The 112,565-nt window shown below is 68.5% G+C and carries 105 protein-coding genes, 3 tRNA genes and 1 pseudogene (2 of these 109 running past the window's edge); 40 read left to right on the top strand and 69 right to left on the bottom strand.

From position 1 onward, the window contains the following. The 7 genes from ACFQRE_RS12245 to ACFQRE_RS12215 form a co-directional block, all read left to right on the top strand. Positions 1-573: the 3' portion of an aminotransferase gene (locus ACFQRE_RS12245; protein ID WP_380122659.1), read on the top strand. Its footprint begins 723 nt before the window's first position; only the last 573 of its 1,296 coding nucleotides appear in the window; its start codon lies beyond the left edge, outside the window; the stop codon is at positions 571-573. Between the two features lie 3 nt (positions 574-576). Then, positions 577-990 carry an adenosine deaminase gene (locus ACFQRE_RS12240; RefSeq protein WP_380122657.1) on the top strand — a complete coding sequence of 138 codons (414 nt, stop codon included), beginning with the start codon at positions 577-579 and terminating at the stop codon, positions 988-990. After that, on the top strand, positions 987-2,072 hold the full coding sequence (locus ACFQRE_RS12235) for an adenosine deaminase (RefSeq protein ID WP_380122655.1): 1,086 nt from the start codon (positions 987-989) through the stop codon (positions 2,070-2,072). Before ACFQRE_RS12240 ends, ACFQRE_RS12235 begins: the two co-directional genes overlap by 4 nt. A 272-nt stretch (positions 2,073-2,344) precedes the next feature. Continuing rightward, a complete protein-coding gene (locus ACFQRE_RS12230; protein WP_380122653.1) occupies positions 2,345-2,860 on the top strand; it encodes a helix-turn-helix domain-containing protein in 516 nt (171 codons plus the stop codon). A 236-nt stretch (positions 2,861-3,096) separates the two neighbouring features. Then, complete coding sequence (locus ACFQRE_RS12225; protein ID WP_380122651.1) at positions 3,097-3,822, top strand: phosphodiesterase; 726 nt, start codon at positions 3,097-3,099, stop codon at positions 3,820-3,822. Beyond that, positions 3,815-4,129: a 2-polyprenylphenol hydroxylase gene (locus tag ACFQRE_RS12220; RefSeq protein WP_380122649.1), complete on the top strand. Its 315-nt coding sequence runs from the start codon at positions 3,815-3,817 to the stop codon at positions 4,127-4,129. The genes ACFQRE_RS12225 and ACFQRE_RS12220 overlap by 8 nt, the downstream gene beginning before the upstream one ends. After that, complete coding sequence (locus ACFQRE_RS12215) at positions 4,110-4,658, top strand: metallophosphoesterase family protein (protein ID WP_449274548.1); 549 nt, start codon at positions 4,110-4,112, stop codon at positions 4,656-4,658. The genes ACFQRE_RS12220 and ACFQRE_RS12215 overlap by 20 nt, the downstream gene beginning before the upstream one ends. Here ACFQRE_RS12215 and ACFQRE_RS12210 read toward each other — a convergent pair. The 11 genes from ACFQRE_RS12210 to ACFQRE_RS12160 are packed head-to-tail and all read right to left on the bottom strand — an operon-like array spanning position 4,655 to position 15,230. Next, positions 4,655-5,059, bottom strand: a complete 405-nt coding sequence (locus tag ACFQRE_RS12210) for a secondary thiamine-phosphate synthase enzyme YjbQ (protein ID WP_380122647.1) — start codon at positions 5,057-5,059, stop codon at positions 4,655-4,657. The genes ACFQRE_RS12215 and ACFQRE_RS12210 overlap by 4 nt on opposite strands. Positions 5,060-5,069: 10 nt before the next feature. Further along, the gene (locus ACFQRE_RS12205) at positions 5,070-6,143 is read right to left on the bottom strand and encodes a UDP-N-acetylmuramate dehydrogenase (RefSeq protein WP_380122644.1); all 1,074 of its coding nucleotides are present in this window, start codon (positions 6,141-6,143) and stop codon (positions 5,070-5,072) included. Continuing rightward, on the bottom strand, positions 6,143-6,565 hold the full coding sequence (locus tag ACFQRE_RS12200; protein ID WP_380122642.1) for a MaoC/PaaZ C-terminal domain-containing protein: 423 nt from the start codon (positions 6,563-6,565) through the stop codon (positions 6,143-6,145). The genes ACFQRE_RS12205 and ACFQRE_RS12200 overlap by 1 nt, the downstream gene beginning before the upstream one ends. A gap of 2 nt (positions 6,566-6,567) precedes the next feature. Further along, entirely contained in the window at positions 6,568-7,011 is a 444-nt protein-coding gene (locus tag ACFQRE_RS12195; RefSeq protein ID WP_380122640.1) for an FAS1-like dehydratase domain-containing protein, read from the bottom strand. A gap of 38 nt (positions 7,012-7,049) precedes the next feature. Beyond that, positions 7,050-8,402, bottom strand: coding sequence for a 4-aminobutyrate--2-oxoglutarate transaminase (gabT, locus tag ACFQRE_RS12190; RefSeq protein WP_380122637.1), 1,353 nt, complete (start codon positions 8,400-8,402; stop codon positions 7,050-7,052). Then, positions 8,399-9,682 carry a saccharopine dehydrogenase family protein gene (locus ACFQRE_RS12185; RefSeq protein ID WP_380122635.1) on the bottom strand — a complete coding sequence of 428 codons (1,284 nt, stop codon included), beginning with the start codon at positions 9,680-9,682 and terminating at the stop codon, positions 8,399-8,401. Before ACFQRE_RS12185 ends, gabT begins: the two co-directional genes overlap by 4 nt. Before the next feature lie 2 nt (positions 9,683-9,684). Continuing rightward, positions 9,685-10,485, bottom strand: a complete 801-nt coding sequence (locus ACFQRE_RS12180; protein ID WP_380122633.1) for an ABC transporter permease — start codon at positions 10,483-10,485, stop codon at positions 9,685-9,687. Position 10,486: 1 nt separating this feature from the next. Then, on the bottom strand, positions 10,487-11,395 hold the full coding sequence (locus tag ACFQRE_RS12175; protein ID WP_380122630.1) for an ABC transporter permease: 909 nt from the start codon (positions 11,393-11,395) through the stop codon (positions 10,487-10,489). Then, the gene (locus ACFQRE_RS12170; protein ID WP_380122628.1) at positions 11,395-12,519 is read right to left on the bottom strand and encodes an ABC transporter ATP-binding protein; all 1,125 of its coding nucleotides are present in this window, start codon (positions 12,517-12,519) and stop codon (positions 11,395-11,397) included. Before ACFQRE_RS12170 ends, ACFQRE_RS12175 begins: the two co-directional genes overlap by 1 nt. Beyond that, a complete protein-coding gene (locus tag ACFQRE_RS12165) occupies positions 12,519-13,745 on the bottom strand; it encodes a polyamine ABC transporter substrate-binding protein (RefSeq protein WP_380122626.1) in 1,227 nt (408 codons plus the stop codon). Before ACFQRE_RS12165 ends, ACFQRE_RS12170 begins: the two co-directional genes overlap by 1 nt. Before the next feature lie 39 nt (positions 13,746-13,784). Continuing rightward, complete coding sequence (locus ACFQRE_RS12160) at positions 13,785-15,230, bottom strand: gamma-aminobutyraldehyde dehydrogenase (RefSeq protein WP_380122623.1); 1,446 nt, start codon at positions 15,228-15,230, stop codon at positions 13,785-13,787. Between the two features lie 210 nt (positions 15,231-15,440). On the opposite strand from ACFQRE_RS12160, the gene ACFQRE_RS12155 reads away from it, so the two are divergent. Genes ACFQRE_RS12155 through ACFQRE_RS12145 form a run of 3 tightly spaced genes read left to right on the top strand, consistent with a single transcriptional unit; the run spans position 15,441 to position 18,675 of the window. Then, entirely contained in the window at positions 15,441-15,887 is a 447-nt protein-coding gene (locus ACFQRE_RS12155) for an Lrp/AsnC family transcriptional regulator (protein ID WP_380124260.1), read from the top strand. After that, positions 15,884-17,287 carry an aspartate aminotransferase family protein gene (locus tag ACFQRE_RS12150; RefSeq protein ID WP_380122621.1) on the top strand — a complete coding sequence of 468 codons (1,404 nt, stop codon included), beginning with the start codon at positions 15,884-15,886 and terminating at the stop codon, positions 17,285-17,287. Before ACFQRE_RS12155 ends, ACFQRE_RS12150 begins: the two co-directional genes overlap by 4 nt. Before the next feature lie 26 nt (positions 17,288-17,313). Further along, the gene (locus ACFQRE_RS12145) at positions 17,314-18,675 is read left to right on the top strand and encodes an NAD(P)/FAD-dependent oxidoreductase (RefSeq protein ID WP_380122619.1); all 1,362 of its coding nucleotides are present in this window, start codon (positions 17,314-17,316) and stop codon (positions 18,673-18,675) included. Positions 18,676-18,774: 99 nt separating this feature from the next. On the opposite strand, the gene rpmG is transcribed toward ACFQRE_RS12145, so the two are convergent. The 4 genes from rpmG to ACFQRE_RS12125 all read right to left on the bottom strand — a co-directional run bounded on the left by rpmG (position 18,775) and on the right by ACFQRE_RS12125 (position 20,422). Further along, positions 18,775-18,942 carry a 50S ribosomal protein L33 gene (gene rpmG, locus ACFQRE_RS12140; protein WP_009776014.1) on the bottom strand — a complete coding sequence of 56 codons (168 nt, stop codon included), beginning with the start codon at positions 18,940-18,942 and terminating at the stop codon, positions 18,775-18,777. 139 nt (positions 18,943-19,081) lie between these two features. Further along, positions 19,082-19,155 (bottom strand) — tRNA-Met (locus ACFQRE_RS12135). 41 nt (positions 19,156-19,196) lie between these two features. After that, positions 19,197-19,269: transfer RNA gene (locus tag ACFQRE_RS12130), tRNA-Thr, on the bottom strand. 109 nt (positions 19,270-19,378) lie between these two features. Continuing rightward, positions 19,379-20,422, bottom strand: coding sequence for a zinc-dependent alcohol dehydrogenase family protein (locus tag ACFQRE_RS12125; RefSeq protein WP_380122617.1), 1,044 nt, complete (start codon positions 20,420-20,422; stop codon positions 19,379-19,381). Between the two features lie 88 nt (positions 20,423-20,510). On the opposite strand from ACFQRE_RS12125, the gene ACFQRE_RS12120 reads away from it, so the two are divergent. Both ACFQRE_RS12120 and ACFQRE_RS12115 read left to right on the top strand, forming a co-directional pair. Beyond that, positions 20,511-21,098: an ASCH domain-containing protein gene (locus ACFQRE_RS12120; protein ID WP_380122615.1), complete on the top strand. Its 588-nt coding sequence runs from the start codon at positions 20,511-20,513 to the stop codon at positions 21,096-21,098. Between the two features lie 72 nt (positions 21,099-21,170). After that, on the top strand, positions 21,171-21,896 hold the full coding sequence (locus ACFQRE_RS12115; protein ID WP_380122612.1) for an ankyrin repeat domain-containing protein: 726 nt from the start codon (positions 21,171-21,173) through the stop codon (positions 21,894-21,896). Between the two features lie 9 nt (positions 21,897-21,905). On the opposite strand, the gene ACFQRE_RS12110 is transcribed toward ACFQRE_RS12115, so the two are convergent. Genes ACFQRE_RS12110 through ACFQRE_RS12095 form a run of 4 tightly spaced genes read right to left on the bottom strand, consistent with a single transcriptional unit; the run spans position 21,906 to position 24,924 of the window. Further along, positions 21,906-22,661: a helical backbone metal receptor gene (locus ACFQRE_RS12110; RefSeq protein ID WP_380122610.1), complete on the bottom strand. Its 756-nt coding sequence runs from the start codon at positions 22,659-22,661 to the stop codon at positions 21,906-21,908. A gap of 9 nt (positions 22,662-22,670) precedes the next feature. After that, complete coding sequence (locus ACFQRE_RS12105) at positions 22,671-23,324, bottom strand: class I SAM-dependent methyltransferase (RefSeq protein WP_380122607.1); 654 nt, start codon at positions 23,322-23,324, stop codon at positions 22,671-22,673. 30 nt (positions 23,325-23,354) lie between these two features. Then, entirely contained in the window at positions 23,355-24,161 is an 807-nt protein-coding gene (locus tag ACFQRE_RS12100; protein ID WP_380122605.1) for a serine hydrolase, read from the bottom strand. Position 24,162: 1 nt separating this feature from the next. Continuing rightward, positions 24,163-24,924, bottom strand: a complete 762-nt coding sequence (locus ACFQRE_RS12095; RefSeq protein WP_380122602.1) for an SDR family NAD(P)-dependent oxidoreductase — start codon at positions 24,922-24,924, stop codon at positions 24,163-24,165. A 117-nt stretch (positions 24,925-25,041) separates the two neighbouring features. Here ACFQRE_RS12095 and ACFQRE_RS12090 point away from each other — a divergent pair, with 117 nt between their 5' ends. After that, positions 25,042-25,263: a hypothetical protein gene (locus ACFQRE_RS12090; protein ID WP_380122600.1), complete on the top strand. Its 222-nt coding sequence runs from the start codon at positions 25,042-25,044 to the stop codon at positions 25,261-25,263. Between the two features lie 90 nt (positions 25,264-25,353). Here the strand turns inward: ACFQRE_RS12090 and ACFQRE_RS12085 are convergent, their stop codons facing one another. Further along, positions 25,354-26,811, bottom strand: a complete 1,458-nt coding sequence (locus tag ACFQRE_RS12085; RefSeq protein ID WP_380122598.1) for a phospholipase D family protein — start codon at positions 26,809-26,811, stop codon at positions 25,354-25,356. 241 nt (positions 26,812-27,052) lie between these two features. On the opposite strand from ACFQRE_RS12085, the gene ACFQRE_RS12080 reads away from it, so the two are divergent. Continuing rightward, entirely contained in the window at positions 27,053-27,235 is a 183-nt protein-coding gene (locus ACFQRE_RS12080; RefSeq protein ID WP_380122596.1) for a hypothetical protein, read from the top strand. A gap of 204 nt (positions 27,236-27,439) precedes the next feature. Then, positions 27,440-27,898, top strand: coding sequence for a hypothetical protein (locus ACFQRE_RS12075; protein WP_380122594.1), 459 nt, complete (start codon positions 27,440-27,442; stop codon positions 27,896-27,898). Between the two features lie 94 nt (positions 27,899-27,992). On the opposite strand, the gene ACFQRE_RS12070 is transcribed toward ACFQRE_RS12075, so the two are convergent. Then, positions 27,993-28,280 (bottom strand): transcriptional regulator, encoded by a 288-nt coding sequence (locus ACFQRE_RS12070; RefSeq protein ID WP_380122591.1) that lies wholly within the window; start codon positions 28,278-28,280, stop codon positions 27,993-27,995. Continuing rightward, positions 28,280-28,828 (bottom strand): hypothetical protein, encoded by a 549-nt coding sequence (locus ACFQRE_RS12065; RefSeq protein WP_380122589.1) that lies wholly within the window; start codon positions 28,826-28,828, stop codon positions 28,280-28,282. Before ACFQRE_RS12065 ends, ACFQRE_RS12070 begins: the two co-directional genes overlap by 1 nt. Positions 28,829-29,006: 178 nt before the next feature. Here ACFQRE_RS12065 and ACFQRE_RS12060 point away from each other — a divergent pair, with 178 nt between their 5' ends. After that, on the top strand, positions 29,007-29,939 hold the full coding sequence (locus tag ACFQRE_RS12060) for an NAD-dependent epimerase/dehydratase family protein (RefSeq protein ID WP_380122587.1): 933 nt from the start codon (positions 29,007-29,009) through the stop codon (positions 29,937-29,939). A 207-nt stretch (positions 29,940-30,146) separates the two neighbouring features. Here the strand turns inward: ACFQRE_RS12060 and ACFQRE_RS12055 are convergent, their stop codons facing one another. Then, complete coding sequence (locus ACFQRE_RS12055; RefSeq protein WP_380122585.1) at positions 30,147-31,391, bottom strand: threonine/serine exporter family protein; 1,245 nt, start codon at positions 31,389-31,391, stop codon at positions 30,147-30,149. Positions 31,392-31,975: 584 nt separating this feature from the next. Between ACFQRE_RS12055 and ACFQRE_RS12050 the strand changes: the two genes are divergently transcribed. Continuing rightward, positions 31,976-32,188 (top strand): hypothetical protein, encoded by a 213-nt coding sequence (locus ACFQRE_RS12050; protein ID WP_380122583.1) that lies wholly within the window; start codon positions 31,976-31,978, stop codon positions 32,186-32,188. Positions 32,189-32,508: 320 nt separating this feature from the next. On the opposite strand, the gene ACFQRE_RS12045 is transcribed toward ACFQRE_RS12050, so the two are convergent. Further along, positions 32,509-32,703 carry a hypothetical protein gene (locus ACFQRE_RS12045; protein WP_380122581.1) on the bottom strand — a complete coding sequence of 65 codons (195 nt, stop codon included), beginning with the start codon at positions 32,701-32,703 and terminating at the stop codon, positions 32,509-32,511. Between the two features lie 195 nt (positions 32,704-32,898). Here ACFQRE_RS12045 and ACFQRE_RS12040 point away from each other — a divergent pair, with 195 nt between their 5' ends. From ACFQRE_RS12040 to ACFQRE_RS12030, 3 genes are all read left to right on the top strand, one after another. Continuing rightward, positions 32,899-34,386: a hypothetical protein gene (locus ACFQRE_RS12040; protein ID WP_380122579.1), complete on the top strand. Its 1,488-nt coding sequence runs from the start codon at positions 32,899-32,901 to the stop codon at positions 34,384-34,386. Between the two features lie 301 nt (positions 34,387-34,687). Further along, the gene (locus ACFQRE_RS12035; protein WP_380122577.1) at positions 34,688-35,059 is read left to right on the top strand and encodes a GNAT family N-acetyltransferase; all 372 of its coding nucleotides are present in this window, start codon (positions 34,688-34,690) and stop codon (positions 35,057-35,059) included. 222 nt (positions 35,060-35,281) lie between these two features. Beyond that, positions 35,282-36,178 (top strand): LLM class flavin-dependent oxidoreductase, encoded by an 897-nt coding sequence (locus ACFQRE_RS12030; RefSeq protein ID WP_380122575.1) that lies wholly within the window; start codon positions 35,282-35,284, stop codon positions 36,176-36,178. 332 nt (positions 36,179-36,510) lie between these two features. Here the strand turns inward: ACFQRE_RS12030 and ACFQRE_RS12025 are convergent, their stop codons facing one another. From ACFQRE_RS12025 to ACFQRE_RS12015, 3 genes are all read right to left on the bottom strand, one after another. After that, positions 36,511-37,293 (bottom strand): alpha/beta fold hydrolase, encoded by a 783-nt coding sequence (locus ACFQRE_RS12025; RefSeq protein WP_380122573.1) that lies wholly within the window; start codon positions 37,291-37,293, stop codon positions 36,511-36,513. Between the two features lie 235 nt (positions 37,294-37,528). Beyond that, positions 37,529-40,771: a fused isobutyryl-CoA mutase/GTPase IcmF gene (icmF, locus tag ACFQRE_RS12020; RefSeq protein WP_380122571.1), complete on the bottom strand. Its 3,243-nt coding sequence runs from the start codon at positions 40,769-40,771 to the stop codon at positions 37,529-37,531. A 90-nt stretch (positions 40,772-40,861) separates the two neighbouring features. Then, the gene (locus ACFQRE_RS12015) at positions 40,862-41,029 is read right to left on the bottom strand and encodes a hypothetical protein (protein ID WP_380122569.1); all 168 of its coding nucleotides are present in this window, start codon (positions 41,027-41,029) and stop codon (positions 40,862-40,864) included. A gap of 220 nt (positions 41,030-41,249) precedes the next feature. Here ACFQRE_RS12015 and ACFQRE_RS12010 point away from each other — a divergent pair, with 220 nt between their 5' ends. Beyond that, positions 41,250-44,588, top strand: coding sequence for a S8 family serine peptidase (locus tag ACFQRE_RS12010; protein ID WP_380122567.1), 3,339 nt, complete (start codon positions 41,250-41,252; stop codon positions 44,586-44,588). Positions 44,589-44,671: 83 nt separating this feature from the next. Here ACFQRE_RS12010 and aroQ read toward each other — a convergent pair whose 3' ends face one another. The 4 genes from aroQ to ACFQRE_RS11990 all read right to left on the bottom strand — a co-directional run bounded on the left by aroQ (position 44,672) and on the right by ACFQRE_RS11990 (position 49,502). Further along, on the bottom strand, positions 44,672-45,115 hold the full coding sequence (gene aroQ, locus ACFQRE_RS12005; protein WP_380122565.1) for a type II 3-dehydroquinate dehydratase: 444 nt from the start codon (positions 45,113-45,115) through the stop codon (positions 44,672-44,674). Positions 45,116-45,149: 34 nt separating this feature from the next. Next, on the bottom strand, positions 45,150-47,792 hold the full coding sequence (locus ACFQRE_RS12000; protein ID WP_380122563.1) for a DUF4153 domain-containing protein: 2,643 nt from the start codon (positions 47,790-47,792) through the stop codon (positions 45,150-45,152). Then, entirely contained in the window at positions 47,789-48,466 is a 678-nt protein-coding gene (locus ACFQRE_RS11995; RefSeq protein ID WP_380124258.1) for a response regulator transcription factor, read from the bottom strand. Before ACFQRE_RS11995 ends, ACFQRE_RS12000 begins: the two co-directional genes overlap by 4 nt. Positions 48,467-48,545: 79 nt before the next feature. Then, positions 48,546-49,502, bottom strand: coding sequence for a helix-turn-helix domain-containing protein (locus tag ACFQRE_RS11990; RefSeq protein ID WP_380122561.1), 957 nt, complete (start codon positions 49,500-49,502; stop codon positions 48,546-48,548). A 90-nt stretch (positions 49,503-49,592) separates the two neighbouring features. Here ACFQRE_RS11990 and ACFQRE_RS11985 point away from each other — a divergent pair, with 90 nt between their 5' ends. Continuing rightward, positions 49,593-49,790, top strand: coding sequence for a hypothetical protein (locus ACFQRE_RS11985; protein ID WP_380122559.1), 198 nt, complete (start codon positions 49,593-49,595; stop codon positions 49,788-49,790). Between the two features lie 26 nt (positions 49,791-49,816). On the opposite strand, the gene ACFQRE_RS11980 is transcribed toward ACFQRE_RS11985, so the two are convergent. The 9 genes from ACFQRE_RS11980 to ACFQRE_RS11940 all read right to left on the bottom strand — a co-directional run bounded on the left by ACFQRE_RS11980 (position 49,817) and on the right by ACFQRE_RS11940 (position 59,987). Then, complete coding sequence (locus ACFQRE_RS11980; protein WP_380122557.1) at positions 49,817-50,491, bottom strand: SRPBCC family protein; 675 nt, start codon at positions 50,489-50,491, stop codon at positions 49,817-49,819. 4 nt (positions 50,492-50,495) lie between these two features. After that, positions 50,496-51,350 (bottom strand): FAD binding domain-containing protein, encoded by an 855-nt coding sequence (locus ACFQRE_RS11975; protein WP_380122555.1) that lies wholly within the window; start codon positions 51,348-51,350, stop codon positions 50,496-50,498. After that, positions 51,347-53,845, bottom strand: coding sequence for a xanthine dehydrogenase family protein molybdopterin-binding subunit (locus ACFQRE_RS11970; protein ID WP_380122553.1), 2,499 nt, complete (start codon positions 53,843-53,845; stop codon positions 51,347-51,349). The genes ACFQRE_RS11975 and ACFQRE_RS11970 overlap by 4 nt, the downstream gene beginning before the upstream one ends. Continuing rightward, complete coding sequence (locus ACFQRE_RS11965; RefSeq protein WP_380122551.1) at positions 53,842-54,372, bottom strand: (2Fe-2S)-binding protein; 531 nt, start codon at positions 54,370-54,372, stop codon at positions 53,842-53,844. Before ACFQRE_RS11965 ends, ACFQRE_RS11970 begins: the two co-directional genes overlap by 4 nt. 99 nt (positions 54,373-54,471) lie before the next feature. Next, positions 54,472-55,587: an XdhC family protein gene (locus ACFQRE_RS11960; protein ID WP_380122549.1), complete on the bottom strand. Its 1,116-nt coding sequence runs from the start codon at positions 55,585-55,587 to the stop codon at positions 54,472-54,474. Continuing rightward, complete coding sequence (locus tag ACFQRE_RS11955; RefSeq protein WP_380122547.1) at positions 55,580-56,689, bottom strand: vWA domain-containing protein; 1,110 nt, start codon at positions 56,687-56,689, stop codon at positions 55,580-55,582. The genes ACFQRE_RS11960 and ACFQRE_RS11955 overlap by 8 nt, the downstream gene beginning before the upstream one ends. Beyond that, positions 56,686-57,561 (bottom strand): AAA family ATPase, encoded by an 876-nt coding sequence (locus tag ACFQRE_RS11950; protein ID WP_380122545.1) that lies wholly within the window; start codon positions 57,559-57,561, stop codon positions 56,686-56,688. Before ACFQRE_RS11950 ends, ACFQRE_RS11955 begins: the two co-directional genes overlap by 4 nt. A 40-nt stretch (positions 57,562-57,601) precedes the next feature. Continuing rightward, entirely contained in the window at positions 57,602-59,248 is a 1,647-nt protein-coding gene (locus ACFQRE_RS11945) for an HNH endonuclease signature motif containing protein (RefSeq protein WP_380122543.1), read from the bottom strand. A 154-nt stretch (positions 59,249-59,402) separates the two neighbouring features. Next, positions 59,403-59,987: a nucleotidyltransferase family protein gene (locus ACFQRE_RS11940; RefSeq protein WP_380122541.1), complete on the bottom strand. Its 585-nt coding sequence runs from the start codon at positions 59,985-59,987 to the stop codon at positions 59,403-59,405. A gap of 60 nt (positions 59,988-60,047) precedes the next feature. On the opposite strand from ACFQRE_RS11940, the gene ACFQRE_RS11935 reads away from it, so the two are divergent. After that, a complete protein-coding gene (locus ACFQRE_RS11935) occupies positions 60,048-61,181 on the top strand; it encodes a zinc-binding dehydrogenase (protein WP_380122539.1) in 1,134 nt (377 codons plus the stop codon). Between the two features lie 3 nt (positions 61,182-61,184). On the opposite strand, the gene ACFQRE_RS11930 is transcribed toward ACFQRE_RS11935, so the two are convergent. Beyond that, a complete protein-coding gene (locus tag ACFQRE_RS11930) occupies positions 61,185-61,934 on the bottom strand; it encodes a ZIP family metal transporter (protein WP_380122537.1) in 750 nt (249 codons plus the stop codon). A gap of 114 nt (positions 61,935-62,048) precedes the next feature. Beyond that, positions 62,049-62,132 (bottom strand) — tRNA-Tyr (locus tag ACFQRE_RS11925). A 90-nt stretch (positions 62,133-62,222) separates the two neighbouring features. Here ACFQRE_RS11925 and ACFQRE_RS11920 point away from each other — a divergent pair. Both ACFQRE_RS11920 and ACFQRE_RS11915 read left to right on the top strand, forming a co-directional pair. Beyond that, positions 62,223-62,717, top strand: coding sequence for a YajQ family cyclic di-GMP-binding protein (locus ACFQRE_RS11920; protein ID WP_009776056.1), 495 nt, complete (start codon positions 62,223-62,225; stop codon positions 62,715-62,717). A 40-nt stretch (positions 62,718-62,757) separates the two neighbouring features. Then, positions 62,758-64,035 carry a PP2C family protein-serine/threonine phosphatase gene (locus ACFQRE_RS11915; RefSeq protein WP_380122534.1) on the top strand — a complete coding sequence of 426 codons (1,278 nt, stop codon included), beginning with the start codon at positions 62,758-62,760 and terminating at the stop codon, positions 64,033-64,035. A 115-nt stretch (positions 64,036-64,150) separates the two neighbouring features. On the opposite strand, the pseudogene ACFQRE_RS11910 reads toward ACFQRE_RS11915, so the two are convergent. Together ACFQRE_RS11910 and ACFQRE_RS11905 are read right to left on the bottom strand one after the other, a co-directional pair. After that, positions 64,151-66,607, bottom strand: a pseudogene (locus tag ACFQRE_RS11910) (GH92 family glycosyl hydrolase). 269 nt (positions 66,608-66,876) lie between these two features. After that, positions 66,877-68,754, bottom strand: coding sequence for a carboxypeptidase regulatory-like domain-containing protein (locus ACFQRE_RS11905; protein WP_380122532.1), 1,878 nt, complete (start codon positions 68,752-68,754; stop codon positions 66,877-66,879). 195 nt (positions 68,755-68,949) lie between these two features. On the opposite strand from ACFQRE_RS11905, the gene ACFQRE_RS11900 reads away from it, so the two are divergent. Beyond that, positions 68,950-69,825 carry an SGNH/GDSL hydrolase family protein gene (locus ACFQRE_RS11900; protein ID WP_380122530.1) on the top strand — a complete coding sequence of 292 codons (876 nt, stop codon included), beginning with the start codon at positions 68,950-68,952 and terminating at the stop codon, positions 69,823-69,825. 10 nt (positions 69,826-69,835) lie between these two features. Here ACFQRE_RS11900 and pepN read toward each other — a convergent pair whose 3' ends face one another. After that, entirely contained in the window at positions 69,836-72,298 is a 2,463-nt protein-coding gene (gene pepN / locus ACFQRE_RS11895; protein ID WP_380122527.1) for an aminopeptidase N, read from the bottom strand. A 275-nt stretch (positions 72,299-72,573) separates the two neighbouring features. Between pepN and ACFQRE_RS11890 the strand changes: the two genes are divergently transcribed. The 3 genes from ACFQRE_RS11890 to ACFQRE_RS11880 all read left to right on the top strand — a co-directional run bounded on the left by ACFQRE_RS11890 (position 72,574) and on the right by ACFQRE_RS11880 (position 76,173). Next, a complete protein-coding gene (locus tag ACFQRE_RS11890) occupies positions 72,574-73,698 on the top strand; it encodes an acyltransferase family protein (protein WP_380122525.1) in 1,125 nt (374 codons plus the stop codon). A gap of 258 nt (positions 73,699-73,956) precedes the next feature. Next, entirely contained in the window at positions 73,957-74,568 is a 612-nt protein-coding gene (locus tag ACFQRE_RS11885) for a TetR/AcrR family transcriptional regulator (RefSeq protein ID WP_380122523.1), read from the top strand. Positions 74,569-74,601: 33 nt separating this feature from the next. After that, entirely contained in the window at positions 74,602-76,173 is a 1,572-nt protein-coding gene (locus tag ACFQRE_RS11880) for an MFS transporter (protein WP_380122520.1), read from the top strand. A gap of 83 nt (positions 76,174-76,256) precedes the next feature. On the opposite strand, the gene htpX is transcribed toward ACFQRE_RS11880, so the two are convergent. From htpX to ACFQRE_RS11825, 11 genes are all read right to left on the bottom strand, one after another. Beyond that, entirely contained in the window at positions 76,257-77,147 is an 891-nt protein-coding gene (gene htpX / locus ACFQRE_RS11875) for a zinc metalloprotease HtpX (RefSeq protein WP_380122518.1), read from the bottom strand. Between the two features lie 7 nt (positions 77,148-77,154). Further along, positions 77,155-77,706 (bottom strand): GNAT family N-acetyltransferase, encoded by a 552-nt coding sequence (locus ACFQRE_RS11870; RefSeq protein WP_380122515.1) that lies wholly within the window; start codon positions 77,704-77,706, stop codon positions 77,155-77,157. Further along, positions 77,703-79,154 (bottom strand): NADH-quinone oxidoreductase subunit N, encoded by a 1,452-nt coding sequence (locus tag ACFQRE_RS11865; RefSeq protein WP_380122512.1) that lies wholly within the window; start codon positions 79,152-79,154, stop codon positions 77,703-77,705. The genes ACFQRE_RS11870 and ACFQRE_RS11865 overlap by 4 nt, the downstream gene beginning before the upstream one ends. Further along, positions 79,151-80,644, bottom strand: a complete 1,494-nt coding sequence (locus ACFQRE_RS11860; protein WP_380122510.1) for a complex I subunit 4 family protein — start codon at positions 80,642-80,644, stop codon at positions 79,151-79,153. Before ACFQRE_RS11860 ends, ACFQRE_RS11865 begins: the two co-directional genes overlap by 4 nt. Then, positions 80,635-82,536 (bottom strand): NADH-quinone oxidoreductase subunit 5 family protein, encoded by a 1,902-nt coding sequence (locus ACFQRE_RS11855; RefSeq protein WP_380122508.1) that lies wholly within the window; start codon positions 82,534-82,536, stop codon positions 80,635-80,637. The genes ACFQRE_RS11860 and ACFQRE_RS11855 overlap by 10 nt, the downstream gene beginning before the upstream one ends. After that, the gene (nuoK, locus tag ACFQRE_RS11850) at positions 82,533-82,928 is read right to left on the bottom strand and encodes an NADH-quinone oxidoreductase subunit NuoK (protein WP_380122506.1); all 396 of its coding nucleotides are present in this window, start codon (positions 82,926-82,928) and stop codon (positions 82,533-82,535) included. The genes ACFQRE_RS11855 and nuoK overlap by 4 nt, the downstream gene beginning before the upstream one ends. After that, positions 82,925-83,515, bottom strand: a complete 591-nt coding sequence (locus ACFQRE_RS11845; RefSeq protein ID WP_380122504.1) for an NADH-quinone oxidoreductase subunit J family protein — start codon at positions 83,513-83,515, stop codon at positions 82,925-82,927. The genes nuoK and ACFQRE_RS11845 overlap by 4 nt, the downstream gene beginning before the upstream one ends. Then, the gene (locus tag ACFQRE_RS11840; protein WP_380122502.1) at positions 83,512-84,099 is read right to left on the bottom strand and encodes a NuoI/complex I 23 kDa subunit family protein; all 588 of its coding nucleotides are present in this window, start codon (positions 84,097-84,099) and stop codon (positions 83,512-83,514) included. Before ACFQRE_RS11840 ends, ACFQRE_RS11845 begins: the two co-directional genes overlap by 4 nt. Continuing rightward, the gene (locus ACFQRE_RS11835) at positions 84,096-85,052 is read right to left on the bottom strand and encodes a complex I subunit 1/NuoH family protein (RefSeq protein ID WP_380122500.1); all 957 of its coding nucleotides are present in this window, start codon (positions 85,050-85,052) and stop codon (positions 84,096-84,098) included. The genes ACFQRE_RS11840 and ACFQRE_RS11835 overlap by 4 nt, the downstream gene beginning before the upstream one ends. Positions 85,053-85,104: 52 nt before the next feature. Then, positions 85,105-85,647, bottom strand: coding sequence for an NADH-quinone oxidoreductase subunit C (locus ACFQRE_RS11830; protein ID WP_380122498.1), 543 nt, complete (start codon positions 85,645-85,647; stop codon positions 85,105-85,107). Positions 85,648-85,742: 95 nt separating this feature from the next. Then, entirely contained in the window at positions 85,743-86,798 is a 1,056-nt protein-coding gene (locus tag ACFQRE_RS11825; protein ID WP_380122496.1) for an SGNH/GDSL hydrolase family protein, read from the bottom strand. 255 nt (positions 86,799-87,053) lie between these two features. On the opposite strand from ACFQRE_RS11825, the gene ACFQRE_RS11820 reads away from it, so the two are divergent. From ACFQRE_RS11820 to ACFQRE_RS11795, 6 genes are read left to right on the top strand one after another with little or no spacing between them, the layout of a single operon-like run. Continuing rightward, on the top strand, positions 87,054-88,085 hold the full coding sequence (locus ACFQRE_RS11820) for a LacI family DNA-binding transcriptional regulator (protein WP_380122493.1): 1,032 nt from the start codon (positions 87,054-87,056) through the stop codon (positions 88,083-88,085). A gap of 12 nt (positions 88,086-88,097) precedes the next feature. Next, positions 88,098-89,399 carry a sugar ABC transporter substrate-binding protein gene (locus tag ACFQRE_RS11815; protein ID WP_380122491.1) on the top strand — a complete coding sequence of 434 codons (1,302 nt, stop codon included), beginning with the start codon at positions 88,098-88,100 and terminating at the stop codon, positions 89,397-89,399. A gap of 4 nt (positions 89,400-89,403) precedes the next feature. Continuing rightward, positions 89,404-90,342 (top strand): carbohydrate ABC transporter permease, encoded by a 939-nt coding sequence (locus ACFQRE_RS11810; RefSeq protein ID WP_380122488.1) that lies wholly within the window; start codon positions 89,404-89,406, stop codon positions 90,340-90,342. After that, complete coding sequence (locus ACFQRE_RS11805) at positions 90,339-91,244, top strand: carbohydrate ABC transporter permease (protein WP_380122486.1); 906 nt, start codon at positions 90,339-90,341, stop codon at positions 91,242-91,244. Before ACFQRE_RS11810 ends, ACFQRE_RS11805 begins: the two co-directional genes overlap by 4 nt. Before the next feature lie 25 nt (positions 91,245-91,269). Continuing rightward, positions 91,270-92,922, top strand: a complete 1,653-nt coding sequence (locus ACFQRE_RS11800) for a glucoamylase family protein (RefSeq protein ID WP_380122483.1) — start codon at positions 91,270-91,272, stop codon at positions 92,920-92,922. Between the two features lie 35 nt (positions 92,923-92,957). After that, on the top strand, positions 92,958-94,796 hold the full coding sequence (locus tag ACFQRE_RS11795) for a glycoside hydrolase family 3 protein (protein ID WP_380122481.1): 1,839 nt from the start codon (positions 92,958-92,960) through the stop codon (positions 94,794-94,796). Positions 94,797-94,865: 69 nt separating this feature from the next. On the opposite strand, the gene ACFQRE_RS11790 is transcribed toward ACFQRE_RS11795, so the two are convergent. The 8 genes from ACFQRE_RS11790 to ACFQRE_RS11755 all read right to left on the bottom strand — a co-directional run bounded on the left by ACFQRE_RS11790 (position 94,866) and on the right by ACFQRE_RS11755 (position 104,060). After that, on the bottom strand, positions 94,866-95,270 hold the full coding sequence (locus tag ACFQRE_RS11790) for a DUF2568 domain-containing protein (RefSeq protein ID WP_380122478.1): 405 nt from the start codon (positions 95,268-95,270) through the stop codon (positions 94,866-94,868). Continuing rightward, positions 95,270-95,887, bottom strand: a complete 618-nt coding sequence (locus ACFQRE_RS11785; RefSeq protein WP_380124256.1) for an NADH-quinone oxidoreductase subunit B — start codon at positions 95,885-95,887, stop codon at positions 95,270-95,272. Before ACFQRE_RS11785 ends, ACFQRE_RS11790 begins: the two co-directional genes overlap by 1 nt. A 30-nt stretch (positions 95,888-95,917) precedes the next feature. Next, positions 95,918-97,249, bottom strand: coding sequence for a M1 family metallopeptidase (locus tag ACFQRE_RS11780; protein WP_380122476.1), 1,332 nt, complete (start codon positions 97,247-97,249; stop codon positions 95,918-95,920). After that, positions 97,246-101,100 carry a Pls/PosA family non-ribosomal peptide synthetase gene (locus ACFQRE_RS11775; protein ID WP_380122473.1) on the bottom strand — a complete coding sequence of 1,285 codons (3,855 nt, stop codon included), beginning with the start codon at positions 101,098-101,100 and terminating at the stop codon, positions 97,246-97,248. Before ACFQRE_RS11775 ends, ACFQRE_RS11780 begins: the two co-directional genes overlap by 4 nt. Further along, the gene (locus ACFQRE_RS11770; protein ID WP_380122471.1) at positions 101,097-101,456 is read right to left on the bottom strand and encodes an NADH-quinone oxidoreductase subunit A; all 360 of its coding nucleotides are present in this window, start codon (positions 101,454-101,456) and stop codon (positions 101,097-101,099) included. Before ACFQRE_RS11770 ends, ACFQRE_RS11775 begins: the two co-directional genes overlap by 4 nt. A 60-nt stretch (positions 101,457-101,516) precedes the next feature. Further along, entirely contained in the window at positions 101,517-101,945 is a 429-nt protein-coding gene (locus ACFQRE_RS11765) for an LppA family lipoprotein (RefSeq protein WP_380122468.1), read from the bottom strand. Positions 101,946-102,031: 86 nt separating this feature from the next. Next, positions 102,032-103,756, bottom strand: a complete 1,725-nt coding sequence (locus ACFQRE_RS11760) for an alpha/beta hydrolase (RefSeq protein WP_380122466.1) — start codon at positions 103,754-103,756, stop codon at positions 102,032-102,034. Position 103,757: 1 nt separating this feature from the next. Further along, positions 103,758-104,060, bottom strand: coding sequence for a hypothetical protein (locus ACFQRE_RS11755; RefSeq protein WP_380122464.1), 303 nt, complete (start codon positions 104,058-104,060; stop codon positions 103,758-103,760). Positions 104,061-104,254: 194 nt separating this feature from the next. Between ACFQRE_RS11755 and ACFQRE_RS11750 the strand changes: the two genes are divergently transcribed. Genes ACFQRE_RS11750 through rarD form a run of 3 tightly spaced genes read left to right on the top strand, consistent with a single transcriptional unit; the run spans position 104,255 to position 108,190 of the window. Next, a complete protein-coding gene (locus ACFQRE_RS11750) occupies positions 104,255-106,123 on the top strand; it encodes a 2-oxoacid:acceptor oxidoreductase subunit alpha (protein ID WP_380122461.1) in 1,869 nt (622 codons plus the stop codon). Next, on the top strand, positions 106,120-107,223 hold the full coding sequence (locus ACFQRE_RS11745) for a 2-oxoacid:ferredoxin oxidoreductase subunit beta (RefSeq protein WP_380122459.1): 1,104 nt from the start codon (positions 106,120-106,122) through the stop codon (positions 107,221-107,223). The genes ACFQRE_RS11750 and ACFQRE_RS11745 overlap by 4 nt, the downstream gene beginning before the upstream one ends. Positions 107,224-107,239: 16 nt before the next feature. Further along, positions 107,240-108,190, top strand: coding sequence for an EamA family transporter RarD (gene rarD, locus ACFQRE_RS11740; RefSeq protein ID WP_380122456.1), 951 nt, complete (start codon positions 107,240-107,242; stop codon positions 108,188-108,190). A gap of 34 nt (positions 108,191-108,224) precedes the next feature. On the opposite strand, the gene ACFQRE_RS11735 is transcribed toward rarD, so the two are convergent. Next, positions 108,225-108,668 (bottom strand): hypothetical protein, encoded by a 444-nt coding sequence (locus ACFQRE_RS11735; RefSeq protein WP_380122454.1) that lies wholly within the window; start codon positions 108,666-108,668, stop codon positions 108,225-108,227. Positions 108,669-108,863: 195 nt separating this feature from the next. Between ACFQRE_RS11735 and ACFQRE_RS11730 the strand changes: the two genes are divergently transcribed. Both ACFQRE_RS11730 and ACFQRE_RS11725 read left to right on the top strand, forming a co-directional pair. Next, entirely contained in the window at positions 108,864-109,235 is a 372-nt protein-coding gene (locus tag ACFQRE_RS11730; RefSeq protein ID WP_380122452.1) for a hypothetical protein, read from the top strand. 85 nt (positions 109,236-109,320) lie between these two features. After that, positions 109,321-109,593 (top strand): hypothetical protein, encoded by a 273-nt coding sequence (locus ACFQRE_RS11725; protein ID WP_380122450.1) that lies wholly within the window; start codon positions 109,321-109,323, stop codon positions 109,591-109,593. A 104-nt stretch (positions 109,594-109,697) separates the two neighbouring features. On the opposite strand, the gene ACFQRE_RS11720 is transcribed toward ACFQRE_RS11725, so the two are convergent. From ACFQRE_RS11720 to ACFQRE_RS11705, 4 genes are all read right to left on the bottom strand, one after another. Next, complete coding sequence (locus tag ACFQRE_RS11720; protein WP_380122448.1) at positions 109,698-109,964, bottom strand: hypothetical protein; 267 nt, start codon at positions 109,962-109,964, stop codon at positions 109,698-109,700. A 5-nt stretch (positions 109,965-109,969) separates the two neighbouring features. Then, on the bottom strand, positions 109,970-110,146 hold the full coding sequence (locus ACFQRE_RS11715; RefSeq protein ID WP_380122446.1) for a hypothetical protein: 177 nt from the start codon (positions 110,144-110,146) through the stop codon (positions 109,970-109,972). Between the two features lie 691 nt (positions 110,147-110,837). Beyond that, positions 110,838-112,136 carry a D-arabinono-1,4-lactone oxidase gene (locus ACFQRE_RS11710; RefSeq protein WP_380122444.1) on the bottom strand — a complete coding sequence of 433 codons (1,299 nt, stop codon included), beginning with the start codon at positions 112,134-112,136 and terminating at the stop codon, positions 110,838-110,840. Next, positions 112,133-112,565: the final stretch of an amino acid deaminase/aldolase gene (locus ACFQRE_RS11705; protein WP_380122442.1), read on the bottom strand. It continues 740 nt past the right edge of the window; 433 of the gene's 1,173 nt are visible here — the last part of the coding sequence; the start codon falls outside the window, past its right edge — the gene reads right to left on this strand; the stop codon is at positions 112,133-112,135. The genes ACFQRE_RS11710 and ACFQRE_RS11705 overlap by 4 nt, the downstream gene beginning before the upstream one ends.

The raw sequence follows: 112,565 nt of genomic DNA, 5'->3' as shown, positions 1-112,565 counted from the left end.
ACGCTCGCGTCGGGCTCGGGCCACCCCAACCGGCCGCTCATGTTTGCGTCGACCTCGAAGATCACCTTCGCCGGGGCAGGCGTCGCCTTCCTCGCAGCGGCCCGGGCCAACGTGGACTGGTACCTGGGTCACCAGCAGTACGCCTCCATCGGGCCCGACAAGGTCAACCAGCTGCGGCACATCCAGTTCTTCGGCTCGGCCGACGGCGTCCGCGAGCACATGGCCCGGCACCGCGACATCCTCGCGCCGAAGTTCGCTGCCGTTGACGCGGCGCTCGAGTCCGCGCTCGCTGGCCGTGAGGTCGCGAACTGGTCGAAGCCGTCGGGTGGCTACTTCGTCAACCTCGACGTCCTCGACGGCACGGCGTCGCGCGTCGTCGAGCTGGCCAAGGCCGCAGGGATCTCGCTGACGCCCGCCGGGGCGTCGTTCCCGAAGGGGCTCGACCCGCGCGACCGCAACATTCGCCTGGCCCCGTCCTTCCCTGTGCTGGCCGAGGTCGAGACCGCCATGGCCGGCGTCGCGACCTGTGTCCTCCTCGCCGCCGCCGAAAAGCTCTCGGGCGTGCAAGGCTGAGGCATGAGCGACCAGCCTGGAACCGAGAGCTTCGACGACGACCTGGGCTCGGTGAGCCTCGACGACGCAGTGGATGCGGGCAGCGGCGAGCCCGACCTGCTCGATGCGAGTGAGGGCGACAACCTCCCCGCCACTCCCCCCGACCAGCAGTCGCGGGCCACGGAATGGGGCACGACCGCGTCCGAGCAGGCAGCGGGCGAGACGATCGACCAGCGCATCTCACAGGAGGAGCCGGACCCCGACTCCGCCTATGGCGCACCGGACAACGAGTCCGGCCTCGACGGGCCGTCCGACGAGGTGGGTGGCGACGACGTGGACGCCATCGACGCTGCGGACGACTTCCTCGGTGACTCGGCCGAAGGCTCGGCCGATGCGGAGACGGCCGAGGAGTCGGCCATGCGCATCGTCGAGGAGTGAGCGCGACCCCTTCAGCCTCCTCGATCTCCGCGACGTCGATCGCCCAGCGCGACCTCGCGACCCTGCCGAAGGCGCACTTGCACCTCCACTTCACCGGGTCCATGCGGATCGACACCGTGCGCGAGATGTCGACGGCGCACGGTTTGCGACTGCCCTCTGCGCTTCAGGCCGACTGGCCGGTGACCTTCGAGACCCGTGACGAACGCGGGTGGTTCCGTTTCCAGAGCCTGTATGACGCGGCGCGGGCCTGCGTGCGCGGCGAAGCCGACATGCGTCGGATCGTGCGCGAGGCGGCACTGGATGACGGCGCCGAGGGTTCGCGGTGGCTCGAGATCCAGGTCGACCCGACGTCCTACGCACCCTTTGTCGGGGGGATCACGCCTGCCCTCGAGATCGTGCTCGACGAGGCAGCGTCCGTGTCGCGCGAGCCCGGTGCAGCCCAAGTGGGCGTGATCGTTGCCGCCTCGCGGATGCGGCACGAGCTCGAGTCGCGCACCTTGGCGCGCCTTGCCGCCCGGTATGCCGGTGAAGGGCCGGGTGCCGTTGTGGGCTTCGGCCTGAGCAACGACGAGCGGCGCGGCGAGACGGAGTCCTTTGCGGCGGCGTTCGCCATTGCTCGGCGTGCGGGGTTGGTCCTGGTGCCGCATGCGGGCGAGCTGCTGGGACCCGACGCCGTGGAGCGGACGTTGACGTCGTTGCAGCCTGACCGGCTGGGACACGGGGTGCGGTCGGTCGAGGATCCGCGGACGTTGGACCGGGTGGTGGCCGATGGTGTGGCGCTCGAGGTGTGCCCCGGGAGCAACCTCTCCCTGGGGGTCTATGACGAGCTCGAGGACGTGCCGTTGCGGCAGCTCGTCGACGCGGGGGCAACCGTGGCGCTGGGGGCCGATGACCCGTTGATCTTCGGTTCAAGGCTGCAGGCGCAGTACGAAGTGGCCCGGCTGCTCGAGTTCTCGGACACGGAGCTGGCCGACCTGGCGCGCGGATCACTGCGAGCCTCGCGAGCGCCAACAGCGGTGCGGGACACGGCATACGCGGACATCGATGCCTGGCTGGCAGCCGAGCCGAGCAGCTCGATCTGAGCGAATCGGGCCTGCGCCCGGACCTCGTGCGGCGTCGCCCCCAGACGTGCCTTTGCTTCACCCTGCGATGCAAAGACACCCCCATTTGCTCCCGTGGGCGATGCAAGGACACCCCATTTGCTCCGAGATGAGTAGCAATGGGGAGTGTCTTTGCTCCAGCGGGTGAAGCGAAGGAGTGGGGTTCGTCCACAAGGGGCGCGAGGGTGGATGGTTGTCCACAGAATGGTGACTGCCCCTGGCGGGGTGGACCCGGGATCGCCCACCGTCGGGTCATGACTCCCGAACGAAGAGCAGCGATTCGGCAGGCCGAGCTCGACGACGCGGTCCGCAGACTCACGGTCGCCGACGCCGTGGGGCTGGCGCTGCGCGCCCATCGCCGACGGCTGGGCTTGTCGCAGCGGGCCTACGCAGCGGTGCGTGGGCGGCCACCCGTGGCCATCGCCCGCCTGGAGTCGTCAGCCGGCAGTCTCCGTCTGGACGACGTGGTGGAGGCTCTCGAGGGCACGGGCTTCGCCCTGGCGCTGGTGACGCGTGCGGACAGTGACGCGGGAACCGTCGCGGCCACGGTCGTGGAGCCCGGGTCCTGGCCGCTCACCGAGTTGCTGGCGCGTGTGCGCGACGGAAGCCGACGGTTCCCCGCACACCACGACACAGAAGCCGTGATCAACCCGCCGAAGTGGTGGTGGCACCGGGAGTTCTTCGTCGGCAAGGGGCCCGAGCCGCAGTGGTACGCGCCGCGACCGACGCCGGGGCGAGGTGGGTCCCCAGAACAAGAGGACGTGGCCTGAGGTCACGGCTGAGCGACGGCTTGCTTCGGATACGGAAGCAAAGGCACTCTCGGAACCGCTGGTGCGAAGGGACGGCCCACGGAGCCGATGACCCGCTGATCTTCGGGTCACGTCTCCAGACGCAGTACGAAGTGGCTCGGCTGCTGGAGTTCTCGGACACGGAGCCGGGCACCGAGGCCGTTTGAAGCACGGCTCAGCTCCTACCGGGGAACGGTGGTGGCACCTATGTTGGGGTGATGTCCACATCTCCGACCAGCGCCGTGGAGTCAGCGGCCCGAGACCGAGCCCAGGATCCGGGCCCCCGGCTTGTGGACCTGGCCGCCCGGGTGGGCGGACAGGTGCTCGCCGCGACGTTCGGGGTGGCCGCCCGGCTGCGCGGCACCCGCGCGCTGCATCCGGTCGGGTTCTGCGGCATCGGGTCGTTGACGATGGAGCCCGTCGGTCGCAGTGGTGTGGTGCTGCTGGACGAGCCCGGACCGCACCCCTGCCTCGTCCGTTGGTCGCGGGCCACCGGGATGCGTGAGGGACCCGACCTCGAGGGCCTCGCCGTGCGGATTCAGGGTCCTGCCGCAGGGGACGTGCTCGTCGCGTCCACGGGCACCGGCGTGCTGACCCGCCACGTGCTCACGGTGCGCGGTCGACGTGACCACGGCCCCCTCAGCACCCTCCTCCCGCTGAGCACCCCCGTGGGTCCGCTCCTGCTGCGCTTCGACCCGCTGACCGTGGGGGACGACCCGCCGGCCGCCTATCGCCTCCTCGTCTCGGCGCCCGGCCGACCGTGGCACGAGCGGGGCCGGCTCCAGATCACGTGGACGGACGCCGACTGCACCCGACGCCACGACCCCGTCGGTCACCCTCCAGCCGGGACGTGGACCCATCCGCTGTGGGCACGGCTGCGTGAGCCTTCGTATGCCGCATCGCGGGCTGTCGGTGCCGAACCGGAAGAACCCGTTCGTGCCTGAGTCCCTGACCGGCGCCGAGGACCACCCGGACCGCTGGCTGGTGGTGCACGATCGCCGCTGGCGGCGGCAGGACCCCGAGCTGCCTGCCGAGGTCGCGCAGAGACTGTTGTCGCACCTGGGGCGAGGTCGCTCAGGGGTGAAGGCGGCGACCCGAGCAGGGGAGGACCCGGCTCCGGCACGTCGGCGGGTGGACCTTGCCAAGCACGGGCTCGGGGAGCGAGGGACCCCGTGGTGGGAGCAGGATGGTGATGAGCGGCAGCGCCGCTGGGAGGAGGCGTTGACCGATCTTGACCGACTCGACGACTGACCCGGGCCCCCATGCTGGCTCGGCACTGCGGCTGCTGCTCCTGGCAGACACCCATGTGCCGGCTCGCGCCCGCGACCTGCCGGCGCAGGTGTGGGCGGCCGTGGACGCGGCCGACGTCGTCGTGCACGCCGGGGACTGGATGAGCCCAGCCCTGCTGGACGCCCTCGAGGCGAGAGCGACTCGTCTCGTGGGCGTGTGGGGCAACAACGACGGACCCGAGCTGCGCCGCCGCCTCCCCGAGGTGGCCACGGTGGAGCTGGGCGGCTTGGTGTGGGGCGTGGTCCACGAGACGGGCGGCAAGGCGCGGCGCCGAGAGCGCATGCGTGCGGCACACCCCGAGCTCGACGTGCTCGTCTTCGGGCACAGTCACATCCCGTGGGACACCGAGCACGCGGGGCTGCGCCTGCTCAACCCCGGGTCGCCCACCGACCGGCGCAGCCAACCACACTGCACCTACCTGACGTGCACGGTCGGTGGTGGAGCCATCACCGACCTCGAGCTGCACGCTCTGCCCCCTCGCGGCCGCTAACCGGCGAGGAAGTCGAGCCGGACGCTGCGGTCGTGGTTGTCGACGTTGAGGTCGACCAGGCAGATGCTCTGCCACGTGCCGAGGGCGAGGCGGCCACCCTCGACGGGGACGCTCGCGTAGGGCGGAACCAGCGCCGGCATGACGTGTGACCGCCCGTGGCCCGGGGTGCCGTGCCGGTGGCGCCACCTGTCGTCGGCCGGCAGGAGGTCGGCGAGCGCCGCAAGCAGGTCGTCGTCGGACCCTGCCCCGGTCTCGATGATCGCGATGCCGGCGGTCGCGTGCGGGACGAAGACGTGGAGCAGTCCGTCGCCGCACTCGCTCACGAAGTCCGCGCACCGGTCGGTGAGGTCGAGGACCACGTCCTCGCCGCCCGTGCGCACCTGCATTGTGAGCGTCTTCATGTGCGTCCTCTCAGAGGTCGTGGCCGACGAGGACCGGCTCGTTGACCAGCATGACCCCGAACCGGTCGTGCACCCCGTCGCGCACCTGACGGGCCAGCGCCGCGACATCTGCCGCCGTCGCCGACCCACGGTTGGTGACGGCGAGCGTGTGCTTCGTCGACAGGGCGGCTGGGCCCGGCATACCGAAGCCCTTTCCAAAACCCGCCCTGTCGATGAGCCACGCTGCACTCGTCTTGACGGCGCCACTCTCGTCCGGGAAGCGCGGCGGGGTCGGGCCGTCGTCACCGAGCTCGGCGCGCACCCGCGACTCCAGAGCCTCGAAGCGGGCCGCCGACATGATCGGGTTGGTGAAGAAAGAACCACAGCTCCACGTGTCGTGATCGGCCGCGTCGAGGACCATCCCGCGGCGGCGGCGCTGCTCGAGCACCGCTTCCCGCGCGTCTGCCAGCGGCACGCGTGCCCCCACCTCGACGCCCAGTCCAGCAGCAAGATCGGCGTAGGCGATCGGCTGCGACAGGTCAGCGACCTTGAACTGGAAGGTCACGTCGAGCACGACCAGCTGGCTGCTCGACTTGAACAACGAGTGGCGGTAGGTGAACTGGCACTCGGACGCGCTCAGGGTCCGGACGCTCTGGCTCTGGCGGTCGAAGACGCGCACACGGGCGATGGTCTGCGCGACCTCCTGCCCGTAGGCGCCGACGTTCTGCACGGGCGTGGCACCCGCAGAACCGGGTATGCCGCTGAGCGCTTCGATTCCCGACCACCCTTGCGCGACGGCCTGGGTGACGACGTCGTCCCAGGTCTCACCGGCGGCCACGCGAACCATGGCGCCGCCGCACGAGTCGTCGGACTCGACCTCAATGCCGGACGTCGCGATCTTCACCACGGTCCCGGCGAACCCGGCGTCGGCGATGACGAGGTTGGAGCCGCCGCCGAGGACGAGCATCGGCTCGTCGGCGTCGTCGACCTCCCGGACGGCGTCGACGATCTCGTCGATGGACTCGGCGATGACGAGTCGCTGCGCGGGGCCACCCACCCGCATCGTCGTGTAGTCGGAGAGCGGGGCGTCGTGGAGCTCCTGCATCAGTCGAGCTGGACGACGGCCGTGCAGCGACCGAGAACCTTGGTGCCCTCGGCCGTGACGTTCAGGTCGACGGTCGCCCGACGGGTCTCGAGGTCGACGGCCTTGACCGTGCCGCCGATGACGACCTCGGCGCCCGAGGCGGGCACGACGACGGGCTTGGTGAAGCGGGTCCCGAACTCGACGACGCGCCCTGCTCCCCCGGCCCACTGGGACACGACCGAGCCCGCGGCGCCCAGTGTCCACATGCCGTGGGCGATGACGTCGGGCAGGCCGACGGACTTCGCGAAGTCCTCGTCCTGGTGGATGGGGTTCTGGTCGCCGGAGGCGGTGGCGTAGGCGACGAGGGTGTCGCGGCCCACGGGAACGATGACGGGGCCGAAGACGTCGCCTGCTTCGGTCTCTGCTGCGTTGCGGACACTCATGGTCACTCCACTCCTCTGACGACGATCGTGGACGTCGATGTGCAGACCGGCTCGCCACCGGCGGTGAGCTCGGTGCGCGTGGTGATCATGGCGTGGCCGCCGGCCATCCGGACGGAGTCAACGGTGAGCTCGCCGAGGATCTCGTCGCCGGCCGTGATCGGGCGGTGGTGGACGAAGCGCTGCTCGCCGTGGACGACGCGGCTGTAGTCGATGCCGGCCTCGGGGTCGAGGATGTAGGCGCGGTCGCACTGCTGGGTGATGCTCACGGCGAACGTCGGAGGGGCGATGACATCGGCGTAGCCGGCCCCCTGTGCGACCTCGGCGTCGTGGTGCACGGGGTCGTCCGAGCCCACCGCATCGGCGAAGGCGCCAATCTGAGCCGCGCTCACGGCATACGGACCGCTTGGCGGATAGGACCGACCCTCGAAGGCGACGTTCACAGGCATGCCGTCACCCTACCCAGCGCCCGCAGCGAACCTCATCGTCATCGACCGGAGAGCACGGCACCGAACGCAACCTCGAGGATGTCGAGCCCTTCGTCGAGGAGTTCGTCGGGCATCGACAGCGGCGGGAGGAAGCGCAGGACATTGCCCCAGGTGCCGCAGGACAGGGTCACGAGGCCCTGCTGGGCGCAGGCCGCCTGGACGGCTGCGGCCAGAGGTGCGTCGGGCGTCTTGGAGTCCACGTCGGTGACCAGTTCGATGGCGAGCATGGCGCCACGCCCGCGGATCTCGCCGATCACGCCGGGGTGGGCGTCGGACAGCGCCTCCAGACGCGGCCGGATGATGGCCTCTGCGGATCGGGCACGCCCAGCCAGGTCCTCGACCTCCATGGTCTCGATGGCGGCGAGCGCCGCCGCGCAGGCCACGGGGTTCCCGCCGTAGGTGCCGCCGAGTCCGCCGGGATGGACGGCGTCCATGAGGTCGGCGCGTCCCGTCACCGCCGCGAGCGGGAGGCCACCCGCCATCCCCTTCGCGGTGGTCACCAGATCGGGCACGACCCCTTCGGCGTCGCAGGCGAACCAGTCACCGGTGCGACAGAAACCGGTCTGGATCTCGTCGGCGATGAAGACGATCCCGTTCTCACGACACCAGTCGGCGACGGCGGTGAGGTATCCGGGGGGCGGGACGATGAAGCCACCCTCGCCCTGGATCGGCTCGATGAGCACCGCGGCAACGTTGCCCACGCCCACCTGCGCCTGGACCGAGTCGACCAACGCGGTGAAGGCCTCCTCGGCGCACCGTTGCGCCCCGGTGGGCCAGCGGTAGGGATAGGCCATCGGCACGCGATGGATGTCGCCGGCGAACGGCCCGAATCCCTGCTTGTAGGGCATGTTCTTGGCGGTGAGGGCCATCGTGAGGTTCGTGCGCCCGTGGTAGGCGTGCTCGAAGACCACCACGGTGGATCGGCCGGTGGCGGAGCGGGCGATCTTCACGGCGTTCTCAACGGCCTCGGCGCCGGAGTTGAACAGGGCCGAACGCTTCTCGTGCTCACCCGGGGTGTGTTTCGAGAGCTTCTCGCAGACCTCGACGTACTCCTCGTAGGGCGTGACCATGAAGCAGGTGTGGGTGAAGTCCTCCACCTGGCGGCGCACGGCCTCGACCACCCGCGGCGCCGCGTTGCCGACCGTCGTCACGGCGATGCCCGAGCCGAAGTCGATGAGCTGGTTGCCGTCGACGTCGACGAGGATCCCGCCACCGGCTCGTTCCACGTACACCGGTAATGCCGTACCCACGCCCGCCGACACGGCGACGCGCTTGCGGGACTGGAGCGCCAGGGATCGCGGCCCGGGGATGGCCGTGGCCAGGATGCGGCGCTGTTCGATGGGTTCGCTCATCGATCCTCCAGGCCCCACGGTGATCCGTAGCCCTGCGGCTTCGGCGCAGCGAGCAGCTCGAGGAACGGTGCCGCGTCGAAGGCTTCCGGGCCGAGAACCCCGGTGCCGGACCAGACGCCAGTGGCGAGCAGTTCCAGGGCCAAGACCGGGTTGATCGCGGTCTGCCACACGACGCACTGGGCGTCGTAGTCGCGCATCGAGTCGGCGTTGTCGACGACGTGGTAGAGGTAGGTGCGCCGCGGCTGGCCGTCCTTGCCGGTGCCGGTGACCCACACTCCGGCGCACGTCTTGCCCTCCATGCGTGGCCCGATGGTCGCCGGGTCGGGCAGTGCCGCGGCGACGACGTCACGGGGCGCGACCATGACGCCCTTGACCTCGATCGGCGTCGTCGAGTCCAGGCCCAACGTGTGCAGGGTCTTGAGCATCGCGATCATCTCGGCGCCGAGGCCGTACTTGAAGGTCACCCGCTCGGCCTCGACCCACCGCGGCATGAGGAGCACCTCCTCGTGCTCGACGTGGACGCACTCCACGGGACCGATGCCCTCGGGGAAGTCGAACATCTCGGGCTCACTGAAGGCCGGAAGGGTGAAGAAGCCGCTGTCGAGGTCGACCGTGCCATCGGGTTGCGTCGCTTGGGCGCGATCCCACACGACGGGTGGGTTGAGGCACTCCTCGATGATCGTCCACATCGAGAAGCCGGGAGCGAAGATCTCGTTGCCCTCGTCGTCACGGATGACGAGGTTGGCGCCGTCGCGAGTTCCCAGCTCGTCGATGTGCGAGAACAGGTGGTCCGCGGCATACCGCGCGAAGACGTCCGAGAGGCCGGGCTCGACCCCGATCCCGAGCAGGGCGAGTCGTCCGCCCTGCTCCCACGACTCCTGCTGGGCGAACTGGCGGTCGCCGAGCTTCACGTGGGGCCTGGCGTAGGGCTCCTGCGGGTGGCGCTCCGACAGGCTCATCGCCATGTCGAGGTAGTCGGCGCCAGCCGCGAGCGCCCCCTCGAAGATCGGCATGACGAAGCGGGGGTCGACGGCGTTGAACACGTGGGTCGCCCGCACCTCGGCGGCGAGCTCGGAGACCGCAGCCGCCGACGACGCGTCGACCTGGAGGGCCGTGAAGCGCGACTCCACGGCGTTGCGGGACTGCACCGCCGCCACGGTCCGCTCCGCCCGGGTGAGGTCGAAGTCGGCGACGAACCACGCCTCAAAGAAGTCGCGTTCGGCCGCGATGCGGGCGGCCGCATCACCGACCCCGCCAGCACCGATCATGAGAATGCGCATCGTCAGGCTCCCTTGCGTCGTCGAGCGCCGAGCAGCTGGCTTGCGACCACGATGATCAGCGCAAGGAAGAACATCACGGTGCCGATGACGTTGACCTGCACTGGCACTCCTCGCTGGGAGGCCCCCCACACAAACATGGGAAAGGTGATCGAGCTGGGTGACGCGTTGAAGTTGGTGATGATGTAGTCGTCAAAACTCAGCGAGAAGGCCAGCAGCCCGCCCGCGGCGATGCCGGGTGCAGCGAGGGGCAACGTGACCCGCAGGAAGGTCTGGATCGCAGAGGCCCCGAGGTCCGCGGCTGCCTCCTCGAGTCGTGGGTCGAGCGTCGCCACGCGCGCCTTGACTGCCACCACCACGAAGGAGAGGCAGAACATGATGTGGGCAATGAGGATTGCCTTGCCGCCCTGGGGGACACCCAGCATGAGGAACAGCGTGAGCAGGCTGGAGCCCATGACCACCTCGGGAGTGGCCATGGGGACGAAGATGAGCAGGTTCGTCGCAGAACGTCCCCGGAACCGGTAACGCCCGAGGGCCAGCGCGACCATCGTGCCCAGGATCGTGGCAATGACGGAGGCTGTCACCCCGATCCTCAGGCTCAGTCCCAGTGACTCGCAGATCCCGGGCGAGCCACAGGGGTTGGTCCATGCGTCGGTGGAGAACCGCGACCAGTTGTAGTTGAACTTGCCCACTGGGTCGTTGAAGGAGAACACGGCCACCACCACGTTGGGGATGAGCAGGTAGAGCAGCACGACGAGCGCCACGAATGCCAGCAGGTGCCGACGGACCCACGCGAGAACGGCCACGTCAGACCAACTCCTCGGTGCCGGCCCGGCGCACGTAGACCGCGACCAGGACGACGATCATCGTCAGCAGGATGAAGGAGAGCGCGGCGGCCAGCGGATAGTCCAGCACCCGGAGGAACTGGCTGTCGATGACCTGACCGATCATGACCGTCTCGGTGTTGCCAAGGAGGCGCGAGTTGATGAAGTCACCCGCGGCCGGGATGAACGTGAGGAGGGTGCCAGCCACGACCCCGGGCAGCGACAACGGCCACGTCACTCGACGGAAGACCTCCGCGGGAGAGGCGAAGAGGTCGCCCGCCGCTTCGAGGAGCTGACCGTCCAGACGCTCGAGCGACGCATAGAGCGGCAGGATCATGAACGGCAGGAAGTTGTAGGTCAGTCCGCAGATGACAGCGAACTTCGATGCCAGCAGGTCGTCGTTGCCGGTGAGGCCGACAGCCTGCAACAGGCTCGTGAAACCCGTGGACCGGGCGAGCGCCACCACCGGGCCGTCATCGGACAGGATGTTGCGCCAGGCCAGCGTGCGGATCAGGAAGCTGGTGAAGAACGGCGCGATCACGAGCACGAGCAGGATGTTCTTCCACCTCCCCGCCTTTTGAGCCATGAAGTAGGCCAGCGGGTAGCCCAGAATCAGCGCGAGGACCGTGGCGGTGCCCGCATAACCGATCGATCGCACCAGGTGCGGCCAGTAGCGCTGGATGGCCTCGGAGTAGATGGCCACGTTGCCGGTGAAGGTGTAGCCCTCGTCGACGTTGCCTTCCTGAAGCGACTGGGACCCCAGCGTGAGCATTGGCGCCACGAAGAACACCGCCAACCAGAGCAGCCCCGGAGCGAGAAGGGCATAGGGCACCCAACGACCACGTCGCACCGGCTCGACTGCGCGTGCACCACCCAGTGCGACGTCAGCCATCAGATCTCCTCGAGAGCGCTCGCGGCCTCGGGTGCGTCGGTGGCAGGGACACCGAACGCATGGGCCGAGTCCCAGGCCAGCCAGACCTCGTCACCCGGACGAAGGTCGATCGGATCCACGTCCAGATTCTGCTCGTAGACGCTCCAGGTGTTGCCGCTCGCCGTCTTCACGAGGTACTGGGTTGCCACACCGGTGAAGGACACGTCGACGACTGTGGCCTTCAGGTCGCTCCCCACGCCCTTCGGCTGCTCTCTGGAGATACGCACCTTCTCGGGCCGCACTCCGAACATCACATCGCCACTGGCCACCGTGGACCGCGACACGGGGATGCTCACTTTGGATCCGTCGATCTCGGCGACGAGGAGATCTCCATCGCGGCCCGTGATCGGGCCGATCCCGAGGTTGGACTGGCCGAGGAAGTTCGCGACGAACCCGGTCTTCGGCAGGTCATAGAGCTCGGCCGGGGCACCCATCTGCTCGATCCGCCCGTGGTTCATCACGGCGACGGTGTCGGCCATGGTCATGGCCTCCTCCTGGTCGTGCGTCACGTGGATGAACGTGAGGCCGACCGACGTCTGGATCTGCTTCAGCTCGACCTGCATCTGGCGACGCAGCTTGAGGTCCAGGGCTCCCAACGGTTCGTCGAGCAGCAGCACGTCGGGTCGGTTGACCACGGCCCGCGCGAGGGCAACCCGTTGTTGCATGCCACCTGAGAGCTGCGCCGGTTTGTGCTTTGCGACGTTGGTGAGCTGCACGAGGTCCAGGGCCTCGAGGGCCTTGGTCGTCGCGCCCTTGTCCCCGCGCCTCTTCAGGCCGAACGCCACGTTGTCCAACACGTTGAGGTGCGGGAACAGTGCGTACGACTGGAACACCGTGTTCACGTTGCGACGGTAGGCCTTGATGTCGGTGATGTCGGTGTCACCGATGAAGATCTGACCCGCACTGGGTTGCTCCAGACCGGCCACCATCCGCAGGGTCGTGGTCTTCCCACATCCCGACGGACCGAGCAGGGCAAAGAAGGAGCCCTGCGGGATCTCCAGGTCCATCGGGTGGACCGCCGTGAACGTGTCGAAGTGCTTCGCCAGCCCCGACAGCCGCAGGTTCCCGGAGCTCTCCGTCGCCATCAGCCCGTCGCCAAGTCCGTGAACTGCCGCGTGAAGGTGGACTCCTCCTCGGCGGAGAGATCACGGAACTTCTTGGCCTTGGACAGCGTCTCCGCCGAGGGAAAGATCAGCTCGTTCTCGCCGAGGCTGGCGTCGATCGCCACGACGGCCTCCTTCGTTCCCGCGACCGGCGAGATGTAGTTGACCCAGGCCTCGACCTCGCCCATGACCGCAGGGTCGTAGTAGTAGTTGATGAGCTTCTCGGCGTTGGTCTTGTGCTTTGCCATGGCGGGGATCACGAAGTTGTCCGACCACAGGGTGTAGCCGGCCGAGGGCAACGTCAGGCCCAGCTCGGGCGCATCGAGGCCGAGCGAGGCAACGTCACCGGACCAGGCGACGCAGGCCGCGATGTCACCGGCAGTGAGGCCATCGGTGTACTCGTTGCCGGTGAACTTCTGGATCTGACCGGCGTCCTTCGCCTTCTGGATCATCTCGATCGCGGCGTCGAAGTCGGCCGCGGTGAAGCTGGACAGGTCCTTGCCCTGTTCGAGCAGGACGAGGCCGACAGAGTCGCGCATCTCCGAGAGCAAAGTGACCTTGCCCTTGAGCGACGGGTCCGTGAGCAGCTGGGTCATGGACTCGACCTTCTTGCCGCCCGTCGCCTTCGTGTTGTACCCGATACAGGCGAACCCGGCCTGCCAGGGCAGGGAGTACTTGCGTCCCGGGTCGAACGACACATCCTGGAAGCTGGCTTCGAGATTCTTGGCATTCGGGATGTTCGCCTTGTCGAGCGGCTGGACATAACCCTGTCGGATCAACCGGGCAACCATCCAGTCGGTCGAGCACCAGACGTCTCGACCCGTGTCCTTGCCGCCGTCCAGGAGCGGACGGACCTTGGCGTAGAACTCGTCGTTGTCGTTGTAGTCCTCGGTGTAGTTGACCTTGATGCCGGTGGCTGCGGTGAAGGCATCGAGCGTGGGACGGCTCTTCTCGTCATCCGACACATCGATGTACTGCTGCCAGTTCGACCAGTTGACCAGCTTCTCCGTGGCGGACAGGTCCTCCGCAGCCTTGGCAGTCGGCGTGACGGACGCGGACGAGCCGGCGTTGGGGCTCTTGCCTGCCGAGCCACACGCAGCCAGTGCGGTGACGCCCAGACCGGCAGAACCGAGCACCAGGCTGCGCCGACTCAACACGCCGCGCAGGAACGCGGCCTGCATGGGGGTGATGGGGGTCCGTTCGTTCATCGGTCTCTCCTGCGAGGTGGGTGGGAGTGCGCGGTCCGCTCAGCTCTCGATGTTGGCCATGACGTGCTTGATCCGGGTGTAGTCCTCGAACCCGTACATCGACAGGTCCTTGCCGTAGCCGGAGCGCTTGAAGCCACCATGCGGCATCTCCGCGACGATGGGGATGTGGGTGTTGATCCACACGCAGCCGAAGTCGAGGGCAGCGCTCATCCGCATGGCCCGGCCGAAGTCCTTGGTCCACACCGAGGAGGCCAGTCCGTAGTCGACGCCGTTGGCCCATTGCAGGGCCTGGGCCTCGTCGGTGAAGGACTGGACGGTGATCACCGGGCCGAAGATCTCGTTCTGGATCTGCTCGTCGTCCTGACGCAGACCGGAGAGCACGGTCGGCTCGAGGAAGAAGCCCTCGCCGAGGCCGGCAACGCGATGCCCTCCAGCCACGAGGGACGCGTGATCGGGGAGCCGATCGATGAAGCCGCTGACCCGTTCGAGCTGGGCCACGTTGTTGACCGGACCCAGGAGCGCGTCCGGATCGTCCGGCATACCCACTTTGGCGTTGGTGCGCGCGTAGTCGCCCAAGGCGGCGACGAAGTCGTCGTGGATGCGTGGTCCCACGAGCACGCGCGTCGCGGCCGTGCAGTCCTGCCCGGCGTTGAAGTAGCCGGCGACCGCGATGCCCTCGACGGCCGCCTCGATGTCGGCGTCGTCGAAGACGATGACTGGCGCCTTGCCACCGAGCTCTAGGTGGACCCGCTTGACCTGGGGTGCCGCACTGGCCGCGACCTCTGCACCGGCCCGCACCGATCCGGTGATGGAAACCATTGCGGGAGTGGGGTGCTCGACGAGAAGGCGCCCCGTTCCCCGGTCGCCCGTGACGACGTTGAGCGTGCCAGCCGGCAGGAACTCGGAGGCGATCTCGGCCAGCAGGAGGGTCGTCTCGGGAGTGGTGTCACTCGGCTTGAGCACCACCGTGTTGCCGGCCGCGAGCGCCGGCGCAATCTTCCAGATCGCCATCATGAACGGGTAGTTCCACGGGGTGACCTGGCCGATGACACCGATGGGTTCGCGACGGACCCAGGACGTGTGCCCCGCCATGTACTCCCCCGCGGCACGTCCCTCGAGGATGCGGGCAGCCCCGGCAAAGAAGCGCACCTGGTCGATCGCCGGGGGCATCTCCTCGCTCGCCGTGAGCGCGTGGGGTTTGCCGGTGTTCTCGGCCTCGAGGTGGACGAACTCGTCCGCCCTGGACTCGATCGCGTCGGCAAGGCGGAGGAGGGCCTGCTGCCGCTCGCTCGGTGTCGTGCGACCCCACTCGCCGAACGCCGTGCTCGCTGCGGCGTATGCCGCGTCGACGTCGGCTTCGTTGCTCACCGCGGCGCTCGCCACGACGGCGCCCGTGGCCGGGTTGGTGATGTCCTGCCTGGCCTCACCGCGGGCATCGGTGTAGGCACCACCGACGAAGTTGCGCAGGACGCGGGGCTCACTCACGACGTAGACCTCCTTGGGGTCGATCCGATGACGCACTCTAGCCAGCGGAGCCGTGGAAAGACCAGTGTTTCAGCGCAGTTGATTCGGAATCCACACATTGGCGCCGGTCAAAGTAGAGATATCCATAGCCAGCCTGTTGCGTACGGAAGCAATCCGCGCCACCATGTCGGCGTGAGCCAACCAGCCCGACCCAGCGCCGAGCCTCCCGAGATGCGTCTCGACGACGTGGCCAAGCGCATCGTCGAGATCCTCCAGAGGGATGGTCGGCGCTCCTATGCCGCCATTGCCAAGGACGTCGGCCTGTCCGAGGCCGCAGTCCGGACCCGCGTCCAGCGGCTCCTCGACGCCGGCGTCATGCAGATCGTCGCGGTGACCGATCCCCTACAGCTGGGTTTTCGCCGACAGGCGATGATCGGCGTCCGCACCGAAGGCGACCTCCTCGCGGTCGCTGACAAGCTGACGGAGCTGCCAGAGATCCACTACGTCGTGACGACCGCCGGCACCTTCGACCTCCTCTGCGAGGTCGTGTGCGAGGACGACGACCACCTGCTCGAGCTCATCACGCAGCGGATGCGTGGCATGTCCGGAGTCGTCTCGACCGAGACCTTCGTCTATCTCAAACTCAACAAGCAGCACTACGACTGGGGCACCCGATGACCGCGCAGAGCACCGAACAGCAGACCACTCCCGCCGGCACCTCCTACCAGGACGCCGCCCGCGACCACCTGTGGATGCACTTCACCCGCCACTCCGTCTTCGAGGACGGTGGGTCGGTGCCGATCATCACCCGCGGTGAGGGGCACACCATCTGGGACGACCGGGGCAACTCCTACATCGACGGGCTCTCCGGGCTGTTCGTCGTGCAGGTCGGGCACGGGCGCGAGGAGCTCGCCGAGGCGGCTGCCGAGCAGGCCAGGAAACTCGCGTTCTTCCCCCTGTGGTCCTACGCGCACCCGCCGGCCATCGCCCTCGCCGAACGCCTTGCCGCCGGCGCGCCCGGAGACCTCAACCGCGTCTTCTTCACGACCGGTGGTGGGGAGGCCGTCGAGACCGCGTGGAAGCTCGCGAAGCAGTACTTCAAGCTCACCGGCAAGCCCAACAAGACCAAGGTGATCAGCCGAGCGGTCGCCTACCACGGGACCCCTCACGGCGCCCTGTCGATCACCGGCATCCCGGCCGCCAAGGAGGCGTTCGAGCCGCTCGTGCCCGGAGCCCTCAAGGTGCCCAACACCAACCACTACCGGGCACCCGACCACCTGCGTGATGACGAGAAGGCGTTCGGGCGCTGGGCGGCGGACCGCATCGCCGAGGCGATCGAGTTCGAGGGGCCGGACACGGTCGCGGCCGTCTTCCTCGAGCCGGTACAGAACTCCGGCGGCTGCTTCCCGCCGCCTCCTGGCTACTTCGAACGGGTGCGCGAGATCTGTGACGAGTACGACGTGCTGCTCGTCTCGGACGAGGTCATCTGCGCCTTCGGTCGCATCGGATCCATGTTTGCGTGCGACGACTTCGGCTACGTCCCCGACATCATCACCTGCGCCAAGGGCATGACCTCGGGCTATGCCCCCATCGGCGCGATGATCGCGAGCGACCGTCTCTTCGAACCGTTCAAGAAGGGCACGACGTCCTTCCCCCACGGCTTCACCTTCGGCGGCCACCCCGTGTCGGCCGCCGTCGCCATGGCCAACCTCGACATCTTCGAGCGCGAGGGCCTCAACCAGCGCGTCAAGGAGAACGCCCCGACGTTCCGCGCGACCCTCGAGCGACTGCTCGACCTGCCGCTGGTCGGCGATGTCCGAGGAGCGGGCTACTTCTACGGCATCGAGCTCGTCAAGGACAAGACCACGCGCGAGACGTTCAACGACGCCGAGTCGGAGCGACTGCTGCGGGGCTTCCTGTCCAAGGCCCTGTTCGAGGCCGGGCTCTACTGCCGCGCCGACGACCGCGGCGACCCCGTCATCCAGCTCGCCCCTCCGCTCACGGTCGGGCCGGAGCAGTTCGACGACATCGAGCAGCGTCTTCGGGGAGTGCTCATCGAGGCGGAGAACCACCTGTGAGCCCGGCCTTGGGCTGAGGCGCCGCCGTGGAGACCTGGACCCCACCGCTGTGGTGGGACAACGTGACGCGGTCGCCTACGCAAGCACCCGGCATACCCGATCGAGCGGACGTCACGATTGTCGGTGCGGGCTACACGGGCCTGTGGACCGCGTACTACCTCCTGCGGGAACGCCCCGACCTGGAGGTGCTCGTGCTCGAAGCTGGGCACGTGGGGTTCGGCGCCAGTGGGCGCAACGGCGGATGGGTGTCCTCGCTGTGGCCGGTGGCTCCGGCACGCATCGCCGCCAGCCACGGCCGGGCCGCCGCGCAGGCCATGCTCGCCGAATTGCGCAGCACCGTCACGCACGTCGGGGAGGTCTGTCGCGAGGAAGGCATCGACGCCGCCTTCGCGCACGGTGGAGTCGTCATCGCCGCGCGCAGCCAGGCACAGGCCCAGCGCGCCATGGCCTCGGTGGCCGAGAGCGAGTCATGGGGAGATGACGCGCGGTGGCTCAACACGGCCGAGGCGCGCGACATCCTCGCGGTGGACAACCTCCACGGCGCGACCTGGTCGCCGCACTGCGCCCGCGTCCACCCCATGCGGCTGGTCCAGGGCGTTGCTGCGGCGGTCCGTCGACGCGGTGGGCTCATCATCGAGGGCGTGCGCGTGCTGGACGCGCAGCCGGGCGCGGTGCGGGTCAGCGGCGGCGGGATCGTGCGCAGCGACGCGGTCGTGCGGGCCACCGAGGCGTGGACGGCGCGCCTGCCGCGACTGAGACGGCAGGTCGTGCCGGTGTACTCGCTCATGGTGGCGACGGCGCCACTGCCGACCTCGGTGTGGGACGAGATCGGACTGGCCCGGCGCGAAGTCTTCTCGGACCATGGGCACGTCATCATCTATGGCCAACGCACCGCGGACGACCGGATCGCCTTTGGCGGGCGCGGGGCTCCCTATCACTGGGGATCGGCCATCCATCCGCGGTTCGACGCCGATGCCACGGTCTTCGCGGCGCTGCGACGCACCCTGACGTCGATGCTGCCCCAGGTCGGAGACGTCGAGTTCACTCACGCCTGGGGTGGACCATTGGCGGTGGCGCGCGACTGGCAGCCGTCGGTGGGTTTTGACCCCGGCGCTCGCGTCGGCTGGGCTGGCGGCTACGTCGGTGACGGTGTGGCGGCGAGCAACCTCGCCGGTCGCACGCTGGCCGACCTCATCAACGGTCGGAGCACGCCGGTGACCTCACTGCCCTGGGTTGGCCACGTCTCGCCGCGGTGGGAGCCGGAACCACTGCGCTATCTCGGCGTCAACGCCGGGCTGCGACTGGCGAGCCTGGCCGACGCGCAGGAGGCTCGCACCGGTCGCCCCACGCGGTTGACGCCGCTGCTGGGACGGCTCACGGGCGGCTGACCGGCGGCTGACCGGCGGCTGACACGACCACGCCCCTGGACATGACGAAGCCGCCCGGCACCGTGAGGTGGGGCGGCTTCGTCGGACGAGGCGCTGGGGTCAGCGGGTCTCGCGGTGCTCGGTGTGCTTCTTGCAGCGGGGGCAGAACTTCGCCAGCTCGAGCCGGTCGGGGTCATTCCGACGGTTCTTCTTGGTGATGTAGTTGCGCTCCTTGCACTCCGTGCACGCCAGGGTGATCTTGGGGCGGACGTCAGTGGCCTTGGCCATCGGGGCAACCTGCTCTCGAAAAAGTAATCGTGGTGTGAAGTGTGTGTCGCAGTGTGTCAGCGTGTCGCACCGTGGTGAACACGCGACGACCAGCACAACAGAGTACGCGAGTGCGGGTATTCCCCGAAATCGCGCCGAGTAGCGGGAGCGGGGCTCGATCCCGCGACCTCACGATTATGAGTCGTGCGCTCTAACCAGCTGAGCTACCCCGCCTTGGGGGTCGGAGGTCACCACGAGGTGATGGCCCTGACCAGAGCCCCCTGTCGGAATCGAACCGACGACCTTTTCCTTACCATGGAAACGCTCTACCGACTGAGCTAAGGGGGCCTTTCAGGCACCGGGTCAGACCCGGGCTGAGTGCGTCGGGAATGCTACACGGACACCTGCGCGGGGGTGAAATCCGGCCCCCGAAGTCCCGATCGCGACCACGTCCGGCTCACCCGGAAAGGCTGATCACGGTCATCCCCGGGGACGTCGCGGGGCGGTCCATCGCGGCGAGCGCGGTGCCGGCTTCGACCAACGTGAGGACCTCCCCGACCAGGCGATCCGGACGCAAGGTGCCGTCCTCGACGAGCGTCAGCATCGCGGCATACTCATGCGCCGCCATGCCGTGCGAGCCGTAGATCTCGAGCTCGTGAGCGATGACCCGGTCCATCGGCAACGGCGGCGTGGCGGATTCGCCGAGCAGGAGACCGACCTGGACGTGCCTGCCTCGCCGGCGGAGGCAGCTCACCGACGCCACTGCCGTCTCCGGAGTCCCGAGCGCGTCGATCGAGACGTGGGCTCCCCCACCCGTGAGATCACGGATGGTGGCGGCCGTGTCGATGTCCTGACCCGCCTTGACGAGGTGCTCGGCGCCGAGTTCGGCGGCCCGGGTCAGGGCCGCCTCGGAGATGTCGACCGCCACGACGCGAGCGCCCAGGGCCTTGCCGATCATCACGGCCGACAGTCCCACTCCGCCGCACCCGTGGACCGCGAGCCAGTCCCCCGGTCGCAGCCGACCGTGCGTGGTGATGGCCCTGAAGGCCGTGGCGAAGCGGCATCCGAGCGAGGCCGCCGTGACGAAGTCGATGGAGTCCGGCAGAGCGACGAGGTTCACGTCGGCCGCGCTGATGGCGACCCGCTCCGCAAAGGACCCCGGCCCGGTGAAGCCCGGCTGGGTCTGGTCGGGGCAGACCTGGGCGTTGCCTGACAGGCACAGATCACACACTCCGCAGCCGTTGACGAACGGCACGGTGACGCGATCGCCCACTCGCCAGTGCCTGACGTCAGCGCCGACCGAAGCGATCGTGCCCGCCAGCTCGTGTCCCGGGATCTGGGGCAGCGGGACCGGGTCGTGGCCCTTCCACGCGTGCCAGTCGGATCGGCACACCCCGGTCGCCCGGACGGAGATCACCGCACCGTCGCGTGCACAGACAGGTTCGGGCACATCGACCAGCGTCGGCGTCTCGTCGTAGGCCGAGTAGGAGATGGCCTTCATCGTCGGGTGGCCCTGATCGAGTGGGATCTGTCGCTCATGGCCCGAGTCTTGCCGACGCCGGGAGTGGGCCCAATGGCACGCTGGGCGCATGACCGACTCCCAGACCCCGCGCCCCGACGACGAGACCGCCCACGAGACCGCCGACAACACGTTCGCGGAAGGGGTGGACACCGGAGTCGACGAGGCGGCCGAGGAGCAGGTACGAGCGTTCTGGGACGTCGCTCGGCTGCATGCGCACCTCAGCGAGGTTCCTGCGTATTTCGGGCCCACTCCGCTGGACTCCGTGCCACCGCCTGCGTGGTCCTTCGGCGCCGGCCCGGAGCAGGCCGACGAGCTCCTGGGCCTCGTGCTCGCCGGCACCAAGACGGCGACCGCGGGAGCCCTCTGGGACTACGAGGCCGAGGAGGAGGCTCTGCCGGAGATCGGCACGCTCAGCATCATCCTTGACTCCAACGGACAGCCGAGGGCACTCATCGAGACCACGGAGGTGCAGGTCGTCCCCTTCGACGAGATCACCGACGAGCAGGCCAGGCTCGAGGGCGAGGGTGACCTGTCGCTGGCGTACTGGCGGGAAGTGCACCAACGCTTCTTCACCGAGGTGGCCGATCACGATCGCGGCTTCTCCACCGACATGCCGGTGGTGTGGGAGAGGTTCCGCGTCCTCTACTCCGACTGACCCAGTCGTGGCATCGCAGTGCTGATGACCGCGGGTGCGGGCGACCGAGGCGGATCTCCGAGACCGCCGCGTATGCCGCGTCCCTGGCGTGCCGCTGCGGCAGCCACGATCGTCGTGGTGACGGCCACTTCCTGCACGACCACCTCGACGACCGACCGCCCAGCCAACCCAGGGAGCACCATGCACACCTCGACGCAGGACGCTGTCGACAGCGCGAACAGCGCGCTCCTGCGGGCTGCTGAGTCGGGAGACACCGAGGCTGCTGCGGAGGCACTGGGCTCCGGAGCTGACCTGGAGACCCGCGACGACCGGGGTCGCACGGCCTTGCTTCTCGCGGCGACCCACGACCACGTCGACCTCGCGCGGCTGCTCGTTGCGCAAGGTGCGTCGCCGGATGCTCTCGACGACCGGCACGACACACCGTGGCTCGTCACCGGGGTGACCGGCAGCGTCGCGATGCTCGAGGCGCTGCTCCCGGCCAAGCCCGACCTGACGATCCGCAACCGCTACGGCGGGGTGTCGGTGATCCCCGCGAGCGAGCGCGGGCACGTCGACTACGTGCGCCGGGTCGTCAGGACCGGCATCAACGTCAACCACGTCAACGACCTCGGCTGGACGGCGCTGCTCGAGGCGGTGCTACTCGGTGACGGCGGCCCTCGCCATCAGGTGATCGTGCGAGTCCTGCTCGAGGCGGGAGCGGACCCGGCGATCGCGGACCGGGAGGGCGTCACCGCGCTGGAGCACGCGCGGTCGAAGGGTCAGTCCGAGGTCGCCACGATCCTCGAGGCGGCTGGCTGACCGCTGCGGTCAGTCGTCGATCGCGCCGCGAGCCTCGACGAGCGACGGTCCGTACCACGTGATGAGTCGACCGTTGACCAGACGAGTTGCGGTGCGGGAGAACGCTTCTGGCCCGTCCGCCTCGGTGAAGACATAGGGCTCGTCGGGCAGCAGGACGAGGTCGGCCCCGGCAGCATCGAGCTGCTCGAGGTCGACGTGGGGGTAGCGTCCCTCGACCCCGGCGGTGACGACCTCGAACCCGAGCCGGGCGAGCAGGTCGGCCGTGAACGTCGGGTGACCCACGACCATCCACGGGTCCCGCCAGATGGGCACGATGACCCGGGTGTGAGGGGTGGGGATGTCGCCACTCCAGAGGCTCTCGGCCTCCGTGAGCCATCGCGGCTCCGGCCAGGCGCAGGCCTCGACCAAGAGCCGGCGCATGGACGCGAGCGCCTGCGGCACGGTCTCGATGTCGGTGACCCACACCGCGATTCCCGCTTCACGCAGGCGTGCGACGTCCAGCTCGCGGTTCTCCTCCTTGTTGGCGATGACGAGGTCGGGACGCAGTTCGATGATGGCGGCGCGGTCGAGGTTCTTGGTGCCCCTCACCCGCGTCACGTCGAGGTCGGCCGGGTGCGTGCACCAGTCAGTTGCCCCCACGAGCGCGCCCGGGGTCGTCGCGGCCACCGCCTCGGTGAGCGAAGGAACGAGCGAGACCACACGGCATACGCCACTGTCTGGCAGGTCCACAGCGTGACCGAGGTCGTCGCGCAGCGTGCGGCTCATCGCCAGACCTCAGGCGCGGCCGACGGCGAGGAACGTCGCGAAGGTCCCGCGGCCCTGGTCGTCGCCGCCGAGCTCCTTCTCCACCGACCCGGCGTCGGTCACGGTGACGTCGTGAAACCCGCTGTCGCGCAACCGAGTTGCGAACGTCTCGCGATCGAAGCCGTCGTGACCGGTGAAGTCGTCGTGGTGCGCGTGGAAGGCACCGGTCCGGTCGTCATCGAGCTCGACGACGGCCACCCAGCCGCCGGGGACGAGGAGCGCCTTGATGCGTTCGAGCAGGAGGTCCACCTCGCGGACGTGGTGCAGCGCGAGCGCGGCCCACACCCCGTCGAAACGGTCGTCCGGCAACGGATCGGTGACGAGGTCGATTCGCTGGGCGGTGAGCCGGTCGGTGAGCCCGGCCCGTTCGATGTTGTCGCGAGCGACGTCGACCATGCCCGGCGACGCGTCCGTGACGAGCACGGTTGCGACGTGGTCGGCCAGAGCGAGACTGAGCTGACCCGTACCGCCACCGATCTCGAGGACGCGCTCGGTCCCGTCAAGGGCCAGCGCGTCGCGGAGCAGGGCGGCAGTGTCTCGTGCGCGCTCGATCTTGGCGGGGTCGGCGTCCCATGTGCTGGCGGCGGCGTCGAAGTGGCCATGGTCGTGGTCGCTGTGGGTCATGCCTGTCACCTTGCCACGCCCGTCAGCTGGTCAGCTCAGAGCGGTTCGCAGCGCGTCACCGATGTCGCGCAGTGCGCCCATGGCATCGTCGCGCCCGGTGCCGGGTGGGTCCTCGGTCCAGTTGGCCAAGACGGCGTATGCCGTGGCTCGCCCGCCGCTGTCGATGACACCCACGTCGGCGCGGACACCGAGGTTGGTGCCGGTCTTGTTGACGATGATCGGACCGGCGTACTCCTCCGCGTGGGAGAGCGGGTCCTGATGCCATGCCGAGGCGACCATCGAGAGGTCCATGCCGGGCGCGAGCCAGCCGAGCACGCGCTCACCCGTGGAGCCCGGGGCGTCGCGCTCGCTCCACAATCGGGCGAGGATCTCGACGTGGTCGGCGGCGCAGCCGAGGCTGAGGTGGGGCGGGTCGTCGGGGCCCCGCAGGCCGCGCACGACGTCGACGAGGTCGGAGCCGCGTGGAGCCCACTGTGCGGCTCGCGCGCGGATGGCGTCCTGCCCCAACAGATCGATGAGGACGTTGGTGGCAAGGTTGTCGCTCACCGCCCCGACCAGCTGTGCCACGTCGCCGAGAGGGAGGACGTCGGTCGCGAGGTGCTGCCACAGTCCGGAGTCCGCGACCGGGGCGACGACGCGGCGGTCGCTGGGCTGATCGGCGGTGAGCCTGCCGTCGCGGAGGCGCTCGGCCAGCTCGATGAGGGCAAAGACCTTTCCCACGCTCGCAGTCGACAGCAGCCGATCCGGGTCGTGCGAGGCCAGAACCTCCCCGCTGCCGAGGTCGACGATCGCAATGGACCAGTCGACCCCGGGCAGCAGTTCGAGGTTCAGCAGCACGTCAGCGCGGCGCCATCCGCAGGGCGCCGTCGAGGCGGATCGTCTCGCCGTTGAGGTAGTCGTTGTCGATGATCGCCAGGGCGAGCTTGGCGTACTCCGTCGGCGCCGCGAGGCGCTGCGGGAACGGCACACCGGCAGCCAGGCCAGCGCGGAACTCCTCGGAGACCGTGGCGAGCATCGGGGTCTCGACGATGCCGGGGGCGATCGTGCAGACGCGGATGCCGTACTGGCTGAGGTCGCGCGCGGCCGGGAGGGTGAGGCCGACGATGCCGCCCTTGGACGAGGCGTATGCCGCCTGGCCCACCTGGCCGTCGTAGGCCGCGATGCTGGCCGTGTTGATGACGACGCCACGCTGGCCATGCTCGTCAGCGTCGGTCTGGGCGATGGCCTCGGACGCGATCGCGAGCACGGTGAAGGAGCCGATGAGGTTGATCTCGATGATCTTGCGATAGAGGGCGAGGTCGTGGACGCCCTTCTTGCCGAGGATGCGCGCGCTCGGGCCGATGCCGGCGCAGTTGACGACGAGGCGAAGCGGTGCGGAGGTGTCGGCGCTGGCTTGGGCGACGGCTGCCCGAACCTGTCCCTCGTCGGTGACGTCGGTCGCGACATAGGTGATGCCGTCGACCGCCGAGGCCTGTTCTATGCCTTGGGCGAGGTCGAGGGCGTAGACGTGGGCGCCATGGGCGGCAAGGGCGGCTGCGGTCGCGGCGCCGAGGCCGGAGGCGCCCCCCGTGACGATGGCGGAGGTGTGCTGAATCTGCATGGCCGTCATCCTGTCACTGCGCGCGGACGTCGCCTCACCCCCTCACGTTCACGCCAGCAACCGGCGGTGTAAGGCGGAAGTTCGCGGTCCGGGCCCAGACCGGGCACAATTGGACGAATGACAGATGCATCCGCGCACCGCCGCCCTCGGCACGCCAACAGCCCGTTCCGGCCTCAGGCCGAAATGGCGGTCGAAGAGTTCGCGGCGGGCGACCGCGTTTGTCACGACTCGCACGGCTTGGGACGTGTTGTGAGCGTCGATGCGGGCGGGGCCACCGTTGACTTCGGCGGCAGCACCCTGCGGATTGAAACGCCATTCCGCAAGATGACCAAGCTCTAGCCTCGTACCCCCCTTCCAACGGCAGGACTTCGCTGTCGGACCTTGACGAGGTTCGGGCCCTCACAGCGACATCCGTAGGTCATGGCGACCTCAGAAGTTTGTCGTGCCGCGCAGCTGTCGCGGGCGGCCGTCGGGGTCATAGAGGGCCAGGTAGGCCGGGCGTGCCCATCGCCTCGTCCCGACAGAGAGCGCAGGGGGCAGGTGACGGCGGATGCGGCTGCCCGGGGCATCCTCACGCTCGGCCCACAAGGCCTGGGCGCCACTCAGGTCCGCCATCCGCGGCTCGTCCTGCGGCAGGCCCAGGTGCTCGGCCCACAACGACGTGCGAACAGTGCGGGGCAGCGCGCCAGCGGGGTCGACCACCGCGCAGGTGAGCTCGGAGTCGTGCGTCCAGGAACGCCGGTTGAGGTTGTCGGAGCCGATGGTCATCCACTGGTCGTCGACCACGCAGACCTTGGCGTGCACGTAGATCGGGGTTCCCTCGGCGTTCTCGAGGTCGAAGAGCGCAAAACGGTCGCCCCCTGCCTCCCGCAGCAGATCCCAGGCCAGGCGTTGCCCGTGGAGCATCGGGGGTCCCGCGATGCGGCTGTCCTTCTCCGGGAATCGGGGGACGACTGCGATCACCTGAAGCTCCGGCTCGCGTCGAAGGGCCTCGGCGAGCGTGGCCGCTACGACGTCGGACCAAAAGTACTGGTCCTCGATGTAGATCAGCCTGCGGGCCCGGCTGAACGCATGGGAGTAGGCCCTCGCGATCGAGCGTTCGCCATCCGGGGCAAAGGGGTATGCCGGTCGCTTCGACGGGTAGGTACGCAGGATCTGCACCAGGTGCGGACCGGCCTCTGGAGGCGGATCCCAGCGCTGTGGCAGCGGCTTGGTGTGCCGAGGCATCCTGGTCAGCCGATGGAGCACCGCTCGGTAAGGGTTGCGGTGGTCGAGCGGCGTGGGGTCGTCCCACCGTTCCGCGAACGTGTCGAGGACGTGCGCCACCGCAGGTCCACGGATCTCTGCCATGGCGTCGTGCCAGGGCGGGGTGGGGCCGTAACGCTCGTCCAGTGGCGGCGCCTGGGGATCACCGTCATGTTTTGCGTCGTCACGACGACCGTGACACAGGTCGATGCCACCGACGAACGCGACGTCCTCCTGGGGCATGCCCTGGCGTCGCACGACGAAAAGCTTCTGGTGGTGGGACCCTCCGCGGCGCACTCTCTCGTCGAAGAGCGCCTCCCCACCGGCCTCGTTGATGATGGTGCCGAGGTGGTTGTTCTCCTCGCTGTTGAGACTGCCGGGGTGGGAGCGCCAGAGCAGGGCCCGGACCTCGACGCCCCGACGTAGTGCCGAGGACAGCAGTTCGGTGGTGGTGGGGCCGTTACTGGTCAGGCGTTGGTCGGCATCACCGCGCCAGTCGGTGAGGAAGATCCGGTCCCCTGCCTGGGTCGCTTCGACGACCTCGAGCAGACGTGCGAAGTAGTCGGCTCCGTGCACGTGCGGCACGACGAGGTTCCCTGCGGTCCACGGCCGCTCCGCGGTGGGAAGGAACCAGTCGCTCACGTGCCCACTCTCCCATCGGGTGGTGTGACGTAGGCCGGTAGCGCCAAGCCAACGATGAGCCGCTCGAACGCTCCAGCCGGTGGGCGATGGTTTGGTAGGCAATGGGTCGGTCGCGTGCCTCGACCAGGCTGGGCAGGTGAGCGGTCAGGTTGTAGCACAGCATCCCCGGTCGCGCTTCACGCACGGCTGAGGATCGGGCAGGCCGGATCATCCAAGGAAGCCATACGCAAGGAGTGTCGAGGTGGAGATCGACAGGCAGGAGATCATCGACCAGCTTCGCGGCCGAAATGAGAACGAAGTGGCCGACCGCGCGGCGCGTGAGCTGTCAGAACTAGTCGACACCGACGAGCACGCAGCCCTGCTGCATCAGCTCGGCATCAACCCGCTAGATCTGCTCGGCGGGGTCGGCGGGACCTTCCGCTGAACTGACAGCACTGGCCGGTCGGCGCCGACTACGGGCACCACCAAAATGCACGAGGATTCGAAGGACCCAGTCGACTCTGACCGGCGCATCTTTCGCGGCGGTATGGGCCATGTCGCGACAACACCCAACTAGCCCTCGTGAGGAGCCGCCAATCGCTCCTACTGAGTTGGGTACAGCGGAGGGCTGCAGTGGCAACATGATCCGATGGCATGGGAATGGGTTGGGCCGACCAGCGCGGCGACCGTTGGCCTCGGCGGCATCGTCTTCACCTGGTTGAGCGGTGCGCAGGGCAGGGTGCACGCAGAGCGAGTTGTTCGTATGAATCAGGATGACCAAGACCAGGCCAGGATTTTGCAGGAGAAGCGAGACGCCTATGTCGCAGCGCTCGAGTACGGGGAGCTAGAGGCGCATAGGCGGCGCTACGAGAAGAAGGGCCGCCAAGACAAGCTCGAGAAGCTGGAGCAGACCTTTCCCAAGGGCGAGCGCGTCCGCATGAGTATCCGCGCACGGGCTGGGCTCGAAGCCTTCGGCAGCGAGAAGGTGCGGAACCTGGTGGAGTCCTGGCGCGAAGCAGGGAGCGCTGGCCATGACGACAAGCTGGACCAAATCTACGGGGAGTTGCGGGAGCAGATGCGGGCTGAACTAGGTCGCTCCGGCGATTGAGCGAGTCGTGGCGACCCTGACGTACACGCGGCGGTAAGACGCACCCGTAGACGGCTGGGGACAAATGGGATGAGGTCGTCGATGTCGTTGGCGGTCAGTGGACCATGTCGATCAACCGGCGCAGCGCCGCGACGTGCTCACGCAAAGCCTTCCGGCCGGTGGCGGTCAGTGCGATCCACGTCGTGCGACGCCCCGCCAGGACGCCCTTGCGGATGCGCACGTATCCCGCTTCGGCCAGCGCCGAGAGGTGCTTGGACAAAACTGAGTCACTGACCTCGAGAGCGGCTCGCAGCGTGGAAAACTCCGCCTCGGACACCGCAGACAGGGTCGTCATCGCCTGAAGCCGGGCTGGTGCGTGGATCAACGGGTCGAGCTCGGGCATCAGCTGCCGACCATCAGGACGGCGATCCCTACACACGCCGCCAGAGCAAGGAGGGCGAGCATCCGAGGGGAGGCGCCACCCGCGCGCTCAACAGGGTTGCGTCTGTAGGCGTGCCACCAGCGGTAGGCGCTCAGCGAGTACGCGGCACCTCCTACCGCAGCCGCGAACACGACGAGCCACCAGCGCGAGTCGAAGGCGGCCAGGGTCGCGGCTGCGAACGTACCCATGTACGCCAGCGTCGACGTGGTCCCTGTTCCGAGGATGATCGTGCTGGCCAGACCGTCCACCCTGACGCCGTTGATTCGCCGGAACTGGACGAGGACGAGTGCAGCAATGGCCAGGAAGACCGCCGCCCCAGCCAGCACCACCGCCAGCCCAGCGGTCGTCTGGGCAGCAATCCCGTACGCAGCGGCACCTACCTGGCCCGCAATCGCGACGGCTAAGACGGGGAACAGGCCTCTGGGCAACCGAAGGCCAGTAGCCAGGCGATCGCGCGCCCGGTCTGCCGCCGCGAGGACGGAACTCGGGTCACCTGGGTGCTGGGGCAACGGCTTACTTTCCACAATGGAAAGCATGCATGCAACTTTCCAAGTTGTCAAGTAGCGGCTTGGAGCCACAGCTTGTGGATCCGACCCGGCTGTCCAAGCCAGCGCACAGGCGGCGGAGTGACGCATGACAGAGCAAAAAGTGAGACCGGGCACGATGCGCGAAGATATGGTCGCAACCATGCGCGTGGTCGTCATCGGAGGCACGGGACACATCGGCACCTATCTGGTGCCGAGCCTGGTGAGGTCCGGGCACGAGGTGGTCGTCATCAGTCGTGGCGTGCGCCGCGCCTATCGCGAGGACCCGCTCTGGGAAGTAGTGCAGACGGTGGCGTGCGACCGCGGGAAGGCGGAGGCAGACGGCGTCTTCGGTGCGGCCGTCGCGCAGCTCAACCCCGACGCAGTCGTGGACCTGACCTGCTTCACGCCAGCACAGGCCTGTCAACTGGTCGAGGCGCTCGACGGACAACACCTCGTGCACACGGGAAGCCTGTGGTCCTACGGTCCCAGCGCACTGGTCCCCACCACCGAGGACGCACCCAAAGAACCGTACGGTGACTACGGCATCGGCAAGCTGGCAATCGAGCGGTACCTGATGAGCCAGGACCGCGTCCGCGCGACCGTGGTGCACCCGGGCCACATCAGCGGCCCCGGGTGGATGCCGATCGGCCCGGCCGGCAACCTAGACCCGGCGGTCATCGACAGGCTTCGGGCGGACGGTTCGTGTCTGCTGTCGGACCGCGGCGGCGAGACCATCCACCACGTGCATGCCGAGGACGTCGCGGGTCTGCACCAAGCGTGCCTGGAGCAGCCAGACAACGCCGCGTGGCACAGTTTCAACAGCGTCTGCACGCAGGCGCTGACACTGCGGGGGTATGCCGCGCTCGTCGCCCGCCACTTCGGTCACCAACCCAAGCTGGAGCTCGTCCCGTGGAGTGAATTCGCCGCACGTGTCGGCCCGGACCAGGCGGCACTCACCCTAGATCACATTGCGCGGGCTCCCCTGTTCTCGATGGACAAGGCGCGAGCAGTCCTTGGCTTCGTCCCCAAACACAGCGTCACAAACACGGTGCTGGAGTCGATCGATGCCTGGGTCGCCGCCAACCGAAACTGAGCCGGTCAAACCCCTGACACCGCCCTTGCGAGCAGAGGAAGGAGCTCCGGTGTGCTTGCCGTCATCCGCCCAGGCAGTGCGCCCGGAAGGCGGCGGATAGACGCGCTTCTCGAGGAGTGAGTACGCCTTTGGATGCAACGCTGCGAGTTCACGGTCGTGTGTCCCGCAGAGGCCCTCTCGTGCATCGGCAGGGCTGTTCGTGATGGCTTAGGTGGCGGGCGCGGACAGCCGCCCGCGCAGGGAGCTGCCGAGGGAGGAGCCCACCAGCAGGCCAAGAGAGATGGCGATGACGACCCCGAGCACGCCCAGGGCGACGTCGGTGGCCGACTCGCGACCCGCCGCGAGTTCGGTCACGCCCAGGAGGCCCAGGCTTCCGGGCACGAGCAGCCAGAACGCCGGCAGGAAGAGCACAAGGCGTGCCAGCTGCGGTCGTCGGAGCTCTACCACGCTCGCCCCGAGGCTGGCCGCGATCGCCCCGAGGAAGCCGCCAAGGCCGATCGAGCCGAGCTGTTGCCCGGCGACCTGGGCGCCGAAGGCCAGGCTCAGCACGAGCAGGACCCAGCCCTGCATCCGCAGTGGCACTCCCTCCATCAGGCAGATGCTCAACCCGATGAGCAGCAAACCGACAGGAGCACCAGCCCAGCCGATCTCGTCGACCCGGAGGTTGGCCAGCGTCGCGGACGGCACGCGAAGCAGGGCGGTGGCCATGAGGAGTCCCAGCGCGAACAACCCCAGCTGCACCAAGCCGTAAGTGAGCCGTGCCGACCCTGCCTGCATGTGTCCGGCGGCGAGTTCCGACATGCCGTTGACGACCAGCGCTCCGGGGAGCAGGACCGCCAGTGGCGGCAGGACGGTGCGCAAAGGACCCTCCAGCAGTCCTGCGTTGGCCGCGCCGAAGACGGCCAAGGAGACCACGAACGCGGCAAGCGTCGGCAACAGCGACTTGACCACTTGGTACCGCTCCGCCAACTGGACGAGCATGAACACGATGACTGCCCCGACGGCGGCCGCGGCGACGTTGGCCCAGCCGGGTTGCAGGATCAGCGCAATACCGACGGCGAGCACGGGCCAGGCCAGGGCGACCAACCACTGGGGGTGCCGGACAGGGCGACGCGCAACCTCCGCGAGCTGCTCGCGGGCGGCGCCGGGCGCGAGCTCGCCCCGGATCAGTTGGTAGCGGATTCGGCGCACGCTCGCGGACTGGTGGAGGCGCATACCGGGGGGAGCCGACCGATACGTTGAGGGACCCCCGTCGGTGAGGGTGACGACCAGACCCGTGGGACCGACTGCTGTCTGGATATCGGGGTAGCCCAGTTGGATGCCGACCTCGGCGAGCTCCTCCTCGATCTCCTGCACTGGTTGTCCGGTCGCGATCATGGCAGTGCCGAGGTGAGCCAGCAGGGCGCGGGTCTCGGTTGCGTGGGCGTCGTCAGCGGTGCTTGATGGTGGCATCACGGCTCAGCGTGCGCCAACGAGCCTGACTTGGGACAGGCCTGCCGGTCCTCGTGATACCCGCGCGCCTCGCTACCAGGAGTCGGCTGTCTCCACATGTGCTTGCGCCCGCGCATTTCACCCGAGTCCTCATAGCTGTCCGCTGCCAGGTGTCCCGTCATGCTCGTCATCATGTCAAGGCAGACGACCAACCTGCATCGAAGCGGCGCAAGCGGCGGAAGGACGCACCTGTCGTGGAGCGTCGAAGCCTAAGGAAGCGTAGTGGACCGATGCCGGCCCGCCTGAGTAGGAGGTCCATCGGTACCGATTGAAATCATCATGTTGAAAGGACCTTCAAATGCCGGATGATGTCGAGTCTTCGCCTACGGCAGCGGTGGTCTCGAGAGGCGCTGTCAGTGTGACGTGCAAGGCTCCGGAGGTGACCTACCAACCCGCCTTCTTTGAAGTCTCGGCTCAGCTGATACCCGTGCTGTTCTTGGCCATGGTCGTCGAAGATCGGCTGAGTTCTACGGACGTGGAAACACCAAGCGACCGCGTGATTCGCTCGTGGTACTTGCCTCCTCGTGGCAGGCGAGGTCCTTGCCTTGGCTGTCGTCGCCGGCGGCATCCGCAGTTCGACGAACGTAGGAACCATCGTTGCCCTCTGCATGCTCTTCGCGGGCTTCCTCATCGCGCTCCCTGCAATCGGACTCGAGCTGCAGGCGCATCGATCACGCCATGAGCGGGCTGGGCATGCCCTTGCCGGCCTGCTCGTGATCGTCCTCATCGTGGCAGTGGCGATCGCCGTCAACTTCTAGGACAGGGCCGAGAGAGAGTTGATAGCCGACGTTGAGAAGCTGGATGCTTCTCCGACTCAGACGACCGCGTAGTGGGCTCGGTCTCGGCCGCGCCGGCCCGGCAGGCGGCGGTGTGACGCACCCGCCTCCGGACCTTCGGTCGGATGGCACACTTCCTGGCCGTAAGTGCGCGCGGCAACTACTCGGCGTTGCCCTGACGTCGCACCCGGGCCGCCCGACCACCCAGGTGCACGTGCATGTCGACGAGCCCAGGTTGCACGAAGGCGCCGTGCAGACAAGAACCATCCCCTGGCCGATCCCCACCCCATTGTCGAGGGCAATCACGCGCTGATCGCCTCGTCGAAGGTTCGCAGTGACAGCTCGCCCTTGGGCAGGAACGCGCGGGCGGATGTGGCGGTGAGCCTTGAGTCCTTGCCACCCTTGCCACCGCCTTCAGCAGCGAGGAGACTCAGGCATTGAAGGACCCCTCTGTCTGCGGTCGGTTGCGGTCGCCTGTCATTCAGGAGCAGCGTCATGAGCAGAATGCTTGCGGGTCGGAGAACGGCCGCGCTGGCCGTCGTGGCCATCGTGTTCGTCCCCACTGGCGCTGCTTTTGCGGCCGCCCAGTTCATGTCTCGCCGAGTACGAGCCCGTACGCTACGCCGGGGTGCCTGGCGCTCGACAACCAGCCTGGGTCCCTGAACTACCTCAACTCCGAGGTCGAGCCTCAAGTGGCGGTCGACCCGACCAATGCTTCGCACTTGGTCGGTGCCTGGCAGCAGGACCGCTGGTCCAACGGCGGCGCGCACGGCTTGGTCGCGGGGTACTCGAACGACGGCGGCGCGACCTGGGCGGTGAGCCCGGAGCCGTTCAGCGTGTGCTATCACGCCTCCGGTTATCCCGGCGCGTATCTCAACTACCAGCGGGCGTCCGACCCGTGGACCTCGATCGGTCCCGGCGCCCCGCCCGGCTCCGCTTCGAGCAGCACCGTGTACGCGTCCTCGCTCTCATTCGATCAGACGGCGTTCGCCGACGATCCCAACGGCACCCACAACGCCGTCGGCGCGGCCTCGTCCTATGACGGCGGCGCTACCTGGAGCAACGTCCAGACCATCATCGCCGACCCGTGCATGTCCGGGACGCCGACCGGGCCCGGCTACCAGTGCCACAACGCCAAGTCCTACCTGTTCAACGACAAGAACTCAGTGACGGCCGACCCGGTGCACGCCGGGGTGGCCTACCAGGTCTGGGACCGGCTGGTGGCGCCACCGGCCAGCGCGGGCGGTTTCCAGCGGGAGCGCGCCTACTTCGGCCCCACGCTGATGTCCAAGACCACCGACTTCGGGGCGACGTGGAGCCGACCGAGAATCATCGTCGGCCTGGCGTCGCAGGACCAGACCATCGGCAACCAGATTGTCATCGACCGCCAGACCGGCGTCTTGTACGACTTCTTCAACCTGATCCAGAACGCCTCGAACGCGGGCGGCCATCGGGGTTACAACGTCGCCTACGTCAAGTCGACCGACGGGGGCGCCACCTGGACCAAGCCCATGGTGATCGCGGCTATCGACACTGTCGGGGTGTCGGACCCGAACAATCTCAACCCGTACACCAACGCCCCTCCGGCGCCGTCGCGCACCGGCGACATCATCCCCGAGCCGGCCATCAACCCGAACACCGGTCAGCTTTACGTCGTCTGGCAAGACGCCCGCTTCAACAATCACGCGAGCGACGAGGTCGTGATCTCCACATCCAATGACTTTGGCGCGACCTGGAGCAAACCTGAGTTGGTCAACGCCCACACCGGCCAGCCCGCCTACGACCCGAGCGTCTACGTCAACGACGCAGGTGTCGTCGGGGTCAGTTATCTCCAGTGGGCCACCACCATCTCCGGCAACGAGCCGACCACGATGTACCTCCGGCATTCCACGCGGCCCGGCACCAGCACCGCAGGCCCCACGTTCGACGCTGCCAGGGCACTGGATGGTCCATTCAACAACCTGGCCGCTCCAGTGGCCCGCGGGTACTTCCTCGGTGACTACCAAGGGCTGGTCGCCAACGCCACCGGCTTCATCCCCTTCTACGTCAAGACCAACTGCGCCGACGGCGGGCCCGCAGCACAGCCGTCGTGCCGAGCGATCAGGTCCGTTCTCAACCCTACTGACCGCACACCCACCACATACAACGCCACCGACGTCTACGCCGCCCCAGGTTCCTAACCCCCGCTGCGGCAGGAGGCCGCGGCTATCCATGCAGGCGAGGGCGGAGGCGTATGACTCGCCCATCGACGAGGCGACGGCCCCGGCGTGGGTCAGCCACCTACTTCGGCCTGATCGTCAGTTGCTTCAGCACCGAGGCCGCCGTCGCCAGCGCACCCACATCTGTGGGAGTTGACGTGGACCCGGGTTCCCGGACGCAGCGGTGCCTGCGATTTGGCGCTGCTGCGAGGCGCGATCCGAGGGGTTGGCGACCGGTCGCGGCCCGTCTCTGAGACGTGGTGGTCTCGGACGATTTCGTGGCGTGGCTGGTGTGAAGCGGCTTGCCGGGCGACACGCGGTGGTCCCACGGCTGTACGGGGTCGCGGCCGACAGCGAGCCGGTCGCGTTCATGATGATCGCCGAAGTGACCCCGGCGCATCCGGAGGCGTATTCGTGGCGGTTGCTGGTCGACCGGCGTCACCAGCGCCGTGGCGTGGGTCACCGTGCCCTCGACCAGCTGTGCGACAGTCTCCGTGCCGAGGGGTGCACGACCCTGGTCATCAGCTGGGTGCCAGGGCCGGGAACACCTGCTCAGTTCTACTGGAAGTATGGCTTCCTCGAGACCGGCGAGATGGTGGACGGGGAGACCTTGGTCCGGTTGCAGATGCGCGCTTCAAAGCCGAGCGGCGACTGAACGGGCACCCCGCTGTCCGGATCGATGGCCGCGGGACCGGTCACTCCGTACCGCCCCAGCCACGTAGCGCCCAAGTCGTCCGTGCGCCGTGTCATCGGTTGGCGGTTCGGGCGCCCTCCAGAAGGTGGCAGGTGCTCCCTCCTCCTCAAGTGGTGCCTTGCCCCGTGCCTCCTTCCTGCCATGGTTCTGGCAGTGTGGCCGGTTGGTCCCTAGGGTCCCCTCATGACGCGCATGTGCAAGGTCGGTGTCCAGTTGCCCGAGGTGGAACGGTTCGTGCCGTGGCCTGAGTACCTGGATCTGGCGCGGCGGGTCGAGGCGGCTGGTTACGACTCGATCTGGGTGGGTGACCACTTGCTCTACGACTCAGCAGGTGGGTTCACACGAGGGCCGTACGAGGTCTGGACGACCCTTGCGGCCATTGCCGCACTGACCGAGCGGGTGGAGATCGGGCCGCTCGTCGCGTCGACCGGTTTTCACGCACCGGCGATGCTGGCGAAGCAGGCCGCGACCGTTGACGCTATATCGCAGGGGCGGCTCATCGTCGGTCTCGGGGCGGGCTGGAACCGGCGGGAGTACGACGCGTTCGGCTTCCCCTACAACCGGCGCGTGTCACGCTTCGCGGAGGCGATGGCGATCATCGTTCCGCTGCTGCGGGCAGGGCGCACAACCTTCCACGGGGAGTTCTACGACATCGCGGACTGTGTGCTGGACCCGCGCCCGATCCGGGAGGGCGGTCCGCCGATCATGTTGGGCTCCACCAGCCCTCGGATGCTCGGCATCGGGCTGCCGGTCGTGGACTCGTGGAACGTCTGGTGGAGCCTGTACGACAACGCAGTGGAGCGCTTCGTTGAGGTGAAGGCGAAGGTCGACGCCGTCATGCCGGAGGACCGACACGTCGAGGCAACGGCTGCCGTACTGGTCACCCTGCCCGGCGCGAAGGGCCGGTTGATGGGTGACACATATGACGCGAAGGTCAGGACGGTCACGCCCGATGATCTCTGCGACCATGTGCGGGGGCTAACGCAGGCGGGCGCGACCCACCTGCAGCTCGTGCTGGACCCGATCACGGCCGAGTCGATCGATGTGGTGGGAGAGTCGCTGGCTGATCTCGAGGGGTGATTGTCGACCCGGGCGTCACCACATGTCCTTTAGGGACACGGCCACGGTCGGCCTCACTGCTCAGCGGAGTTGCGGACCAGGCCGGCTGGACGCGCCCCGCGGCGCACACACCTGCCACCGTCAGGATGGTCCAATGCGGCGGCAAGACGCGGCCACCGCGGCAGAGGTCCGGTCGAGCCGCGGGCGTGCTCAGCCGGCACGCGAGGCGGCGGTGAGCCAAGCCCCCATTCGAGCCTCAGCCCGCGAGCCCGATCCGCCCGCCGCGCCCGGCCCATCGGTGGATTGAGGCGTAGGCGGCGGGTGCGGTGGTCGGCTGGGCAGAGCAGCCGGCCTCAATCAGTTCTGTCCAGGATCAGTCGGGTCGCTTCGTGCGGTGCGTCCCATTGAGGAAAGTGACCGCACCGCTCGAACCAGTGCAGCACCGCGTCGGGGAACAGCTCGGATGCACGTGCGGCCTGTCTCGGCACGGTCACTAGGTCACGACGCCCCCACCCGATCGTGACCCGGCCGGGCACTGTGCCTGCCGGGGCGCCCTGTTGCTTGGGCCCCTTGGTCAGGGCATCCAAGGCGGCGCCGGTCGCTGGGGAGTCGGCCAGCCCGCTCACGTCCGGCAGCACGGTCTCGGGCGAGAGCGCCCAGGGCCGCGCTGACAGCTGCGCGAGCAGGAGGGTCCTGCCCACCGGGTTGGCGAGCAGTGACGGCAGCCTTCCTCGGACGGCTCGGACCAGAGCAATTGACGGCCGTAGTGTGGCGCCGAAGACGGCGAGTTCGCGGTCGCTCCAAAAGCCGCCCGGGTCTAGAGCCACGGTGTCGCCGCCGACTCCTCGTCGCGCGAGCTCAAGCACCATTCGGCCGCCCATCGACTGGCCAACTGTGGCGACCCCGTCCAGCCCCTCTTCGCGGATGAAGTTCGCGACGGAGTCGGTCAGGGTGGCGATCGAGACCTCGCCGGTCAAGGGTGGCGATTCTCCGAACCCAGGTAGGTCGACGGCGATGACCTCACGGTGCTCGGCCAGTTCCTTGATGATGGGGGCCCAGGATCGCCACCCTGCGCCGAGACCGTGCACGAGCAACAGCGGACTGCCGCTTCCGCGTCTCACGTGGTTCAACGTCACGCCGCAACGCTAGCTCACGCGCCTCCGCGTCGGCTTCTTGAAGAGGCCCTGTTCCACGCTCATCTCGCCGCGAACAAGATCACCGACGGTGAACCTCACGATCACCGACACCCCGCCACGGTCAGTGCTTCGACCTGACATCGGCACGAGCCCACGTACCGAGGCGCGATGGCTAGCGCGTCTATGTGTGGCGGGGTGACGCGCCGACCGCAGGGTGCGACCGCAGGCTGTTTGATCAGACGTTGCGGCGGTACTGGCCTCCGACCTCGAAGAAGGCGTCCGTGACCTGCTGAAGCGTGCAGACGCGGGTTGCGTCCATGAGCACTGCGAAGACGTTGTCGCCGTTCATCGACGCCTCACGCAGGCGCTGCAGCGCGACCTCGGCCTCTTCACGGTGCGCCTCGCGGTAGGCATTGACGCGCTGGAGCTGGGACTTCTTCTCGCTCTCGGAGGCACGTGCGAGCTCAACGTGCTGCGGCGTGCCGCCCTCGGCGTCGGGCTTGCGGAACGTGTTGACGCCGATGATCGGCAGCGACCCGTCGTGCTTGCGGTGCTCGTAGACCATCGACTCGTCCTGGATCTTGCCGCGCTGATAGCCGGTCTCCATCGCGCCGAGCACTCCCCCGCGCTCGCTGATCCGGTCGAACTCCGCCAGCACCGCAGCCTCAACCATGTCGGTCAGCTCATCGATGATGAAGGACCCCTGCAATGGGTTCTCGTTCATCGCGAGGCCCCACTCGCGGTTGATGATCATCTGGATCGCCAGCGCACGACGCACCGAGTCGGGGCCCGGCGTCGTCACAGCCTCGTCAAAAGCGTTGGTGTGCAACGAGTTTGCGTTGTCATAGATCGCGATGAGCGCCTGCAGCGTGGTGCGGATGTCGTTGAAGTCCATCTCCTGCGCGTGCAGCGACCGACCCGACGTCTGCACGTGATACTTGAGCTTCTGGCTGCGCTCGTTGGCGCCGTACTTCTCGCGCATCGCGACGGCCCAGATGCGGCGGGCGACGCGACCGATGACCGAATACTCGGGGTCCATGCCGTTGGAGAAGAAGAACGACAGGTTCGGCGCGAAGTCGTTGATGTCCATGCCGCGCGCGAGATAGGCCTCGACATAGGTGAACCCGTTCGCGAGGGTGAACGCGAGCTGGCTGATGGGGTTCGCCCCGGCCTCGGCGATGTGATAACCGCTGATCGAGACCGAGTAGAAGTTGCGGACCTGCTGCTCGATGAACCACTCCTGGATGTCGGCCATCATCCGCAGCGAGAACTCGGTCGAGAACAGACAGGTGTTCTGACCCTGGTCCTCCTTGAGGATGTCGGCCTGCACCGTGCCGCGCACCGAGGCCAGAGCAAGAGCGCGTATGCCGTTCGCTTCCTCCGCGTCCGGCTCACGGTCGTGCTCCGCGACGAACTTCGCGACCTCGCCGTCGATGACCGTGTTGAGGAAGAACGCGAGGATCGTCGGAGCCGGACCGTTGATCGTCATCGAGACGCTTGTCGTCGGCGAGGTCAGGTCGAAGCCGTCGTAGAGCGCCTTCATGTCCTCGAGCGTCGCGATCGAGACACCGGACGTGCCGACCTTGCCGTAGATGTCGGGGCGCGGGTCGGGGTCGCGGCCATAGAGCGTCACCGAGTCGAACGCCGTGGACAGACGGGTCGCCGGCTGGCCCTCGGAGAGCAGCTTGAAGCGACGGTTCGTGCGGAACGGGTCGCCCTCACCGGCGAACATGCGCGCCGGGTCCTCGCCCTCGCGCTTGAACGGGAAGACACCCGCAGTGAACGGGAAGAGACCGGGAAGGTTCTCGCGCCGCAGGAACGACACGAGGTCACCGTGGTCGGCGAACGTCGGGACGGCAACGCGGCGAATCTTGCTGCCGGACAACGATTCCTTCACCAGGGACGTGTGGATCTCCTTGTCGCGGATCCGCACGACCTGCTCGTCACCGCTGTAGGCCTCGACTGTCGCGGGCCATTTCTCGATGGCCTCCTCGACAGCCGCCGGGAGCTCCTTGCGAGCGGCGGCCAGCAGCTGGTCGACGGCGTGGTCCTCGTGACCGGCGGCAGCCAGCTCGTCATCCACGAACTCGAACCGCTGCACGCGACGGGCCTGGGCGGCATACGCATCGGTCTGCTGGTGGTAGCCACGCACCGTGTCGGTGATCTCGGAGAGATAGCGGACGCGCGACGCCGGCACGATCTGGCGCAGCACCGACGAGTGCCGCACATCCACGTGCGGCAGGGCGCCCTCACCGAGCTCCAGCCCCTTGGCGACGAGCAGCCCACGCAGCTCCTGGTAGAGCGCGGTGACACCGTCGTCGTTGAAGGTCGCGGCCGAGGTGCCGAAGACGGGCATGTCCTCGGGCTTCTTGCCGAAGGCACCCTTGTTGCGGACGAGCTGGCGACCGACGTCGCGCAGCGCATCCATGGCGCCGCGGCGCTCGAACTTGTTGATCGCGACGAGGTCGGCGAAGTCGAGCATGTCGATCTTCTCGAGCTGGCTCTGCGCACCGAACTCGGGCGTCATGACATACATCGACACGTCGGCGAACGGCACGATGGCCGCGTCGCCCTGGCCGATGCCCGGCGTCTCGATGATGATGAGGTCGTATGCCGCTGCCTTGAGGATCGTGATGACGTCCTCGAGGCCTTCGGGAACCTCACGGCCACCGCGGGTGGCCAGGGAGCGGAAGAACACGCGATCGCCGTCGAGCGAGTTCATCCGGATGCGGTCGCCGAGGAGGGCGCCGCCACCCTTGCGCTTGGTCGGGTCGATCGCGACGACGGCGACGCGGAGCTTGTCCTGCTGGTCGACCCGGAAGCGACGGACGAGCTCGTCGGTGAGGCTGGACTTGCCCGAGCCGCCGGTGCCGGTGATGCCGACCACGGGTACGTGGTGACCGGCCGCAGCCTTCGAGAGCTCGGCGCGCAGGTCCTCGGACAGCGCGCCGGTCTCGGCGCCGGTGATGGCGCGAGCAATCGCGGCCCGCTCCCCCGCAAGGACGGCGGCAAGATCGGCCGACCCGGCGGCATACAGGTCGGTGTCGCAGGCCTCGATGACGGTGTTGATCATGCCGACGAGACCGAGACGCTGGCCGTCCTCGGGGCTGAAGATCGTGACACCGGCCTCGCGCAGGCGGGCGATCTCGTCGGCCACGATGACGCCGCCGCCACCACCGACGACCTTGACGTGACCGGCGCCGGCTTCGCGGAGGAGCTGGACGAGGTACTCGAAGTACTCGACGTGCCCACCCTGGTAGGACGACACGGCGATGCCCTGCACGTCCTCCTCGATCGCCGCGTCGACGACCTCCTGGACGGAGCGGTTGTGCCCGAGGTGGATGACCTCCGCGCCCTGGCTCTGCATGATGCGCCGCATGATGTTGATCGACGCGTCATGCCCGTCGAACAGGCTCGACGCAGTGACGATGCGGACCGGGTTCGTGGGCACGTGCAGCGCAGGCGACGTCTGTGTCATACCAAGATAGTAGGACGTCCAACTATCTACGGGGAAGTCACAAGGAGAGCCAGACCAGTCATACCTTCGGCCGGGCGCTCAGGGAGACGCTCAGCCGCCGCCCAGGCCGCCATGGTTCTGCTGCTGGTGAGCCTGCTGACCGAGCGCACCAGCTTCGGTGTCCGAACTGCCGCTCGACCCGAGGCCACCCGAACCTCGGCGATACAGGATGTAGGCGAGGATCGCGATGACGACGACGATGCCGATCAAGAACTTCATGTGGCCCCTGCTCCCCCAAGTCACGGTCGGACTCGATGATTCACCCTAGGCGCGGAACCACGGCTTTCGCCATACCGCGACGGCTTTCGCCATACCGCCATCACGGACGACCTGACGCGCGTAGCGTTTTGATGCTCGATTCCCGAGCATCAAAACTGGCCGTTGCGTGCGGACCAGCGCCGCAACCCTGACGGCCGCCCTCCCTTTGGAAGGTCGTGCGATGCCCAGATCATCCATCCGGCGCGCCATGGTCGCGGCTGGTGCCGCGCCGGTTCTCGCGCTGACGCTCTCTTCCCCGTCGTTCGGGGCCATCGCGGAACCGGGCCCGTCGCCCACCCGCAGCTTCACTGCCAGCCCTCTCACCCCCACCGACGTCGTGAGCGCGAACAAGGCCCCCTCGTCGCGGCTCGCCCGCACCCCACAGCAACTCCTCAAGCGCACCGACTCCGCTCGCGTCAACGTCATGATCAAGTACGACTACGACGCCACCGCGAGCTACACCGGTGGCGTCCGGTCCCTCGCGGCGACGAGCCCCAGCGTCACCAAGCGCAAGCTCACCGGGAAGTCCGCCGCAGAGAAGGCCTACGGTGCCTACCAGTCGGCGCAGGAACGCACCATCAGCGCGGCCGTCCGCCGAGCCGCCCCCTCCGCGACCATCGGCCAGTCCTTCCAGGTCGTCTACGGCGGCGTGGCCGCGAGCGTGCCCGCCAAGAGCATCAAGGACATCGTCAAGGTCGACGGCGTTGTCGCCGTCCTACCGGACGACCTGCAACACCCCCTCACCGACGCCAGTTCGGACTTCATCAACGCGACCGCGCTGCAGAACACTCTCGGGGGCGCCGCCGGCCCGGCGAACGCCGGCAAGGGAATCCTCTACGGCAACCTCGACACGGGCGTCTGGCCCGAGCACGCGTCGTTCGCCGATCAGGGCAACCTCAGCGCGCGGCCCGGCCCCGCGCTGATGTGCAACTTCGGCGACAACCCCCTCACTCCCGCCGTCGACGTCTTCAACTGCAACAAGAAGCTCATCGGTGGCCGGCCGTTCCTCGAGACCTACTTGTCAGACGGCGCGAGGGCGGCCGCTGAGCCGTACCACACGGCCCGCGACTCCGGCGGGCACGGAACCCATACCTCCTCGACCACGGCCGGGAACGTGCTGGCCTCCGCGCCGGTCTTCGGCGTCAACCGCGGACCCGTCCGCGGCATCGCGCCGGGTGCCTGGCTCGCCGAGTACAAGGTGTGCGGCATACAGGGCTGCTACCAGTCCGACTCGACCGCAGCCGTGCAACAGGCCGTGGCTGACGGGGTCGACGTCATCAACTTCTCCATCAGCGGTGGCAGCGACCCCTACAGCGACCCTGTCGAGCTTGCCTTCCTGGACGCCTACGCGGCGGGTGTCTTCGTCGCGGCCTCCGCCGGAAACTCTGGCCCCAGCGCAGCCACGGCGAACCACCTGAGCCCGTGGGTGACTTCGGTGGCTGCATCAACCCAGAAGCGGGAGTTCGCCACGACACTGCACCTCGCAGCAGCCGGCGGCTCCCCTGCTCTCGCCCTCGACGGTGCCTCGATCACCGCCGGCAGCGGAGCGGCCCCCCTGCCGATCGTCCGTGCCAGCGCCGCGCCCTACAGCGACGCCCGGTGCACCAGCCCCGCTCCCGCCGGACTCTTCACAGGCAAGATCGTCGCCTGCCAGCGTGGCGGCAACGGTCGCGTCGAGAAGGGCTACAACGTCAAGCAGGGCGGCGCCGCAGCCATGGTGCTCTACAACCCGACCCTGGCCGACGTCGAGACCGACAACCACTGGCTGCCGACGGTGCACCTCGCCGACGGAACAGCGCTGCTCGCCTTCCTCGCCGCCAACCCGGGCGCGACTGCCCAGTTCGCCGCGGGTGAGAAGCGCAACGGCCAGGGCGATGTCATGGCGGCGTTCTCCAGCCGTGGGCCCGGCGGCACCTATCTCAAGCCTGACGTCACCGCGCCCGGTGTGCAGATCCTTGCGGGCCAGACGCCGACTCCTGACGAGATCTCCGGCGGTCCGGCGGGAGAGTACTTCCAGGCGATCGCAGGCACCTCGATGAGCTCGCCCCACGTCGCTGGCGCAGCCGCCCTCGTGATGGCAGCCCACCCGACCTGGACTCCCGGTCAGGTGAAGTCGGCTCTCATGACCTCGGCGACGACGAACGTCGTCAAGGAGGACCTCGCGACCCTGGCTGACCCGTTCGACATGGGCGCCGGACGCATCAACGTGGGTGCGGCAGCCGCTGTCACCCTCACCCTGGACGAGTCAGCGGCAAACTTCGCCGCATTGGGTGCGGAGGACATCACCGGTGTCCACCTCAACCTGCCGTCGGTGAACGCGCCGACCATGCCGGGTGCCATCACCACCAAGCGGACGGTCAAGAACGTCAGCTCGGTCAAACAGAGCATCTCCGTCGCGGGGTCGACGACCTCCGACTCCAAGGTCAAGGTGAGCCCGGCACAGTTCAAGCTCAACCCGGGTGAGTCCCGCAGCGTCACGATCAACATCTCGTCCGAGTCGCCCATCGGCTCGCAACGATTTGGGAAGATCGTGTTCACTCCGAGTTCGGGCGCCGCCCTGCACCTGCCCGTGGCCTTCGTGCACAAGCAATCGGCGGTGAGCGTGACGCAGTCCTGCACACCGACCACGATCGCGCTGGGCGCCAAGTCGACCTGCACCGTCACCGCCACGAACGGTTCGCCGGTATCGGCCGACGTCACCCTCAACACGACCCTGAACCAGCAGCTCACCGTCGGCGCTGCCAGCGCACCGGCGGTCGTGACCGGGACCCGGTCGGTTCGGGCCACAGCCACCCTCGCACCCGAGGCGCCGGGCACACCGGCGATCGGTCCGGGTTCGCTTTACGGCTACCTCCCGCTCGATGCCTTCGGCGTTGTGCCCGAAGCCATCGGCGACGAGGACGTTCTCAACTTCAACGTCCCGTCATTCGCCTATGCCGGCCGCTCGTGGAGCCAGCTCGGGGTCGACTCCAACGGCTACGTCATCGTCGGGGGTGGCACCTCCGAGGACAACAACTGCTGCAACCTGCCTGCCGGCCCCAGCCCGGCGCGGCCGAACAACGTCCTCGCACCGTTCTGGACTGACCTCGACGGGACCGGCGCACCCGGCATCTTCGTGGCCACCCTGACCGACGGCGTGGACACATGGATCGTCGTCGAGCACCGGGCCAACGTCTTCGGCACGAGCTCCCTGCGGACGTTCCAGACCTGGATCGGAATCAACGGGACCGAGGACATCACCTACGCCTACGACCCGGCGAACCTGCCGGCCGACCCTGCCGGGCAGTCCTTCCTCGTCGGGGCCGAGAACATCCTCGGCGAGGGCCAGTTCCTGCCAGTGGGCACCCTGCCCACTGAGGACCTGCGGGTGACCTCGAGCCCTGGCGCTCCGCCCGGTTCGCTCACCTACACGGTGGACGTCGTCGGAGCCGCGAAGGGCACCGGGGTCGTCGAGACGCGGATGACAGCACCCACCGTCCTCGGCACCACGATCGTGAGGTCGCAGGTGGGAGTCAGCTGAGTCGCATGGGTTGAGAGGCACGCAACCCGAACAACAGCACGTATGCCGCTGAGCTGGCTCAGCGGCATACGTGCTGTTTCGTTCTAGCTCGAGCGGCGAGCGGCCGCCCAGTGGATCGCCTCCACGTAGCCCGCCACGCCCCGCCCGATGACCTGGTGGTCGGTGACGTCGGTGAGGTAGCTGAAGTGCCGAAACTCCTCGCGCGCATGGATGTCACTGATGTGCACCTCCACCCGGGGCACGGTCACCGCGTTGAGCGCATCTCGCAGGGCGACCGACGTGTGCGTGTAGCCGGCCCCGTTGATGATGAGACCTGCGATGCCGCGCCGCCCCTCCTGCACCCAGTCGATGAGGACGCCTTCGTGGTTGGTCTGCCGGAACTCGAGCGTCAGCCCCACGTCCTCACAGGCGGCGCGGCACAGGGCCTGGACGTCGGCGAGGGTCTCGCGACCGTAGATCTCGGGCTCTCGCTCACCGAGCAGGTTGAGATTGGGGCCGTTGAGGACGAGCACCGTGGTCGAGTCCATGCCGCGAGCGTATTCGCTCTGTGGGATATGCCGGTCACTCACCGACCGGGGGCTGCTCACCCAGGAGGTCGGTGTCGGGCCCGAACGAGGTACAGGTGGACTGGTCGACGGAGAGCTTGGCGGCCTCCATCGCGCCCGCGGCCCGCGATCGAGCGGCGTTCCAGGCGAGAAGGTCATCGCCCTGGAGGACGTCCGCCCTGCGCCCCACCAGCACGCACCCCGCCTGCTGGGGCTCGAGTCCGGCGAGGATCGCCGGGGTGGCATCCGCGCCGAGTCCCCTGAGGTAGGCGATGTCGAGCTTGCCGGTCTGCTGGAAGCGTTCGATGTTGCGCGCCGCCACCCAGCCGTCCGGGTTCATCAGCCCGAAGCCGAGGAAGAACAGTGCACCCGTGAGCAGGGCGGCCCGCGGTACCCAGGTGCCACTCCCCCGGACGATCGCCGCGATCATGAGCACGATGAGCAGACCGAGCCACAGCTCGAAGCCGTCCACGAACACCCGGAGCACGGTGTAGCCGTAGGCCTCTTGGTAGAGGCTCATGCGATAGAGCGCGGATCCAACGACCGCGAGTGTCAGGAGGCACAGGGCGATGAGTGCGACCTTGAGCGTCAGCCGATCCGAAGCCGTCTCCTGCGAGGCCTTGCGGGTGGCGATCCCCACGACGACGAGGGTGAGGAACGTGGCGGTGGTCAGCTGGCCGAAGCCTTGATGGACGTACTCGGCATAGGTGAGTCCGGTTGTCTCGCGCAGGTATTCGTGTCCTCCCCACATCGCGGTCGCTTGGGCGGCGAGGAACGCCACGAACAGCGCGATGACGACACCGAGCGGGACCAGCCACTCCCACCGGTGCGTGACCGGGTGACCGCGAGGCACGTCGAGGTCGGCGATCTTCGGCGGGTTGAGCGCGAGGTAGGCGCCAGCCAGCGCGATGCCGGCCACGAAGATGAAGACGAAGACTCGCCCGATGATCGTGTCCCAGCGCAGGTCCGGGACGAGCGACTGCGCCCACGAACCGAAGATCGCGTCACCGGAGGCGAAGAGACCACCGAAGAGGACGAGACCCACTGCGGCGATGGCGATGGTGCGCAGGACCGGCCACAGCAACGGCATGCGGCTCGTGGCGGTCAGCGTGCGCCCGAGCAAGGGCAGGCCACGAAGCCCGGCGAGGACCCAGGACATCGCGGACAGAGGGATGCTCACGAACGACCGTGCACGGGTGACGGTGGCCGCCAGCAGCAGGGCCGCGATCATCGCCGACAGGACGATGATCCACTCTGCCGCGCGGATCACGGACATGGCCGTGAGCCCCACCCCCACGGCGACACAGGTGAGGGACCACAGGTTCCGCTTCTCGCGGGCCGCCGAGAGGATCAGGGTCGCTGACAGGATGGCGACGAGACCGACGGCGAGGCCAATTCGCCTCTCGGGCAGGGCGATCGACGCAAAGAGTCCCAAGAGCAACGCCCCGATGAGGAGCTTCGGTTGAGGACCCAGACCCGACTCGGGCCAGAACTTCCCGAAGAGTGTGTCGGTCAAGAGGGGCGGGCCCGGCCTGACGACGACGGTGTTCGGCGGTGGCGGCACCGGCGCCGAGGGCTGAGGCGCCGCGGGCGGCGGCGGCGGAGGAGCGGGCGTGGTCGTCATGGTGACCTCCGTGGTCGGTCGGGAGTGGATGCGGGTATGCCGTGGCAGCACCGCGCGCAGTTGCGCGCCGCGGCCGCCGGGCGGCGTGGGAAGGACGTGGATCGAGCCGCCATGCAGCTCGCAGACCCAGGAGGCGATGGCGAGACCGAGGCCCGTGCCGCCGCCTGCGTCATCACCGGTGCCGAATCGCCGGAAGACGTTGTCGGCTTTGTCGGCCGGGATTCCTGGACCGTCGTCAGCGACCTCGAGCGACCAGCGGTCATCGTCGAGAACCGCTGCCACCAAACGGATTTCACCGTTGGGTGGGCTGTGCCGGGCAGCGTTGTCGAGGAGGTTGGCGACGAGTTGCGCAAGGCGCGCGGGGTCGGCGGTGACGGTCAGGTCGTCGGGGACCACCCGGCATACGTGATGGACGGTTCGGACGCCGAGCTCCGCCTCGGAGACCGCACGGGTGAGGACCTCCCTGACCGACACCGGTTCGAGGCGCAGGGGTTGGACACCCGCGTCGACCCGCGAGAGGTCGAGGAGGTCGCCGACGAGGCTGCTGAGGCGTTCGGACTGGGTGAGCGCGCCCCTCAGCGCGGCGTCGTCGGGTTGCACGACCCCGTCGACGAGGTTCTCCAGGAGGGCGCGTTGGGCGGTCAATGGTGTGCGGAGCTCGTGGGAGACCGTGGCGACCAGCTGACGCCGCTGGCGGTCGGCATCGGCAAGGTCCGTTGACATGGCGTTGAAGGCGCGGGCGAGCTGACCCACCTCGTCGGTCGACCGGGTGGACACGCGCTGGCCGTGGTCGCCCGCAGCCATCCGACTCGCGGCGTGGGTCATCTCGCGCAGCGGTGCCGTCATCCCCCGGGCCAGCCACTGGGTGACGAGCAGCGCGTTGGTGACGGTGACCGGCAGGGTGAGCCAGAGCGGTATACCCGCCCGGTCGCCGATCGTCGCGAACAACGCAGCGACGACGCAGCTCACGGCGACGAGGAGTCCCAGCTTGATCTTGATCGAACCGACCGCCTCGAGAGGCTGGTCGGTGTTCACGCATCCTCCAACGCGTAGCCGACGCCGTGGACGGTGCGCACGCGGGCCGCGCCGATCTTGGCGCGCAGGGACTTCACGTGACTGTCGAGGGTGCGGGTGCCGGAGGCGTCCGCCCAGCCCCACACCTCACTCATCAGTTGCTCGCGGGAGCGGACGGCGCCCGGGGCCGACGCGAGTGCGGCGAGGAGGTCGAACTCGAGCGGCGTGAGGTGGACGTCCTGACCGTCGACCGTCACGCGACGGGCGGGACCGTCGATCTCGATCGAGCCGACGTGGGTCGTGGGCGCGGGGGTGGCGGCGAGCTCTGCGGCCCGCTCGACCCGTCGGAGCAGGGCGTGGGTGCGGGCGACGACCTCGCGCATGCGGAACGGCTTGGTGACGTAGTCGTCAGCGCCGACCCCGAGCCCCACGAGGATGTCGGTCTCCTCGTCGCGGGCGGTGAGCATGAGCACCGGGACCGGACGGATCGCCTGGATGCGACGACAGACCTCGAGCCCGTCGAACCCGGGCAGCATGACGTCGAGGACCACGAGGTCGGGGCCGTGCTCGGTGAACGCGACAACGGCAGCGGGCCCGTCATGCGCCTGGTGGACCTCGTAGCCCTCGGCACGCAGGCGGTCGGTGACGGCCTGGTTGATCGTCGGCTCATCCTCGACGACGAGGATCGTTCCCATTCCGCTCATGCACCTGACAGTAGGAGCCAACTGTGGGTGGGCGTGGGCGCGACCTGTGGAGATCTCGTGAAGATCGCACTCAGGCCGGGGAGCGGTGTCGCGTCCGGAAGACGGTGGGCGTGAGGCCGGTGCACTGCGCGAAGTGATGACGCAGCAGGGCGGCGCTGCCGAACCCGACGTCGCCGGCAATCTGCTCGATCGACAGGTCCGTCTCCTCGAGCAGCTCACGTGCCCGAAGGATCCGCTGGTCGGTGATCCACTGATGCGGCGTCGTTCCCGTCTCGGAGACGAACTTGCGCGCGAACGTCCGCGACGACATCGAGGCGCGGCGTGCCAGCTCGGCGACCGTGTGCGGGTCGTCCAGATTCTCGAGGAGCCACTGCAGGACCGGGCCGATACTCTCGCACTCGGTCACCGGGATCGGCCGGTCGATGAACTGCCGCTGCCCACCGTCCCGGTGGGGCGAGATCACCATGCGCCGGGCGATCCGGTTGGCGACCGCTCCCCCGTGCTCGGAGCGCACGAGGTGCAGGCACGCGTCCATCCCGGCAGCCGTTCCAGCGCTCGTGATGATCGTGCCGTCGTGGGCGTAGAGGACGTCGGGGTTCACCTTGGCCAGCGGGTAGGCCGCGGCGAGCTCGTCGCTGTGCCTCCAGTGCGTCGTGACCTCGCGCCCGTCCAGGACCCCGGCTGCGCCGAGGGTGAACGCACCTGAGCAGACCGACAGGACGTAGGCGCCGCGGTCGACCGCGTCCCTCACCACCTGCTTCACCGCTTCGGACGGCGCGTATGCCGCGTCGCTCGCCGGGATGGCCACGAGGTCGACATCGGTGGTCGCCTCCAGACCGAGGGGCGCGGTCAGGGTGATACCGCCGTCGCCGCGCAACGGCATACCCGGAAATTCCGTGCACACGCGGAAGTCGAAGGGCGGCACTCCGTCATCGGTGCGGTCGATGCCGAACACCTCGGTGAGCACGCCGAACTCGAACATCGCGACGGGATCCTGCAGGACGACGGCGACGGAGCGAAGGGCCATGACGTCATGATGGCAGGTTGGCAGCATTTAGTGCAAGAGTGTCAGGTCTGCCACTCGTGGCAGTATGTGCTTGTGCGTCAAACTCGTGCCATGAGCACATTCATCGCCACCATCGCCCCCTTCATCGCCGCGCTCATCCTCACCGCACTCTTCGTGTGGGCCCTCGAGCGCAGCAACCGTCGCAACGGGTCCGCCCCCTGGGCCGACGACTACCGCCACCCGGCGGAGCACGACGCCGACCACCGCCGCAGCGCCCACGACATGGACTCCTACGGCGCAGCGGCCTGAGCCCCACCCGTCCCTGCGCCCACGAGTCAGGTGCGGTCGCGGCCGATCGCGTAGCCGATCAGGGCACCCACGAGCCCGGCCACGGCATACGGTCCCCACTGTTTGAGGACGGAGGGCAGCGCGACCGCACCGAGGTCGATCGCGTCGTCCACCGGTGGGGTCGGGCGTGGGGCTGGTCGTGGTGTCGGCCGCGGCGTCGCGTCAGGAGTCTCAGGAACCTCGATCGGTTCGACCGACTCAACCGGCTCGGCTGGTTCCGCCGGGTCGAACTGGCTCTCGATGCACGCGACGAACTGACCGAGCAGCTTGTCGGAGACGTCCTGCATCACACCTCGGCCGAACTGGGCCGGTTTGCCGGTGATCGCGAGGTCGGTGTCCACCGAGACCCGCGTCGCGTCTCCGTCCGCGGACAGCTGCAGCATGACCGTCGCGCCCGCCGTGCCGTTGCCGCGTTTGTCCTTGCCCTTGGCCTCGATGACGGCGCGATGCGCCGACGGGTCGCGCTCGAGGAAGGTTCCGGAGCCGGCATACACAAGAGCGATCGGTCCGAGCTTGACCTTGACCGTCCCGGCGAAGCCGTCGTCGCTGGCTTCCGTGACGGTGGCGCCGGGAAAGCAGCCACCCACGCGTTCGAGGTCGAGGAGCACGTCCCACACCGACGCGGCGTCGGCCGGCACGGTGAACTCGTGGTGCAGCTCCACTGGGTCAGCCCCCCGCGGCGGCGAGGACCGCTCGACGGGTGAGGATCGGCGCGAGGGCCCGCCGATAGTCGGCACTGCCGTTGAGGTCGCTCGGCGGGTTCGTGCCTTCGGCCGCAGCGGCGCAGGCCGCACCCACGGAGTCGTCCCTCGCCGCCGCGCCGACGAGTGCCGTCTCGACGGCCGACGCGCGCAGTGGCGTCGAACCCATGTTGGTCAGGCCGATGCGGGCCTCCGCGATCGAGCCACCCTCGACGCGGACGGTCGCCGCGACGGCGACGATCGACCACTGGTGGGAGACCCGGACGAACTTCTCGTAGTGCGCCCCCCACCCGGTGTGCTTGGGGATGCGGATGGCGGTGAGGAGCTCACCCTCACCGACAGCGGTCTCGAAGAGGTCCTTGAAGAAGTCGCCAGCCGAGACCGTCCGCTCTCCCCCGCTGCCCGTGACGACGAACTCGGCGTCGAGGGCGAGCGCGGGTGCGCCGACATCGCCGGCCGGGTCGGCGTGGACGAGGGCGCCACCCACCGTGCCGCGGTGCCGGATCTGGGGGTCGGCGACCTCCTTGATCGCTTCCCGAAGGATCGCGGCGTGGTCGCGGACGAGGTCGGACGCCAGGGCGTCGGCGTAGGTCGTCATCGCGCCGATGACGATGTGGTCGCCGTCCTCCGTGATGCCGCGCAGCTCATCGATGCGGCCGAGGTCGATGACCAGCTCGGGCGCGTTGAGGCGCATGCGCAGGACGGGCAGGAGGCTCTGGCCACCAGCGAGGACCTTGGCGTCGTCGCCGGCCTCGGCGAGTGCGGCGAGCGCGTCGGCAACAGACGTCGGCGCGAGATAGTCAAAGGCTGCGGGGATCACTGGCCTGCTCCTTCGGTCGTCGCGCCGGGATCGTCCTGGTTCGCGGAGTCGGCCTGGAAGTGCGGTTGGGCGTCAGCCGGTGTTGGCGCGGACTGGTCGGAGCCGGCCGACTGGATGGCGGTCCACACCCGCTCGGGGGTGCACGGCATCGTGATGTCGTTGATGCCCCTCGATCGCAGCGCGTCGACGATGGCATTGACGACGGCCGGTGTCGAGGCGATGGTGCCCGCCTCGCCGACGCCCTTGGTTCCGAGCGTGTTCGACGTCGACGGTGACGTCGTGTGGTCGGTGATGAAGCTGATCGTGTCGGCCGACGTGGGGAGCGTGTAGTCGACGAAGGAGCCGGAGACCAGAGTGCCCTGCTCGTCGTACTCGGCGCCCTCCCACAATGCCTGGGCGATGCCCTGGACGAGTCCGCCGTGGACCTGGCCCTCGACGATGAGCGGGTTGATGATGACGCCGATGTCGTCGACGCAGACATACTTGCGCATCTTCGTCGCGCCCGTCTCGGTGTCGACCTCCATCGCGCACAGGTGGGTGCCGTGCGGGAAGGAGAAGTTCACCGGGTCGTAGGTCGCGTCGGCGTCGATGGTTGGCTCGGCCCCGTCGGGAAGGTTGTGCCCGGCGAACGTTGCGAGGGCGATGTCGATGAGGCCAATGCCCTTGTCGGTGCCCTTGACCGTGAACGTGCCTTCGGCGAACTCGAGGTCGTCGGCGTTGGCCTCGAGCAGGTGCGCCGCGAACACCTTCGCCTTCTCGATGACCCTGTCTGCGGCGAGCACGAGTGCCTCACCACCGACGACGAGCGAGCGGGACCCGTAGCTGTCCATGCCCTTGGGGGCGATCTGGGTGTCGCCGTGGAGCACCTCGACGTTCTCGAACGGGACACCGAGCCGGTCAGCGACGATCTGGCTCCATGCCGTCTCGTGCCCCTGACCGTGGGGCGACGTGCCGGTGATCACCTCGACGGTGCCGGTCGCCAGCATCCGGATGCTCGCCGACTCCCAGCCGCCCGCGCCGTAGTTGAGCGAGCCGAGGACACGTGAGGGCGCGAGCCCGCACATCTCGGTGAACGTCGAGACACCGATGCCGAGCTGCACGGAGTCGCCCGAGTCGCGCCGCTGCTGCTGCTCGGCGCGGAGCTCGTCGTAGCCGAAGAGCTCCTTGGCCTTGGCGGTCGCCGCCTCGTAGTTGCCGGAGTCGTAGGTCATCCCGGCCACGGTCGTGAACGGGAACTCCTCGTGAGTGATCCAGTTCTTCTCGCGGATCTCGAGCGGATCGACGCCGACCTCGGCCGCGAGCTCGTCCATGAGCCGCTCGATGGCGTAGGTCGCCTCCGGTCGCCCTGCGCCCCGGTAGGCGTCCACCCAGGTCTTGTTGGTGTAGTAGTTCGTCGTGTTGAACCGGTATGCCGGGAACTTGTAGATCGAGTTGAACATCCACGCGCCCAGCACCGGAATACCGCCACCGACGATCGCGGCATAGGCGCCGAGGTCGGCCATGAGCTCGACCTTGAGCCCGGTGACCGTCCCGTCCTTCTGCGCGCAGAGGGTGAGCTTCTGCCACTGGTCGCGACCGTGGTGCGCAGAGACCATCGTCTCCGAGCGGGTCTCGGTGAACTTGCAGGGACGGCCGAGCTTGCGCGCCACCGCGAGGGTGATGAACTCCTCGGGCGTCGACTGCAGCTTGCCGCCGAAGCCGCCACCGACGTCCGGCGCGATCACCCGGATCTTCGACTCGGGCAGGCCCGTCGTGGCCGCGATGCAGAACCTCAGGATGTGCGGGATCTGCGTGGCCGACCACATCGTGACCTGCTCACCAGTCGGGTCCACGACCGTGGACCGCGGCTCCATGAAGGCAGGGATGAGGCGCTGCTGGCGGTATTCGCGTTCAATGACGATGCCACCCTCACGGGCCTTGGCGATCGCTTCGTCGACGTCCTCGCCGGTGCCGCCCTCCTTGGAGTCCAGCTGCCAGAAGGCGGACTTGTTGGTTCCCAATGCCGGGTGCGCCAGGACCGCATCCGTCGCTGCTTCCTTGAGGTCGAGGACGGCAGGGAGCTGGTCGTAGTCGACGTCGACCAGCTCGGCGGCATCGCGTGCTCCAGCAGCGGTGCGCGCCGCCACGACGGCGACGATCTCGCCGGCGTGGGCGACGCGTTCGAGGGGCATCGGCAGGTGGTCCGGTGTCTTCTGGTCCGCCGAGATGGGCCACGCAGTGATGTTGACGCCCTGGATGTCAGCGATGTCGGCGCCGGTGAACACCGCGATGACGCCGGGCGCGGATCGGGCCGCCTCGGTGTCGATGTTGGTGATCGTCGCGTGCGCCAGCGGACTGCGGACCATCGCCAGGTGAAGCATCCCGGCCAGCTGGATGTTGTCGGTCCACTTCGTGCGTCCGGTGATGAGCCGCTGGTCCTCCTTGCGGCGCCGGGCTCGCCCGATCTCGGCGGTCTTGGCAGGCGTGGCCTCCGGACGGTCGTCGACGGTGGTCATGCCTGCGCTCCTGCGGTGGCGCCTGCGGTGGCGCCGTCTGTGGCGCCGTCTGTGGCGCCGTCTGTGGCGCCCTGCCCTGCGGCCTGCTGCACGGCCTTGACGATGTTGTGGTAGCCGGTGCACCGGCAGAGGTTGCCCTCGAGACCCACCCTGATCTCCTCTTCGGAGGGATTCGGATTCTCGTTCAGCAGGTCGATGGCCTGCATGATCATCCCGGGCGTGCAGTAGCCGCACTGGAGGGCGTGACACTCGTGGAACGCCTGTTGCATGGGATGGAGCTCGCCACGTGAGGCGAGCCCCTCGATGGTCGTGACCTCGTGCCCGTCAGCCTGGACGGCGAGGACGTTGCAGGACTTCACACTTCGGCCGTCGAGGTGCACCGTGCAGGCGCCGCAGTTGCTCGTGTCGCACCCGATGACGGTCCCGGTCTTGCCCACCGATTCTCGAAGGTAGTGGACGAGGAGCATCCGAGGCTCCACCTCGTCGCTGTAGTTCGCGCCGTCGACCGTGACCGTGATCCGAGTCATCATTGACTCCTGCATTGGGGGGTGTGCGGTACTTGCGATCCTGCCTCGGTCCGCCACACTCCACAAGGTTTCAATGAAACCCACGGGCCCGACGCAGTGTCAGGAGTGGATGGGGCCTTCCCGTGAGGCGAGGCGATCGCCGCGTCCGCCCCAGCGCAGCGCGATCATCTCGGCCGCGATCGAGACCGCTGTCTCCTGCGGTGTGCGAGCCCCGAGGTCGAGGCCGATGGGTGACGACAGTCGACCCAGTTCGACCTCGGACAGCCCGGCCTCACGCAGTCGCGCCATCCGTTCGTCATGTGTGCGACGCGACCCCATGGCCCCGACGTAGGCGACTTCGGGCAGGCGCAGGGCCACTTCGAGGAGCGGCACGTCGAACTTCGGGTCGTGGGTGAGGACGCACAGCACCGTGCGCTCGTCGACCCGCCCGGCCTCGACCTCGTCGCGAAGGTAGGCGTGCGGCCAGGACACGACGACCTCGTCGGCCGCCGGCAACCGGGCCGGGGTGGCGAAGACGGGGCGCGCGTCGCACACGGTCACGGCATACCCGAGGAAGTGGCCCACCTCGGCAACCGCCGCCGCGAAGTCGATGGCGCCGAAAACGATCATCCGCGGCTTGGGTGCGTAGGACGCGACGAAGACGCGCATCCCCTCACCACGACGTTCGCCGTCGGGACCGTAGGTGAGCGTTTCGGTCAGTCCCGACGCGAGCAGTCCGCGGGCATCGTCGGTGACGGCCTCGTCGGCGCGGTCACTGCCGAGCGCTCCGCTGGTGGACTCAGGTCGCACGACGAGTCGTCGACCGACCCACCGGGCATCCGGGTGCGCGACGACCGTCGCCACTGCGACCGGTCGACCTGCTGCAATGTCGTCGGCGACGTCACCGAGTTCCGGGAACGACTCACGATCGACCCGCTCGACGAAGACGTCGAGCTGTCCACCGCAGGACAAACCGACGGCGTATGCCGTGTCGTCAGAGATGCCATAGTGCGCCAGTTGCGCTGTGGCAGAGGCGATGACGTCCTGCCCCACCTCGTATACGGCACCCTCGACACACCCTCCCGAGACCGAGCCGACGACCGTGTCGTCCGGACCGACGAGCATCGATGCACCTGCGGGGCGCGGCGACGAGTTGAAGGTCTCGACGACCGTGGCGAGAGCTGCGGGTTCGCCGGCGTCCCACCACTCGCGCAGCTCGCTCAACACCTCACGCATCTGCGACAACCTCCAGGAGTTCGGCGAAGGCGGCCATCGAGTGTCCGGCCACGAAGGTGTCAACGTACGGCAGGGCGGCAACGATGCCCTGCTGGACCGGTGCGTATGCCGGGTGCCCGCGATGCGGGTTGGCCCAGACGACATGGTGGGCCAGGGCGTGCAGGCGACGCATCTGCTGCGCGAGACCCTCGGGCTCGCCGCGCTCCCATCCGTCGCTGACGATGACGACCACGGCACCCCGGGCCATCCCACGGCGACCCCATCGCTCCAGGAAGGCCTTGAAGCCATCGGCAAGGCGCGTGCCACCGGACCAGTCGGGGATCACCTGACCTGCGGCGACGAGGGCTCGATCCGGATCGCGCTGCTGGAGTGCCCTGGTCACGTGCGTGAGCCGCGTACCGACAGTGAAGACCTCCACCGACGCACTGCCACGACACCACACGTGACCGAGACGGAGCAGCGAGTCGGTGTAGGCGTTCATCGAGCCGGACACATCGATGAGCACGACGACCTTGCGAGCTCGTTCGTCACGCCGTTGGTGCCGGATCGGCCCGGGCTCTCCGTGACGGCGAATCATCTCGCGCAGAGTGCGCCGGGCGTCGATGCGCCCTCTGCGGGCGGCAGTGAGGCGATGCGTGCGACGGCGCGGCGAGCGTGGACGGAGGGTGGCGAACATCGTTGCCAGAGTGGCCCGCTCACGCGCCGACATCGAGGCAATGTCCCTGTGCCGCAGCACTTCTGTCGCACTCGCCATGGCGCGGACGTCCTCCAGGTCGTCCTCCTCCGATGACTCGCCGGAGCCTCCGTCCTGCAGGTCGGCCATTGACGCGGGCGGTCGAAGGGGAGCCTTGCGAGCGGTGCCTGGACGTTCGGCACCGAACCACGCGGCATACACGAGGTCGTGGCGTTCGAGGTCGGCCGGTGAGCCGCAGAGCGTGGCCCGGCCGACGGCATACACGGCTGCCTGGTCCTCGAGTCCCACGGCGGCGACGGCCTGCAGGTAGGTACGTTCACGATCGGCGGTCACGGCCACTCCGGCCGCCCTGAGGGCGCGCGCGAACCCGAGGAGGATCTCCTCGGCGGTTCGCGCCACCACGGTCACTTGGCGAGGATCTTCTCAAGGGCTGCGCGCACGCGGACGGCGTCCTCGCGATACTTCACGGCGACCCCGAGTGATGCCGCGGCCGAGGCGGTGTCGAGCTCACGCACGCCCAGCTCGTGAAGGGCCCGGGCCCAGTCCAGGGTCTCGGCCACACCGGGCGGCTTGAGCAGCTCTCCGTCGGTGCGCACAGCGTGGATGGCCCGCACGACCTGCTCGGCCAGGGCGTCCGGGACTTCTGGGGCACGCGATCGCACGATGGCGAGTTCCCGCTTGAGAGAGGGGTGTTCGAGCCACTGGTAGAGGCAGCGACGCTTGAGGGCGTCGTGGACCTCGCGGGTGCGGTTGGACGTGAGGACGACGAGCGGGGGTGTCGTGGCTCGCACGGTGCCGAGTTCGGGGATGCTCACCTGCCAGGTCGAGAGAACCTCCAGGAGGAACGCCTCGAACTCGTCGTCGGCACGGTCGATCTCGTCGATGAGCAGCACGGCAGGAGCCTCGCGCAGGGCGCGCAGGATGGGGCGAGCCACGAGGAAGCGCTCGTCGAACAGCCCGGACTCGACGTCTGCGAGGGACGCCGCGCCGTCGACGGCTTCGACCGCGCGCAGGTGGAGGATCTGGCGTGGGAAGTCCCAGTCGTAGAGGGCCTGACTGGCGTCGATCCCCTCGTGGCACTGGAGGCGGATGAGCGGGACGCCGGCGGCTTCGGCCAGCGCCTCGGCCAGGGCGGTCTTGCCCGTGCCCGGCTCGCCCTCCACGAGGAGCGGCCGGTGCAGGCGAGTCGCCAGCCAGGCGATCGTCGCGAGCTCATCGTCGGCGAGGTAGCCGGTGCCCTCGAGGGCGGTCCGCAGATCTGCAGCAGTGGAGAACTCCATACGGTGCATCGTCACACGTCTGCCCCGAGCCGGGCGCCGCTCAGAACGGAATGGGTTGTGGCGGGCGGGGTGGTCGGGGTGGGAAGTCGATGCGGTAGCGGTTCCAGCTCGGGTTGAAGTCGAGGTCGATGCGTGGTGGTGGGCCGCCGAAGGTGTTGCCGTTCATGTCGAACGCGAACGGGTACGCGCGGGGTTGGGCGTTGTCGGGTCCGCCGAGCAGTTCGATGAGTTCCTCCTCGAACGTGGTGGGGATGTCCGTGGGGTCGCCTGCGATGCGGCCAGCCGTCGAAGGGTCGCGGTGGGTGGCCCCGGCGGTGACGAGGTGGAGGTGGTCCACGGGCCAGGTGGTGCGTTGCAGCCCGGTGGGATCGATCCAGGTGACCGTGCCATCGGGGTGGAGTGTCACGGTCCAGCCGTCGCGTTGCTTGATGCGGTGGTGGCGCCGGCACAGGCACATGAGGTTGATCGGGCTTGTGGGTCCGGTCGGCCAGGGGCGGACGTGGTCGAGGTCGCACTGGCGTGCGGGCACAGTGCATCCGGGGAAGCGGCAGTTTCCGTCGCGCAACCGGATGAGTCGGACCATGCCGTCGGGGACCCGGTAGGACTGGCTGAAGTCTTCGAGGTTCTGGCCGGAGCGTTCGGCTTTGCGGTGGGCACGTCGGGCGCGAGCCTGACCGCGGGCCAAAGCGGCGGGTACGTCGCCGTGCAGGAGGGCGCCGGTGGTGGTGTCGCAGGTCAGTTCACCGTCGGGGTCGGAGACGCCGGCATTGTCGAGCCATTCACGGCGCACGAACGTCGTGCCACCTTGTCCGAGGCCACCCACCTCAACCAGGTCCTCCGCTGCACCGCTCGCCGCGGCGGTGTTGGTGTCGGCGGTGGTGGCGGTGGTGTCACCGTCGTCGGCGGCGCGGGTGGTGTGGACGATGACCTTGACATCACTGTGTTCGAGGATGAGTTCCATCATCGCGTCAGCCCGGGCGAGTTCGAGGCTGTGGGCCTTGTTCTCCCGCACCAGCTGGCGGGCGCGTTCGGTGACAGCAGCCCACGCACCACGCGCGTCCTCGACACGGAAGTCACCGCGCCAGTGATCAGTACCGTTGACGCCGGTGCGACGCGTCAATCCGCGCCGGGCGCGCTCGTCCTCGACGTGAGCGGTGACCGCGTCCGGGTCCACCAGCGCTGCGGTGCGGGCCAGGAGTTGACGCAACGGGCCCACGGTCAGCTGCCCCCACACGTCCTTGACCCGGTCCACCACCTCCGCGGCGGACTGCGCCGACAAGAACTCCGTCTCCTCCGTCACAACCCGCGCACGATGCTCATCCAGGTCACCACTGGCCATGGCATCGACCACGGCCGGGGTGCGGGTCAGCTGCCGGATCGCATCCAGGATCCGGTTCGTCGCCACGAACACTGAACACCCCAGCCTGGGTGCCGCCAGCTCGGGCCCGTCCAGGCGTTGGTAGCCCAACCCGTGGTGCACCTCCGCAGGCATGCCGTCCTCCTGCCGGTGCGCATCACGTGCGGACAGGTGCGCCAACGCCACCGCCTGCCGGGCCGACGCCGCGTCCTTCTCCCGCTGCGCGAGCTCGATGACGTCCAGGAGCTCATCGGAACTCAACTGGTCAGCGCACGCACGCAACGCGGCATACCGGCCCTCAAGGGCGGCGGTCGCAGCGGTGCTTTCCATGCCCCAACAATACTCGAACGTGAGTTCTGGAGTCAAGGATTTCGGGCTACGCTCTGGGCTGAATTCGCAACTGGCACAACCCAATTCACCAAAATGACATAACAAGCCGCGCTCTCGTCAACCACGCTGACAACAGCCACTGACAGCGGTCGGGTCAGACGTCACCGGGCCGGTCGATGTCCCGTCCAGTGGCCAGGTCGCCACACTCGACCAGGCGTGGCCGGTGGCTGTCGAAGTACGTCCTGGCGCCGTGATCACCCACAGCGTGACGTCGGATGAGCCGCCAGTGATCCCGACCGATGAGCACGGGGTGGCCAGCACGCCCGTCATAGGCGGCCCGAAGGAGGACACCGTCGAGGTCCCCGTCGACCGAGTCGAGCAGCCGCGTGTGAACGGCGGCCCCAACGTCCGGCAGGTCGACGAGCATGAGGATCATCGCCTCGGCATCAGTCACCTCGAGCGCTTCGATCCCGCAGCGCAGCGAGGCCCCCATCCCCTCGGCCCAGTCCTCGGCCTCGGCAACCACCCCACCAACCCGCTCGGCGCGCAGCCGAACACTGTCGGCCGAGTGGCCCACGACGACGTGGACCTTGCTCACCCCGGCGTCGAGAAGCCTGCTGACCGTCGACTCCACGAGCGAGGGCCCGGACGGCGACAACCGGAGCAGTGCCTTGGGACCTCCCATGCGTCGCCCGGCCCCCGCCGCGAGAACGAGTCCAGCGACCCCTCCGTCAACCATCCGAACACTGTGCCACCCGACGCAGCCCAGTGCGTGCCGGACATCAGACAGAGTGGTGACATGAGCATCACGACGAGAGCAGCCGTCCTGCGCCACTCGACGGACCGCCAGCCCTTCGCCGAGTCCCGGCCGCTCGCGATCGAGGAGCTGGCTCTGCAAGGACCGGGCCCCGGTGAGGTGCTCCTCCGGATCGTCGCTGCCGGGCTGTGCCACTCCGACCTCTCGGTCGTCAACGGCGACCGGCCGCGCCCCTTGCCGATGGTCCTCGGGCACGAGGCCGCCGGCATCGTCGAGGAACTCGGCCCGGGGGTCATCGATGTGAGCGTCGGCGACCGCGTCGTCTGCTCCTACGTCCCCTCCTGCGGTCACTGTGCTGACTGCGCGGGCGGCCACCCCGTTCGCTGCGCCGAGGCCCAGGCAGCCAACCGCGAGGCTCGGCTCGTGACGGGACGCCGACCCTTCAACAACGCCTCAGGCGCCGAGCTCCACCATCACCTCGGGGTCTCGGCGTTCTCCGAGTTCACCGTTGTGTCGCCGCTTTCTCTCGTTCCGGTGCCCGACGACGTTCCACTCGAGACGGCCGCGGTCTTCGGGTGCGCGGTCCTCACCGGCGCCGGTGCGGTCCTCAACACCGCTGTCGTGCGGCCCGGCGAGGCCGTGGCCGTCGTCGGCCTGGGTGGTGTGGGCATCTCCGCAGTCATGGCCGCCGCCCTCGCCGGAGCCCACCCCGTCATTGCCGTCGACACCGTCGAGTCCAAGCTCGAGTCCGCCAAGGCAGTCGGCGCGACTCACGGCGTCCTCGCCGGTGACGAGGCAGTGGAGCAGATCCGTGAGCTGACCCGAGGTGGCGTCGCAGTGGCGATCGAGGCCGCAGGGCACCCAACGGCCCTGTCCACGGCATACGCCGCAACGCGGGTGGGCGGTCGCGTCGTCATCACCGGGCTCCCCCACCCCCGCCACGAGATCGGGGTGCCGATCGCCTCGCTCGTTGCCGAGGAGAAGTCGATCCTCGGCTCCTACATGGGCTCGTCGGTTCCCCGCCGCGACCTGCCGCGACTCTTCGACCTGTATGCCGCGGGTCTCCTTCCAGCTGATGCTCTCGTCACGTCGCGCTCAGTCCCGCTCGACGACATCAACGCGGCCCTAGACCGGCTCCACTCCGGCGCCGAGGTGCGGCAGATCATCACGCCGTGACGGCTAGACACGTCCCATCACGAAGGCGGTGAGGAAACCGACGGTGGCGGCCAGCCCGGCATACAGGTGGGTCTTCTCGAAGGCCTCCGGAATCATCGTGTCGGCGACCATGGCGAGGATGCCTCCGGCGGCGAGCGCGGTGATCGCGGCGACGGTCGTCGGGGCGGCACCCTCGAGGAAGAGGACGCCGAGGAGCCCGGCGAGCCCGCTGGCGACGGCGATGCCGCCCCACACTCCGAAGACGTAGCGAGCGCTGCGGCGTGAGGCCTTCATCCCCGCGGCGCTGGAGAGCCCCTCGGGGAGGTTCGACAGGAAGATCGCCGCGAAGACCGCGACGCCGACCCCACCCCCCTTGAGCAGGGTCAGGCCGAGCACGATCGACTCGGGTATGCCGTCCAGCAGTGCCCCGATGGCGATGGCCCCACCGCTGCCCGGCGTGTCCTCCTCCGACCCCTGGATCTCGTGCGAGCGCTTGCGGTGGCGCGCGCCCCGCTTCGCCAGCAGGACATTGGCCGCGACATAGATGACAGCTCCGGCGAGGAAGCCCGCGGCCGTCGGGACGAGGCCGCCGGTCTGCTCGGCCTCGTCGACGAGGTCGAACGACAGCGCCGAGATGAGGACCCCGGCGCCGAACGCCATGATCGTCGCGATGACCAGCTGCGGCACGCGGACCACCCACGCGATCCCGGCACCGAGCACCAGCGCACCGCCCGCGAGCAGACCCCACAGTCCTGCCTGTGCCCACACCGGCATGCGCACCGTCCTCTCGTCAGGACATGCCTACCCCATGACGGGCACACAGGGGGTGAGGTGCATGACGAAGGCCCCTGACCGGCATACGCCGGAATTCAGGGGCCTTCGTGCACGTGGTGGCAGGTGAAGGATTCGAACCTTCGAAGCTTTCGCGATGGATTTACAGTCCACTCCCATTGGCCGCTCGGGCAACCTGCCGTGCGCGTGGAAGGATAGCAAGCCACAGCGACGAAACAGAAACCGTGCCCCCAAGAGCCGTATCCGGGGTGCCCAACGTGAGGAGGAACCGTGGCCGACAGCTCCATGGACATCGTCAGCAACTACGACAAGCAGGAGATCGCCAACGCGGTCAATGCTGCCGCCAAGGAGGTCGCCAACCGCTACGACTTCAAGAACGTCGGCGCGTCGGTCGAGCTCTCCGGTGAGTCCATCGCGATGCAGGCCAACTCCGAGGAGCGCGTCCTCGCGGTCCTCGACGTCGTGCAGACCTGGCTGGTCAAGCGCAAGGTGTCGCTCAAGCACCTCGACGTGCCCGAGGCCGGCCCGCGCCTGTCCGGCAAGGAGTACAAGCTCGACGTGGCCCTCAAGCAGGGCATCTCGCAGGAGAACGCCAAGAAGGTCAACAAGCTCATCCGCGACGAGGGCCCCAAGGGCGTGAAGTCGCAGATCCAGGGCGACGAGCTGCGCGTGTCCAGCAAGTCGCGCGACGACCTCCAAGCGGTGCAGCGCATGCTCGTGGCCGCGGACCTCGACGTGGCGCTGCAGTTCACGAACTACCGCTGATGACGCGGTGACCGCGCCCGGCGAGGTAGGACCGCCCCCCTTGACTCTCAGTTCGGGCGAGCGGATCCTGGACGCACTCTCGGCAGCCGCCCGGTTCTGCGGGCCGCACGAGCTGCCCGCGATCATCGCCGAGCACGCGCGGCTCCTTGGTGTGCGCGACGCGACCATCCACCTGGTCGACCTCCAACAGATGACCCTGACCCCGTTCCACGGACCGGTGGTGGCCGGCACGGAGCCAGAGCCCGCCCCACTCGACATCGACTCGACGATCGCCGGCCGCGCCTACCAGCACAGCGTCGTCCTTGTCGCCCCGTCCTCACCGGAGCAAGGGTCGGGCACCACCGTGTGGCTGCCCCTGTGCGAAAGCGCGGATCGGATCGGTGTGCTCTCTGTCGTCCTCGACGACGCGGATGGGGTGGGGGAACCCGACCCCGTGCTCGCCACTTGGCTGCAGCGGCTTGCAGCCCTCGTCGCCGAGCTCGTCGCACTCAAGAAGAGGTACGGCGACAGCATCGTGATGGCCCGCCGCTCGACCGAGGTTGACCTCGCGGCGGAGATCCAGTGGGGGTTGTTGCCCCCACTGACGTTCGGGTCGCGGGAGGTCTCCGTCGCGGCCGTCCTGGAACCGGCCTACGACGTGGCTGGGGACTCCGTGGACTATGCCGTGGACACTGACATCGTCCGCCTCGGCGTCTTCGACGGCATGGGGCACGGGCTGCAGAGCGCCCAGCTCGCTTCGCTCGCCGTCGAGAGCTACCGCCACGCCCGCCGCGCGGGACGCTCCCTGACGGAGACAGCAGCCGCGATCGACCAAGCCATCGAGTGGGGATTTTCTGAGTGCTTCACCACGGCCATCCTGGCGGAACTGGGCACGAGCACCGGTGTGCTGTCGTGGATCAGCGCCGGCCACCCCGCGCCTCTGCTCCTGCGCTCGGGCCAACTCGTGCGTGCCCTGCCCGTGGACCCCGGGCTCCCCTTCGGTCTGGGCCTCCCGGACACGGGCCACCACTACCCCGTCCAGAGTGAACAGCTCGAATCCGGGGACCAGGTGCTCTTCCTCACCGACGGCGTCCTCGATGCGCGGTCGCCGTCGGGGGACCACTTCGGGGTCGAACGCCTCGCTGACCTCCTCTCACACAACATTGCTGCCAACCTCTCGCCGGCGGAGTCGATGCGGCGCGTCGGTCGCGCGCTGCTGGAGCATCAGGAAGCTCGCCTCACCGACGACGCGACGATGCTCCTGATGGAGTGGCCCGGCCATCAACCGAGCCTGACGTCGGCTGACGTGCTGGCCCTCCCCTGGCCGGGCAGAAGCTAGCCCCTGAGCCTGCTCTAGCTGGTCACCTACCGCTGACGCAGACCGCAAGAATGGCGTATGCCGCCGTGCCCCCAGATGTGGGGCACGGCGGCATACGCCGTTCTTGGTCTTTGGCTCAGGGCATCCCGTGGTCCACCGGCAGGTTCCCCGCTCCAGTGCCCCAGGCGCGGTTCGACTGGTTCGCCAGGGCGAACCGGATCTCGCCTCCCTCGTTCAGCAAGGACGCGGGCACCCACGACCGGCTCCACGGTGCACCGTCAACGACGACCGACCGGATGTAGACATTGGACGGCGAGGCATCTGGAGCGGTCACGGTGATGGTCGGGCCGCCCTGCCGGCGAATGGTCGCCTTGGTGAACATCGGGCTCGACAGCAACATGTCACCCCTGCTCGGTGTCTGTGGATACATCCCCAGCGCGCCCCAGATGTACCAGGCGGACATGGTGCCGAGGTCGTCGTTGCCGGGCAGTCCTCGTGGACCCGTGCCGTAGACGAGGTCCATGTAGGCCCGCACGGTCTGCTGGGTCTTCCACGGCTGACCGAGCGCGTTGTAGAGCCACGGGGTGTGGATGCCGGGCTCGTTGGTGGGGTCGTAGTCCTCCGGGCCGCCGGTGGTCCAGGAGCCGTCGGCTCGACGGAAGAACTCATCGAGCCGCGCCACGGCCGTTGCGGGACCGCCCATCAGCTGGGCGAGTCGGGCAACGTCGTGCTGGACCATCCAGGTGTAGGTCGCCGCAGAGCCCTGCGCGAAGCCCACCTGCGTGCCGGGGGTGAACGGTTCGACCCACGACCCGTCTGCCCGGCGGGCCTGTTGGTAGCCCGCGTTGGGGGTGGCGGCCGGGTTGAAGGTGTTCTCCCACCACCGGGCCCGCGCGGTGAAGGTCGCTGACGTCTCGTCGCGGCCGAGCCGCCGCGCCCAGTCGGCCAGACCGTAGTCGGCGGCGGCGTCCTCGAGCGTCTCCGCGGCTCCACCCCAGCAGTGACAGTTGTCCTGGGGCGCGTAGTGCAGCCGGAGATACTCCGCCAGGTTGGGACGCATCCCGTGGCACTGGCCGGGACAGCCGTAGTCGGAAAGCCCGTTGGGGTGCGGCACGGTGGCCTGGCGGACCAACGAGTCGAAGGCCTCTTCGGCCTCGAAGTTGTCCACACCGAGGGCGTGCATGCCCGCCAAGGTCGGGGCGCTCGGGTCCCCGGTCATGACCCGGGTCGAGCCGTTGACGTGGACCCACCGGTCCCAGACGCCTCCGTTGTGGCGCGACAGGTTGAGCAGGGACTGGGCGAAGTCGCCAGCCACCTCCGGCTCGAGCAGGGCGAGGAGCTGGGTCTGGGCGCGGTACTTGTCTCAGCCGGAGAAGTTCCCGTACTGCTCGTCCTGGCCCGACGCCAGCTGATGGGTCCTCTGGTCTCCGCCGGGGTAGGTGCCGGCCACGTCGCTGGTGATGTTGGGCTGGAGGTAGGTGTGGTACATCGCGGTGTAGAAGACGGTGCGCTTCTCGGGGGTCCCGCCGGTCACGTCGATGCTGCGCAGCTGCTTGTTCCAGACCCGGCGACCGTCGGCGGCCACCTTCTCGACGGTCTCCTGCGGGCCCAGTTCCGCCGCCAGGTTGTCCTCGGCGGCCTGGGCGCTGGTGTAGGACAGGCCGATCCGCATGGTCACGGGGTCGCTCGTCGAGGTGTCGAAGCCGACGTACCCGCCCGACCCACGTCCGGCGCGCAGGGCGCCGGTCTCGTATCCCTCTCCGCCGCTGGCGCTGGTCGTGCCTGGACGGAGCTGGTCGTTCACCCAGGTCCCCGTGCGGACGAAGTCGCGATCGAACTGGGCGGTGAAGTGGAGCCGGTAGTACGAGACCTTGTTGCTGCCGCCACCGTTGCCCCGGCGTCCACAGAAGCCACCGGTCAGCACCGACCCCGACACGGTCCTGGCCGCCCGGTCGATGGAGACCTCGGCGTCCTCGCTGCCGTTGAGCGAGTTGGAGGTGCGGAAAAGCAGGTTGGCGGACGTGCCCTGCGGGAACCGAACCGTCCCGATGCCCGCCCGCGTGGTCGCCGCGAAGTCGGTGGCCGCACCGTTCGCGAGCTTCAGCCGGTAGCGGCCCGGCTCGGCGATCTCGTCGGCATGGCTGAAGTCGCTGGCGTAGACAGCGTCCTTGCTGTCGGCACTCGGAGAGGTGGTCATCTCGCCGACGTGCGGAAAGATCGGCACGTCCCCCGCGGCCCCGGGGTGGCAGCCCGCCCCGTTGACGTGGGTCAGCGCGAAGCCGCGCAGTCGCGTGGTGTCGTACTGGTAGCCGTTGGCGGCGCCCGTGTTGGTCTGGTCGCCGCGCGTGCTCGTCGGTGACCACGACAGCATCCCGAACGGCCGCACGGCGCCCGGATAGGTGTTGCCACCGTTCGCGGTGCCGATCAGCGGGTCGACAGAGGAGACCACGTCGCGCTGGTGCGGGACCTGCGTGGCGCGCGCTCGGTCGGATCCAGGGTCCGGGGCTGCCGCCGCGGCCACCGGGAGCACGGCAACGGCAGCGAGGAGCCCGGCAACCAGCAAGGTCTGGCGGGTGGAGCGTCGACCGGACATGCGGGTCCCTTCCGAGAAATCTGCCGCCCCCGTTTGTAGGGCCGGAGCGGATCCTGATGCCGAATCACGCGACCCCGCGAGCCAAACACAGCCGCGGCGTCTGCCGAGTGAATTGGAGGCGACCCCTCGACCAACAGCCAATCAAGAAGCCTGCGCCCTTCTCGCGAGTTCGTTTCACGAACTACCGCTGACACCTTCCTCGCTGACGACGTATGCCGCGGTGCGCCTGAGTGGAGCCCCGCGGCATACGTCGTTCCGTGCGCGGTCCGTCAGGGCAGGTGGACCGTGATGTCCTTGGTCTCGCCACGTTCGAGGCTGACCACGGTGGCGTCCGCCTCGGATGTCGCCGAGTCGTACCAGACGATCTCCTCGTCCCCGGATTCCGTGTACCGCCTCAACTCGAGGGTGAAGTCTCCTGGTGGGAGTGACGTCGAGGAGAACGTGTTGCCGTTGTAGACGTCGAAGTCGCCGATGTAGTCCCCGGTCGTCGTGCGGATGATGCCGATCCAGTCGTACGTGGTCGGCTGCCCTTCCGCCGTGACAACGCTTCCCTTGAGCTGGGCGCCGGGGCTCAAGGTTGCGTTGAATGGCGTGTTCCTGTTGGCCTTGATCCTGAGTGCCAGGGCGTCTTCCCGCCGATCGGCCGAGCCCGACCACTGCGGTGCGAGCCCACCCCACTGGAACGGTTCCACAAACACCGTGTGGTCGCCCGGCGGCACCCCATACACCGTGTAGCGACCCGTCTCGTCGGTCCGCGCGTACACCGGACCCGTAGGCCCGCCGGCGCGACCGGAGTAGCCCGAGTCGATGCTCACGTACGCGTCGGCCACCGGCTCGCCCGTGGGCCCCGTGATGGTCCCGCTGATCGTTCCGCCGGGCATCATCTGGACGTCACGAACAGTCTTGGTCGAGGCAGCCGGGACGCTGATGAGGCTTGCGGTGGCCTGCGAGGTCGCCTTGAAAGCCCACGTCGTGGCGTAGACGCGAGGTTCACTGTGGGCGTCGACGCTCACGGCGAACTGGCCCGCCGGCAGGCCCTTGATCGCCCAGCGCCCGTCTGCGCTCGAGCACTCGATCTTGACCCATCGAATGAATCCACCCGCACGACCGTCGAACGGGCCGGCACAGGCTCCCTGAATGGCAGCGCCGCTCTTGGCATCGACCGCCCTACCGGTCAGGGTGCTGCCGGTGGCGAGAGACGCATTGACCACAGCCGGGGTTTCCCGCGTCACCTCAAAGGTTTCTGCCTGGCCAATGACCCTGGTGTCGCCGGAGAACTCTGCAACGAAGCGCCCTTCTGGGTCCTGGATCAACGCCGCGAAGGTCCCCACTGCAGGGAACTCCGTCGCAAACGAACCATCGGCGCCGGTGCAACCTTCGGCCAGATAGTCGATCATCTGTGGATCGTTCGTGGGTCGAATGATGTGGACACAGGCCCCTTCGATCGGGTCGCCACTGGCATCGCTGACGATCGTCCCGCGTACCCTCCCGTTTCCGAGGAATCGGTCATCCACTCGAGTCGTCGCGTCTGCCGCAACGGTGAAGCGCGTCGCCGTCTCGGCGGAGGTCTGACCGATGGCCCACTGGTTTGACGTGCCGTCCCAGAACTCGACGATGTACTCTCCGGGCGGGACGAGGGCGGACCATTCATCACCGCCCGCAGGTGGTCCACCGACGCTGGTCGTTGCGACGTAGCTGAGATCGCTGGCCCGAATCACGGAGACCCAAGCGCCATCGGCCGGCGATCCGTCGGCACGCCTGAGTGTCCCTCCGATCGTGCCGCCCGCCCGTAGGCTCACGTCGACGACGGCAGGTGCAACGAAGGACTCAGCCTCCTCGACGGAAGCCGCGTCCTGCGCCCATTCGCCGACGTGCCGTCCGTCGTAGGCCCGAACCTCGACCTTGTACGACACCCCGGCCTCGACGTCGAGGCTCCAAGAGCCGACCTCGTCCGAGCACGTGTTCCCGGCGTAGTTGAACTCGGTGTCGTAGACCGTGACGCAGCCGCTGACCGGCTCGCCGGTCGCGTCAGACGTGATGGTCCCCGAGAGCGTGGCCGGTTCGGCGTGAGCCGGAGCCGAGAACAGTCCGATGGCGAGGAGCGCCGTCATCAGGACAGCCCCCAGTCGCATGATGAGTGAACGCATGAGCGCGCGTGCCTTTCCCCAAGTGCGCGCTCCCCCGCGGAGCGCCGGGGCGAAACGTAGCAGCCGGGCCCTTCCAGCGGAAGGCACTTGGCAGAAACTCGCCATTGGGCTAGTGCTGGTGGGTCACGGCATTTCTGGTTACGCTGCGGTAACCCACGCCGTCGTGGCCCTGCCGGATCGAACAACGGAGTTCAGATGCGCCGCACCGCCCTACGTGTCGCTGCCCTCGCCAGCGCCGCCGCCACCCTCGCCGCCGGTCTCGCCGCCCCCGCGCAGGCCGCCAAGCCCGGCCCCCGCGTCCCCGCCGGCCCCTACGTGGCACTTGGGGACAGCTTCTCGGCCGGCTCCGGCGTCCTGCCGCTCAGCGCCACTGCCAACCCCCTCTGCGCGCAGTCGGCGATCAACTACCCCCACCTCATCGCCCAACGCACCGGCCGAGCGCTCAAGGACGTCACCTGTGGCGGCGCCGACACCGGCGACTTCTACACCGCTCAGTACCCCGGCACTCCCCCGCAGCTCAATGCCGTCACGACCGACGCCCGCCTGCTCACCATCGGCATCGGTGGCAATGACTCGAGCCTCTTCTCAAGACTGATCCAGAACTGCGTCACTGCAGGACTCTCGACGCTCGGTCAGGGCAGCCCGTGCAAGAACACGTACGGCTCGACCTACACCACCACGATCACGACCAAGACCTATCCCGCCGTCAAGAAGGCCATCGCCGATGCCAAGGCCAAGGCGCCCAACGCCACGATCGTCGTGCCCGGCTACCCGCAGGTCCTGCCTCCGACCAGGGGTTGCTACGTCACGATGCCCATCGCGTCGGGCGACGTGCCCTACGTCAATGGCATCGAGCAGGCCCTCAACGCAGCGGTGAAGCAGGCTGCGGTCGACAACGGCGCCACCTTCGTCGACATGTGGGCACCCTCAGCCGGGCGGGACGCCTGCCAGCTGCCGTGGGTTCGCTGGGTCGAGCCCGCGGTCGGGTCCCTGCAGTTCGTGCCCATCCACCCGAACGCCGCAGGTGAGCGGGCCTACGCGGACCAGATCATGGCCAAGGTCGGCCTCTGACCCCTTCCCCTCACGCCCAGCGGGTGCGTGAGGCCAGCGCTTCTTCGAGCTTGGACAGCTCGTCGGCCATCGACCGGCGCACCCCTGCGGTGAGATCGGGTCGAGCGATGGCCTCGCGCACCAGCTCCACCGTTGCGGCCTCGACCACGCGGGCCGGGAAGGCCAGTGCCGCAACGCGATCCAGCGCATCCGCACCCAACCACTGCGCGAGGTGAGGGATGTCGGAGACGTAGCGGGCGGCATACGGGCGCAGGTCTTCGAGCGCTCCGCTCGACCAGAAACCGCTCGCGAGGGCGTTGAGCTCGTAGTTGGAGCGCGCGCGGTTCTGCGTGAGCTCCGCCCACGCCCATTCCTTGTCGGGTATGCCGGGTCGCGCGGCTCGCGCTCCCAGTGCGGCCAGCTGCCCGGAGAGTGTGGTGTCGTCACGTTCGACGCGCGCGATGAGGGCGTCGTCGGCGAGGCCGAGTCGCGCGAGGGCGCGCAGGACGATCCACCGGAAGTCAGCGTCCCCCTCGAGACCGGCGGGCAGGTTGTGTCCGTCGACCCAGGCGAGCAGGCGGTCCTCGTCGGTGGTCGTCGCGGCGAGAACTCGCGCCGCGACGAGCGCTTGGTCCGACCCCGGCTGGGCGCCCTGGAAGGCCATGAGCGCGGCGCCGGCAAGACGACCCTTGGCCGACTCGATGAGTTCGGGCGCGAGGAACTGCGGCACGACCCTGTCGGTGAAGGCCGTCGCCACGCGGGTCATCAGCGCATCGTCGGACTCGTGGGTCCACGCGCCGGTGAAGGTGTCGAGGGCAAGCTGCGGATCGACGGTCGACCGGAAGACGCCGGTGAGCACGGCACCCCACAGCACCGACCGGGCAATCGGGTCGGCGATGCGTGAGAGCTCGCGGGGCAGGGCCGCCAACGACGCCTCGTCAAGGTCAACCTGGGCCCACGTGAGGTCACTGGCATTGGGCACGAGGACGGCGGCGTCGGCAGCGACACCCTTGACCGTCGTGCGATCCGACTCGAGGGTGGCCGCCATCCGGAAGACCTCGACCCCATCGGTGAAGCCGGCGACGTCGAGGGAGTGCAGCCGATCGGCCGGATACTTCTCGGGCGAGGTGCGGGTCAGGGTGCCGTCGCGATCGAGCGCGATGACATCGACCCCAGCCGTTTCGAGCCAGGCGCGACTCCAGTCGGCGAGCGGCGCACCGTGCGCCGCCTCCATTGCCGCGAGGAACTCGGACAGCTGGCCGTTGCCGTGTTCGTGCGAACGCAGGTAGGCCGTGACGCCGGCGTTGAACGCCGCCTCACCCATGAGCGTGACGAGCTGGCGGAGGACGGAGGCACCCTTGGCGTAGGAGATGCCGTCGAAGTTTTCGAGGGCGCTCTGCGCATCGGGAGCCGGCGATCCCGCGACCGGGTGGGTCGACGGCGCGCGCTCCGCGGCATACCCCCACTGTTTGCGCGAAATCCCGAACTCGACCCAGCTGTCGGTGAACTCGGTCGCCGAACTCGTCGCCGTGTAGGCCATGAACTCCGCGAAGGACTCGTTGAGCCACAGGTCGTCCCACCAACGCATCGTCACGAGGTCGCCGAACCACATGTGCGCCATCTCGTGGGCGATCGTGTTGCTGCGCTGGAGGATCTGTTCGCGGGCAGCCGCGCCCCGATGGAGCATCGTGTCGCGGAAGGTCACGCAGCCCGGGTTCTCCATCGCTCCGGCGTTGAACTCGGGGACGAAGACCTGGTCGTAGTCACCGAACGGATAACGGACGCCGAAGGTGCGGTGGTAGTGGTCGAACGACTTCCTGGTCACCTCGAACATCTGCGGTGCGTGCTTCTCGAGCTCGGGCTGCAGGCTGCGTCGTGCGTGGATGCCGAGGGGTATGCCGTCGTGCTCGTCGCGCACGGAGACGTAGGGCCCAGCGCAGACGGTGACGAAATATGTTGCGAGAGGCAGGGTTTCGCTCAGCTGCCACTCCCCCGGCGCGCCCTGGGTGGCCCGGCCGTTGCCGAGCACGACCCACTCCCGGGGAGCGCGCACGGTCACCGCATAGGGCGCCTTGAGGTCGGGCTGGTCGAAACAGGCGAAGACGGTCGGCGCCGCATCGAGGAAGAGGTGCCCGTAGACGTAGTCCTCGCCGTCGGCCGGGTCGGTGCTGCGGTGAAGTCCCTGACCGTCGCGGGAGTAGGCCATCGTTGCCACGACCTCGACCGTGTTGTCCGCTGCGAGGTCGGGCAGGGGCAGGCGTCCCTCCACGACGGAATCGGGCGCGACCTCGGCCCCGTTGAGGGTGATCGACTCGACGCTCACGGCACGCAGGTCGAGGAACGTTGCCGCACCAGGGGCGTTGCAGGAGAACCGGATTCGGACGGTTGACCCGAAATCCTCCCCGCTGCGGTCGAGGTCGAGATCGACCTCCATGCGGTCAATGGAGATGAGCTGCGCCCGCTGCCGGGCTTCGTCGCGAGTCAGTGATGGCACGCCGCGATCGTGTCACAGCGCTCCCAACCACTTGGGTAGCCCATGCGGCGGCGGCGTTCGCCGCGGCGGAGGGCGCTTTGGCTGGCGACGTCGCGATCCATCCCCTGACGCTGGTCACCGACAAGACCGGCTGACCTGGCATGGTGGGGCGGATCGCGAGGTGCGTGGTCGGTGTGAGCAGTGCACGCGACACTCCCGCCCCGAGCTTGCCGAGGACGGAGGCCAGCGCCAGTGCCTCGCCGGTGGGCGTGGCGATCACGCTTAGGGTGGAGAGCATGTCCGGGGAGGGGAGAGGCGCAACGCTTCCTGCCCTGACCGGCGCGCGCTGGCTGGCCGCTCTCGTCGTCTTCGCCCATCACGCAGGCATCGCGGGCTACCTCTCCGGGGATGCGCAGCGGTTCCTCGTCGCCGTGGGAGGCGCCGGGCACGTGGGTGTGAGCTTCTTCTTCGTGCTGTCGGGGTTCGTCCTGTCGTGGTCGGTGCGACCCGGTGAGTCGGCGACGTCGTTCTGGCGCCGACGGATCGCGCGGGTCGTGCCACTGCATCTCGTCACCGCAGTTGCGGCACTGGCACTCGGCCTCACGATGGCTCGCACCTTGGGACCGCGAGATGAGACGGGCGGGTGGCCGGCCACGTTCGCCAACGCCGGGCTGCTCAGCTCGTGGATCCCGAGCTGGTCACAGGCCGGCAACCCAGTGAGCTGGTCGCTGGTGTGCGAAGCATTCTTCTACGCCCTCTTCCCCATGGCGGCACGGGCCATCGGGCGATGCCATCGTCGAGGGGCCTGGACGGGCCTCGCACTCGCTGGCCTCCTGGCCGTGGTCTGCGCCGTCGTGATCGACGTCTCTCCCGGTGATCTCAGCCGCATGCCGTTGCTGCGACTACCGGAGTTCGTCGCCGGGCTCACGTGCGCTCGCCTCGTCCGGCTGGGTGCCTGGCCCACGCTGCGCCCTCGTTGGGCTCTGTTCCTCGTGCTGGTCTGCTGGGTGGGGGCGTCCTTGCTCCCGAACGCGTATGCCGGGTTCCTCGCTACGTTGCCCGGGTTCGTCGCCCTCATCGGCAGCCTCGGACACCACCAGTTCAGTGGCCAACTCGTCGACGGTGTGGACGGACGCTCCGGCTTGGCCCGCTGGCTCTCACAGCGCTGGCTCGTGCGGCTGGGCGAGTGGTCGTTCGCCTTCTATCTCGTGCACGTCCTGGTGATGAGGGTTCTCGAGCACACTCTGATCTCCCATCCGGGATGGTCGTTGCTTCCCGGCAGCGCGCTGCTGCTCGCAGTCCTGCTCGTGAGCGTGGCCCTGGCCGGGGGCCTTCACCATGCGATCGAGGCACCGGCGAACGCGTGGATCAGGGGGCGCACGCGTCCCCGATCCCCGGCTCCGGATCAGCTCCTGCGGTAGCCGGTCGCCATCGCTGGAGGCGACCGATGCGGTCGGCCATCGGGGGCGTGGGCATGAGACGTGCCACCGCCGAGGGATCCGGCTCTTTGCTTTGGGTGCTGGCCTGCCCGCCACCGAAGATCGGCTCCTCTCGTTGACAACTTTCCTCAAAGTTGTTTGACGACTTCCAGCAGCAGGGTCTACGTTGCCATTGTACGAAACAGTTTCGTTCCGTACAGTTTCGTTCCGCACCGATAGTTCCACCTCCGAAGGAGTCCAGTGCACATCACGCCGACAGCCGGTGGGGTTCGCCCCCGAGCCACAGGAGACCGTGAGGGAGAAATCCTTGAGGGTGTGCTGGACGTGCTCGAGGACGTGGGCTACGACAAGCTGACGTTCGACCTGGTCGCCGCACAGGTGAAGGCGAGCAAGGCCACCCTCTATCGGCGATGGCCGACCAAGGTCGACCTGGTCCTCGGTGCCATCGCACTGGTGAAACTGTGTCCCGGCGACAACGACGTCCCTCCTGACACAGGCACGTTGCGCGGTGACATGCACGCCCTCGCCTGCACGGACGGGGAGCTCACCAGCCGAATTCCGGATCTGATGGCCGCAGTCATTTCGGCGCTGCATCGCGACGCGGAGCTGACCCGGCGGTTCAAGGAGTCGTTCGTGGCTCCCCGTCAGAAGATGATCGGCGACATCCTGCATCACGCTCAGCAGCGAGGCGAGATCGCTGCCAGCGCCAACCTGGAGCTCCTCGCCGCCATCATCCCGGCTCTGGCCATGCACCACACGTTCGTCCGCGGGCAGGGCCCCAGCGAGGCCTACATGCGAGGGGTCATCGACGACGTCCTCATTCCGGCCTGCCAGGCCACCACCACCACCTGAGCATTGCTCCCCACACACTGAAAAGGCACAGCCATGTCCTCACCATCTCTCGACACGACACCAAGCCAAGAGAGCACGACCGCTCGGTCACCCAACTTGGGGCTCGCGCTCGTGGTCATCGCCACCGCGCAGCTGATGATCGTCCTCGACGCAAGCATCGTGACCATCGCCCTTCCAGAGATCCAGACCGACCTCGGGTTCAGCGATGCCAACCGCCAATGGGTCGTCACGGCCTATGCACTCGCCTTCGGCAGCCTGCTGATGCTGGGTGGTCGTCTGGGCGACCTCTTTGGACGCCGACGCATGTTCGTCGCTGGAGTGACCCTGTTCACGCTCGCCTCACTGCTCGGCGGATTCGCGCCGAATGAGCCTCTGCTGCTGGCTTCCCGCGCCCTCCAGGGTGTTGGGGCAGCGTTGGCCTCCCCGGCAGCACTCGCGCTGATCAACACCACGTTCCCGGCGGGCAAGGAGCGCAACCGCGCAATGGCTGTCTATGCCGCAATGTCCGGTGCCGGTGCCGCCGTTGGCCTCATCCTCGGTGGCGTCCTGACCGAGATCGACTGGCGCTGGACGTTCTTCGTCAACGTCCCGATCGGCCTGTTCATCGCCTTCATCGCCCCGCGAGTGCTCGTGGAGTCCGACGGTCACGACGCGACGCTCGACCTTCCCGGCGCCGTCCTGGGAACCGGCGGACTGTTCGGGATCGTCTATGGCCTCTCGCACGCTGCCGAGCCGGATGCGTCCTGGGGCGACCTCATGACCCTGCTCCCCCTCATCGGCGGCCTGGCCCTCATCGTGGCCTTCGTCTTCGTTGAGGCCCGGGCCAAGCACCCGCTGCTGCCACTGCGCATCCTCGCCGACCGCAACCGCGCGACCAGCCTGTTCACCATGCTGCTCGTGGGTGCGGGCATGTTCGCGATGTTCTTCTTCATCGGGCTGTTCCTGCAGCAGGTGCTCGGATACTCACCGGTCAAGGCCGGGCTTTCACTGCTGCCCTTCAGCATCGGCATCGGTGTGGGTGCCGGCATCGCGTCGAACCTGCTGAGCCGGGTGGACCCGCGCTGGATCTCAGGAGCGGGCGGCCTCCTCGTCACCATCGGGATGCTGCTCTTCACCAGGTTGGAGGCAGGCAGCACCTACCTCGGCGGACTGCTGCCCGGCATTCTCGTGATGTCGGTCGGGATGGCGTTCCTGTTCATTCCCCTCACCCTCACCGCGACGGCACGCATCAGCCCGAACGATGCCGGTGCGGCCGCGTCCGCACTGAACACCGCGCAACAGATCGGTGGCGCGATCGGCATCGCCGCCTTGTCCACGGTGTTCACCAGTGCTGCCGCCGACAGGGCCAAGGAGCTGCTCGCCCAGGCGATGCAGCAGGCGCAGGCTCAGGGGCTGCCGATGCCGACCAACCCGACCGAGCAGGCGGCTGCAGCCAAGGCGTTCCAACAGCAGTACGGTCACGAGATCCAGGCCTTTGCGACCACCCAGGGGTTCTGGGTCGCGGCGGGGATGATCTTCCTCGGCGCCCTGGCCGCGGTGATCTTCCTGAATGTCAAGCACGAGGAGCTCGCCACCGACGGTCACGCCGTCGCACACGTGGGCTGATCGCACGGACAGAGACACGCCGTCACCCGCCCCACGGGTGACGGCGTGTCTCTGTCGGCCGGCCGATCCGACCGGTCCGCCAGTCAGCTGGGTCGGTAGCCCGTCGCCATCGCCTGGAGGCGAGCGATGCGGTCGGCCATCGGGGGGTGCGTCGACATGAGCCGCGAGATGTCCTGCGACCGGAACGGGTTGGCGATCATCATGTGGCTCGTGTTGACCAGGTCCTTCGTCGGCGCGAGCGGTGCGCGTGAGACCCCGGACTCGAGCTTGGCCAGGGCCGACGCGAGGGCCAGCGGGTCACCGGTGAGAGTGGCGCCGTCCTCGTCGGCGTCGTACTCGCGGGTGCGCGTGATGGCGAGCTGGATGAACATCGCGGCGATCGGGGCGATGAAGGCCATCGCGAGGCCGGCGATCGCGCCACCGGGGTTGTCGTTGTCACGGTTCCCGCCACCGAACATCGAGCTGAAGGCCAACATCTGACCGACGCTGCTGATGACACCGGCGATGGCTGCCGCAACCGATCCGGTGAGGATGTCGCGGTTGTAGACGTGCATGAGTTCGTGGCCCAGCACGCCGCGCAGCTCACGCTCGTCGAGGAGCTGGAGGATGCCCTGGGTGCAGCAGACGGCGGAGTTCTGTGGGTTGCGGCCGGTCGCGAACGCATTGGGCGCCTCGGTCGGCGAGATGTAGAGCCTGGGCATCGGCTGCCCCGCCTTGGTCGAGAGCTCACGCACGATGCGATACATCACCGGCGCCTCGGTCTCGCTCACCGGGAACGCGCGCATCGCCTTGATGGCGAGCTTGTCGCTGTTCCAGTACGAGTAGAAGGTCATCGCGACGCCGAAGAACGCGAAGATGAGGATGAAGCTCGGGTTGCCGAAGTAGGTCGCTGCGACCCAGCCGAGGCCGAGGAACAGGGCCATGATGACCCCGAAGAGGCCAGCGGTCTTCGCGCCGTTGAAGTGGTTGTGCATGTCCCTATTAACGCAGACCGGGTTCGGCACGTTCCGTCTGCAGCACGCGCTCCCACACGAGGCTGTCGCGCCAGACGCCACCGATGAGGAACGACGACGTGGTCGTCCCATAGCACCGAAATCCCTGGGACTCGAGCACTCGGTGCGACGCAACGTTGTCGTGCGACGTGCTCGCCTCCGCACGGTGCAACCCCAGCTCGTCACCCATCAGCACGAGCAGCTGGCCCAGCGCCCGTCGGGCGTGACCTTGTCGTTGGTGGGCCGAGCCGATCCAGTAGCCCACGGTGCCGACCAGGAACGGCCCGCGCTGGATGCCGCTCACGGTGATCCAGCCGGCGAGTTCGTCCCCGGCAAGAACGACGCCGGGCCACATCCGCCCTTCCGAGTGCTCCTTCAGAAAGCCCTGGATCCGCTCGCGGTGGCCCGCTGGCGTGTAGTAGTTGTCGGCGCGGCTCGGTTCCCAGAGCGCCGAATCCTCGCGGTCACGGATGAGGTGTGCCACCAGCGCTTCGGCGTCCGCGGTGCGCACGAGCCGGATGCTCGTCGACTGTCCTGTCACGTGACGAGGCCGACGAGCAACTGCGGCAAGGCACTCGCGACGATGAGGATCGCACTGCCGATCGCAGCGACGCCGACACTGGCCCGACGAGACCGCGGTCGCGCCGGGGCATCAGCGTCGGACTCTCCGAACAGCACCGCGAACCACCGCACGTAGACGGCGATACCGAGCACCGCGGCGACGACCGCGACAACGGCGACCGGCCAGAGCCCCGCCGAGATGACCGGCTTGAGGGCAACGATCTTGGCGACGAGGCCGATGACCCCGGGCGGCAGTCCGGCAAGGACGAGCAGGGCCAGGGCGAGCGTCCCTCCAGCGACCGGGTCGCGCCGAAGGAGACCCCTGTATGCCGTGAGCTCCCGACCGTCTTCGACGTGCCTTCCGTGGATGGCACGGACCGCCGCGAACGCGACAAGGCTGGCGACGGCATACACGACGGCGTAGACCGCGGCAGCCTGACGGCCGGCGACGGTGAGCGCCGTGAGCGGGAGGAGGATCCAGCCGGCCTGGGCGATGGTCGACCAGGCGAGGAGACGGACGACTTCGGTCTGGCGCAGCGCCATGACGGTGCCGGTGAGCATCGAAGCGACAGTGAGGGTGACGAGTGCGGCGACGACGACGTGCGGTCCGGGAGTCAGACCGACAACCGCGTCATAGGGCGCCAGCACGACGATGAGCGCACCGACGGCGGCGAGCTTCGAGGCCGACGCGAGCAGGGCCGAGACCGGGAGCGGACCGGACGTGAGCGTCGTCGGGGTCCATGCGTGGAACGGCACGGCCGAGATCTTGAACGCGAGTCCGGCGATGAGGATGACGGTCGCGAGACCGGCGAGGGTGCGCTGCTCGGGGACGGCCCACGCGGTCGCCAGGGATGCGCCGGTGAGTGTTGGGTCCCCGGTGGCGGTGACCCACAGCGCGGTGCCGAGCACGAGGAGACCGAACGACACGAGGGATGTGGTGAGGAGGGTGAGGGCGCCATGGGCGGCGGCTCGACGGTCGCGCCAGGCGACGAGGGCGATGACCGGAAGGGTGGCGAGCTCGAGGGTGATGAGCCAGGTGCCGAGGTCGCGTGATGCCACGACAGCGACAGCGCCCGTCGCGGAGGCCAGCAGCATGACGACGTCGATGACGCCGGCCTTGCGCACGGACATCAGGGCGAGCACGGCAAGGGTCGCGAGGAGGACCGCGATCTGGAGAGTGCTCGTGAGCGGGCTGCCATCCCACATGCACCTCCCGTCGGGCGCCTGCGTGCACAGGGTGAGTCGCGGATCGGTGGCCGTGAGCCCAGGGAGGGCGGCGACCGCTCCCCCGGCGAGCCCCAGACCTCCGATGACCGACGCAGCAAGCCGGGCGCGAGGCGTGATGGCATCGACAAGGAGCACGAGCACCAGGGCGGCGACGGGGATGAGCGCGGGCAGCAGCAGTGCCCACGAGAGTTCGAGCCTCATCGGCCACCTCCGATGAGGGCGGTGACGGCGTCGGCCGTCACCGAGAAGACGAGGTGTGGCGCGACGCCGATCACGACGACGCCCAGGGCGAGGGCGGCGATGACGCCGAGTTCGACGCCGCGCGCATCCGGTGCCCGGTCGGGGGCGTCGGCCGCGACATCGTCACCCACCCAGACGATGCGGGCAACGCGCAGGGAATAGGCCGCAGCGAGGGCCGCCCCGACGGCGGCGATGACTGCGCAGGTACGCAGGATCCCGGTGTGCTGGACGGGGTTCCACGCAGCGACGAGGGCGACGAACTCCCCCCAGAAGCCGGCCAGTCCGGGGAGCCCGAGACCAGCCGCGAGCCCGAGGATGAGCCCGAAGCCGAGGCGGGGCGACACCTCGCGCAGCGCGGGTCGCACGACGGCGAGGTCGACCGAGCCCCAGCGGTGCTTGAGCCCACCGACGATGACGAAGAGCAGGGCCGAGATGACGCCGTGGGCGATGTTGCCGATGAGCGCTGCCTGGAGACCCGTCTCGGTCCCGGAAGCGAGGCCGAGGACGACGAAGCCCATGTGCGCCACCGACGAGAACGCGATGAGCCGCTTGAGGTCGCGCTCGACGAGGCAGATGAGACCACCCCAGAGAATGCCGACGACCCCCGCGATGGCGAGCACCGGTGCGATGCGGGTGAAGCCCTCGGGCACGCTTGCCAGCGGCAACCGCACCAAGCCATAGGTGCCGAGCTTGAGGAGCACTGCCGCCAGGAGCACCGATCCGGCGGTGGGCGCGGTGGTGTGCGCCGCCGCAAGCCAGGTGTGCAGCGGGAAGACGGGAACCTTGACCGCGAGCCCCAACGTGAGCAGCACCGCGATGAGGGTCTGTTGGGGCAGACCGAGACCCGCTGCCGCCGCGGGCAGTGCCGCGAAGTCGGCCGTGCGCGCCTTCGTCACGAGCAGCAGGATGCCGACGAGCATCAGGGTCGAACCGATGGCCGTGTAGAGGATGAACCGGGCCGACGCGTCCGCCCGCTTGGCCGCACTGTGCGGGTCGCCGTAGCGGCTGATGAGCACCCACATCGGCACGAGGACGATCTCGAACGCGATGAAGAACAGGACGGCATCGCGCGCCGAGAACGCCGCGAGCGCACCGGTCTCGACGAGGAGCAGTGCCCCGAGATAGGTCGCGGCGCTCCCGCTGTGCGGTGAGTCTGCCCACGGCTGCTCGGCCCACGAGTGGGCGACGACGAGGACGCCGATGACTGCCGTGAGGACGATGAGCGGGGCACTGAGGCCGTCGACCTCGAAGTGCCAGCGCACGCCGAGGTCGGGGATCCAGGCGCGGTCGACGAGGGGCCGCGACACCGTCGCGACGACCGCGCTCGCTCCCCCGACGCCGGCAGCTGTGAGGGCGATGATCCGCGCCGAGAAGGGCGTGAGGGCACGACCGCCAGTCACGAGCCACAACCCCACGGCTCCGGGCGCCAGCAGCATGAGGATCAGCGCCATGTGAGCACCGCCGTCCCGGCCGCGACGAGGAGCCCGAGCGCGATGAGTCCGATGCCGGCCGAGGGTGCTTCGCGACGGTGACCGCGTTCGGCGAACCAGCCCGCAATGCCTGCTGATGCGGCGGCTCCCCGCACGTAGCCGTCGACGACCTCACGGTCGAGGAAGGCGACCACGCGCGCCAGTCCCAGCACTGGCTCGGCGACAAGCCTTCGGTATGCCGTGTCGAACTTCAGGCCGGCATCGGCCAGTTCGCGTTGGCGCGGCGTCCGGACGAACGCGTCGCGCGGATCACCCGAGCCGCGGGCGAGGTACGCGACCCCGCCTCCGACGCCGATGAGGAGCAGGGTGAGGAGCATCCACCACCCCGACACACCGTGGATGTCGAAGAGTCCGGTGAGGAGGACCAGCCCACCCACGACGGTGAGCACGGTGAGAACGGCCAGCGCAGCGAGAACCGAGTCCGACGGCATACCCGCGTGGTTGTCGTCTCGCTCGGCGATCTCGACAGGGGCTGTCACGACGAGGTGCGCACGGGTGGCATAGGCCGCAGTGAGGACGACGGTGACGAGGAGCGCGGCGAGGACGAGGATTCCCGGTCCGCCGGTGGTGATCGCACCTTCGTAGGCCGTGACGATGACGTGCTCCTTGGAGAGCCCACCGACGACGAACGGTGCCCCGGCCAGGGCCAGGAGGCCGAAGAGCCAGGCCACTCGGGCGAGCTGGTGGATGTTGCCCGCTCCGCGCAGCCTGGCCGCGAGGGTCGAGCCGGCGACGACGGAGAGCCAGCCGATCGTGAGGAAGAGGAGGGACTTGAAGAGCGCGTGTGACCACATGTGGAACAGCGCCGGGTCGGGACCGATCTCCTTGGTCGCGGTGGCCAGTGCTGACAGCATGATCGCGACCTGGCTCACCGTCGACCACGCCAGCAGGCGTTTGAGGTCGGACTGCCCCAGGGCAAGGACTGCGGCGCCGACCATGGTCACGGCCGTCGCGGCACCGAGCAGCCAGCGGGCGCCGTCGGCGAGGACGAGGATCGGGAAGAGCTGGGCGAGGACGACGGTTCCGGCGGCGACCATCGTGGCCGCGTGGATGAGGGCGGAGGCCGGCGTCGGGCCCTCCATCGCGTCGGGCAGCCAGTCCTGGAACGGGAACTGCGCAGACTTGCCGAGGACGCCGATGATGATGAGTGCAACGAGGAGCGAGCGCAGCCACGGCTCCGGCGGGGCCAGGCAGGCTGCCACCTGGGTGGCCGAGTCAATGCACTCGCCGCCTCCGGTGAACCCCCAGGCGCCGATGACCTGGTCGAGCCCGGTCGACCCGGCCCGGGCGACGAGTCCCACGATGCCGATGACGAAGCCGATGTCGGCGACGCGCGTGACGATGAACGCCTTGTATGCCGCTCGGCGCGCCGACTCCTTGCGCGACCAGTGACCGATGAGGAGATAGGAGCACCAGCCCATCAACTCCCACCCGACGAGGGTGAGAACGAGGTCGCGCGCATGGACGACCAGCATCATGGCGGCGGTGAAGAGTGAGACGGTCGCGGCGAACTGGGCGAGACGGTCGTCGTCGGCGAGGTACCAGCGGGTGAAGACGAGGACCGCGACCACGACGAGGGCGACGACGGCAGCCACAGCGGCGGTGGCCGGGCCGGCTCCGAGTTGGAGCGGCATCTCGAAGGAGCCGAGCCGCAGCGGTTCACGCAGCGTGACGACGTCCTGCCCGCGCGTCGGCGCCACGACGAGACCGACGACGGCCAGCGCCAGGGAGACGAGAGAGGCCACGATGGCCACGACAGCGGCCAGGCGCGGGGTCCGCCGCAGCGCGAGTGTGACGACGGCCGCGAGGACGGGGACCAGCACGAGCAGGTGCGACACCTGCAGGGCGCTCACGACGGGCTCCCCTCACTCGACTTCGTGCCCCGCACGGACACGTCCGAGCGGCCTTCGGCCGGCGGGACGTGTCCGTGCGGGGCACGAAGTCGGTCTGTCAGAGGCTCATCGAGGTCGATCGAGCCGCGGTGGCGGAACGCCGTGAGGATCACTGCGAGGGCGACGACGACCTCGGCCGCGGCGATGGTGATGACGAACAGCGGCAGGACGCTCGATGACTCCCAGCGCGAGGGCGTGGTCGCGCCGGATGCCACGAGGAGCACGAGCGAGCCGGACAGGATGAGCTCGACGCCGATGAGCAGGAGCACCGCGTTGCGGCGGACCGTCACACCCATCACGCCGAGGCCGACGAGGATCGCGGCCACCACATAGGGCCCGGCAAGGTGGATCACGACGCCACCCCCTTCGACTTCGTGCCCCGCACGGACACGTCTGGGCGGCCTTCGGCCGGCGCGACGTGTCCGTGCGGGGCACGAAGTCGGTCAGTGGAGGTTCCACGCGACACGGCGAGCGCGGCGATCAACGCAGCGAGCAGCAGCACGGACAGGGCCTCGAACGGCCACACCCACGTCCCGAAGAGCTCGGTCGCGACGGCCTGGTTGGCGACATCGCGACGCTCGACGGCGCCACCGGCCAAGGGCATGAGGGCTGCCAGCAACAAGCCGGTCGTCGCCGCCCCCGCCATACCGGCCGCGACCCGACGCCACACCGGCACGTCGTGCACCAGGTCAGGTCCGATCGGCGCTCGCGTGAGCATCAGCGCAAAGAGCACGAGCACGACGACGGCCCCGACATAGACGAGGACCAGGACCAGCGCGACGAGTTCGTGCCCGAGGACGAGCAGACACCCGGCCACGCCGAGCAGCGCCACGACGAGCCACAGCGCGGCGTGCACCACCTGACGAGTCGTCACGGCGAGCAGGCCAGCGACAACCGACAGCAGCCCGCACGCCGCGAACGCGAGGTCCAGTGAGGTCATGCGTCCGGTGCCTTGGCAGGTGGTCGCGGGGTCCGGGCAGGCTTGTTGATCGCGGCGATCTCGGCCGGTGCCGCGGCGCGCTCGTCGAGGGCGGGCGGCGCGGGGACGGTCTCCATCCAGCCGCCAAGCCGGTCCTTGTCGTGGAGGAGGTCACGGATGTCGGTCTCGGCGTACTCGAACTGAGGGCTCCAGAAGAGCGCGTCGAACGGGCAGACCTCGATACAGATCCCGCAGTACATGCAGAGCGAGAAGTCGATGGAGAAGTCGTCGAGGACGTTGCGTTGGCGCTCGCGGCCGCCCTCGGTCGTCGCCGGGATCGTCTCCTTGTGCGACTCGATGTAGATGCACCAGTCCGGGCACTCGCGCGCGCAGAGCATGCAGCTCGTGCAGTTCTCCTCGAGGAGCGCGATGACACCGCGGCTGCGGGGAGGCAGGTCGGGTGCGACGTCGGGGTACTCGTGCGTGTGCACCGGCTTCATGGCGGTCTTGGCGGTCGTCGCCAGACCCTTGAGTATGCCGGGCAGGATGCCCTTGTTGCTCGGCTTCGCCTTGGCATTGTGGCTGTGTTCGTGGGGGGTGCTCATCGCGTCATCACTACGCCAATTCCGGTGAGGGCCAACTGGATCAGGGCCATGGGTAGGAGGACGAGCCACGCGAGTCGTTGGAGCTGGTCCTCACGCATGCGCGGCCAGGCGACGCGGAACCAGATGACGAGAATGGCGATGACGAAGCCCTTGAGGAGCGTCCACAACCACCCGATGTGCTCGTCGAACGGGCCACGCCATCCGCCGAGGTAGAGGACGGCGAAGAGCAACGAGAAGACGACGATCCCGGCATACTCCGAAAGAAGGAAGAACGCGAAGCGCAACCCGGTGTACTCGGTCCACGGCCCCATGACGAGCTCGGCGTCGGCGATGGGCATGTCGAAGGGCGGGCGCTGCAGCTCGGCGAGTGCGGCGACGAGGAAGACGATGGCGCCGGGCAGCTGCCAGATGAGCCACCACGGCGACCACGCCTCGACGACACCCGAGAGGCTCAGCGTCCCGGCGGCGAGGCACGCGGACGCGACGGCCAGGACGAGTGGCAGCTCGTAGGACACAAGCTGAGCGGCGGATCGCAGGGCGCCGAGCAGTGCGTACTTGTTGGCGCTGGCCCACCCGGCCATGAGCGTGCCGAGGGCACCGACGCTCGTCGCGGCGAGGATGAGGACGGCACTGGCGGGGACGTCGACGGCCACGAGATCGCTCTGCAACGGCAGCGCCGCCATCGCCAGAAGATAGGGGATGAGGGCGACGAACGGCGCGACCTTGAAGATCGTCCGGTCAGCCGCGCGCGGAGTGATGTCCTCCTTCTGGACGAACTTCACCCCATCGGCGACGAGCTGGGCCCACCCGTGGAAGCCACCGGCATACATCGGTCCGAGTCGGCCCTGCATGTGCGCCATGACCTTGTGCTCGGTCTGCCCCACGAGCAGGGGGAACACGAGGAAGGCGGCCAGCACGGCCACCGACCTCACGACCACCTCGAGCACGCTCATCGTGGGCAGCCTAGTAGTTGGCCACGCTCCAGGGTGGTTGCGTCCGGACGGGTCAGCGAGGGCCCCAGTCGGGGCCGGGGACGCCGGGCGCCTGGACACGACGGCGGGACGGGGACTTGGCGGAGTCGTGACCCTCGCCGGGCTCCTTGCCGCCGGGCCACTGCTTCGACGCGCGGGCAGCGAGGACGAACGACTTGCGCAGCGGCGTCCCCTCGAACCCGTCCGGGAGGAGCAGCGGACGCAGGCCCGAGCCGGACCCGTCGTCGAAGCCGGCGAACTCGACCCCGAACATCTCGTGGGTCTCGCGCTCGTGCCAGGCGGCACCGGCATACACATCGGTGACCGAGGGTGCCGCAGCGCCTTCGGCGACGCGCGTCGTGATCCTGATGGCGCGTATGCCGCGTCCCTGCGTTTCGTGGGAGATGTCGAGTGCGCGCAGGACGAGGTCGTAGCCGGGGGCCGCCTCGTCGTAGGTGCGGTCCACGGCGCTCAGCCAGTCGAAGAAGGTGAACCCGGTGGCCTGGGCGGCGGCGACGGCTTCGTGCCAGTCGGCCAGCGCCACGTCATGCAGCTCGTCAGGCGTCGCTGTGCTCACCGGCTCAGACTAGACCGACCCCGCCCCGACTTCGTGCCCGATACGGACGTGAGGAGCCCAGCGACGAATGTCCGTATCGGGCACGAAGTCGGATTTCAGCGGGTGGCTGCGGCGTGCTGCGCGGCCTGACGCTGTGACCAGAGTCGGTCAGCGGCGTCGATGCTGGCCCGCGACGACAGGTCGACACCGGCTCGCGCGGCGGCTGCCTTGACGCGGGCCGAGTTGAGATCCGGCACCCGGACGACCTCCGGCTGGATGCTCGAGTCGGCTGCGGCGTAGGTGCGCTGCTGCGCGGCGAGGCGCTCGGACGATGCGGCGGCGCGCTGCAGCGTCGTGGCGTTGACCTTGAGGGCGGACCCGGTGAGCGGGGGACTCACCGTCGGGACGTAGCCACTGGCGTGTCCGGCGACGTTGGGGTGGTAGCTCTCCTCGATCGGGTTGGAGAGGCCGTTGAGCCATTCGACGTCGTCACAGACCGCGTGCCCGATGAACCGCGAGGTCGGGTTGGCATAGCTGAAACCCTTGGCACCAGCGGCTGCTGACGTCTTGCTGTTGATGAGATCGGCCATCTGGTTGAGGCGCGTCTCCTCCGCGGGCGAGAACCAGGTGAAGGCGTTGCAGTCCTCGCCCTGGAAGATCCGCGGGTAGCCGACGATGACGACCTTGGCGTTGGGCGCCTTGCTGCGGATCGACGTGTAGAGGGCGTTCAGCGCACCGGGCAGGACGTTGTTGATGTAGTTCTGGGCGCCGTCGATCTTGCCGTTGCAGTTGCTCGCCCAGCCCGGCATCGCGCACTCGGTGAGGACATCGGCGAAGCCGGCATCGTTGCCGCCGACCGAGATGCTGACGTGGGTCGTGGAGGCCGTGAGAGCGCTGATCTGGGTGTTGGTGACGTCGGCGATCCTGGCTCCCGAGCAGGCCCGGAAGTTGAGTGTGTATCCCTTGGCCGCAGCGATGAGCGAGGGGTAGGCCTTGGTGGACCGCAAACACGAGGTCCCGTCGTTGATGTAGCTCCGCGTCCCCGTGCCCGAGGAGTAGGAGTCGCCGAGTGCGACGTAGGACGACGCCGCCTGTGCTGGGGCGGCGGCGAGCAGGAGGCTGAACGCTGCTGCGGACGCAGCGAGCAGGCCGATCTTTCGGGTTGTCGTCATTGACATCTCCCACGGAAAAGAGGTCGTGGACCTCGTGATTGGTGCTCGCAACCTAGGGCCATTCAAGGCCGACCTGCGGGCTTGTCACCAACCCTTTGCCAACCCCATACCGGACGCTGACCCTTGCCAGACCCGGCGTTCTGGTGCACGATGGCTTCTGGTCGTTGTAAGCGCTTACAAGAAGCCGCATGGCGCCGAACCACGATGACGACGCAACACCACGACTCAACGACGAGGCGAAGGAGCACACAGCTGATGACTGGATCTGCAGCCCACACCCAGCGCGCGACGATCTACTCCGTCGCTGCCGCTGCCGGGGTCTCCATCGCCACCGTCTCGCGCGTCTTCCAGGGCACGAGCACCGTCGCCCAGGGCACCCGGGAGCGTGTCCTCACCGCGGCCGACGACCTCAACTACGTGCCCCTCGGCGCCGCCCGAAGCCTGGCCGTCTCGCGCCACGAACTGCTCGGTCTCGTCCTCCCCGAACTCGGCGGCCCCTACTACTCCGAGCTGCTCATGGGCTTCGAGTCCCGCGCCTCCGAACTCGGTCTCGGCGTCATCGTCGTCGTCACGCAGGGCAAGCCCGACCCGAGCCGCGCCATCCGCCAGCTCATGTCGCGCGTCGACGCGATCGCCGTCCTCGGCTCGGACCTCGACGACGCCGCCCTCGCCCAGCTCGCGGCCGCCAAACCGATGCTGTCACTGGCCGGCATCCCCGACGGACCGATCGACAGCCTCGCCGCCGAGAACGCCGCGAGCGCCGAGCAGCTCACCAGCCACCTCCTCGAGCACGGCCGCACTTCGCTGCTCTTCCTCGGAGACCCCGACGCCGGCGCTGACATTGCCGGCCGGTATGCCGGGTTCTCGTCGGCCCATTCGGCTCACGGTCTCGACGTGGCGCAGCCGGTTCGGATCGGGTTGCGCGAGTCGGACGGAACGGCCTTCGCCACGGCATACCTCGCGGGCGAGCACCAAGCAGACGCCCTCGTCTGCGCCAACGACGAGCTCGCTCTCGCCGTCCTGGCCCACCTCCAGGACCACGGCGTCGCCGTGCCCGCCGACGTCGCCGTCGTCGGCTGGGACGACGTCATGGCCGCGCGCTACGTCCGACCGGCGCTCACCACCGTGCGCCAGCCGGTCCGCGACCTCGGCGCCCTCGCCAGCGAGCGCCTCCACGCCCACCTCACCGGTCTCACTGCCACGACCGACTCCTCACCCACCCACGACATCCTCCCCACGCAGGTGATCGTCCGCACCTCCTGCGGCTGCACCACATCCCCCTCCTGAAAGGCACGTCCCATGAGTCACCACCCCTCCTTCAAACGCCGAACGGTCTTCGCCGTCGCCGGCCTGACGGCGACGGCCCTGGCCCTCTCCGCCTGTGGCCGCGAAGCCGGCGGCGATGGAGCCGACGCAGGCGCCTCCGCCAAGCCGATCTCCGAAGGCAAGGCCACCGGCGAGCTCACCGTGTGGGCCATCGGCGCCGAGGGCGAGAAGCTCCCGGCACTCACCAAGGAGTTCGAGGCCGCCAACCCCGGCGCCAAGGTCAAGGTCACCGCCATCCCGTGGGACGCAGCCCACGACAAGTTCGCGTCCGCCATCACCGCGGGGCAGACGCCCGACGCCGCCATGGTCGGCAGCACGTGGATGGGTGAGTTCGCCGGCATGGATGCCCTCGACCCCACTCCCGCGAGCATCGACACGTCAACCTTCTTCGAGGGGGCGCAGAAGACCACGGAAGTGGCCGGCACGGCATACGGCATCCCCTGGTACGTCGAGACGCGCCTCATCTACTACCGCAAGGACCTCGCGGCCAAGGCCGGCATCACCACGCCCCCGACCGACTGGGACGGCCTCAAGTCCATGGCCAAGGCGATGCAGGACAAGGCTGGTGCGAAGTTCGGCATCGGCTTCCAGGCCGGTGGCCAGGGCTCGTGGCAGTCGATCCTGCCGTTCGCGTGGTCCAACGGAGGCGACGTCACCAAGGACGACGGCAAGGCCTACAACTTCGACACCCCCGAGATCGCTGAGGCCGCGAAGTACTACCAGTCCTACTTCGCCGACGGGATCGCCGACAAGGCCGCACCCCGGCAGCCCACCACCGAGCCCGACTTCGTCAGCGGGCGCGTCCCGATGTTCATCAGCGGTCCGTGGATGATGTCGGCCGTCGAGACGCTGGGTGGCGCCGGCTTCAAGGACAAGTACGACGTCATGCCGATGCCCACCAAGAAGACGAGCTCGTCGTTCGTCGGTGGTGCGAACTTCGTCGTCTTCAAGAACACGAAGAACCGCGACAGCGCCTGGAAGCTCGTCCAGTGGCTCGCCGACCCCGCGACGCAGGTCAAGTGGTACCAGCAGTCGACCGACCTGCCCTCGGTGAAGTCTGCCTGGGAGGACCCGGCCATCAGCGCCGACACCAAGCTCGCGACCTTCGGCAAGCAGCTCGAGACGGCCCAGGCGCCGCCCACCTTCCCGTCGTGGGAGCAGGTCATCACCAGCTTCGACACCGAGATGGAGAAGGTGACCAAGCAGAACGCCGATGTCGGCGCGGCCCTCAAGACCGTGCAGCAGCAGGCGGAGTCCATCGGCACCGGTCAGTGACGACATGACCACGACGACACCTGCCGAAGCCGGCAGCCGGGCCGGGCGCACCACGCGCCCGTCCCGGCGCGGCCGCCAGGAAGGCATCGCGGCCTGGGTCCTGGCCCTGCCGTTCTGCGCCCTCTTCCTGGTCTTCACGCTGTGGCCCGTGCTCCAGTCGCTCTTCATGAGCGTCACCGACACGAAGTCGAAGGACCTGCGGACCCCGTTCTCGGTGGACATCGTCGGTCTCGACAACTACACGCGGGCCCTGTCGGACCCGATCTTCCGCAAGGCCATGTTCAACACGGCCTACTTCGTCCTGATCGGTATGCCGCTCACCCTCGGTCTCGCCCTGGCCGCAGCTCTCGCTCTGGACAAGGGAATTCGCAGGTTCCGGGCGGCCTTCCGGCTCGGCTTCTACCTGCCGGTCATCACCTCGATCGTCGCGGTGGCCGTCGTCTGGCGCTTCCTGCTCCAGCACGAGAGTGGCCTCATCAACACCGTGCTCGGCTGGGTCGGCATCGACGGGCCCAACTGGCTCGGCGACCCGAACTGGTCCATGCCCGGCCTCATCATGATGGCGTCGTGGCGCAACTTCGGCACCCCGATGATCATCTTCCTCGCGGGTCTCCAGAGCGTCCCGGCGATGCTCCACGAGGCGGCCCAGATCGACGGTGCCAGTGCCCTGCAACGGTTCCGGCACGTCACGATCCCGATGCTGCGACCGACGATCCTCTTCGTCTCCGTGACGACGTCGATCGGCTACCTGCAGTTCTTCGAGGAGCCGTTCGTCATGACCAACGGTGGCCCGCTCAACAGCACCATCTCGATGTCGATGTACACGTACAAGCAGTTCGGCTTCGGCAACTACGGGTTCGCCGCGTCGATGAGCTATCTCATCTTCATCGTCATCGCCGTGATCACCGCCATCCAGTTCCGACTGTTGCGGGAGAACACATGAGCACCCTGCCCGTCCTGCCCAAGACCGCTGGTCTCGAGCCCGATGCGGACACCTCCGCCGAGTCCACCACGGTCACCGCCGGCGACGGCCAACCCAGCCGCTGGTGGCTCTACGTCATCCTCACCCTCGTCCTGCTCGTCGTCGTCGCGCCGTTCGTCTGGATGGTGCTCGGCAGCTTCAAGACCCAGGGCGAGCTGTTGCAGAGCCCGCCGACGTGGTGGCCGAAGGCAGCGACCTTCGACAACTACACGCAACTGTTCACGCGGTTGAACTTCAAGCAGTACTTCCTCAACTCGACCGTCGTCGCGGTGGCCGTCACCGCGGGCAACCTGCTGTTCTGCTCGATGCTCGGCTACGCCCTGGCGATGCTCGAGTTCAGGGGCAAGAAGGCGCTGTTCCTCGTCGTCATGGCCACCCTCATGATCCCTGGCGTCGTCACGTTCGTCCCGCTGTTCGTGCTCGTCGCCAACATCGGCCTCATCAACAGCCTTCCGGGTCTGATCCTCCCGTTCCTCGTCGCGCCCTTCGGGGTGTTCCTCATGCGCCAGTTCTTCCTCGGACTGCCGCGGGACCTGCTCGACGCAGGACGGGTCGACGGCGCCAGCGAGCTGCGCATCTTCGCCCGGATCTTCCTGCCGCTGGCCGGACCGGCCGTCGCGACCCTCGGGATCCTCACCTTCCTCGGGAGCTGGAACAACTTCCTGTGGCCACTGGTGGTGGCCCAGCAGGAGGACAAGTACACCCTTCCCGTCGCCCTCGCCCTCTATTCCACCGGCCAGAACTCGATCCAGTACGGGCTGCTCCTCGCGGGCGCCACCATCGTCGTCGCACCCGTCGTCGTCCTGTTCCTCGTCTTCCAGCGCCGCTTCATCGAGGGCATCGCCACCACTGGCATCAAGTAGCCCGATCCGCTCAAAGGAGAGCCCCATGTTCGAGCACGAGATCAGCCCCGCACGCCCCATCACCCCCCTCACCCGTCGAAGCGTCGTCACCGGCGCGGTCGCCCTGACCGCTTTCGGCCTGGCGCCGAGCGCCAGCGCCGTTGCGGCACAGCGCCGCCCAACCCGGGCCCCCGCAGCCGGCGCCACCATGGCCTGGGACGAGGTCACCGTCCGGCGATGGGCCCGCGACACCTGGCGCAGCCTCGACGCCATGACGCACCCGAAGACCGGGCTTCCTGCCGACAACATCCCCGAGTCGCTCGCGGCGGAGGATCGCTCGGGCTACACCTCGCCCACCAACATCGGCGGCTACCTCTGGTCGACCGTGGTCGCCCGCGAGCTCGGTGTCATCTCCCGGGGAGAGTGCACGCGCCGGCTCCTGCAGACGCTGCACACCCTGACGAAGATGGAGCACCACGCCCCGAGCGGGATGTACTTCAACTGGTACGACGAGGAGACCGGCGCGGCCCTGCGCGCTTGGCCGGGCACCGGTGCCATCGTTCACCCGTTCTGCTCCAGCATCGACAACGCGTGGCTCGGCGCCGCCCTGCTCGTGGTGGCCGGAGCGGACAAGGGTGCCGCCCCCGCGGCTCGCCGACTCTTCCAGCGCATGCGCTGGGACGCCTACTACAACCCCGGCACCGACCCGGCGCACCCCTCCGTGCGACCCGGCGGGCTGATCCACGGCGGCTTCTTCCCCTTCACCCACGACCGCCCGGGCGGGGTCTACCGGGGAACCCACATCGGTGGCGAGCCCGTCTGGCTCACCAACCACCACTACGACACCACCGTGTCCGAGACCCGCATCACGAGCTACCTCGGCATTCTCACCGGTCAGATCCCCGCGAAGCAGTACTTCGCGATGTGGCGCACCTTCCCGGCGACGTGCGACTGGTCCTGGCAGGAGATGCAGCCCGTGGGTGAGAACCGCACCTACCTCGGGATCGAGGTCTTCGAGGGCGCCTACACCTACCGCGGCATGCGCATCGTCCCCGGCTGGGGCGGCTCGATGTTCGAGGAGCTCATGCCCGACGTGTTCGTGCCCGAGGCGACGTGGGCCCCGAAGTCCTGGGGCCGCAACCACCCCCTGCACGTCCGCGCCCAGCGCGAGCACGGCCTCGACGAGGCGGGCTACGGCTACTGGGGCTTCTCGCCGTCGAGCAACCCGGCCGGCGGCTATCGAGAGTACGGCGTTGACGCCCTCGGCCTGGGGCCCGGCAACGAGCCCGGCAACGGCGCGAACGGGTACTTCTCCGACCAGGAGATGACCAACTACGACGTCGGCTTCGGCGACTGCCGCCCGGCGACGAACCCGACGCCGACCTACGGCGACGGGGTCGTCACGCCTCACGCGTCCTTCCTGGCGATGATGCACGAGCCGAACGAGGCCTTCGCCAACCTCTCCGGGATCGAGCGCGACCTCAAGGCCTATGGTCGAGGCGGGTTCTTCGACGCCGTGGCAGTCCATTCGGGGCAGATCGCTCGGCGCTACCTCTCCCTCGACCAGGCCATGGTCATGGGCGCGGTCGGGAACGTCCTGTGCCGCGATGTCATTCGGCGCGCCTTCTCCACCCCCGCGGTGGAGCGCGCGCTCCGGCCCGTCATCGGTGCAGAAGAGTTCGGCGCAGGCACCCCCTGAGACACCACCCCTTGAGACAGGAGCTCTCCACCCCCATGAAGCCGGTCACGCACACCGCCAGCGACGGCACGACCTACCGCGACCTCAACGGCAACGGTGTGATGGACCCCTTCGAGGACCCCCGCCTCGACGTGGACACCCGCGTCGAGGACCTCCTCTCCCGCATGAGCCTGCCCGAGAAGGTGGGGCTGATGTTCCACACGGTCATCGAGGCCGGCGAGGACGGCCGGGTCCTCGAGAACCCGGGCAGGATCAGCAAGTCGGGCACGCGAGAGGTCGTGCTGGGCAAGCACCTCACGCACTTCAACGTGCACGCCCTCGGCGAACCACGCCTGGCGGCACGGTGGCACAACGAGCTCCAAGCGGTCGCCGAGAAGTCTCCACACGGCATACCCGTCACGGTGTCCACGGACCCGCGGCACGCCTTCCTCGAGAACGTCGGCACGTCGTTCGCCGCCAAGGGGTTCTCGCAGTGGCCGGAGTCCCTCGGGCTCGCGGCGCTGCGGGATCCGGCGCTCGTCGAGCAGTTCGCCGACACCGCCCGCGAGGAGTACGTCGCCGTCGGCATCCGCGCGGCCCTCCACCCGACCGTCGACCTGGCGACCGAGCCACGATGGGCGCGTCAGCCACAGACGTTCGGACAGGACCCTGCTCTGGTGACCGAGCTCGGCGTCGCCTACCTGCGCGGCTTCCAGGGCGACACCCTGGGCCCCGACAGCGTGGCGTGCACGGCCAAGCACTTCCCCGGCGGCGGTCCGCAGAAGGACGGCGAGGACGCGCACTTCCCCTACGGACGCGAACAGGCCTACGAGGGCGGCCGATTCGACGACCACATGGAGCCCTTCCCACCCCTCCTCGAGGCCGGGGTCGCTGCGGTCATGCCCTACTACGGCATGCCGATCGGGCTCACGATCGACGGTGAGGCCATCGAGGAGGTCGGCTTCGGCTACAACGAGCAGATCGTCACGGGCCTGCTGCGGGAGCAGCTCGGCTACGACGGCGTGGTCCTCACCGACTGGGAGCTCGTCAACGACAACCACGTCGGTGACCAGGTCCTGCCGGCGCGTGCCTGGGGCGTCGAGCACCTCACCCCGATAGAGCGGATGGAACGCATCCTGCGCGCCGGCGCCGACCAGTTCGGTGGTGAGGAGTGCGTCGAGCTGCTCCTCGAGCTCGTGGCCGACGGCCGCGTCTCCGAGGACCGGATCGATGCCTCGGCCCGTCGACTGCTGGCTGTGAAGTTCCGGCTCGGCCTCTTCGACAACCCCTACGTCGACGAGGATGCCGCCGCGGTCACCGTCGGGCGCGAGGACTTCCGAACAGCGGGGTATGCCGCCCAGGCCCGTTCCGTGACCGTCCTCCAGAACGCTGTGGCCGGGTCCGCACCCGCCCTGCCGCTCACCGGGACGCGCAAGGTCTATGCCGAGAACTTCTCGGACGAGGCTGTCGCCACGTTGGGTGATCGGGTCGGCAGCCCGGCCGACGCCGAGGTCGCGATCGTGCGACTGACCGCCCCATTCGATGCCCGCGACGACCTCTTCCTCGAGGCGTGGTTCCACCAGGGGTCACTCGACTTCCCACCGGGACTCGTGTCGCGGCTGGGGGCCATCGCCGCCACGTGCCCGCTCGTCCTCGACGTCGTCCTCGACCGGCCAGCCGTGCTGACGCCGTTGCTGCCCTTCGCGTCTGCGGTCGTGGCGAGCTATGGCACCAATGACGCGGCGTTGGCGGACGCACTCGCAGGACGGATCGCGCCCGTGGGTCGCCTGCCCTTTGACCTACCCCGTTCCATGGAGCAGGTGCGCAAGCACCCGTCCGACGTCCCCGGCTTCGGGGACCCGCTCTTCCCTTTCGGGTTCGGCCTCGAGATCTGACGCTACGTCTCGACCTACCGCACCGTAAGTGGGGTGATTGCCCCGCTTACGGTGCAGTAGGTGGGGAGATCAGCGGCGGCGGCGTGGATTGTTGTTGCGCGAGCGACGGGTGCCGCCGAGCTGGGCCGCAGGACGCGTCGGCACGTCCTCGTCGAGGGCCAGCTGGGCCAGGACGAGGACGAGACCGGCCCCGATGAGGACCAGTCCGAAACGGGTGTGCTCCAGACTGAGGAGTCCGGCGCCGACGACGGCGACCGCTCCCCCGGAGGCGAGGGCACGCGGCAGCCTGGGGATCCGGCGACGGGCCCTGGGTGCGATGAACATGCCCCAGAGAGCGGCGACGAGCACGACGGCGAGCACGCCGACGACGAGACCGCCAAAGCCCCCACCGACGACCCCGGACGCGAGCATGAAGACTCCGACCATGAACGCGAACTCGATGATGAACGCCACGAGTCCGAGCACGATGAGCATCAGGACGGTCTCTCGACTCGGCCGCGGGTGACCTCTCCCGCCGATGCGGTGCGGTGGGCGGTGTAGCGAGGGGCAGCGGCATGACCGTTGCCGTGCGCGACCCCACCGGCGCCACCGAGGCGGTCGGAGATGGCGCGTCCGGAGAGCCGCTCACCGGCGATCTGCTCCTGGAGGCGGATGATCCCGTGGAGCAGGGCCTCGGGTCGGGGCGGGCAACCGGGAACGTAGACGTCGACGGGGATGAGCTGGTCGACGCCCTTGGTCACGGAGTACGAATCCCAGTACGGCCCACCGGAGTTGGAGCAGGCGCCGAAAGAGATGACGTACTTCGGCTCGGGCATCTGGTCATAGAGGCGGCGGATCGCCGGCGCCATCTTGTCGGTGACCGTTCCCGACACGACCATGAGATCGGCCTGTCGAGGACCGGGGGCGAAGGGGATGACCCCTAGGCGGATGAAGTCGTGGCGACCCATCGACGCCGCGATGAACTCGATGGCGCAGCAGGCGAGCCCGAAGTTGAAGACCCAGAGCGAATAGCGGCGGCCCCAGTTGAGGACGACGCGGATCGGCTTGGGCGCATGCTCCGACAGTGGCCCGACGCGCGGCATCGGCAGCATCACGGGCTGGTCGGTGCTCACGAGCCCACCCTAGGTCAGCCGTTGAGGCAGTGGCAGGGGCGGGAGCGGCTCGGACCGGAGCCAGGCTTCGAACAGCCCTCGGAGTCGACGGCCCGCGGCCCGCTCGCACAACGCCTCGAACTCGGCCGTCGTGACGATGCCCCCGCTGTGTCGAGCCACCCAGTCGCGCAGGATGCTGAAGAAGGTGGTGTCGCCGACCTCGATGCGCAGGGCGTGCAACGTCAGGGCCCCACGCTTGTAGACCCGGTCATCGAACATCTCCGACGCCCCCGGCGCGGTGACGACGATGTCCTGCGGCAGCGCGGCGAGCTTCTCGTGGTGCCGCTGCGCCTGCTCCTGGGCCGTGGCGATCCCCGCCGCCTCGGACCAGAGCCACTCCGCGTAGCAGGCAAATCCCTCGTGCAACCAGATGTCGCTCCACTGGGCCACGGTGACGGCATTGCCGAACCACTGGTGCGACAGCTCGTGCGCGATGAGTCGTTGCGCCTCCCACGAGCGGGTGCAGTGGTTGGAGCCGAACGTCGACACCGCCTGCGACTCGAGGGGGATCTCGAGGACATCGTCGGTGACGACGACGGCATACTCGGCAAACGGGTAGGGACCGAAGAGGTCGGCGAACGTCGACACCATCCGCGCCTGGTCGGCGAACGCCTCGGCGACGGCGGACCGCAGTCGCGGCGGGTGGTGCAGCCGCACGGGCAGTGGAGCACCCGACACCTCGGTGGTCTCGTAGCGACCGATCTGGACCGTCGCGAGGTAGGGCGCCATCGGCTCGTCCATCGCGTAGGTCCACCGCGTTGCGCGCCCGTTCTTGCGTCGCTCGGTGAGCGTGCCGTTGGCCACGACGGCGTATGCCGTGTCCATCGTGACGCTGATCCCATACGTCGCCTTGTCGGCGGCTCGGTCGTTGCACGGGAACCAGGAGGGGGCGCCGTGTGGCTGCGAGGCCACGATGACGCCGTCGGCCAACTCCTCCCAGCCCGCGCGACCGTCGGGCCCGGGAACGGTCCGGGGCGTACCGGCATACGCGATCGTCAGCGAGAGCACGGTGCCGGCGGGCACTGAGTCTGCAAAGCGGAGGGTGAGTCGCGAGGCGCGGTGCGCCCACCGGCGCAGCGTCGTCCCCGTGACGTCGACCCGCGTCACCTTGAGGGCGTGGAGGTCGAGCGAGATGGTCGGGGTGTCGACAGCCAGCGTCAGCGTGAGCTGGGCGCGACCGGTGAGGTGGTTGCCCGCGGCCTTGTAGGTCAGGTCGAGGTCGTAGTGGTCCACGCCGTATGCCGTGTCGCCATGACCGGGCACATAGGGGTCGGCCTGCGTGCTCGTTGCGGTCGTGCTCACTCGTCCACCCATGGTCCGACAGGGTTGCCGATCCAACGGGTCCGATCAGGGACCGACTCGCCGCGCATGACGAGAGATACCGGACCGACGGTGGCGTGGCGTCCGATCTGGGCCGCGGGCAGGATCACCGAGTTGGGCCCGAGGGTGCCGCCGCGCTTGACGGTGACGGTGTCCATCGAGAGCACGCGGTCGTGGAAGAGGTGGGTCTGGACGACCGTGCCGGCGTTGATCGAGGCGCCGTCGTCGAGACGGACGAGGTCCGCCTCGGGCAGCCAGTAGGTCTCGAGCCAGACGCCATCTCCGATCTTGGCGCCCATCGACCGCAGCCACAGGTTGAGGGCAAGGGTTCCGGTCGCGGCGCGGGCGAACCACGGTGCGGCGAGAACCTCGACAAAGGTGTCGGCGAGCTCGTTGCGCCACACGAACGAGGACCAGAGGGGGTGGTTGCCGGGGCGCAGTTTGCCGACGAGCAGCCACTTGGCCGCGGTGGCGCACCCGGCCGCGAGCGCGCCGGCGGCGAGGAGGACGAGACCGCTGAGGAGGACGGCCCAGATGAGGCCTTGGCTGAGCAGGACCTCGATGGCGGCGACGACGAGCACCACGAGGGCCACGTGGATCCATACCGGCACGGCCCGCAGCGCCTCGACGATGGCACGGGCGACACGCAGCTTGGTCGGCGGGGAGTAGGTGCGGGTCGAGTCCGCGTCGGAGCCCTCGCGTCGCAGCGGCCGCGGCGGGGAGCCGAGCCATGAGGTGCCGGCCTTGGCCTTCTTGCGGCGGGGGGCTGCTGAGAGGACGGCGACGAGACCCTGCTTGGGGACCTTGCGACCCGGTGCGGCCATGCCGGAGTTGCCGACGAAGGCGTGCTTGCCGATGCGGACGTGCTCGACCCTCAGCCAACCCGCGCCCAGTTCATAGCCCGCGACCATCGTGTCGTCGGCGAGGAAGGCTCCGGCTCCGACACGGGTGAAGGTCGGGATGAGGAGGACGGTGGACGCCTCGACGTCGGGTCCGAGATCGGCGCCGAGTCCACGCAGCCACGAGGGCGTGAGGCTGCTGGAGTAGAGCGGGAACAGCCAGGTCCGGGCGTCGTCGAGGATGCGCAGGGTCGTCCAGGCCTGCCATGCCTGACGCCCGTGGACGGGGTGCGCGCCGGCGCGCAGACCGATCGAGAGCAGCCGGACGAGCACGAGGATCATCGCGGCGAGCGCGATGAACCCGACGGTGGCGCCGAGGGGGATCCAGAGGAGGGCGGTCCCCAGAGCGCCGCCGAGCGAGGTCGTGTCGGTGAGCGCGGGCAGGCCCACCAGGGCGCCGATCACCATCCCCGCGAGCGGCAGGAGGGAGACGACGACGGCCGACGCGGCATACGCGCCCAACCAGCTCGGTCGGTTGGCCGGGCGGGCGTCGTGCCACGGACGGCGCGCAGTCCCGGAGGGTTCTGCGGGGGCTCCGGACCAGGACTCGTCGGCGGGCACCGCACCGAAAACCGCTGAGCCGGGGGCGATTTCGGCGCGTTCGCCGACGTCCGCACCGGGGAGGAGGGAACTGCGGGCGCCGACCCTTGCCCCTTCGCGGACACGGAGGGGTCCCACGATGAACTTCGCGCCGTCGATCCAGTGACCGCGCAGGTCCACCTCCGGCTCGATCGAGACTCCGTCACCCAGGTCGAGCATTCCCGTGACCGGCGGGACCGAGTGCAGGTCGACGTCGCGGCCGACGCGGGCACCGAGTGCTCGGGCGAAGACCTTGATGAAGGGGGCGCCCGAGAGGTTGGCGGCACCGAGCTCGTCGATGAGACGTTCTGCCAGCCAGACCCGTAGGTGGACCTCGCCGCCTCGGGGGTACTCCCCCGGGGCGAGACGACGCAGCAGGAGGCGAGCGCCGAGGGCGGCCAGGGCCATCCGCCCGACCGGCGAGATGAGGAAGAGCCACCCGAGGGCGAGCCACCACCAGTGGACCGTCGGCAGCCAGGTGAGGTCGAGGACGGACCGGGCGACGGCGTTGCCCAGCCCGATCCACGTGAGCCAGCGCAGCCCCGCGATGCTGCGCAGGACGACGGAGGCAAGGATCTGCGCGGCCTGCGTCTTGCCGGGCACGGGTGGGACGTCGCGGTTGAGTCGCCCGGTCGGTGTCTCCATCTCGTCGAGCGCGACCGCGAGGGCGGTGAGACTCGAGTGCTCATAGATGTCGGCGACGGTGACTTCGGGGAAGCGCTCACGCAGTCGGCTCACGAGCTGGGCCGCGCTGAGCGAGCCACCGCCGACGTCGAAGAAGTCCTCGTCGGGAGAGGTCGGCGGGCCGCCGAGGATGCTCGCCCACAGCCCCGAGATCCAGCCAGCGGTGTCACCCGTGTCGGTGCCACCGGCGGGGTTGGTGGGCGCCAAGGGCCAGGGCAGGGCATCTCTGTCGATCTTGCCGGAGGTGCGGGTCGGCAGGGTGTCGATGACGGCGAGACGCGGGACGAGCGCGGCCGGCATCGCCTGGCGCATCGACTCGGTGGCGGCCTTCGCGTCGAACGTGTCGTCGGTCGTCACGTAGCCGATGAGCAGGGTGTTGCCCGCCTCGCTCCGTCGAACAGCGGCCGCGGCCCCGCTCACACCGGGCAGCGACAGCAACGCGGAGTCGATCTCACCGAGCTCGATGCGCCGACCGCCGACCTTGACCTGGTCATCGGCCCGCCCGAGGAAGACGAGCCCCTCGGGCTCGTTGCGGACGAGGTCACCCGAGCGGTAGGCGCGGCGCCACCCCAGGGTGGGCATGGCGGCATACGCCGCTCTGTCCTTTGCCTCATCGAGGTAGCGGGCCAGGCCGACTCCACCGATGATCAGCTCGCCGCTCTCGCCTTCGGGAACGGGCTGGCCGCTCGCGTCGACGACGGCGAGGTCCCAGCCGGCGAGCGGGAGGCCGATGCGCACGGGTGGTTCGCCGGTGAGCTGGGCACCGCACGCGACGACGGTGGCCTCGGTGGGTCCGTAGGTGTTCCAGACCTCGCGGTGCTCGTTGGCCAGGCGCGCACCGATCTCGGGCGGGCAGGCCTCGCCGCCGAGGATGAGCAGGCGGACGGCCGCGAGCGCCTCGGTCGGCCAGAGCGCGACGAGGGTCGGCACGGTCGAGACGATGGTGATGCGGTTGGCGGTGAGCCACGGGCCGAGCTCGACACCTGAGCGGACGAGGGAGCGGGGTGCGGGGACGAGGCATGCGCCGTAGCGCCAGGCGAGCCACATCTCCTCGCAGCTGGCGTCGAACGCGACGGAGAGCCCAGCCATGACGCGATCCTCTGGGCCGATCGGTCTGTCCTGCAAGAACATTCGCGACTCTGCGTCGACGAAGGCGGCCGCGTTGCGGTGCGTCACGGCGACGCCCTTGGGCTTGCCGGTCGAGCCGGACGTGAAGATGATCCAGGCGTCGTCGTCGGTCGTGGGGTCGCCCCCGATGGCCTCGCCCTCGGTTGCGTCCTCGTCGCCACCCACTACACGAACGACGAGGTCCGTCGTGATGATCGCCGCGACGTCGGCCTCCCCGAACACGACCCGCGCCCGCTCGTCGGGGTCGTCGTAGTCGACCGGGACGTAGGCCGCGCCCGCGACGAGGATTCCGGCGATGGCGACATAGAGGTCGAGGGTGCCTGAGGGGATGCGGATGCCGACCCGGTCACCGCGTTCGACGCCGGCCGCACGCAGGGCGTCGGCGACGTCCTGCGCGGCCTCGGCGAACTCGCCGTAGGTGAGGACGCTCGTGCCGTTGTCGACCGCAGGCGCGTCGGGATGGGCCTCGATCGTGGCGCGCAGGATGTCGACGAGGGTGCGGGGGCTGGGTGCCTCACTCCCCCGTAGCAGGGGGTCGCTCACGTCCAGCGGAGCAGTCCGCGGCGGGCCGCGTGCACAAGGCCGATGACGATGATGCCGATGAAGATCGCGATCTCGACGAGGGACGCGGCTCCCAGCTGAGGGTCACGCAGGACGTACGCCCAGGGGAAGAGGTAGACGGCGTCGACGGCGAAGACGACGTAGAGGAAGGCGTAGGACAGGTAGCGAACCTGGCTCTGGGCCCAACCCTCGCCGACCGGGTCGACACCGGACTCATAGGTCGAGAGCTTGGCCGTCGAGGGAGCCTGCGGAGCGAGGAGGCGGCGAGCGCCCATCGCGGCGATCACCAGCACCAGTCCGATGCCCAGCACCCCGGCTGCGGCGAGGTATCCCGTCATGAGTCAAAGCCTAGCCACGCCAGATGAACAGCGGGTGCCGGCTCCCGAGGTCACTCGAGGTCACTCGAGGTAGCAGGCTCCATAGATCGTCGCGACGGTGTTGGTTCCCGTGCCGACGCTGAGCTCCGAGCCGTCCTTGTCGTAGAGCGACATCTGGTGCTCGCCCGGCTTGTCCAGGAGGACGTGCTCGTCGCCATATCCCCGCTTGGCAGCGGCGGCCTTGACCGCCTGCCAAGCACGATCCCAGTCGGCCTCAGGAATGCCGCCCAAGGCGCCACCGCTCGTGAGCACCTCCGAGGTGGTGCCGTCGACCTGGGAGAACGGTTCCTTGCAGCCAGAGCCCGACTCGACCGTCGGCGCCGGAGCGCGCCAGGCGAGGGCCGGGGCGACCTCGCTCAACGCAGATCGCACCTCGGACAGGAGCGCGAGATTGTCGCGTTGGGCCTGCGCCGACGTGCGGCGCGACTCGAGTTGTTGTCGTGTGTCCACATCTGCTCCTTGGCAAGAGGTGAGGATCATGGCCGCCAGCACTGCAACGAGCACTGCCAACGCTGGGCGTGACTGCATGGGGAGCCTCACTTGAGCCACCCCGGAATCCAGGACTGGGACTTGATCGGGTCACTGAGCCAGCCCACGTTCTGCCCTTCGATTGCCTCTTGCGGGTTCCCTCCGACGATCTGCGCCATGGAGTACTGGCTCGTCGAGCCGTCCTGCAGGTAGCTGGAGTGGCCCGACACACCCTCCCACGACCGCCCGTCAGCGGACGTCGCCTCCTCGGTCTGGAGGTGCTGCATGCCGTCGAGTCCCGTGGGGTCGCTCCCGAAGCGGGCAATGTCGCCGACCCCATCCCATTTCGCCTCCGCGTAGTAGGCGCTTCCCTCGGGGACCTGGAGATCGTGGAGGTCGGACGTGCCGAGTCCCGGAGAGCCGAAGAAGACGGCTCGGTCGACGCCTGAGCCCTCGTGCTGCAACCCGTAGCCTGCCGTCGTCGAGCCGTACGAGTGAGCCAGTGAGGTGAGATCCGGGTCCGTCAGCCGCGACGCGTTGATGCCCCTGAAGTAGTCGGCGAGGTTATCGCCGCCGTCTTGCGCCGACCCGGACAATGCGACCGAGTCGCCCGCGAACGTGCTGCCCCACTGGGGCGCCTGGTAGTCCAGCCAGGAGACGGTCGCGACGGTGCCGCCGTCGCCGCTTCGGAAGAGCTCGTCCTCGGTACGCGTCCGGAGCTCGGCCATGTTCTTGTCATAGCCGCCCATCCCCTCGACCGTCGACGTGAGGCCGGGTGTGAAGACCGCGACGTGGTCGGCCGTGTCGATGTTGCCGTTGGCCACGATCGCCTGGGTGCGCGGGGTCGTGAAGTCGAGTCCGACGAGCTGGTGCTCACCCGGGTTGTCCAGGATGTCGTCCAGCGTTCGGATGGCTCCCTGCTCCTCTGTGAGGTCGTTGTGCTCAGCGATCGTCAGGTTGTGCGCGACCCAGTTGAAGCTGCCGTCCTCGTGGTACCAAGAGGCCTCGATCTCCGCGATCCGTGAGTTGACGTGGTTTCGTCGATCGTCGAGGAGGTTGCGGTTCGCGAGATCGCGCGAGGTCGCGTCGACGCCGTCGCGGTTGCCGATCCAGCCGGGGTGCGCGGCGATGATCTGCCTGCGCTCGTCCGGCGACATCGCGGCCCACCACGCCGCACTGTCCGACGGGGTCGCGCCCTCGGGTGGTGTGAGCAGGCTGAGGTCGCCCTCGACCTCTCCGAGCTTCGACGCCGTGGCCAGCCCGCCCGCTCCGACGTGGATCCGGTTGAGCTCGATCTTCTCCAGGACGTCGCCGAGGTCGGTGTCGACATCGTTGGCCTTGCGCAACGCCTGCTCGATGCGGTCGACGCACTCGGTGACCCAGCCCTGACGCTCGTCCAGGGCAACCTGATTGTCGTGATCGTTGCCCGTGTCGATGGCCGGACCCCTGTCAGTGACGGTGCCGTCCGCGGAGATGCTCAGGTGGTGCATCGTGGCGAACTCCTGGGCTGCGTCCACCGCCAGCTCCACGCCGCGCACTCCGTCCGCAGCGTCACAGACGGCGGTGTATGCCGCCGAGACCTCTGCGACGACGTCCTTGAGGTCTTGGGTGACGTTCGTGAGCCGGGTTCGCGATGCCTGCGACGCGTCACCGTGCCACTGCTTCGGAAGGCCCATCGTCTCGAGCTCGTCGGCGAGGTCGAGCATGGATCGTCGAGCCTTCCTGAGGTCGGTCTCGGCCGTGTCAAGGGTGGCTGGCGACCACTGCTTGATGTTGCCCCAGGTGAGGGCCACGTCAGCCGTTCTTCTTGCCTGCGGGCGCGAAGGCTTCGCGGGCTGCGGCGTCGTCGAGCTCGTACTGCGTGGCATTGGTGTCGAGGTTCTCGCCGTAGGCCTTGGCGGCCCTGGCCCAGTCGGCCAGCTCGGTGGTCCAGCCGCTGCTCACCCGCTGCAGGGCGCTCACACTCGAGGCTCCGGGGATGGCGGCCTTGGCCCCGGTCAGGGCGTCACCCGGACTGACCTTGCCGATCTGCGTAGCGGCCGAACGGGCCGCCTTCGCGGAGTCGCGCAGGTCCTTGATCGCCACGTCGTACGACATATACACCCCTCCCCTGTGACCACCCATGCTGTCAGCGACGGAGGTGGTTCGCCATGGGGAGCACTCCCCGACACAAAGGAGGCCGATTGATGGTGGACCTCTCCATAGCCTTGCCTTACTTCGGCCGTACGATGGAGGGATACGTCGGGGTCACGACGAAGCGTCCCGACTGACAGCTCTCGAGTCAGGTGTTCATGTCCAGCAAGGCCGTCCAGAAGCTCGATCGCGTCGTCATCCGCTTCGCTGGGGACTCCGGCGACGGGATGCAGCTCACCGGAGACCGATTCACCTCCGAGACGGCCGCGATGGGCAACGACCTCTCGACCCTGCCCAACTTCCCGGCCGAGATCCGCGCACCCCAGGGGACGCTTCCCGGAGTGTCGAGCTTCCAGCTCCACTTCGCCGACCACGAGGTCCTCACCCCCGGTGACGCCCCCGACGTCCTTGTGGCCATGAACCCGGCTGCGCTCATGGCGAACCTCGGCGACGTGCCTCGTGGCGCGACGATCATCATCAACACCGACGAGTTCTCCAAGCGCGCCCTCGCCAAGGTCGGCTACGCCGAGAACCCGATGGACGACGGCACCCTCGAGTCCTTCCACGTCCACGCCGTGCCGCTCACGTCGATCACCGTGGATGCCCTGGCGAAGTTCGAGGGACTGACCCGCAAGGAGAAGGAGCGCGCCAAGAACATGTTCGCGCTCGGCCTCCTGTCGTGGATGTACACCCGTCCCACGACGGGCACCGAGTCCTTCCTCACCAAGAAGTTCGGGGCCCACCCCGAGATCCTCGAGGCCAACCTCACCGCACTCAAGGCCGGCTGGAACTACGGCGAGACGACCGAGGACTTCGCGTCGAGCTATGTCATCGCGCCCGCAGTGATGCCGCCGGGCACCTACCGCAACATCACCGGCAACACCGCGCTCGCCCACGGTCTCGTGGCCGCCGCCCACCAGGCCAAGCTGCCGCTCGTCCTCGGGTCCTACCCGATCACCCCGGCGTCGGACATCCTCCACGCGCTGTCCGCCCTCAAGCGCCACAACATCACGACGATGCAGGCCGAGGACGAGATCGCCGGCATCGGCATCGCCCTCGGTGCGAGCTTCGGAGGCGCCATCGGCGTGACGACGACCTCCGGCCCCGGCGTCGCGCTGAAGTCCGAGATGATCGGCCTCGCGGTCTCCCTCGAACTGCCGCTGATCATCGTCGACGTCCAGCGCGGCGGGCCCTCGACCGGGCTGCCGACCAAGACCGAGCAGTCCGACCTGCTCCAGGCGATGTTCGGCCGCAACGGCGAGTCGCCCGTCCCGATCATCGCGCCGTCGACCCCGGCCGACTGCTTCGACGCAGCCTTCGAAGCGGTCCGGATCGCGACGGCCTACCGGACGCCTGTCTTCCTGCTCAGTGACGGCTACCTCGCCAACGGTTCCGAACCTTGGGCGGTCCCGGAGGTCGCGGATCTGCCCGACCTGACCGTCGAGTTCGCGAGCGCACCCAACGGTGTCGACGACAAGGGCGAGCCGGTCTTCCACCCCTTCCTGCGCGACCCCGAGACGCTGGCTCGCCCGTGGGCCGTCCCCGGCACCCCCGGCCTCGAGCACCGCATCGGTGGCATCGAGAAGGCCGACATCACCGGCAACATCTCCTACGACCCCGACAACCACGACAAGATGACCCGCCTGCGTGCCGCCAAGATCGCGGGCATCGCCGGCATCCCCGACGTCGTCGTCGAGGATGCTTCCGGCACTGCTCGGCTCCTGGTCTTGGGCTGGGGTTCGACGCAGGGCCCGATCGCCGCTGCTGTCAGGGCTGTTCGCAACGCTGGGCACTCGGTCGCGTCGGCGCACCTGCGCAACCTCAACCCGTTCCCGGCCAACCTCGGTGAGGTCCTGCGGTCCTACGACCGCGTCGTCGTCCCCGAGATGAACCTCGGCCAGTTGTCGATGCTGCTGCGTGCGCAGTTCCTCGTCGACGTCCGCCCCCACACGTCGGTGCGAGGTCTGCCGTTCTCCACGGTCGACCTCGCCGACGTCATCCTCACCCACCTCGAGGAGATCAAGTGACCACCACCGAGCACACCCACAACGGTGCAGCCGCTCGCCCGAGCGGACTGGCCGGCATACCCCTGCTTGCTCCTGATGCTGCGAAGCAGACGAAGAAGGAGTTCACGTCCGACCAGGAGGTGCGCTGGTGCCCGGGGTGCGGCGACTACGCGATCCTCGCCGCGGTGCAGTCGTTCCTGCCGGAGCTGGGACTCAAGCGCGAGAACATCACCTTCGTCTCCGGCATCGGGTGCTCGTCGCGCTTCCCGTACTACCTCGACACCTATGGCATGCACTCGATCCACGGGCGGGCGCCGTCGATCGCGACCGGGCTCGCGACCTCGCGCCCGGACCAGAACGTGTGGGTCGTGACGGGTGATGGTGACGCGCTGTCGATCGGTGGCAACCACCTCATCCACGCGCTGCGCCGCAACGTCAACATGACGATCCTGCTGTTCAACAACGAGATCTACGGGTTGACCAAGGGTCAGTACTCCCCCACCTCGCGCGTCGGCCAGGTCACGAAGTCCACGCCGATGGGGTCGGTCGACCAGCCGTTCAACCCGGTGTCGTTGGCGCTCGGTGCGGAGGCGACCTTCGTGGCCCGCACGACGGACACGGACCGCAAGCACCTCACCGGGATCCTGCGAGAGGCCGCTGAGCACCGCGGCACGTCGCTCGTCGAGATCTACCAGAACTGCCCGATCTTCAACGATGGTGCGTTCGACCTCATCAAGGACCGCACCCAGCAGGAAGCGCGTCTCGTGCACCTCCTCGACGGTGAGCCGGTCCAGGTCGGGCCCGAGGACGACCGCAAGACGTTGGTGCGTATGCCGGGTGGTCGCCTTGAGTTCGTCGACGCGGCTTCCGCTGTGGGTGCCGATGTTGTGGTCCACGACGCTGGCGCGGAGGACCCGAGCCAGGCTTTCGCGCTGTCGCGGCTCGACTCCCCCGAGATGACGCACGTGCCGATGGGCATCTTCCGCTCGGTGTCGCGTCCGACCTATGACGACGGCGTGCGCGCGCAGGTGCAGGCGGCCATCGACACCGCCGGTGGCCGGGCGTCTGATGACGACCTGAGGGCGCTGCTCCGAGGTCGCGACACGTGGACCGTCGTGTGAGTGCTCGCGTGACTGCATGAGTCCACCCCTCGCGGGTGATGCCGGCGAACTCAGACGAGGAACCGCGTTTGCCTTTGCTGCCTACGGCATCTGGGGACTCTTCCCGCTCTACTTCCATGCGCTCGAGCCGTCGGGCGCGTTCGAGATCCTCGCCCACCGGATCCTGTGGACGTTGCTGTTCTGTGTGGTCGTGCTCGTCGTGCGACGGGACTTCGGGTGGGTGTCGTCGGTCCTGCACCGACCGAAGCTGCTCGCGGGCCTGACCCTGGCAGCGCTCCTCATCGCCGTGAACTGGGTCGTCTATGTCCTCGCCGTCATCACCGGCCGAACGTATGCCGCTGCCCTCGGCTACTTCCTCAACCCGATCGTCACGGTGGGATTGGGTGTCTTCGTGCTGCGCGAGCGGCTGCGTCCGCTGCAGTGGGCCGCTGTGACCGTGGGTGCGGTGGCTGCGGTCTACCTGACGGTGGCCGGCGGCGAGTTCCCGTGGATCGCCGTCACGCTGGCGTTCTCGTTCGCGTTCTACGGGTTGGTGAAGAAGAAGGTCGGGGCGACGCTCGACGCCATGCACTCTCTGACGGTCGAGACGTTGGTGCTGGCACCGGTCGCGGTGGGCGTGCTGTTCTGGTTGGCCGCCAAGGGTTCGACGACCTTCGGTCAGCACGGGGCGGCGCACACGACGTTGCTCGTCGCCGCTGGGGTCGTGACGGCGATCCCGTTGCTGTTCTTCGCTGCCGCGGCTCGACGCATCCCCCTGGTGACCATCGGGCTGATCCAGTTCCTCACGCCGATGCTGCAACTGCTCATCGGCGTCGTACTCCTCGACGAACATGTGACGAGCGCCCTGTGGGTCGGCTTCGGGATCGTCTGGATCGCGTTGCTCCTGTTGACGATCGACTCGCTGCGCACGGCCCAGACCAACCGTCGAGCCCGCCTCGCCGGCCCAGACCCCGAACCCTGCCCCTAGGCCTTCTCGGCTGCCGTTCCCGGACGACGGGACCTCAGACGGAAAGCCAGCAGTAGACGGCCTCCTGCGGCCCCGCCGTGAGGCACAAGGAGCGGAAGTCACGAAGGAAGTCACCGGCCTCGTCCGGTGACATGGCGCCCCAGAACTCCTCGATCTGGGACCACGGCTGGGCTGCGGCTTGGAGCGCCGACTCTTCGCCCGTGCGCACCAATTCAACCAAGACGGGGTCTACTGGCATGACGAGGCGTTCTCCTCCGCCCTGCATGGCCACCGGGTCAGGCGACTGGCTCAACCGCTCGGCGAAGGGTCGCCCACCGAGGATGCCCTCAAGGGCACCCAACGCCACGACTGGCTCGATACCGCTCTGCACGACAGGAAAACCGGCCTCATCGGGCCCGCCCACGAGGTCAATGACCTCGGCTGCTGCACTGTTGGACGGAGCCATGAAGTAGTCACAAAGCATGCCCATGCGGCTCATGATGCCAGTCCCATCAGACGCCAACTCCGGGCCCCTTCGCACCGGCGATCGATCGCGAACATTGAGCCGGACTCACCCCTAGGCGCCTACGCCGACGCTCACACGTCATCAGCCAAGGCTCTCGCATTTGCCGTTCTCAACCACATCGCCCAAGCGCGTGACAGCATGCCTCCCAGTCAGCGACAAGAGGATGGAATGACCGACAAGATGAAGACGTGGGGCCCCGAGGCGGGCGCGGTCACCAAAGCGTGGAGACGCCTGCCGTCAAAGACGCGCGTCCAACTGATCGGGACCGTCCTCAAGGGTGAGCGCCCCAAGGATCCGGAGACGTGGGAAATCATGCGCGCTTGGGCGGGGCGCTATCCTCTTTGCGCCGTTCCAAGCGCCTTGAGTGGCGTTCCCTTGCTTCTTGTGGTTCGGATGCTTCCCGACCTCTGGGGCGACCTGAACTGGCTGATCATCACGTGGGCCTGCTTCGTGCTCGTCTGCGTGGTTTTGATGGTTGGTCTGAGCTGGGCGGTAGCGCGCAATCGTGGCCCCATCGTGCGTGTCAGCGACGTGGGGTGAAATGACGAACACGACGAAGTCGGCAAGATTGGTGGCCCGCAAGGCCTGGAGAGCTGTGCCGAGGCAGACCCGCGGAGAGCTGATCGTGACCGTCTTCAAGGGCGAACGTCCTGACGACACGGAGTCGTGGCGGGCCATGCGCAACTGGGCCGCCCTTTACCCAGCACAGGCCCTTCCTGCCACCCTGACAAGTGTCGCGCTTCTGGTGATCGCGCTGGGATTTCCGAACGTCTGGGGCGACCTGCGCTGGTTCTTCATCGCGTGGGCCTGCCTGGTTCTCCTGTCCGCGGCCTTCCTCCTCTACCTGAGTTGGGCGACCCGGCGTAACCCCGGACCGATCATGGACGCGCCCGAGTGACCCTGCTTGATGCGGTCGCGGCGCCCGGTCGCCAAGGTAGGTCGCGCTGAGTCCTGTCAGACGCGTTCCCTAGCCCGCTTCTGACAGAACATAAGGCTCTGAGATCAGGACGCTGCGTAACGCTGGCGAGCGGCTTCACCGCTGGTTCCGATCGCCTCCCCCACCTCGCGCCAGGAGAGATGCGCTTCACGGGCCTGATGGATCGCTTCGGCGAGCTCCTTCTCAGCGGCGGCGCGACGAAATGCGGCAAGCTTGACAGCCATCAACGGCGCCAGCGGGGCGTCGAAGTCCTCAGGTCGTGGGTCGTGGCTCTCGAACTGGTCTGCCAGCTCGTCGGCGTGAGCGATGAGGTCTTTGAGCGAGCGTCGCATGCGAATCACCTCAGGTACTTGGTCCGGGCTGGGCGCAGAGCGTGCGCGATGGCGAGTTCGCCGCCCCACCACGTCACGACACCGACCTCGATGAGCGTGCCCGTCGCATCTGGGCCGATGAACATCGCCATGTCATCGGCCTGACGGATGTGATGGGTGGCGAACCGGAGCGCGTGGATCATGTCAGCTTCATTGACTCCATGACGATGCGCCGATTCCAGAATGATCGGCTCGTCGCCCACCGTCGCCCGTCCTCACGTCGCAAGATTACTTGTCACAAGATTACTTGTCAACGGTGACAGCGATGGTCCTCAGCCGTGGCTTCAGCTCGCTAACAGGTCCTGTGCTCACTCATCCCACCCGACGCCTCTGACAAGGCCACCCACCCGGAACCCGCGGACTCTCTGCCAGAGTCCCAGATGCCGAGGTTGAGCACGATCTCCGCCATCAACAGGCCCGGCTGATAGTCCGCCGGCGCCGTATGGCGCCCAAGGTCAGCCGACTGTTTCCTTCATGGAGATGACCCGCGTATCCCGAGATGCGACAACCAGAGTGGTCGCGTCAGAGTTTCGCGGAGTCCGGCCTCAGCCCATCGGACTTGCCCTCGCTCGTTGCGCTTCCTGACGAACCGATGGCCGACCCACAGCGAGACGCCGACACCGAAGAGCGCCACTCCGGCGGCGTCAAAGCCATCCTCGCTCCTCAAGGCGCCGACAAGAAGTATCAGCGCTGCGCCGGCGCACAGCACAGTCATGCCCCAGGCCAGCCAGGAGCCGGCCGTCATCATTCCTGATCCAATCCGGTGGAATTGCCAGCGTTCCATGAGCCCCCTTCGGTGTGCGATCGATCGGCGGTCTTGGAACCGCACCAGCTTCAGGGGCCGAGGAGGTGAGTGAGGTGGTCGTTGGTGAAGCGGCGGTCGGGGTCGACGCGGTCCCGCACCTGCAGCGCATCGCCGAACCTCGGGTAGAGCCGCGTGAAGTCGTCCGCGCCGAGGGTGTGCAGCTTGCCCCAGTGCGGTCGCCCATCGTGTTCGCGCACGATCGCCTCGAACGCCGCGAACACTCCCCTGTCGTCCATCCGGTGGTACTGATGCACTGCGACATAGGCGTTCTCGCGCTCGTATGCCGTCGAAAGCCACACGTCGTCGGCTCCCGTCGAGCGGACCTCGACGGGGAACGGCAGCGTCACGTCGTGGGTGTCAATCCAGGTGCGCAACGCGGCGATGACAGCGGGCAGCGAAGCCCGCGGGACGGCGTACTCGCTCTCTCGGAAACGGACATCGCGGGAGGTGCAGAAGACCTTCCACGACGTGTCGGTGTACTCCTTCGCGCCGAGCACGCGGGCACTCACCTGGTTGAGGCGCGGGACGATGCCCGGCCGAACCGCAGCGGCACGGTTGAGTGCCCCGAAGACCTTGTTGCTGAGGATGTCCTCGTCGAGGCGCGCGCGCCACGCGGGCTGCGGCTGACCGGGGTCGTCGTTGCCAACTCGTGAGTTGCGCTTCAGGAGAACGCGATCCGTGTGCGGGAACCAGTGGAAGTCGACGTGGTCGTACTCGGCCACGAGCTGCTCATAGCCTTCGACGACCTCGTCGAGTCGGCCGGGCGTCTCGAGGGCACGCAGCCGGAACGCCGGTACGCACTGGAGCTCGACCTCGGTCACGACACCGAACGCACCGAGCCCCACCCGCGCCGCCTGAAAGAGCTCGGTGTCGTACGAATCGTCCACGGAGACAACGGAACCGTCGGCCAACACCATCGTCAGCCCGGTCACTGCGGCAGCGATGCCCTGATGGCGGACACCCGTGCCGTGGGTCCCGGTCGCGATGGCGCCAGCAATGCTCTGCCGGTCGATGTCGCCGAGGTTGGGCAGGGCGAGGCCGAGCCCATCGAGAATGGGATTGAGGACGTGGAGCGGCGTGCCCCCGGCCACGCGCACTCGCTGACGTGCACAGTCGATGCCCCGGATCCCGGACAGGTGGGTGAGCCGCAGAAGGGCTCCATCTGTGGCACACAGCGCCGTGAACGAGTGACCCGCCCCGACGACCCGGACACGCTCACCGCGATCTGCGGAGCGCTTCACGACGTCGGCGACCTCGTCGACCGATCGTGGTTCCAGGACACGAGCCGGGGTGGCGTTGACGTTGCCGGCCCAGTTGCTCCAGGTCATCCGAAGTTCTGCCCTTCTCCGCGATAGCTCGGCACGGTCTCGACAAGCCGCCCCTGCCGGACGAGGTGCACGTGGTCGAACCGCTCGAGCAGCTCTCCAGCCTTGGCCCCGCGCATCCACACGCGGTCGCCGAGCGCGAGCCCATCCGCGGCCCGCCCTCGCAGGGGAGTCTGCACCTCACCGGCCGCCTCGGAGCGGATGAGCGCCAGGGCACGTCCCACCGGCTTCGGGACGCGCGTCCAGCCGGGCTCCCCGCTGGCGACATAACCGCCGCTGTATGCCGTGACGATCCCCTTCGCGGGGCGGCGCACCACCGGGAGGGCGTAGGTCATCGCCGGTCGGGGGGCGAAGTCGTCGTAGGCGTCGAACAGGGTGGGCGCGTAGAGACCGGAGCCGGCCGCGAACTCGGTGAGGGAGTCGGCGGCAGCC

The organism is Knoellia pratensis (assembly GCF_042666395.1).
Taxonomy (GTDB): domain Bacteria; phylum Actinomycetota; class Actinomycetes; order Actinomycetales; family Dermatophilaceae; genus Knoellia; species Knoellia pratensis.
This window is presented reverse-complemented; position numbering and strand designations above follow the sequence as displayed.

What these genes read in the sequence shown, in the direction of transcription:
- ACFQRE_RS11820 (WP_380122493.1), top strand. Translation starts at nt 87,054, where the DNA reads ATGACTGGATCTGCAGCCCACACCCAGCGCGCGACGATCTACTCCGTC.
- ACFQRE_RS11940 (WP_380122541.1), bottom strand. Translation starts at nt 59,987, where the DNA reads ATGGTTGACGGAGGGGTCGCTGGACTCGTTCTCGCGGCGGGGGCCGGG.
- rpmG (WP_009776014.1), bottom strand. Translation starts at nt 18,942, where the DNA reads ATGGCCAAGGCCACTGACGTCCGCCCCAAGATCACCCTGGCGTGCACG.
- ACFQRE_RS12120 (WP_380122615.1), top strand. Translation starts at nt 20,511, where the DNA reads ATGACCGACTCCCAGACCCCGCGCCCCGACGACGAGACCGCCCACGAG.
- ACFQRE_RS12115 (WP_380122612.1), top strand. Translation starts at nt 21,171, where the DNA reads ATGCCGCGTCCCTGGCGTGCCGCTGCGGCAGCCACGATCGTCGTGGTG.
- ACFQRE_RS12165 (WP_380122626.1), bottom strand. Translation starts at nt 13,745, where the DNA reads ATGAACGAACGGACCCCCATCACCCCCATGCAGGCCGCGTTCCTGCGC.
- ACFQRE_RS12225 (WP_380122651.1), top strand. Translation starts at nt 3,097, where the DNA reads ATGTCCACATCTCCGACCAGCGCCGTGGAGTCAGCGGCCCGAGACCGA.
- ACFQRE_RS11930 (WP_380122537.1), bottom strand. Translation starts at nt 61,934, where the DNA reads ATGCCGGTGTGGGCACAGGCAGGACTGTGGGGTCTGCTCGCGGGCGGT.
- ACFQRE_RS11965 (WP_380122551.1), bottom strand. Translation starts at nt 54,372, where the DNA reads ATGACTCGGATCACGGTCACGGTCGACGGCGCGAACTACAGCGACGAG.
- ACFQRE_RS11970 (WP_380122553.1), bottom strand. Translation starts at nt 53,845, where the DNA reads ATGACCACCGTCGACGACCGTCCGGAGGCCACGCCTGCCAAGACCGCC.
- ACFQRE_RS12055 (WP_380122585.1), bottom strand. Translation starts at nt 31,391, where the DNA reads ATGCCACCATCAAGCACCGCTGACGACGCCCACGCAACCGAGACCCGC.
- ACFQRE_RS11860 (WP_380122510.1), bottom strand. Translation starts at nt 80,644, where the DNA reads ATGGCGCTGATCCTCATGCTGCTGGCGCCCGGAGCCGTGGGGTTGTGG.
- ACFQRE_RS12010 (WP_380122567.1), top strand. Translation starts at nt 41,250, where the DNA reads ATGCCCAGATCATCCATCCGGCGCGCCATGGTCGCGGCTGGTGCCGCG.
- ACFQRE_RS11785 (WP_380124256.1), bottom strand. Translation starts at nt 95,887, where the DNA reads ATGCTGCCGATGCCGCGCGTCGGGCCACTGTCGGAGCATGCGCCCAAG.
- ACFQRE_RS12170 (WP_380122628.1), bottom strand. Translation starts at nt 12,519, where the DNA reads ATGGCGACGGAGAGCTCCGGGAACCTGCGGCTGTCGGGGCTGGCGAAG.
- ACFQRE_RS11905 (WP_380122532.1), bottom strand. Translation starts at nt 68,754, where the DNA reads ATGCGTTCACTCATCATGCGACTGGGGGCTGTCCTGATGACGGCGCTC.
- ACFQRE_RS11730 (WP_380122452.1), top strand. Translation starts at nt 108,864, where the DNA reads ATGACCGACAAGATGAAGACGTGGGGCCCCGAGGCGGGCGCGGTCACC.
- ACFQRE_RS12045 (WP_380122581.1), bottom strand. Translation starts at nt 32,703, where the DNA reads ATGACGCTGCTCCTGAATGACAGGCGACCGCAACCGACCGCAGACAGA.
- ACFQRE_RS12070 (WP_380122591.1), bottom strand. Translation starts at nt 28,280, where the DNA reads ATGCCCGAGCTCGACCCGTTGATCCACGCACCAGCCCGGCTTCAGGCG.
- ACFQRE_RS12090 (WP_380122600.1), top strand. Translation starts at nt 25,042, where the DNA reads ATGACAGATGCATCCGCGCACCGCCGCCCTCGGCACGCCAACAGCCCG.
- ACFQRE_RS12150 (WP_380122621.1), top strand. Translation starts at nt 15,884, where the DNA reads ATGACCGCGCAGAGCACCGAACAGCAGACCACTCCCGCCGGCACCTCC.
- aroQ (WP_380122565.1), bottom strand. Translation starts at nt 45,115, where the DNA reads ATGGACTCGACCACGGTGCTCGTCCTCAACGGCCCCAATCTCAACCTG.
- ACFQRE_RS12240 (WP_380122657.1), top strand. Translation starts at nt 577, where the DNA reads ATGAGCGACCAGCCTGGAACCGAGAGCTTCGACGACGACCTGGGCTCG.
- ACFQRE_RS11715 (WP_380122446.1), bottom strand. Translation starts at nt 110,146, where the DNA reads ATGATCCACGCGCTCCGGTTCGCCACCCATCACATCCGTCAGGCCGAT.
- ACFQRE_RS12185 (WP_380122635.1), bottom strand. Translation starts at nt 9,682, where the DNA reads ATGCGCATTCTCATGATCGGTGCTGGCGGGGTCGGTGATGCGGCCGCC.
- icmF (WP_380122571.1), bottom strand. Translation starts at nt 40,771, where the DNA reads ATGACACAGACGTCGCCTGCGCTGCACGTGCCCACGAACCCGGTCCGC.
- ACFQRE_RS12210 (WP_380122647.1), bottom strand. Translation starts at nt 5,059, where the DNA reads ATGAAGACGCTCACAATGCAGGTGCGCACGGGCGGCGAGGACGTGGTC.
- ACFQRE_RS11735 (WP_380122454.1), bottom strand. Translation starts at nt 108,668, where the DNA reads ATGAGCCGCATGGGCATGCTTTGTGACTACTTCATGGCTCCGTCCAAC.
- ACFQRE_RS12060 (WP_380122587.1), top strand. Translation starts at nt 29,007, where the DNA reads ATGCGCGTGGTCGTCATCGGAGGCACGGGACACATCGGCACCTATCTG.
- ACFQRE_RS11790 (WP_380122478.1), bottom strand. Translation starts at nt 95,270, where the DNA reads ATGCTCATCGTGCTCGGACTCGTGGCGTTCATCATCGAGTTCGCGTTC.
- ACFQRE_RS11795 (WP_380122481.1), top strand. Translation starts at nt 92,958, where the DNA reads ATGAAGCCGGTCACGCACACCGCCAGCGACGGCACGACCTACCGCGAC.
- rarD (WP_380122456.1), top strand. Translation starts at nt 107,240, where the DNA reads ATGAGTCCACCCCTCGCGGGTGATGCCGGCGAACTCAGACGAGGAACC.
- ACFQRE_RS11995 (WP_380124258.1), bottom strand. Translation starts at nt 48,466, where the DNA reads ATGGGAACGATCCTCGTCGTCGAGGATGAGCCGACGATCAACCAGGCC.
- ACFQRE_RS12175 (WP_380122630.1), bottom strand. Translation starts at nt 11,395, where the DNA reads ATGGCTGACGTCGCACTGGGTGGTGCACGCGCAGTCGAGCCGGTGCGA.
- ACFQRE_RS11750 (WP_380122461.1), top strand. Translation starts at nt 104,255, where the DNA reads ATGTCCAGCAAGGCCGTCCAGAAGCTCGATCGCGTCGTCATCCGCTTC.
- ACFQRE_RS11945 (WP_380122543.1), bottom strand. Translation starts at nt 59,248, where the DNA reads ATGGAAAGCACCGCTGCGACCGCCGCCCTTGAGGGCCGGTATGCCGCG.
- ACFQRE_RS11845 (WP_380122504.1), bottom strand. Translation starts at nt 83,515, where the DNA reads ATGACCTCACTGGACCTCGCGTTCGCGGCGTGCGGGCTGCTGTCGGTT.
- ACFQRE_RS11800 (WP_380122483.1), top strand. Translation starts at nt 91,270, where the DNA reads ATGTTCGAGCACGAGATCAGCCCCGCACGCCCCATCACCCCCCTCACC.
- ACFQRE_RS12105 (WP_380122607.1), bottom strand. Translation starts at nt 23,324, where the DNA reads ATGACCCACAGCGACCACGACCATGGCCACTTCGACGCCGCCGCCAGC.
- ACFQRE_RS11935 (WP_380122539.1), top strand. Translation starts at nt 60,048, where the DNA reads ATGAGCATCACGACGAGAGCAGCCGTCCTGCGCCACTCGACGGACCGC.
- ACFQRE_RS12155 (WP_380124260.1), top strand. Translation starts at nt 15,441, where the DNA reads ATGCGTCTCGACGACGTGGCCAAGCGCATCGTCGAGATCCTCCAGAGG.
- ACFQRE_RS12200 (WP_380122642.1), bottom strand. Translation starts at nt 6,565, where the DNA reads ATGAGTGTCCGCAACGCAGCAGAGACCGAAGCAGGCGACGTCTTCGGC.
- ACFQRE_RS11900 (WP_380122530.1), top strand. Translation starts at nt 68,950, where the DNA reads ATGCGCCGCACCGCCCTACGTGTCGCTGCCCTCGCCAGCGCCGCCGCC.
- ACFQRE_RS11990 (WP_380122561.1), bottom strand. Translation starts at nt 49,502, where the DNA reads ATGGCCCTTCGCTCCGTCGCCGTCGTCCTGCAGGATCCCGTCGCGATG.
- ACFQRE_RS12195 (WP_380122640.1), bottom strand. Translation starts at nt 7,011, where the DNA reads ATGCCTGTGAACGTCGCCTTCGAGGGTCGGTCCTATCCGCCAAGCGGT.
- ACFQRE_RS12230 (WP_380122653.1), top strand. Translation starts at nt 2,345, where the DNA reads ATGACTCCCGAACGAAGAGCAGCGATTCGGCAGGCCGAGCTCGACGAC.
- ACFQRE_RS12015 (WP_380122569.1), bottom strand. Translation starts at nt 41,029, where the DNA reads ATGAAGTTCTTGATCGGCATCGTCGTCGTCATCGCGATCCTCGCCTAC.
- ACFQRE_RS11985 (WP_380122559.1), top strand. Translation starts at nt 49,593, where the DNA reads ATGAGCACATTCATCGCCACCATCGCCCCCTTCATCGCCGCGCTCATC.
- ACFQRE_RS11950 (WP_380122545.1), bottom strand. Translation starts at nt 57,561, where the DNA reads ATGGAGTTCTCCACTGCTGCAGATCTGCGGACCGCCCTCGAGGGCACC.
- ACFQRE_RS12095 (WP_380122602.1), bottom strand. Translation starts at nt 24,924, where the DNA reads ATGCAGATTCAGCACACCTCCGCCATCGTCACGGGGGGCGCCTCCGGC.
- ACFQRE_RS11815 (WP_380122491.1), top strand. Translation starts at nt 88,098, where the DNA reads ATGAGTCACCACCCCTCCTTCAAACGCCGAACGGTCTTCGCCGTCGCC.
- ACFQRE_RS11720 (WP_380122448.1), bottom strand. Translation starts at nt 109,964, where the DNA reads ATGCGACGCTCGCTCAAAGACCTCATCGCTCACGCCGACGAGCTGGCA.
- ACFQRE_RS11710 (WP_380122444.1), bottom strand. Translation starts at nt 112,136, where the DNA reads ATGACCTGGAGCAACTGGGCCGGCAACGTCAACGCCACCCCGGCTCGT.
- ACFQRE_RS12110 (WP_380122610.1), bottom strand. Translation starts at nt 22,661, where the DNA reads ATGAGCCGCACGCTGCGCGACGACCTCGGTCACGCTGTGGACCTGCCA.
- gabT (WP_380122637.1), bottom strand. Translation starts at nt 8,402, where the DNA reads ATGAGCGAACCCATCGAACAGCGCCGCATCCTGGCCACGGCCATCCCC.
- ACFQRE_RS11865 (WP_380122512.1), bottom strand. Translation starts at nt 79,154, where the DNA reads ATGAGGCTCGAACTCTCGTGGGCACTGCTGCTGCCCGCGCTCATCCCC.
- ACFQRE_RS12205 (WP_380122644.1), bottom strand. Translation starts at nt 6,143, where the DNA reads ATGCAGGAGCTCCACGACGCCCCGCTCTCCGACTACACGACGATGCGG.
- ACFQRE_RS11810 (WP_380122488.1), top strand. Translation starts at nt 89,404, where the DNA reads ATGACCACGACGACACCTGCCGAAGCCGGCAGCCGGGCCGGGCGCACC.
- ACFQRE_RS11805 (WP_380122486.1), top strand. Translation starts at nt 90,339, where the DNA reads ATGAGCACCCTGCCCGTCCTGCCCAAGACCGCTGGTCTCGAGCCCGAT.
- ACFQRE_RS11770 (WP_380122471.1), bottom strand. Translation starts at nt 101,456, where the DNA reads ATGACGGGATACCTCGCCGCAGCCGGGGTGCTGGGCATCGGACTGGTG.
- ACFQRE_RS11835 (WP_380122500.1), bottom strand. Translation starts at nt 85,052, where the DNA reads ATGAGCGTGCTCGAGGTGGTCGTGAGGTCGGTGGCCGTGCTGGCCGCC.
- ACFQRE_RS11840 (WP_380122502.1), bottom strand. Translation starts at nt 84,099, where the DNA reads ATGAGCACCCCCCACGAACACAGCCACAATGCCAAGGCGAAGCCGAGC.
- ACFQRE_RS12125 (WP_380122617.1), bottom strand. Translation starts at nt 20,422, where the DNA reads ATGAAGGCCATCTCCTACTCGGCCTACGACGAGACGCCGACGCTGGTC.
- htpX (WP_380122518.1), bottom strand. Translation starts at nt 77,147, where the DNA reads ATGCACAACCACTTCAACGGCGCGAAGACCGCTGGCCTCTTCGGGGTC.
- ACFQRE_RS11755 (WP_380122464.1), bottom strand. Translation starts at nt 104,060, where the DNA reads ATGTCGTACGACGTGGCGATCAAGGACCTGCGCGACTCCGCGAAGGCG.
- ACFQRE_RS11825 (WP_380122496.1), bottom strand. Translation starts at nt 86,798, where the DNA reads ATGACGACAACCCGAAAGATCGGCCTGCTCGCTGCGTCCGCAGCAGCG.
- ACFQRE_RS11960 (WP_380122549.1), bottom strand. Translation starts at nt 55,587, where the DNA reads ATGCGTGAGGTGTTGAGCGAGCTGCGCGAGTGGTGGGACGCCGGCGAA.
- ACFQRE_RS11890 (WP_380122525.1), top strand. Translation starts at nt 72,574, where the DNA reads ATGTCCGGGGAGGGGAGAGGCGCAACGCTTCCTGCCCTGACCGGCGCG.
- ACFQRE_RS12030 (WP_380122575.1), top strand. Translation starts at nt 35,282, where the DNA reads ATGACGCGCATGTGCAAGGTCGGTGTCCAGTTGCCCGAGGTGGAACGG.
- ACFQRE_RS11880 (WP_380122520.1), top strand. Translation starts at nt 74,602, where the DNA reads ATGTCCTCACCATCTCTCGACACGACACCAAGCCAAGAGAGCACGACC.
- ACFQRE_RS12075 (WP_380122594.1), top strand. Translation starts at nt 27,440, where the DNA reads ATGGCATGGGAATGGGTTGGGCCGACCAGCGCGGCGACCGTTGGCCTC.